This window comes from Kitasatospora sp. NPDC094016 (assembly GCF_040304045.1).
GTDB lineage: Bacteria > Actinomycetota > Actinomycetes > Streptomycetales > Streptomycetaceae > Kitasatospora.
Window position 1 is genome coordinate 1 of record NZ_JBEOUK010000007.1, and the last position, 112,768, is coordinate 112,768.

101 protein-coding genes, 4 tRNA genes and 3 pseudogenes (1 of these 108 cut by a window edge) are annotated in these 112,768 nt (G+C 71.8%); 48 read left to right on the forward strand and 60 right to left on the reverse strand.

The genetic code is table 11. From position 1 onward, the window contains the following. Positions 1–131: 131 nt before the first annotated feature. On the reverse strand, positions 132–680 hold the full coding sequence (locus tag ABT015_RS09205; protein ID WP_350878055.1) for a hypothetical protein: 549 nt from the start codon (positions 678–680) through the stop codon (positions 132–134). A gap of 148 nt (positions 681–828) precedes the next feature. On the opposite strand from ABT015_RS09205, the pseudogene ABT015_RS09210 reads away from it, so the two are divergent. After that, positions 829–2,067: pseudogene (locus ABT015_RS09210) on the forward strand (IS701 family transposase). A gap of 176 nt (positions 2,068–2,243) precedes the next feature. Here the strand turns inward: ABT015_RS09210 and ABT015_RS09215 are convergent. The 3 genes and pseudogenes from ABT015_RS09215 to ABT015_RS09225 all read right to left on the reverse strand — a co-directional run. Then, positions 2,244–2,753, reverse strand: a complete 510-nt coding sequence (locus ABT015_RS09215) for an Imm1 family immunity protein (protein ID WP_350878056.1) — start codon at positions 2,751–2,753, stop codon at positions 2,244–2,246. Between the two features lie 2 nt (positions 2,754–2,755). Next, positions 2,756–3,256 (reverse strand): DddA-like double-stranded DNA deaminase toxin, encoded by a 501-nt coding sequence (locus ABT015_RS09220; RefSeq protein ID WP_350878271.1) that lies wholly within the window; start codon positions 3,254–3,256, stop codon positions 2,756–2,758. After that, positions 3,190–3,570 (reverse strand): annotated as a pseudogene (locus tag ABT015_RS09225) (polymorphic toxin-type HINT domain-containing protein); the annotation flags it as partial. The pseudogene ABT015_RS09225 and the gene ABT015_RS09220, both read right to left, overlap by 67 nt. A gap of 114 nt (positions 3,571–3,684) precedes the next feature. Between ABT015_RS09225 and ABT015_RS09230 the strand changes: the two are divergent. Beyond that, positions 3,685–3,828: a hypothetical protein gene (locus ABT015_RS09230; protein WP_350878057.1), complete on the forward strand. Its 144-nt coding sequence runs from the start codon at positions 3,685–3,687 to the stop codon at positions 3,826–3,828. Between the two features lie 353 nt (positions 3,829–4,181). Here ABT015_RS09230 and ABT015_RS09235 read toward each other — a convergent pair whose 3' ends face one another. Together ABT015_RS09235 and ABT015_RS09240 are read right to left on the reverse strand one after the other, a co-directional pair. Next, positions 4,182–4,619, reverse strand: coding sequence for a hypothetical protein (locus ABT015_RS09235; protein WP_350878058.1), 438 nt, complete (start codon positions 4,617–4,619; stop codon positions 4,182–4,184). After that, the gene (locus ABT015_RS09240) at positions 4,598–11,854 is read right to left on the reverse strand and encodes an RHS repeat-associated core domain-containing protein (protein WP_350878059.1); all 7,257 of its coding nucleotides are present in this window, start codon (positions 11,852–11,854) and stop codon (positions 4,598–4,600) included. The genes ABT015_RS09235 and ABT015_RS09240 overlap by 22 nt, the downstream gene beginning before the upstream one ends. A 410-nt stretch (positions 11,855–12,264) precedes the next feature. On the opposite strand from ABT015_RS09240, the gene ABT015_RS09245 reads away from it, so the two are divergent. After that, positions 12,265–15,969, forward strand: coding sequence for a ricin-type beta-trefoil lectin domain protein (locus ABT015_RS09245; RefSeq protein WP_350878060.1), 3,705 nt, complete (start codon positions 12,265–12,267; stop codon positions 15,967–15,969). A 369-nt stretch (positions 15,970–16,338) separates the two neighbouring features. Here ABT015_RS09245 and ABT015_RS09250 read toward each other — a convergent pair whose 3' ends face one another. Continuing rightward, positions 16,339–16,845: a hypothetical protein gene (locus ABT015_RS09250; protein ID WP_350878062.1), complete on the reverse strand. Its 507-nt coding sequence runs from the start codon at positions 16,843–16,845 to the stop codon at positions 16,339–16,341. 887 nt (positions 16,846–17,732) lie between these two features. Here ABT015_RS09250 and ABT015_RS09255 point away from each other — a divergent pair. Continuing rightward, positions 17,733–18,218: an NUDIX domain-containing protein gene (locus ABT015_RS09255; RefSeq protein ID WP_350878063.1), complete on the forward strand. Its 486-nt coding sequence runs from the start codon at positions 17,733–17,735 to the stop codon at positions 18,216–18,218. Between the two features lie 153 nt (positions 18,219–18,371). Here ABT015_RS09255 and ABT015_RS09260 read toward each other — a convergent pair whose 3' ends face one another. After that, positions 18,372–18,701: a YqfO family protein gene (locus ABT015_RS09260; RefSeq protein ID WP_350878064.1), complete on the reverse strand. Its 330-nt coding sequence runs from the start codon at positions 18,699–18,701 to the stop codon at positions 18,372–18,374. 279 nt (positions 18,702–18,980) lie between these two features. Here ABT015_RS09260 and ABT015_RS09265 point away from each other — a divergent pair, with 279 nt between their 5' ends. From ABT015_RS09265 to ABT015_RS09280, 4 genes are all read left to right on the forward strand, one after another. Then, positions 18,981–20,156 (forward strand): macrolide family glycosyltransferase, encoded by a 1,176-nt coding sequence (locus ABT015_RS09265; protein WP_350878065.1) that lies wholly within the window; start codon positions 18,981–18,983, stop codon positions 20,154–20,156. Positions 20,157–20,272: 116 nt separating this feature from the next. Continuing rightward, on the forward strand, positions 20,273–20,455 hold the full coding sequence (locus tag ABT015_RS09270) for a hypothetical protein (protein ID WP_350878066.1): 183 nt from the start codon (positions 20,273–20,275) through the stop codon (positions 20,453–20,455). 13 nt (positions 20,456–20,468) lie between these two features. Then, positions 20,469–20,768, forward strand: a complete 300-nt coding sequence (locus ABT015_RS09275) for a hypothetical protein (protein ID WP_350878067.1) — start codon at positions 20,469–20,471, stop codon at positions 20,766–20,768. Between the two features lie 17 nt (positions 20,769–20,785). Continuing rightward, positions 20,786–21,499, forward strand: coding sequence for a creatininase family protein (locus ABT015_RS09280; RefSeq protein WP_350878068.1), 714 nt, complete (start codon positions 20,786–20,788; stop codon positions 21,497–21,499). 76 nt (positions 21,500–21,575) lie between these two features. On the opposite strand, the gene ABT015_RS09285 is transcribed toward ABT015_RS09280, so the two are convergent. After that, positions 21,576–21,905 (reverse strand): antibiotic biosynthesis monooxygenase family protein, encoded by a 330-nt coding sequence (locus ABT015_RS09285; RefSeq protein WP_350878069.1) that lies wholly within the window; start codon positions 21,903–21,905, stop codon positions 21,576–21,578. Between the two features lie 146 nt (positions 21,906–22,051). Here ABT015_RS09285 and ABT015_RS09290 point away from each other — a divergent pair, with 146 nt between their 5' ends. Continuing rightward, a complete protein-coding gene (locus ABT015_RS09290; RefSeq protein WP_350878272.1) occupies positions 22,052–22,429 on the forward strand; it encodes a recombinase family protein in 378 nt (125 codons plus the stop codon). Positions 22,430–22,537: 108 nt separating this feature from the next. Here ABT015_RS09290 and ABT015_RS09295 read toward each other — a convergent pair whose 3' ends face one another. Beyond that, complete coding sequence (locus ABT015_RS09295) at positions 22,538–22,702, reverse strand: hypothetical protein (protein WP_350878070.1); 165 nt, start codon at positions 22,700–22,702, stop codon at positions 22,538–22,540. An 18-nt stretch (positions 22,703–22,720) separates the two neighbouring features. Continuing rightward, a complete protein-coding gene (locus tag ABT015_RS09300) occupies positions 22,721–23,179 on the reverse strand; it encodes a hypothetical protein (protein ID WP_350878071.1) in 459 nt (152 codons plus the stop codon). Positions 23,180–23,969: 790 nt separating this feature from the next. Between ABT015_RS09300 and ABT015_RS09305 the strand changes: the two genes are divergently transcribed. Continuing rightward, the gene (locus ABT015_RS09305; protein ID WP_350878072.1) at positions 23,970–24,158 is read left to right on the forward strand and encodes a hypothetical protein; all 189 of its coding nucleotides are present in this window, start codon (positions 23,970–23,972) and stop codon (positions 24,156–24,158) included. A 75-nt stretch (positions 24,159–24,233) separates the two neighbouring features. Here ABT015_RS09305 and ABT015_RS09310 read toward each other — a convergent pair whose 3' ends face one another. Then, on the reverse strand, positions 24,234–24,497 hold the full coding sequence (locus ABT015_RS09310; RefSeq protein ID WP_350878073.1) for a hypothetical protein: 264 nt from the start codon (positions 24,495–24,497) through the stop codon (positions 24,234–24,236). A gap of 32 nt (positions 24,498–24,529) precedes the next feature. Between ABT015_RS09310 and ABT015_RS09315 the strand changes: the two are divergent. Then, positions 24,530–24,784: pseudogene (locus tag ABT015_RS09315) on the forward strand (MarR family winged helix-turn-helix transcriptional regulator); the annotation flags it as partial. Positions 24,785–24,824: 40 nt separating this feature from the next. Further along, positions 24,825–25,862, forward strand: coding sequence for a S41 family peptidase (locus tag ABT015_RS09320; protein WP_350878076.1), 1,038 nt, complete (start codon positions 24,825–24,827; stop codon positions 25,860–25,862). A 22-nt stretch (positions 25,863–25,884) separates the two neighbouring features. On the opposite strand, the gene ABT015_RS09325 is transcribed toward ABT015_RS09320, so the two are convergent. After that, entirely contained in the window at positions 25,885–27,957 is a 2,073-nt protein-coding gene (locus ABT015_RS09325) for an MFS transporter (protein ID WP_350878077.1), read from the reverse strand. A 379-nt stretch (positions 27,958–28,336) separates the two neighbouring features. On the opposite strand from ABT015_RS09325, the gene ABT015_RS09330 reads away from it, so the two are divergent. Next, positions 28,337–29,458: a peptidoglycan-binding domain-containing protein gene (locus ABT015_RS09330; protein WP_350878078.1), complete on the forward strand. Its 1,122-nt coding sequence runs from the start codon at positions 28,337–28,339 to the stop codon at positions 29,456–29,458. A gap of 17 nt (positions 29,459–29,475) precedes the next feature. On the opposite strand, the gene ABT015_RS09335 is transcribed toward ABT015_RS09330, so the two are convergent. From ABT015_RS09335 to ABT015_RS09350, 4 genes are all read right to left on the reverse strand, one after another. After that, positions 29,476–30,066 (reverse strand): TMEM165/GDT1 family protein, encoded by a 591-nt coding sequence (locus tag ABT015_RS09335; protein ID WP_350878273.1) that lies wholly within the window; start codon positions 30,064–30,066, stop codon positions 29,476–29,478. A gap of 294 nt (positions 30,067–30,360) precedes the next feature. Continuing rightward, entirely contained in the window at positions 30,361–31,077 is a 717-nt protein-coding gene (locus ABT015_RS09340) for an ABC transporter permease (protein ID WP_350878274.1), read from the reverse strand. Positions 31,078–31,127: 50 nt separating this feature from the next. Then, the gene (locus tag ABT015_RS09345) at positions 31,128–32,744 is read right to left on the reverse strand and encodes a dolichyl-phosphate-mannose--protein mannosyltransferase (protein WP_350878080.1); all 1,617 of its coding nucleotides are present in this window, start codon (positions 32,742–32,744) and stop codon (positions 31,128–31,130) included. 168 nt (positions 32,745–32,912) lie between these two features. Beyond that, positions 32,913–34,205 carry an MFS transporter gene (locus ABT015_RS09350; RefSeq protein WP_350878081.1) on the reverse strand — a complete coding sequence of 431 codons (1,293 nt, stop codon included), beginning with the start codon at positions 34,203–34,205 and terminating at the stop codon, positions 32,913–32,915. A gap of 159 nt (positions 34,206–34,364) precedes the next feature. Here ABT015_RS09350 and ABT015_RS09355 point away from each other — a divergent pair, with 159 nt between their 5' ends. Beyond that, positions 34,365–34,925 carry a MarR family winged helix-turn-helix transcriptional regulator gene (locus ABT015_RS09355; protein ID WP_350878082.1) on the forward strand — a complete coding sequence of 187 codons (561 nt, stop codon included), beginning with the start codon at positions 34,365–34,367 and terminating at the stop codon, positions 34,923–34,925. 174 nt (positions 34,926–35,099) lie between these two features. Here the strand turns inward: ABT015_RS09355 and ABT015_RS09360 are convergent, their stop codons facing one another. From ABT015_RS09360 to ABT015_RS09370, 3 genes are all read right to left on the reverse strand, one after another. Further along, positions 35,100–36,917, reverse strand: a complete 1,818-nt coding sequence (locus ABT015_RS09360; protein WP_350878083.1) for a glycosyl hydrolase family 18 protein — start codon at positions 36,915–36,917, stop codon at positions 35,100–35,102. A 350-nt stretch (positions 36,918–37,267) separates the two neighbouring features. Continuing rightward, complete coding sequence (locus ABT015_RS09365; RefSeq protein ID WP_350878084.1) at positions 37,268–37,903, reverse strand: hypothetical protein; 636 nt, start codon at positions 37,901–37,903, stop codon at positions 37,268–37,270. Between the two features lie 159 nt (positions 37,904–38,062). Continuing rightward, the gene (locus tag ABT015_RS09370) at positions 38,063–38,623 is read right to left on the reverse strand and encodes a DoxX family protein (RefSeq protein WP_350878085.1); all 561 of its coding nucleotides are present in this window, start codon (positions 38,621–38,623) and stop codon (positions 38,063–38,065) included. 200 nt (positions 38,624–38,823) lie between these two features. Between ABT015_RS09370 and ABT015_RS09375 the strand changes: the two genes are divergently transcribed. Then, complete coding sequence (locus ABT015_RS09375) at positions 38,824–39,456, forward strand: MarC family protein (RefSeq protein ID WP_350878086.1); 633 nt, start codon at positions 38,824–38,826, stop codon at positions 39,454–39,456. Positions 39,457–39,484: 28 nt separating this feature from the next. Here ABT015_RS09375 and ABT015_RS09380 read toward each other — a convergent pair whose 3' ends face one another. Continuing rightward, positions 39,485–40,030, reverse strand: a complete 546-nt coding sequence (locus ABT015_RS09380) for an NADPH-dependent FMN reductase (RefSeq protein ID WP_350878087.1) — start codon at positions 40,028–40,030, stop codon at positions 39,485–39,487. An 83-nt stretch (positions 40,031–40,113) separates the two neighbouring features. Next, positions 40,114–40,557, reverse strand: a complete 444-nt coding sequence (locus ABT015_RS09385; protein WP_350878088.1) for an Lrp/AsnC family transcriptional regulator — start codon at positions 40,555–40,557, stop codon at positions 40,114–40,116. A 215-nt stretch (positions 40,558–40,772) separates the two neighbouring features. Between ABT015_RS09385 and ABT015_RS09390 the strand changes: the two genes are divergently transcribed. The 3 genes from ABT015_RS09390 (at position 40,773) to ABT015_RS09400 (ending at position 43,201) form a co-directional block, all read left to right on the forward strand. Beyond that, complete coding sequence (locus ABT015_RS09390; protein WP_350878089.1) at positions 40,773–41,603, forward strand: tryptophan 2,3-dioxygenase; 831 nt, start codon at positions 40,773–40,775, stop codon at positions 41,601–41,603. 14 nt (positions 41,604–41,617) lie between these two features. Beyond that, complete coding sequence (gene kynU, locus ABT015_RS09395) at positions 41,618–42,844, forward strand: kynureninase (protein WP_350878090.1); 1,227 nt, start codon at positions 41,618–41,620, stop codon at positions 42,842–42,844. A 126-nt stretch (positions 42,845–42,970) separates the two neighbouring features. Further along, entirely contained in the window at positions 42,971–43,201 is a 231-nt protein-coding gene (locus ABT015_RS09400; protein ID WP_350878091.1) for a hypothetical protein, read from the forward strand. Between the two features lie 197 nt (positions 43,202–43,398). Here the strand turns inward: ABT015_RS09400 and ABT015_RS09405 are convergent, their stop codons facing one another. Continuing rightward, a complete protein-coding gene (locus ABT015_RS09405; RefSeq protein ID WP_350878092.1) occupies positions 43,399–44,835 on the reverse strand; it encodes a choice-of-anchor A family protein in 1,437 nt (478 codons plus the stop codon). Between the two features lie 284 nt (positions 44,836–45,119). Between ABT015_RS09405 and ABT015_RS09410 the strand changes: the two genes are divergently transcribed. The 3 genes from ABT015_RS09410 to ABT015_RS09420 all read left to right on the forward strand — a co-directional run bounded on the left by ABT015_RS09410 (position 45,120) and on the right by ABT015_RS09420 (position 47,449). Next, on the forward strand, positions 45,120–45,827 hold the full coding sequence (locus tag ABT015_RS09410) for a 4'-phosphopantetheinyl transferase family protein (RefSeq protein WP_350878094.1): 708 nt from the start codon (positions 45,120–45,122) through the stop codon (positions 45,825–45,827). A 167-nt stretch (positions 45,828–45,994) separates the two neighbouring features. Next, on the forward strand, positions 45,995–46,477 hold the full coding sequence (locus ABT015_RS09415; RefSeq protein WP_063347418.1) for a DUF2269 family protein: 483 nt from the start codon (positions 45,995–45,997) through the stop codon (positions 46,475–46,477). 135 nt (positions 46,478–46,612) lie between these two features. Next, the gene (locus ABT015_RS09420; RefSeq protein ID WP_350878095.1) at positions 46,613–47,449 is read left to right on the forward strand and encodes a helix-turn-helix domain-containing protein; all 837 of its coding nucleotides are present in this window, start codon (positions 46,613–46,615) and stop codon (positions 47,447–47,449) included. Positions 47,450–47,456: 7 nt separating this feature from the next. Here ABT015_RS09420 and ABT015_RS09425 read toward each other — a convergent pair whose 3' ends face one another. The 6 genes from ABT015_RS09425 to ABT015_RS09450 form a co-directional block, all read right to left on the reverse strand. Then, complete coding sequence (locus tag ABT015_RS09425) at positions 47,457–47,927, reverse strand: hypothetical protein (protein WP_350878096.1); 471 nt, start codon at positions 47,925–47,927, stop codon at positions 47,457–47,459. Positions 47,928–48,099: 172 nt separating this feature from the next. Continuing rightward, positions 48,100–48,978: an amidohydrolase family protein gene (locus ABT015_RS09430; protein WP_350878097.1), complete on the reverse strand. Its 879-nt coding sequence runs from the start codon at positions 48,976–48,978 to the stop codon at positions 48,100–48,102. Further along, on the reverse strand, positions 48,975–50,609 hold the full coding sequence (locus ABT015_RS09435; RefSeq protein WP_350878098.1) for an acyl-CoA dehydrogenase family protein: 1,635 nt from the start codon (positions 50,607–50,609) through the stop codon (positions 48,975–48,977). Before ABT015_RS09435 ends, ABT015_RS09430 begins: the two co-directional genes overlap by 4 nt. After that, on the reverse strand, positions 50,593–51,258 hold the full coding sequence (locus tag ABT015_RS09440) for a TetR/AcrR family transcriptional regulator (RefSeq protein WP_350878099.1): 666 nt from the start codon (positions 51,256–51,258) through the stop codon (positions 50,593–50,595). The genes ABT015_RS09435 and ABT015_RS09440 overlap by 17 nt, the downstream gene beginning before the upstream one ends. Before the next feature lie 140 nt (positions 51,259–51,398). Then, positions 51,399–52,889: a S28 family serine protease gene (locus tag ABT015_RS09445; RefSeq protein ID WP_350878100.1), complete on the reverse strand. Its 1,491-nt coding sequence runs from the start codon at positions 52,887–52,889 to the stop codon at positions 51,399–51,401. 270 nt (positions 52,890–53,159) lie between these two features. Then, entirely contained in the window at positions 53,160–54,074 is a 915-nt protein-coding gene (locus ABT015_RS09450; RefSeq protein ID WP_350878101.1) for a S1 family peptidase, read from the reverse strand. A 225-nt stretch (positions 54,075–54,299) separates the two neighbouring features. Here ABT015_RS09450 and ABT015_RS09455 point away from each other — a divergent pair, with 225 nt between their 5' ends. After that, a complete protein-coding gene (locus ABT015_RS09455) occupies positions 54,300–55,175 on the forward strand; it encodes a metallophosphoesterase family protein (protein ID WP_350878102.1) in 876 nt (291 codons plus the stop codon). Between the two features lie 54 nt (positions 55,176–55,229). Here ABT015_RS09455 and ABT015_RS09460 read toward each other — a convergent pair whose 3' ends face one another. From ABT015_RS09460 to ABT015_RS09475, 4 genes are all read right to left on the reverse strand, one after another. Continuing rightward, complete coding sequence (locus tag ABT015_RS09460) at positions 55,230–57,803, reverse strand: ATP-dependent Clp protease ATP-binding subunit (RefSeq protein WP_402446383.1); 2,574 nt, start codon at positions 57,801–57,803, stop codon at positions 55,230–55,232. Between the two features lie 89 nt (positions 57,804–57,892). Then, positions 57,893–58,588, reverse strand: coding sequence for a VIT1/CCC1 transporter family protein (locus ABT015_RS09465; protein ID WP_350878105.1), 696 nt, complete (start codon positions 58,586–58,588; stop codon positions 57,893–57,895). Positions 58,589–58,755: 167 nt separating this feature from the next. Next, the gene (locus tag ABT015_RS09470; RefSeq protein ID WP_350878106.1) at positions 58,756–59,082 is read right to left on the reverse strand and encodes a putative quinol monooxygenase; all 327 of its coding nucleotides are present in this window, start codon (positions 59,080–59,082) and stop codon (positions 58,756–58,758) included. 426 nt (positions 59,083–59,508) lie between these two features. Beyond that, positions 59,509–59,580 (reverse strand) — tRNA-Val (locus ABT015_RS09475). A gap of 168 nt (positions 59,581–59,748) precedes the next feature. Here ABT015_RS09475 and ABT015_RS09480 point away from each other — a divergent pair. Both ABT015_RS09480 and ABT015_RS09485 read left to right on the forward strand, forming a co-directional pair. Then, positions 59,749–61,110 (forward strand): hypothetical protein, encoded by a 1,362-nt coding sequence (locus ABT015_RS09480; RefSeq protein ID WP_502897282.1) that lies wholly within the window; start codon positions 59,749–59,751, stop codon positions 61,108–61,110. Positions 61,111–61,195: 85 nt separating this feature from the next. Continuing rightward, positions 61,196–61,426, forward strand: coding sequence for an FmdB family zinc ribbon protein (locus ABT015_RS09485; RefSeq protein ID WP_063347431.1), 231 nt, complete (start codon positions 61,196–61,198; stop codon positions 61,424–61,426). Positions 61,427–61,442: 16 nt separating this feature from the next. Here the strand turns inward: ABT015_RS09485 and ABT015_RS09490 are convergent, their stop codons facing one another. The 3 genes from ABT015_RS09490 to ABT015_RS09500 form a co-directional block, all read right to left on the reverse strand. Beyond that, positions 61,443–62,300, reverse strand: a complete 858-nt coding sequence (locus tag ABT015_RS09490) for an HAD family hydrolase (RefSeq protein ID WP_350878108.1) — start codon at positions 62,298–62,300, stop codon at positions 61,443–61,445. Continuing rightward, positions 62,300–64,738, reverse strand: a complete 2,439-nt coding sequence (locus ABT015_RS09495) for a phosphoribosyltransferase (protein WP_350878109.1) — start codon at positions 64,736–64,738, stop codon at positions 62,300–62,302. The genes ABT015_RS09490 and ABT015_RS09495 overlap by 1 nt, the downstream gene beginning before the upstream one ends. Positions 64,739–64,871: 133 nt before the next feature. After that, entirely contained in the window at positions 64,872–66,068 is a 1,197-nt protein-coding gene (locus ABT015_RS09500) for an HpcH/HpaI aldolase/citrate lyase family protein (RefSeq protein ID WP_350878111.1), read from the reverse strand. A 373-nt stretch (positions 66,069–66,441) separates the two neighbouring features. Here ABT015_RS09500 and ABT015_RS09505 point away from each other — a divergent pair, with 373 nt between their 5' ends. Then, on the forward strand, positions 66,442–67,623 hold the full coding sequence (locus ABT015_RS09505) for a TerD family protein (RefSeq protein ID WP_350878112.1): 1,182 nt from the start codon (positions 66,442–66,444) through the stop codon (positions 67,621–67,623). A 45-nt stretch (positions 67,624–67,668) separates the two neighbouring features. On the opposite strand, the gene ABT015_RS09510 is transcribed toward ABT015_RS09505, so the two are convergent. Then, the gene (locus ABT015_RS09510) at positions 67,669–68,415 is read right to left on the reverse strand and encodes a Tellurium resistance (RefSeq protein WP_350878113.1); all 747 of its coding nucleotides are present in this window, start codon (positions 68,413–68,415) and stop codon (positions 67,669–67,671) included. Between the two features lie 373 nt (positions 68,416–68,788). On the opposite strand from ABT015_RS09510, the gene ABT015_RS09515 reads away from it, so the two are divergent. Continuing rightward, the gene (locus ABT015_RS09515) at positions 68,789–69,952 is read left to right on the forward strand and encodes a DUF2637 domain-containing protein (RefSeq protein ID WP_350878114.1); all 1,164 of its coding nucleotides are present in this window, start codon (positions 68,789–68,791) and stop codon (positions 69,950–69,952) included. A 70-nt stretch (positions 69,953–70,022) separates the two neighbouring features. Here ABT015_RS09515 and ABT015_RS09520 read toward each other — a convergent pair whose 3' ends face one another. From ABT015_RS09520 to ABT015_RS09540, 5 genes are all read right to left on the reverse strand, one after another. Further along, positions 70,023–71,126, reverse strand: coding sequence for a DUF475 domain-containing protein (locus ABT015_RS09520; RefSeq protein WP_350878115.1), 1,104 nt, complete (start codon positions 71,124–71,126; stop codon positions 70,023–70,025). 157 nt (positions 71,127–71,283) lie between these two features. Further along, positions 71,284–71,862, reverse strand: coding sequence for a TerD family protein (locus ABT015_RS09525; protein WP_350878116.1), 579 nt, complete (start codon positions 71,860–71,862; stop codon positions 71,284–71,286). A gap of 252 nt (positions 71,863–72,114) precedes the next feature. Then, the gene (locus ABT015_RS09530; protein WP_350878117.1) at positions 72,115–72,690 is read right to left on the reverse strand and encodes a TerD family protein; all 576 of its coding nucleotides are present in this window, start codon (positions 72,688–72,690) and stop codon (positions 72,115–72,117) included. 208 nt (positions 72,691–72,898) lie between these two features. Next, positions 72,899–73,357: a peroxiredoxin gene (locus ABT015_RS09535; protein ID WP_063351080.1), complete on the reverse strand. Its 459-nt coding sequence runs from the start codon at positions 73,355–73,357 to the stop codon at positions 72,899–72,901. 289 nt (positions 73,358–73,646) lie between these two features. After that, positions 73,647–74,087: a DUF3052 domain-containing protein gene (locus ABT015_RS09540; RefSeq protein ID WP_350878118.1), complete on the reverse strand. Its 441-nt coding sequence runs from the start codon at positions 74,085–74,087 to the stop codon at positions 73,647–73,649. A gap of 517 nt (positions 74,088–74,604) precedes the next feature. Here ABT015_RS09540 and aceE point away from each other — a divergent pair. Beyond that, positions 74,605–77,355 (forward strand): pyruvate dehydrogenase (acetyl-transferring), homodimeric type, encoded by a 2,751-nt coding sequence (gene aceE, locus ABT015_RS09545; RefSeq protein ID WP_350878119.1) that lies wholly within the window; start codon positions 74,605–74,607, stop codon positions 77,353–77,355. Positions 77,356–77,555: 200 nt separating this feature from the next. On the opposite strand, the gene ABT015_RS09550 is transcribed toward aceE, so the two are convergent. Continuing rightward, positions 77,556–79,160, reverse strand: coding sequence for an MFS transporter (locus ABT015_RS09550; RefSeq protein ID WP_350878120.1), 1,605 nt, complete (start codon positions 79,158–79,160; stop codon positions 77,556–77,558). Between the two features lie 213 nt (positions 79,161–79,373). Between ABT015_RS09550 and ABT015_RS09555 the strand changes: the two genes are divergently transcribed. The 7 genes from ABT015_RS09555 to ABT015_RS09585 all read left to right on the forward strand — a co-directional run bounded on the left by ABT015_RS09555 (position 79,374) and on the right by ABT015_RS09585 (position 86,626). Beyond that, positions 79,374–80,063, forward strand: coding sequence for a TetR family transcriptional regulator (locus tag ABT015_RS09555; protein ID WP_350878121.1), 690 nt, complete (start codon positions 79,374–79,376; stop codon positions 80,061–80,063). A gap of 138 nt (positions 80,064–80,201) precedes the next feature. Further along, the gene (locus ABT015_RS09560; protein WP_350878122.1) at positions 80,202–81,506 is read left to right on the forward strand and encodes a sensor histidine kinase; all 1,305 of its coding nucleotides are present in this window, start codon (positions 80,202–80,204) and stop codon (positions 81,504–81,506) included. After that, on the forward strand, positions 81,503–82,177 hold the full coding sequence (locus tag ABT015_RS09565; RefSeq protein WP_063347446.1) for a response regulator: 675 nt from the start codon (positions 81,503–81,505) through the stop codon (positions 82,175–82,177). Before ABT015_RS09560 ends, ABT015_RS09565 begins: the two co-directional genes overlap by 4 nt. Positions 82,178–82,376: 199 nt before the next feature. Next, positions 82,377–83,510, forward strand: coding sequence for an alpha/beta hydrolase (locus ABT015_RS09570; RefSeq protein ID WP_402446099.1), 1,134 nt, complete (start codon positions 82,377–82,379; stop codon positions 83,508–83,510). Between the two features lie 53 nt (positions 83,511–83,563). Next, complete coding sequence (locus tag ABT015_RS09575; RefSeq protein WP_350878123.1) at positions 83,564–84,793, forward strand: acyltransferase family protein; 1,230 nt, start codon at positions 83,564–83,566, stop codon at positions 84,791–84,793. Between the two features lie 110 nt (positions 84,794–84,903). Further along, a complete protein-coding gene (locus tag ABT015_RS09580) occupies positions 84,904–85,251 on the forward strand; it encodes an MmcQ/YjbR family DNA-binding protein (RefSeq protein WP_350878124.1) in 348 nt (115 codons plus the stop codon). 160 nt (positions 85,252–85,411) lie between these two features. Next, positions 85,412–86,626, forward strand: coding sequence for an alpha/beta hydrolase (locus ABT015_RS09585; protein WP_350878125.1), 1,215 nt, complete (start codon positions 85,412–85,414; stop codon positions 86,624–86,626). Between the two features lie 20 nt (positions 86,627–86,646). On the opposite strand, the gene ABT015_RS09590 is transcribed toward ABT015_RS09585, so the two are convergent. Further along, the gene (locus tag ABT015_RS09590) at positions 86,647–87,630 is read right to left on the reverse strand and encodes a helix-turn-helix transcriptional regulator (RefSeq protein ID WP_350878126.1); all 984 of its coding nucleotides are present in this window, start codon (positions 87,628–87,630) and stop codon (positions 86,647–86,649) included. Between the two features lie 101 nt (positions 87,631–87,731). On the opposite strand from ABT015_RS09590, the gene ABT015_RS09595 reads away from it, so the two are divergent. After that, positions 87,732–88,310: a TIGR03086 family metal-binding protein gene (locus tag ABT015_RS09595; protein ID WP_350878127.1), complete on the forward strand. Its 579-nt coding sequence runs from the start codon at positions 87,732–87,734 to the stop codon at positions 88,308–88,310. A 52-nt stretch (positions 88,311–88,362) separates the two neighbouring features. Here the strand turns inward: ABT015_RS09595 and ABT015_RS09600 are convergent, their stop codons facing one another. Both ABT015_RS09600 and ABT015_RS09605 read right to left on the reverse strand, forming a co-directional pair. Continuing rightward, positions 88,363–89,376, reverse strand: a complete 1,014-nt coding sequence (locus tag ABT015_RS09600) for an aldo/keto reductase (protein WP_350878128.1) — start codon at positions 89,374–89,376, stop codon at positions 88,363–88,365. 39 nt (positions 89,377–89,415) lie between these two features. Continuing rightward, the gene (locus tag ABT015_RS09605) at positions 89,416–89,892 is read right to left on the reverse strand and encodes a MerR family transcriptional regulator (RefSeq protein ID WP_350878129.1); all 477 of its coding nucleotides are present in this window, start codon (positions 89,890–89,892) and stop codon (positions 89,416–89,418) included. A gap of 121 nt (positions 89,893–90,013) precedes the next feature. Between ABT015_RS09605 and ABT015_RS09610 the strand changes: the two genes are divergently transcribed. Continuing rightward, complete coding sequence (locus ABT015_RS09610) at positions 90,014–90,847, forward strand: serine hydrolase domain-containing protein (RefSeq protein WP_350878130.1); 834 nt, start codon at positions 90,014–90,016, stop codon at positions 90,845–90,847. 10 nt (positions 90,848–90,857) lie between these two features. Here the strand turns inward: ABT015_RS09610 and ABT015_RS09615 are convergent, their stop codons facing one another. Further along, positions 90,858–91,634: a pirin family protein gene (locus ABT015_RS09615; RefSeq protein WP_350878131.1), complete on the reverse strand. Its 777-nt coding sequence runs from the start codon at positions 91,632–91,634 to the stop codon at positions 90,858–90,860. Between the two features lie 228 nt (positions 91,635–91,862). Between ABT015_RS09615 and ABT015_RS09620 the strand changes: the two genes are divergently transcribed. The 5 genes from ABT015_RS09620 to fabF all read left to right on the forward strand — a co-directional run bounded on the left by ABT015_RS09620 (position 91,863) and on the right by fabF (position 96,884). Further along, the gene (locus ABT015_RS09620; protein WP_063347457.1) at positions 91,863–93,038 is read left to right on the forward strand and encodes a PucR family transcriptional regulator; all 1,176 of its coding nucleotides are present in this window, start codon (positions 91,863–91,865) and stop codon (positions 93,036–93,038) included. Between the two features lie 90 nt (positions 93,039–93,128). Beyond that, the gene (locus tag ABT015_RS09625; protein ID WP_350878132.1) at positions 93,129–94,079 is read left to right on the forward strand and encodes an ACP S-malonyltransferase; all 951 of its coding nucleotides are present in this window, start codon (positions 93,129–93,131) and stop codon (positions 94,077–94,079) included. Beyond that, positions 94,076–95,107: a beta-ketoacyl-ACP synthase III gene (locus tag ABT015_RS09630; RefSeq protein WP_350878134.1), complete on the forward strand. Its 1,032-nt coding sequence runs from the start codon at positions 94,076–94,078 to the stop codon at positions 95,105–95,107. Before ABT015_RS09625 ends, ABT015_RS09630 begins: the two co-directional genes overlap by 4 nt. An 82-nt stretch (positions 95,108–95,189) precedes the next feature. Beyond that, positions 95,190–95,438, forward strand: coding sequence for an acyl carrier protein (locus tag ABT015_RS09635; RefSeq protein ID WP_063347460.1), 249 nt, complete (start codon positions 95,190–95,192; stop codon positions 95,436–95,438). Positions 95,439–95,618: 180 nt separating this feature from the next. After that, positions 95,619–96,884: a beta-ketoacyl-ACP synthase II gene (gene fabF, locus ABT015_RS09640; protein WP_350878135.1), complete on the forward strand. Its 1,266-nt coding sequence runs from the start codon at positions 95,619–95,621 to the stop codon at positions 96,882–96,884. 102 nt (positions 96,885–96,986) lie between these two features. On the opposite strand, the gene ABT015_RS09645 is transcribed toward fabF, so the two are convergent. Both ABT015_RS09645 and ABT015_RS09650 read right to left on the reverse strand, forming a co-directional pair. Next, positions 96,987–97,481 carry a DUF3145 domain-containing protein gene (locus ABT015_RS09645; protein ID WP_063347462.1) on the reverse strand — a complete coding sequence of 165 codons (495 nt, stop codon included), beginning with the start codon at positions 97,479–97,481 and terminating at the stop codon, positions 96,987–96,989. Between the two features lie 351 nt (positions 97,482–97,832). Further along, complete coding sequence (locus ABT015_RS09650) at positions 97,833–98,858, reverse strand: NADP-dependent oxidoreductase (protein ID WP_350878136.1); 1,026 nt, start codon at positions 98,856–98,858, stop codon at positions 97,833–97,835. Positions 98,859–98,963: 105 nt separating this feature from the next. Between ABT015_RS09650 and ABT015_RS09655 the strand changes: the two genes are divergently transcribed. After that, positions 98,964–99,428: a MarR family winged helix-turn-helix transcriptional regulator gene (locus ABT015_RS09655; protein ID WP_350878138.1), complete on the forward strand. Its 465-nt coding sequence runs from the start codon at positions 98,964–98,966 to the stop codon at positions 99,426–99,428. A gap of 120 nt (positions 99,429–99,548) precedes the next feature. Then, the gene (locus ABT015_RS09660) at positions 99,549–101,090 is read left to right on the forward strand and encodes an LCP family protein (protein ID WP_350878139.1); all 1,542 of its coding nucleotides are present in this window, start codon (positions 99,549–99,551) and stop codon (positions 101,088–101,090) included. Between the two features lie 22 nt (positions 101,091–101,112). Here ABT015_RS09660 and ABT015_RS09665 read toward each other — a convergent pair whose 3' ends face one another. The 9 genes from ABT015_RS09665 to ABT015_RS09705 form a co-directional block, all read right to left on the reverse strand. Continuing rightward, positions 101,113–102,021: a 1-aminocyclopropane-1-carboxylate deaminase/D-cysteine desulfhydrase gene (locus ABT015_RS09665; RefSeq protein ID WP_350878141.1), complete on the reverse strand. Its 909-nt coding sequence runs from the start codon at positions 102,019–102,021 to the stop codon at positions 101,113–101,115. A gap of 66 nt (positions 102,022–102,087) precedes the next feature. Next, positions 102,088–102,738, reverse strand: coding sequence for a response regulator (locus tag ABT015_RS09670; RefSeq protein ID WP_350878143.1), 651 nt, complete (start codon positions 102,736–102,738; stop codon positions 102,088–102,090). Between the two features lie 4 nt (positions 102,739–102,742). Next, the gene (locus ABT015_RS09675; protein WP_350878276.1) at positions 102,743–104,026 is read right to left on the reverse strand and encodes a sensor histidine kinase; all 1,284 of its coding nucleotides are present in this window, start codon (positions 104,024–104,026) and stop codon (positions 102,743–102,745) included. Then, on the reverse strand, positions 104,023–104,808 hold the full coding sequence (locus ABT015_RS09680; RefSeq protein WP_350878144.1) for an ABC transporter permease: 786 nt from the start codon (positions 104,806–104,808) through the stop codon (positions 104,023–104,025). The genes ABT015_RS09675 and ABT015_RS09680 overlap by 4 nt, the downstream gene beginning before the upstream one ends. Positions 104,809–104,853: 45 nt before the next feature. Beyond that, positions 104,854–105,756, reverse strand: coding sequence for an ABC transporter ATP-binding protein (locus ABT015_RS09685; RefSeq protein WP_350878145.1), 903 nt, complete (start codon positions 105,754–105,756; stop codon positions 104,854–104,856). Between the two features lie 229 nt (positions 105,757–105,985). Next, the gene (locus tag ABT015_RS09690) at positions 105,986–106,630 is read right to left on the reverse strand and encodes a GPP34 family phosphoprotein (RefSeq protein ID WP_350878147.1); all 645 of its coding nucleotides are present in this window, start codon (positions 106,628–106,630) and stop codon (positions 105,986–105,988) included. Positions 106,631–106,667: 37 nt separating this feature from the next. Beyond that, a complete protein-coding gene (locus ABT015_RS09695) occupies positions 106,668–106,895 on the reverse strand; it encodes a type II toxin-antitoxin system antitoxin (RefSeq protein ID WP_063347470.1) in 228 nt (75 codons plus the stop codon). Between the two features lie 9 nt (positions 106,896–106,904). After that, positions 106,905–107,858 carry an SPFH domain-containing protein gene (locus ABT015_RS09700; RefSeq protein ID WP_350878149.1) on the reverse strand — a complete coding sequence of 318 codons (954 nt, stop codon included), beginning with the start codon at positions 107,856–107,858 and terminating at the stop codon, positions 106,905–106,907. A 282-nt stretch (positions 107,859–108,140) separates the two neighbouring features. Then, a tRNA-Ile gene (locus tag ABT015_RS09705) sits at positions 108,141–108,214 on the reverse strand. Positions 108,215–108,403: 189 nt separating this feature from the next. Between ABT015_RS09705 and ABT015_RS09710 the strand changes: the two genes are divergently transcribed. Together ABT015_RS09710 and ABT015_RS09715 are read left to right on the forward strand one after the other, a co-directional pair. Then, positions 108,404–109,282, forward strand: a complete 879-nt coding sequence (locus ABT015_RS09710; RefSeq protein WP_350878151.1) for a trypsin-like serine peptidase — start codon at positions 108,404–108,406, stop codon at positions 109,280–109,282. Between the two features lie 107 nt (positions 109,283–109,389). Further along, entirely contained in the window at positions 109,390–110,142 is a 753-nt protein-coding gene (locus ABT015_RS09715; protein ID WP_350878153.1) for a trypsin-like serine peptidase, read from the forward strand. 116 nt (positions 110,143–110,258) lie between these two features. Here the strand turns inward: ABT015_RS09715 and ABT015_RS09720 are convergent. Both ABT015_RS09720 and ABT015_RS09725 read right to left on the reverse strand, forming a co-directional pair. Beyond that, positions 110,259–110,331, reverse strand: a tRNA-Asn gene (locus ABT015_RS09720). A 61-nt stretch (positions 110,332–110,392) separates the two neighbouring features. Next, positions 110,393–110,465 (reverse strand) — tRNA-Asn (locus ABT015_RS09725). 234 nt (positions 110,466–110,699) lie between these two features. Between ABT015_RS09725 and ABT015_RS09730 the strand changes: the two genes are divergently transcribed. From ABT015_RS09730 to gad, 3 genes are all read left to right on the forward strand, one after another. Next, positions 110,700–111,005: a hypothetical protein gene (locus tag ABT015_RS09730; protein WP_350878155.1), complete on the forward strand. Its 306-nt coding sequence runs from the start codon at positions 110,700–110,702 to the stop codon at positions 111,003–111,005. A gap of 107 nt (positions 111,006–111,112) precedes the next feature. Continuing rightward, positions 111,113–112,546: an FGGY family carbohydrate kinase gene (locus ABT015_RS09735; RefSeq protein ID WP_350878157.1), complete on the forward strand. Its 1,434-nt coding sequence runs from the start codon at positions 111,113–111,115 to the stop codon at positions 112,544–112,546. Between the two features lie 148 nt (positions 112,547–112,694). Next, positions 112,695–112,768: the start of a glutamate decarboxylase gene (gad, locus tag ABT015_RS09740; protein ID WP_350878159.1), read on the forward strand. Its footprint extends 1,330 nt past the window's final position; 74 of the gene's 1,404 nt are visible here — the first part of the coding sequence; its start codon is at positions 112,695–112,697; its stop codon lies beyond the right edge, outside the window.

The window sequence follows — 112,768 nt, forward strand, 5'->3', positions numbered from 1 at the left end:
AGCTACCTCGCCGGCCTCCATCTCCGGGCCTCGATGATCTGGATCAAAGAGCTCACCCGGAACAGCCATTGATCACAACCCAATACCCGCCCTAGTACTCCAGCTGTAGATCGCTCCTGTGCCGGTGGCACCTATGCTCGCCGTGGTTTGCGCGGCTTGCCCCAGCTGCCGTGTGGCCGGCTTCGAGTCTGGGCCAGCGTCGCCGCGTCGAACTCGCCCTTGCTGATGACCGCTCGTGGTTCTGGTACGAGCAGGGCCGCAGTCGATCGCCATGGGACAGCCGAGGCCCAACCGACCAGGGGCATCGTCTCGTCGTAGCGGGGAGCGAACTGCGCGACGGTGATGGTGGGCATCCGATAATTCAGGCTACGGACGTGTTCGACGAACGCTTCAGGCAGCGAGACGTGGTACGTCTCCACGTAGTGCGGGAAGTCCTGGCGCCACAGCCAGGTACCGTCTGTCGTCAGTGAAGAGCACCCCGGGGAGTGGCGGTGGGCGCTGCCGGTGATGGCGTCGCGTCCCGCCTCCATGACGTCGATGAGGATGTGGCCAGCATCCAGGTAGGCCACCAGGTCCGCCTCGTCCGACTTGCCGACAGGCCGGACGGCATCGTGTATCGATCCGTTCGGCTGGCCGGAGCGGTTGTCCAGTTCGTCGTAGAAGCCCAGCAATCCCAGCACTGCGTCCTCCTCTACGAGCCTTGCCGTCCCATCGGCACGTGCAGGTGCGGCCACCGTTGATCATCAGTGTGTGAAGACAAACGATCACGCGGTGGCCGCAGGTCACAGCGTAGACGCCGACCACTGGCAGGAAGCGTTCGAGGGCCTGATGGGCCGTATTGCGGGCCGGTTCGCCCGGGTCGAACCCCGCCACCGAATACGGCGCTTGGTCATGGGACTGCTCGCGGACCTGCCGAGGAAGAACTGCTGGACCATCGCCGAATGGGATGGAGAGGCGACTCCTGACGCCATGCAGCACTTGCTGAGCCGAGCCAAGTGGGACGCCGATGCCGTCCGCGACGACCTGCGCGCCTACGTCGTCGAGCACCTGCATGACGACCAGGCGGTACTCGTGGTCGACGAGACCGGCGACGTGAAGAAGGGCACCCACACCGTCGGCGTCCAGCGCCAGTACACCGGCACCGCGGGCAGAATCGAGAACTCCCAAGTGGCCGTCTACCTCGTCTACGCAGATCGACGCGGACACGCCGCAGTGGACCGCGAGCTCTACATTCCGCGCTCGTGGACCGACCAGCCCGACCGCTGCCGGGCGGCCGGACTCGCCCCGGACACCGCGTTCGCCACCAAGCCCCAACTGGCCGCCCGCATGATCACCCGCCTTCTGGACTTCGGCCACCACGCCGCCTGAGTGGCGGGAGACGAGGTCTACGGCGGCAACCCCCAACTGCGCACGGCCCTGGAGGAACGCACCACCGGCTACGTCCTCGCGGTGGCTCGCACCCACGAGGTCACCACCGGGGTCGGCAAGCTCCGCGCGGACGCCCTGGCCAAGAAGCTCCCCAGACGGGCCTGGCAGAAGCTGTCCGCCGGAGCCGGAGCCAAAGGACAGCGGTTCTACGACTGGGCCCACATCGACCTGCCCAGCACCGCTCCCGGCCACCGCCACCTGCTGATCCGCCGCAACCGCACTACCGGCGAACTCGCCTACTACCGCTGCTACTCACCCCGACCGGTGCCGCTGACAACCCTGGTGCGGGTCGCGGGATCCAGATGGAGAGTCGAAGAGGCATTCCAGGCTGGAAAGGACCTGGCCAGCCTCGATGAGCACCAACTCCGCCGCTACACGTCCTGGTCCCGCTGGGTCACCCTCGCCATGCTCGCCCATGCCTTCCTGGCCGTCGTCCGCGCCGAGGAGCACCAGCTCCGCCCCGGGCCCGACGGCCTGATACCGCTGACATGCAACGAAATCCAGCGACTCTTCATAGCCCTTGTCGCCAGATCCGTTCACGAGGCCGACCACTGGCTTCGCTGGTCCATCTGGAGACGCCGCCATCAGGCTCGCTCCCAGGCCAGCCACTACCAACGCCAAGCCGCGACATCAGCATGATCGTGAACTACAGCTGGAGTACTAGCCTCCGCCAGTTGAGGGTATCGAATGCAATCGAATGGTGGTGCCCGCCCCAGGGGGCGGGCACCACTGGCTACGGTCTTACGTGTAGCCACCCGGAGGGGTAGCTTCCGTGCCCAATGAATCCGTACTGCGTAAAATGAGCATTACTGATTTCACTGATCATCTTCGTCAAGGCGATATCCATTTGCATGGCCCGGAACCCAGTGGATGCAATCGGGCCTGTCTCCGGTGCCTGTGCGGCAGAATTCCTCTACAGCGTTTCGCACGTCGGGCAGCGGGATTGCACTCCTGCGGTTGTGGAATCTCGGTTCGCCTGGGTCTGAGATAACCCTCGGATCGAAATCTGGCGGATTCTGGTTATCTGATACCCACGTGTGATCGTAGACCCAGCCAACTGCAGGATGGCTGGCGCCAACAAACCAGATGAGCCCCCCGAAGCCGGTTTTTGAGTTCACGGCGATTCTGAGAAAATTGTTTGGCATGCTGGTGTCGTTGGAGTGGCGCCTGTCGGAGAACATGAAGCATGCATCGTCGCCCGGAGTCCAGTAGGGATCGAAAGTTTCCAATTCCAGGCTGTTTATGACTTCGTCGATCAGGGACTCCATCTCGGCCCACGACTCTGCATAGTGCCACTCGCGGTTAATTACTGCATTGAGAATCAAATCTAATCCAACCCTGCTGAGGACTCAGGTCCTACTCCTACTATTTTCCGAGGAGTATCCCCGCCGGGGGACCATACTTGCATGGTCCACCCCTTTGGAAGGATGCACTTGACTGACTCCTGGCATCCCATAGGAGGCCCGCACATGCCCTTCGGGTGATTGATGATAATATCCGCATCTTTGATGCTGTTTTCTTTCACCCATCGCGCAAACAATGTTTCGGTGTGTGCAACGGGCGGATACGGCCAATTGCGGGGGTTCTCTGTTGGCGTGCGCCACCTTAGGAAAGTATCGATTTTTTGGTAATGCAAAATATGTCCCGCTATCAATGAGGGACCTAAGTTCGTTTCCATATTCATTGGAAATGCGCCACTCGTGAGCCTGATTCGAAGGTCGCTCATGATTTCTTTGGCGAACGCCAGGCAAATATTATGGGTTAGTACTGGTGTGTCACCAGCGAGCATGTAGAACGTGTGCAGGTCCGCGACGGTGAGGTTGTGCATGGCCTGGCGGCCGGCCACCTCGTGGACTGCTGAAACGGTGGTCTCGTGATCGTTTTCGGTTGTGAGGGCATGGCCCGGCTGGAGGTCGCCGCCGGGACCCACTTTTGGGCAGTGGCATCCCAGAAGGGGTGCTCGGACGTGGTGTGGATGGTTTCCTCGCCACTGTCCGACCGAACAGTGACGCTGACGAGATCGTCGTCGTCATGAGTCCAGGTCGCGGTGACGGTTCGGCTGCCGATTTCACCACTTTGTGGGTCTGCTGCCTGCACTTGGTCGCCGGGTTTGATTTCGCCGATTTCTCGGGAGCTTCCGTCGGCAAGGAGGACTAGCGTTGCCCTCCGAAGGCTCCGATGCCACTACGCTGACCTGGAACGATCAGGGCGGTTCGCATATCGCGCGCACGGAAGGCTGAGTGGAACATGCCGGGGATGCCCAAGCGAATCGGCCGGTTCACCGTGTCACGGAGGCTTGGGTTCGGCGGCATGGGCGAGGTCTTCCTGGCCTACTCCCCAGCCGGCGACCTGGTCTCGATCAAGGTGATCCGCACCGACCGACTCGATTCCGTGACCTGAGCCTGTTTCGAGAAGGAAGCTCAGGCCGCGCAGAAGGTGGTCGGCACCGGCCGGGCCGTGCGGTTCCTCGACGCGGATCCTTATCCTGAGCAGCCCTGGGTGGCGATAGAGTACGTCCCCGGGCGAACCCTGCTGAATACCGTGGACGACGGGCGGCCTTCTCGGACGGGTCGAGCCCCCGGCTGGGGTGGTAAACCCCGGCCCGGCCGCACGCATCGGCACACCTCACTCCGGCTACGACGAACGCCGGTCTCCGAGACAAGTCTCGGAGACCGGCGGCACCCACCGCAGGCGATCAGTCACAATGGCCAGAGCGGTCGATTTATCCAGCAGTTTCCATTAGCGCATCTGATCTAATGGCTCATTCCAAGAACATTGAATGCGACGTTCTGGGCCAGCGAAGAAATCTGACCTTTCGCTAGAACCGGAACCCTATACTGCATTCCCTTGACGTGCTCCAAGAATTTCGAGTCCAAGTGAAGGTGGTACCGGCCTAGATAGTAGGGGAGATCGAGGCGCCAAATCCACGAGCCGTCTGAAAGGATAGACGAGCAGCCTGCAATGTATTTATCGTGCGAGATTACATCCTGCCCGGCCTCCATGATGTCGATCAGTGGGACTCCCTGGTGGAGGTAGTCGATCAGTTTCAGCTCATCCAAAATCGGCTCTTCGGATATCGCATCGTAGATGCTTCCGTGATACAGGCCGGGCCTACCGGGGCCAAGCTCGCGATAGAACCCAACGTGAGAAATCGACACGACTGCCCTCTCTAGCCCCTTGGATAGAGCCACTTCCAGGATCCTCCGTTGTCTATGATCGGAGTCTGGCCTGGCCCTAGGGAAGGGATTGTACCAACTCGATCGGTAGGTGCCAGTACGGGTACGCCAAGCTCGTCTGCCACCTGCTGCCCAACGCCCGATACGCCGGAGTGGCAAACCATGAGTCGACATGCCTGGCCATCCGGATAATGCGGGTTGGATCGGATTGCCTCGACGAGCTGACCTCCATTTGTCAATTCCCCGTCCAGGGAAATGTGGCCATCGCGAGTCCCGTGGGCAACTACGTCATGCAGGCCTTCATTTAGCACGTTATTGAAGTTATTCATTGTTTGCATGTCACTGCCGACGGCAGTGCCGGTTGGACTATGCGTTACAGCATGCCCGCCAGGGGTGTAACTGTCTGCCGGACAATTGTGAACCAAGACCGGCGTGGACCCCGCCAGCACGTAGTACGTGTGGATCTTCTCAACCGTGAGGTTGTGGGCGGCGGTCGGATCTGCACTGTAGTTGTGAATCAATGCGACGGTAACTGTGTCGCCCGAGAGCGTCAGGAGCTGATCGCCAGCGTTGATGTTTGCTGCATCTGTCCACCGCTGGTTGGTGACGTCCCAGTATGGGTGGTGCTGGGTCGAGGTTAGGGCGGCGACTGCCGATGCGGTGGCGCTACCGGTTACAGCCGACGGATTTGCTTCGGTGGAGACGGTCAGCTGGAGGTCGGTGAACTCCTGGTCGTCGGGGGTGGTGATGGTTTGCGTGACACTTTCCCCAGTGGTGTTGCCGGTCTGGGGGTCAGTTGCGGTGACTTTGTCACCGGCGGTCAGTTGGTCAATTGACTTGGCGGTTCCGTCCGCGAGGAGAACTACGGTTCCCGCAGGGAAGCTGTAGCACGGCATCCCACCAGGCGCCCCCGGACTAGCGGCGTAGGCGTCTCCTATCGAAGCAGGGAGATATGTTCCCGAAGCAAAATTTGCACTGTGCGGGTCGAGGCCCTGCCCCATGGCCCAGCTTACGTAGGAATCCATTGGGCCGGGCTTGCTGTATTCGTGATCACCCAGATGAATAATCGTGTGGGCGAAGTCGATCGGTGCAATCGCGACTGCACCAAGGCCGAAGAGGAAGTCCCTGTTGTTGCCTTCGTGACCTTCCTTGGAGTTCGGGTTGCATCGACCGTTGCTGCATTTGACTGAATATTGTTCTCGAACTGTCTTGTGGGTCCTCCAGTAGGTGTAGGCAGAGTATGCTTGGAACTTTTCTGTCGTTTTGTTTTCTTCTACGATCTTGTCATAGTCGCGCCCCTTTTCAATTGGCGTGATTCCGCCGCTGCATGTGTACATCCCGTTGCCGCACTCTTCGAAGTGCAGGCCTGAGGGGTCCGAGAGATTGACGGGGTTGTTGTTGCTGTAGGCGTAGCCGTTCCACTGCTGGGGGCTCGCTAGGTCGAGGATGGGGTCGGGGTTGATGAAGCGTCCGTGGACGGGGTCGTATTGGCGGGCGCCGAGGTTGGTGAGTCCGGTGGTGTCGTCCTTGCTGCCGCCGATGAAGCCCTTGGTGCCGGCCCAGTCAGAGGTGGCGGGCTGGGTGCCGCGGGGGTTGCCGAACGGGTCGGTGGGGCGGCGGGTGACGGTCTGGTTGGCGTCGGTGTTGATCTGGAGGCCGTTGGTGCCGTGCGGGTCGGCGGCCTGGATCAGGACGGTGCCTCCGCCGATGGCGGCGGTGACGCGGGTGTAGGTCAGGCCGCCCGGGGCGGGGATGGAGCGGACGTTGCTTGTGGAGCCGCTGGCCGTGTCGAGGGTGAGTTCGTCGGTGGGCAGGTTGAGCGTGGTTTTGCCGGGGTTGCGGCGGATGAGCTGATTGCCGTCGGCGTCGTAGAGGTAGGTGGTGGCGGCGGCCTGGCCGGTCTTGGTGAGGGAGTCGAGCTTGTCCTCGCCGTTCCAGGTCAGGGTGGTGGTGCCGCCGGTGTCCGTGATGGCGGTGGTGTTGCCCTTGGCGTCGTACTGGTAGCTGACGGCCTTGGTGCCTGCGGGCCCGCTGGTGGTGGAGGTGAGCAGGGCGTGGGGCCCGCCGGTTCCGCCGCCGGTGTTGGGGGCGCTGGTGGGGGTGTTGCGGCTTTTGGTGGCTCCGAAGGTCTGGGTGGTGGTGATGTCGTTGAGGCTGTTGCCGGTGATGTCATGCTGGACGAGGCCGGTGCGGTTGCCGGTCGCGTCGTAGGTGTAGGTGTTCCAGTAGGGCGCCGGGCCGCCGACGGTCCGTCCGCCGGGGTTGACGGTGGCCGGGCCGTTCGCGTTGTTGCAGCCGCCGATGCCGGGCACGGTGGTGGAGCTGCCGGTGCCGTGGACCTCGCCGGAGGAGTCGGTCCAGTCGGCGGTGGTGGCGGTGCCCGCGGTGTCGGTCCAGGCGCCGGTCAGCCGGCTCAGGTGGTCATAGGTGAAGCACTGGGTGTCGGTCGCCGAGGCGTCCTGGACGGTGGTGGCCGAGGTGATCCGGCCTGAAGGGGTGTAGGTGTAGCTGGTCTGGTCGACCGAGACGGTTCCGACCTGGCGGTCGACGAAGTTGTTGATGACCCGTCCGGTGGCCCAGTCGTACTGCTGGGTGGAGACGACCTGTGTGCCGTACTGGCCCACCGTCGTCCGCACGGGGCGTGCGAGGGCGTCGTAGTCGACCTGGGCGACGATGGCCTGCTCGAGGCTGGCGGATCCGTAGAGCAGACCGGTGATGGTCTGGGCGTAGGTGATCGATTCGGCCGGGAGCCCGCCGGCTGCGGGGATGTCGGTCTCGGTAACAGTGCCGAGGACCGGGCTGTAGGTGTTGGTCGTCGTGTAGGTACCGGCGAGTGCGCCCTCGGCGGACGGGATGGTGATTGATGAGCCGAGCGGACGGTAGGCGGTGTCGTAGTTGGTGACGGCCTTGATGTATGCCGTGCCGCCTGCTCCGCCGACGTAGCGGGTTGAGGAGGTGGGCTGGCCCTTGACGAGGGTGTCGTACGTCCAGGAGGCCAGCTGGTTGGCCGGTGCCACGGTGCCGTTGAATGTGCCGGTCTTACGGCCGAGCAGGTCGTAGGTGTAGGAGAGAGTGTTGCCCTTGGCATCGACAGTGTGGTCGATGCGCGAGTTGACGTCGTAGTACGTCTTCGTGACGCCGGTGTCCGGGTCGGACGCCGAGACCTGGCGGCCGTGGAGGTCGTAGGTCTTGGACCAGGTGTTGCCGCTGCCGTCGGTGTGCGACGCAGGTTGGCCAGTCGGCGTGTAGGCGTAGGTGGTGATGTCCGCGTCGGTGCTGTTGCCGGTCGCGGTAGGTGTGCGGTACTGCCAGAGGGCGGTGGTGTGGTCCCGGGCGTCGGTCACGGACGAGATTGGCGCGCCGCCGCTCGGCGGGGTGGTGTCGGTTCTGTCCGCACCGGGGTAGGCGGTGGTGGTGGCCCACTGGAGGTTGCCGTAGGAGCGGAACTCCGCGCGTACGACGCGTCCGTTGCCGTCGTAGGTGTTCCAGGTCTGGCCTGGTATCTGGCCGTCACCCACCGGGACGAAGATTGATTCGGTGGGGAAGGAGCTCTTCTCGTAGTACGGTGCCGAGGTCTTGATGACCCAGCCGTGGGTGTCGTAGACAGTATCGGTGATGAGGCGCCCGGTGGGCTTGGCGGCGCTGGTGCTCTGGCTCTGGCGGGGGCGACCCAGACCGTCATAGATACTGATGTTCACCGAGTAGGTGGCCGCGTCGTCGTTGAGCGACTCGGTCTTAACGATGGACGGGCTTTGGGTGCCATTGAGCGAGTAGGTGAACTGCTTGCTCGGGAGTTGGTTGGTCGGGCGGTCCGGTGCCCAGACGGCTGTGAGCCGGCCGAGGGCGTCGTACTGGGCGGTGACGACGCGGCCGTTGGCATCGGTATTGGTGAGTGCGGAGCCGCGGGCCGGGTCGAGTGTGGTGCTGGTGGTCCAGTCTGCGCCCATGGGTCCGGTGGTTCGTACCTGGGTCGGCAGGGCACCGGAGGCCGGGGTGAGAACGACCTTGGTCGCTGCGGGGGTGATCGATGGGCCGGCCAGCACGGCACCGGAGGCGTTGTAGGTGGAGCCGTCGGTGGTCGCTGTCGTCAAGCTCCGCCCGTAGGCGTCGAACGTCGCGCTGCCGGTATGGGCGTAGACGGCGTTGCCGGTCTGGTCGAAGCGGTCGAGGACCTGGTTGCTCGTAGGGTCGCCGGCCGCGCCGGCTTTCCCGAAGGGCTTGCCGTCGTAGAGCGTGCGGCCGCTGGACAGGGTGTTGGCCGAGGTGGCTTTTCCTGTGCAGGATCCCTGGAAGGCGGTCTTCTCCGAGACGAGTGTGAGCAGCTGCGGGTTGTCGCTGGCCGCGTAGCTGGTGATGGCACAGGTTTCCGGGGTGGCGGCGGTGCCGTCGCCCTTGTCGTCGACCTTGACGACGCGGTTGCCGTTGGCCGGTTCCGTGGTGGTGACCACCGTGGTGGTGCGCCAGCTGCCGTCGGAGAGCTTAGCCTTGGCGATTGAGGTGGTCTCGGAGTCCGGACGCCAGGCGTAGATCTTCGGGGCGCCCGCGCTCTGGGCGTGGGTCGCGGACGTCGTCTGTCCGGTGTAGGTGCTGCCGGAGACCGCGGTGACTGTGCCGTCGGCTTTGTCGAAGGTCTCGGTGGCGACGACGCGACCGGCGAGCTGGGCGCTGTCGGTGACGGTGCCGCCGAGCGGGCTGGGGACCTGGACGCTGCGTTGGGTTGTGCCGTTGGCGAGGTAGTCGTCGTTCATGCCCCGCAGGTAGGTGACCTTCTGCTGGGTCTTGGGCGCTTCGCTGGAGCTACCGCTTCCGGTGGTGGTGGTCACCGACTGGTATCCGCGGAACTGGTCCCAGGTGCGGGTCTTGGGGTCGGTGAACTCGGCGTCGTTGCGGTGCCAGGCCGCGCCGCCGTTGTAGGTGTACTCGGTGGTCCTGCCGATGTTGGGTGTGCTGACGAGGTCCTGCTCGACGACGGTTTTGACGAGGGGCTTGTCGAACCAGTCGTTGACCGGGTCCTGGGAGGACTGGCCGGGCAGGTACCACTTGACGGGTATGCAGGCCATCGTGTTGCTGTCCTCGGAGGACGGCATGTGGTTGTTGACCCGGGAGCACTCGGGGTCGTTGTAGATGACGTCGATGCTGCCGCCCATCTCGGTCGTGATGTTCTGGATGCGCGGGCGCATGAACATCGGCGAGGCGGGGGCGAGGCCGTCGACGCGGTTGGCCCGCATCTGGTACTGGAACTGCACCGGGGGCAGGTTCTTGATCTCTGCCTGTCCGTTGCTCGGGACGCGCTGGATCGAGTCGAGCTGCAGGAGGCGCTTGGTGCCGTCCTTGGGGTCGGCGAGCTCCTGGTTGAGGTTCCAGGTGTCGACGGTACGTGGCGCGGAGTTGACCATGATCTGGGTTCTGATCGTGGTCAGGCGCTTGGTGGTGAAGAACGTCGGTGCGGAGTTGACGCAACTGCTGTCGGTGCAGATCTGGTCGACCGGCGTGTCAGGCCACGCGTTGGCGTTGCCGGCGCGCTTGCCCTCGGAGCAGTCGTTCGAGGCGTCGGGCATGCAGCGTTCGGTGACGTCGAAGAGGACCTTGGCTGCCGGGTTGGCGCTGCCCTTGGCGGCCTTCTGCTCGTCGAGACGCTGGCCGTAGGCGATCTCCTTGAGGTAGCCGGCCCGCTGGTAGTCGGCGAGGGTGCCGTTGCCGCCGCTCTGGACGGAGCCGCGCTTGTACTTGTTGCTCTCGGTTGCGTACCTGAAGGTGGTCAGGTTGCTGTGCGGGTCGACGATGTAGTCGAGCTGCCAGCGCCAGGCCATCTGGCACCATGAGTTCTTCCCGCTGCCGGAGTTGTAGCAGGGGTCGCCGTTGTTCGGTGAGTACACCGGCACCGTGAGGACGGAGTTCGCGGCGGGGTCGGAGCCGTCGCCACCGGGCAGGTGGTTGAGGCCGAAGTAGTACTGGACACCGTCGGACGTGGTGATCCGCCAGTACTCCATGCCCTGGTAGTCGACATCGCCCGCGACCTTCGGCGCGCCGGTGAGCTGCTCGACCTTGGAGCCGTCGTCGCTCTCGAGATGCCAGGTGCCGGTGGCGTCGTCGCGCACGATCTTGCCCGAATGGCCGCTGAGGGAAATCGTGGCGTTCTGCCCGCCCCAGCACTCGTCTGCGGAACCGGTGATGCCGGCTTTGTCGCAACTGCGGTAGGAGCGTTCGATGAAGCCGGGCTCGTAGCCCCAGCCGTCACCGATCCACGAGGGCTGGGCGTTGGTCGAGGAGGTCTTGCCGTCCACGTCCGCCGAGTTGTAGCCCAGCGACACGGTCGGAGCCGAGCCGCTGAGCGCGGGCGGTACCTCGATGGGGTAGCTGTATGTGAAGTTGCCCGTGTTGGACCCGGCGGACCAGGCCGAGGACGGGGACAGGGACGTCGCGGTGTAGTTGCCCATGGCGCCGGAGGGCGACGGCGCTGCGGAGAGCACCACCGAGCCACCGCTTTCACCCTTGTCGGTGGCGGCCACCGCCTGAGCGGGCGCTGCCGTCGTGGTGAACGAGGCCTTCACGGCTTCGTTCTGCCCCTGCTGGGGAGCTGCCCTGGGGGGCAGCGTGACGTCGGCGGTGATCTTGCCCTGCCCGTCGGTCTTCGCCGCAACCGGGTTCTGGGTGCGACACTCGGGCAGGTCGGGCGTGGTCAGTGCGCAGGTCGGCAGGGCTATGAGGTGGGCCCGGTCGGACCACCCGGCCGCCTGCAGTGCCTTCAGGTCCAGGGTGACGCTCGCGGCACGGCCTTCGCCGCTGGTGGGCGCTTCGGCGTCGCTCAGGGCGATGAGCGGGCCGGTGACGCCGGCCGCCTTGCCCGTCTCCGGCCCGGTTACCTGAACCGTGACCGTGTGTGCGCTTTCGCCCTTGCCGGTGCCGGGAGCGACCTGGACGGCCAGCGCCCCCGCCTTTGCGCCGGTCGCGCCCCCGGAGGCGGGCGAAGCGCCGCCGGTGGCGGCGCGCGCGGTCTGCGCTTCAGGACTGTCGGCCCCCAAAGCCACCGTCGCGGTGCCGGTCACCAACGGCGCCGTCGGCTCAGGCTTCCAGTCAGGAGCGTTGGAAGCCGGTTTGGACGCCGGCTTCGGGGCGTCCTTTCCCTCGACCGAGACGGTCGCGTCACCCAGCGGCGTGTGCGGGGGAGTCCAGACCTTCCCCTTCGGCGCGGGGTAGGTCCACGCCACAGCGGGCGGCGCGGTTATCCCGGTCATTGTCAGGGCGACCATCGCCGCCACAACAGACGAACGCCACCGGTTGCCTGGTGGTCTTCCAGCCCGTTTGTGGGCAGCCCAAAACATCTTCACATCGCTCCAATGATTATCGACATAACGTCAAAAAGGCATGGCAGTGCCATGGTCAGCGTGACGATAAGTGAAGAATCGAACACGCCACCAGGGTGTTCGGCCGCCGTGTATGAGAAATTTGCAAAGTCTTGGGAATCGCGATCGGTGCGTATCAGGACATGCCCACGCAAGGCGGTAATGGGTTTGACCTATCGACAGGCCAGGCCACATCGTTCCCATCCGAACGCAGACACAGCAGCGTCTGCCGACCGGGAGGGACTCACCGAAGATCCATGTCCACCACGTCACGGACAATCACGAGCACGCCACCGCCATCATCGACACGCAAACGTGTGACTCGCCTGACCGCGCTCGGAACCGGTTGCGTCCTGAGCCTCGGTCTGCTCGCCGCGCCGACCGCCCTGGCCGTCGAACCCGACGCCACGCCGACCCACGGCCCGGCCGGTGGGGCGGCGCCACTTCTTCCGCCCACACCCGCCCCGCCTCGTACACCTCTGCAGCAGGCGGTGCTGGACGCAGTCGCCAAGGCCAAGTCCACGGGCAAGCCGGTCGTCATCGACGCTCTGACCGACGTGGCGTCGAAGACCGTCGCCAACCCGGACGGCAAGCTGACGACCACTGACAATGCCCAACCGGTCAGAGTGAAGCAGGACAATGGCTGGGCCGACCTCGATGCCACCCTCCGTGAGAACTCCGATGGCACCGTCAGCCCGACCGTCGCGAGCACCGCCCTGGCCCTCTCTGGCGGCGGTGGCGGGCCGATGGCCACCGTGTCCACCTCCGACGGCAAGAAGCTCTCCGTCAGCGCACCGTTCGCACTGCCGAAGCCCGTCCTGAACGGGGCGACCGCCACCTACGCGAACGTGCTGCCCGGCGTCGACCTCCAACTGACCGCACTGCCCATCGGCGGCTGGCGCGACGTGATCGTGGTCCGCACGCCCGAGGCCGCCGTCAACCCCGCACTGAAGACCCTGCGCTTTCCGATCACCGCCCAGGGTTTGACAGTCACCTCCGACGACCAAGGCCGCATCGACGTCAAGGACGACAAGGGCGACCTGCGATTCCGCTCGCCCTCACCCTTGCAATGGGACTCCTCCACGCCGCCCGCCGCGTCCAAGACCGTGAAGTCCGCCATGGCAGCCGCAGCCGCGCCCGCAACAGACCCAGCACCTGCGGCCGGCATTCGCTCGTCCACAGAGGAGCCGGGCGACGGCGCGAACGTCGCCGCGATCTCCACCAAGGTCACGTCCTCGACGATCGAACTGACGCCGAACCAGGACGCGCTCGGCTCCGGCACCGGCCCGTGGTACCTCGACCCGTCGCTCGTGGCGACGAGCTCGGTCCAAGGATCGGTGGAGGTCCAGGAGAACCACAAGACGGCGGAGAACTTCAACAAGAAGAGCAACCTGGCCACCGGCTACTGCGGCTACCACAGCAGCGACCCGAGCCTGGACTGCGGTGACCTGGGCCGCCAGCGCGCCTACTTCCAATTCGGCATCAACCCGGCGCTCTACACCAAGCCGAACGGTGCCGAGAGCCCGCCGAGCATCTTCAACTCCACCCTCAACTTCCAGGTCACCGGTGCCTCCAGCCCGGGCACCAACACACCACTCGTGGTGTACTCGGCGCCCAAGCCCATCCATGAGCACACCAGCTGGAACGACCAGCCCTGCGGGGACAGCAAGACCGTCGTCATGGAGAACTGCCCGACGGTCAACGGCCAGTGGATCATCGGCACCGGCCCGCTAGCCGTTGACGTGACCGACATGATGAAGCAGGCGATCGCCGGCCAGTGGCCGTGGTGGACCGTCGGCATCGCCCCGATGAACAACGAGTACGACAAGACTTTCCGGCACTACATCGCCAACAACCCGTACATCACCACCACCTACGACATCACCCCGACCGTCTGGTACCCGCGCGCCAGCCCCGTCCCCGGCTTCGCCTGGAACAACAGCACCGCCGAGTGCACCACCGGCGGCGCCCACCCCTGGGACAACCCCGGCTGGATCGGCAGCAACCAGAACATCTACCTGACCGCCAACAGCTACTCCCCCGCCGGCCAGTCCCTGTACACGAGCTACCGCATGTGGGACGACAACGACGGCAACTTCTCCTTCACGGACGGACGATGGGGCCGCAGCTACAACGACCCCGCCGAGCCCGTCACACCCGGTTCGCTCAGCGACGGTCACCAGTACGGCTGGTACGCCCAGTCCGGTGACGGCACTCTCAGCTCACCCGAAAGCGCCTGGTGCTACTTCCGCGTCGACCGGACCAACCCCCGCGTCAGCATCAGTTCCACCGACTTCCCGCCGTCCGGCACCCCGAACCCCACCCCGGCCAAGTACATGAACGACTGGGGCAGGTTCACGATCAACGCGGAGGACCCGGCCCCGGGCGCGGGTCTGCAGGCCTCGGGCGTCGCCTGCGTGCGGGTGAGCACCGACCCGACCCCGGTCGTCGGCTGGAAGTGCGGCCAGAGCGACACGCTCTCGCCGGGCCAGCCCTACGACTACCAGCCGCGCCAGTGGGGCACCAACACCCTGTACGCGTGGGCGATGGACAACGCCGGCAACTACAGTCAGCCGGCCCTCTACAACTTCTACGTGCCCTGGAAGCCCGGTACCCAGCCGCTGTTCGGTGACGTCACCAACGACCAGCAGCCGGACATCGTCCTCGCCGACAAGAACGGCGACCTGCGGATCATCGGCGGTACCGCCGACCCGACGAACTCCCTGGTCGCGCCCGCCGCCGCGGCACCCGGCAACCTCAAGTACGGGGCCACCTGGGCCGACTACCAGATCAGCCACCACGGCGCCCTCACCGCCGGACTGCCCGTCGACCAACTCGTCGTCCACTACACGGGCGCCGCGGCCGAACTCAAGAAGATCCTCTACGTCATCCCCAACGACGGCACCGGACGCTTCGACCAGAGCCAACCCCTGGCACCCAGCCGCCCCACCACCTGCAAGGTCTACGGCACCACCACGCCGTGCGACGGATACAACAGCGGCGACTGGAGCAACGTCTCCCAGGTGATCGCGTTCGGCACACCCAAGGGCGAGGCAGTCGGCCCCAAGCCGGGCGACCCGACGAAGACGGTCTTCACCACCCAGACGTCCATCATGACGCTGGAGAACAACAACCTCTACGTCTTCAACCCCGTCGGCAACCTTCTCAGCGGCACCACCCTCATCCCCACCCTCTCCGGCAGCTGGAACGACCTCGAACTCATCAACCCCGGCGCCGCCAACGGGCCCACGACCAACCCCGCCACCAAGGCGACCGCGAACCAGACCACGCTCTGGGCACGCAGCCGCACCACCGGCGACATCTACGCCTACCCCCTCGGCTTCAACGCCGACGGCACCGTCGACTACTCCGCCCTCACCAAGCCCGACGCCGGCACTCCCATCCTGACCGGCGCGAACTGGAGCGCCGCGGCCCAGCCGAAGATAGGAGCCGCGGACCTCAACAACGACGGCTACCCTGACCTCTGGGCCATCAACAACAGCAACGCCATCACCGTGTTCCCCGGCAAGAGCAGCACCGGTGCCACGAACAAGGTCGACGGCTTCGACAACTGGCAGTTCCTCGGCTACGCCGACGCCAGTGTCTCCGTCCACCCCAACACCGTGAACTCGCAGTGCATGGACGCCGTCAACGGCCCCCGCGACGGTGCCGAAGTTGCCATCTACAGCTGCTGGCAGACCGCCAACCAGCGGTTCAGCTTCGCCACGGACGGCACCATCCGCGCCGGCAGCTGGTGCCTGTCCACCAAGGACAACGCACTCGGCAACGGCACCCGCGTCATCCTCACGACCTGCACCGGCAACACCGGCCAGAAGTGGAGCATGCGCCCCGACGGCCGCATCTACCTGCCCGCAACCGTCGACCCCGCCAACAACCCCAACGGCCAGTGCCTCGAACTCCCCGGCTGGGCCACCGACCAGGGCACCCGCCTCGGCATCTGGACCTGCCCCGGCGTGCAGGCCAACCAGCAGTGGACCCTGCAACCCGAACGTACCCCGTAACGCGTCAGCCATCACCAAGGTGAGCTGACGTAGCAACCGCAGGGCGAGGGGACCGGCCATTCCGGGTCCCTCGCCCTGCTTGCATGTACCGGTATCGAGCGCCCTCCGGACGGAAAGCAGTCGTGCGAGGCAAGGGCGGCAGAGCCCCGGCGGTGAGGCTTGCGACACCACCGCCGGGGCGCTTATAACCAGGCCTTCCAACTGTTCGGTCGGGAGCGAGCCGGGCCTCGAACACCATCGCCTTCGACTGCATGACCGCTATGCAGGCTGTCGTCGACAGACCGCAGCAACCGACGCCTGTCGGGAGCGGGACGGCGGTTAGGCCACTAACAATTATGAGTATAAAATATAAGCGATAGATTTGTTCAACTAGTAGACAGGATAAGTAAGTTGCCATCCATGGCCATCAAGGCGGGAGGGCGTCGGTATCGGCACCTGTAGCTCAGGTACGTCACCGGCATCGACCTCAGCTGACACTGTGCCGTCGCTCTCCACGGCCGCTGCAGGCGCCTCATTGACGAGACCACCCGCCACGCCACCGTCGAACTCAACGAGTTCCCACACGCCCTCGCCTGGTACCTGTGCGGCGTCACCGCCGGCCCCTACCGCTGGGCCGACAACCCCCACCTCGCCCTCGAAGCAGCCCCCGGCCACACCCAAGACCTCACCGTCCAGGACCTCACCGTCCACCTTGACGGCGTCCGCCCCATCCCCTTCACCGACGCCGACATCCCCGCCGACGACCCCCACGCCGACGACCCGCTCTTCCGCACCTGCCGCAACTGGCAGTTCGCCCACTACCTCCGGGCATGCGGCGTCCCCCATGTCCACGGCGACCGGCCCCGCATCACCACCCTGCGGCCCGGCAACGGCCAAGGTGAACTCCTCCCGAAGCCGCCCCGTATCGTCGCCGCCACGGACAAGGAGACTGGCGCCCCCGGTAGCGGGCACGCTCGGTCGAACGGAGAGCCCCAGGAGCAGTCCGGGCCCGTCCCGCATCAGCTGCGACTCGGCGCAGTAGAGCTAGCGCAGGACGTACCGGGTCGTGCGGTTCGGGGCGACCGGCTGCGGGCCCTGGAAGGCCACGGCCAGGGCGGCGGCGAAGCTCCGGAGAAGTCCGGGAAGAAGAGGGCCACGAAGGGGGCTGAGGGCGGCAAGGGCAAGAGCGGCAAGTAGCGGGCGAACCTGCGGGTACCATCACCCCGGGAGAAGGGGTCAGCACTTCGGCGCAGGCCTCCTTTTCGCGTGCTACCGGAGGAAGTTGGGCCGGTCAGCCCCTGCGCGCCCGGGTCGGACCCGTCTCTTATGCTCCAGACGGCCTTGACGACTGGTCAGCCCCTGCGCACCCGGGTCGGACTCGGTACCCGTGATAGCGCGCACGATCGCTCCCGGTCAGCCCCTGCACGCCCGGGTCGGACCCTTCATGAACTGGGGTTCTGCGTGGGCTTTGCGCATTCTTTGCCCTCTGTGGAGTTGTGGTCCGAGCGCGGTTGGGTGGGGGGCTGCCGGGGGATTACTCCCGCCGAGGTGACCCGTCGCCTGGTGGCGGTGGGCCTTCCCGCGTCAGCGCGGCCAACACCGGACGGGACTTCCCGGCGCGCTCCCGGTAGTACTGGATGCGCCGGCCAACGGGCAGAGCGGGATCCACAGCCATGCCATCAGCGTAGGACCGCCGGGTCGATCAAGGCAGCCGGAGAACGGAATTGGGCACGCCTCGGATCCAGCCGCCCAGGGGAGTCCGCCACAGCGACTACAGTCTCGCCGTGACCGACTCCCCGCACGAAGCCCTGGCCCAGCCGCTCACCGCAGCCGGCGTGCTGTTCTTCGATGAGGAGAACCGCATCCTCCTCGTGAAGCCGACCTACAAGCCCGGTTGGGAGATCCCCGGCGGCTACCTGCATGAGGGCGAGACCCCGAGCGAGGGCGCGGCCCGGGAAGTCAGGGAAGAACTAGGCATCACCGCGCCGATCGGCCGCCTGCTCGTCGCCGACTGGGCACCCTACCCCGCCGAGGGCGACAAGTTCCTCTTCGTCTTCGACGGAGGGATTCTCCCGGCCGCCGAACTCGACCGCATCACCGTCGACCAGGTCGAGATCGGCGCGCACTCCTTTCACCACGTCGACCAACTCGACGCGCTCCTCATCCCCCGGCTCGCCCGCCGAGTCCACGCCGCATACGCCGCCCGGGCACAGGGCGAGACTGCCTACCTTGAGCACGGCGCGCCGCACGCGCAGCCAGGGATCCTCTGACGGCACCCCCAGCAACCACTGGATGCGAGTAGGAGTGTCGTGCGTGCCGACCTGCGGCACCGAGCCGTCGCGACTCCATACAGCAAGCTCGCCGTCCGCCCCGAAGTAACCACGCCGGTCGTGGCCATCGACGAGTGGCCATGACTGGCTCGGTCATCGTTCGAGGCCCGGCTCGCACAAAGGCAGGAAGTGGATGACCGGTTCCTCATACGGATGAGCCGCGCGCACCGCTCGCAGCACAGCCTCAGCCTGCTCGGCATCGCAAACGGATTCGACCCTGCTCTCCTCGCCCTGCTGCACTTCGCCCACTTCACCGTCGTAGGGCCGAGAACCAGGCAAGGGCTTCCATGTCCCCGTGACTCGCCAGAGGCTGGCGCACCGGGCGTAGTCGCCCACCCGCCCCGCGCCGGCCGCCTGGAGAGCATCGATCACCTTCTCGACATGACGCTCCGGGACGGATATCCCGATCTTCAAACGCGCCATGCCCGGACCCTGACAACCACTGCCGGCCAACACTTTCGCAACAGGCCCTGGATCCCGAGATCCAGCCGTCCTGCGAGGCGGCGGCTCCGCACCGCGTCGTCACGCGCCGTCCGCGAGGTCGCGCAGCGCCTGCCGCCGGACCCACCAATCTTCGGCCGAACCGTATCCCCCGTCACAGCGGCGATGGAAAACGTTACGTACTGTGCTGACAGGCGAGTTGACGCTGAGTCAGCCAGCCGAACGCAGGACACCTAACGAGATACGAGGAGAGGGTCTGACATGTCCCGACCAGCACACATCGCCATGGTGAACATCCCGGCGCACGGCCACGTCAACCCCAGCCTGGAGGTGATGCGGGAGCTGGTCGCCCGCGGCCACCGGGTCAGCTATGTCAACGACCCGTCGTTCGCCGAGCAGGTCGAGTCCACCGGCGCCCGACTCGTACCCCACGACACGACCCTGCCGATCGTCAAGGGCGGGGTCGACCCCAACATCGGGGCCGGCGTGCACACCATGATCTTCGAGGAGGCGCAGGCGATGCTGCCGCGACTGCGCGAGGCCTTCCACGACGACCGGCCCGACCTCGTCCTGTACGACTTCATGGCGTACGCGGGCCGGGCGCTGGCCGACGGCTGGGGCGTGCCGTCCATGCTGATCTCACCGTCCATGATCATCCGGGAGGACTCCCACCTGGCGCGCTTCGAGATGGCGCGGGAGGCCTTGGAGGAGGAGAAGATCCCGGAGCGGTTCGCCCAGTGGCTCGCCGACAACGGCGTGCCGGCGAGCGAACCCTTCGGGTACATGCTGCGCCCGGATCGCGGGCTGGCGCTCATCCCCCGGGTGCTACAGCCCGAGATCGAGCTGGTCGATCCCCAGATCTTCTCCTTCGCCGGGCCCTGCCTCGGCGCCCGCGAGCACCAGGGCGGTTGGACCCGCCCGAAGGACGCGCAGAAGGTGCTGCTGGTCTCGCTCGGCTCCACCTTCACCCACCAGCCCGACTTCTACCGCGCGTGCCTGGAGGCCTTCGGCGACCTGCCCGGCTGGCACGTCGTGCTCCAGGTCGGCCGGGCAACCGACCCGGCCGACCTGGGTACGATCCCGGCCAACATCGAAGTGCACCAGTGGGTGCCGCAGTTCGCCGTACTCCAGCAGGCCGACGCGTTCGTGACCCACGCCGGAATGGGCGGGTGCAGCGAGGGCCTGTACTGCGGGCTGCCGATGGTCGCGGTACCGCAGGCCGCCGACCAGTTCGACAACGCCGACCGGCTGGTCGAACTCGGCGTCGCCCGCCGGCTGGACACCCCCCAGGCCACCCCGGAGGCGCTGCGCTCCGCCGTACTGGAGCTGACCGGCGATCCGGCGGTGGCCGCCCGGCTGGCCGAGCTCAGCCGCGAGGTCCGCGCCGGCGGCAGCGCGGCCAGGGCCGCCGACCTGGTCGAGGCCGCGCTCGTCTGACCACCCGTCCGCCACCGCCCCGACACCCGGGGCGGTGGCGGACGCCGCACCGGCCACCGGGGCGCGCACAAGGCGACCGGCCCGCACCGCCGTTCCCTCCTCACCCAGGAGACCTGTTGACCGAGATCATCCTCATGTCCGACCCGCAGGTGGCCGCCGTCCCCGTCCAGGACTGCGGCGACCGCCTCCTGGACGTACGCGAGCACGAGCTCCTGCTGGACGGCCGCAGGCGCGACGACGCCGGAGCCTTCGCCTACCTGCGGTCCGGCGTCCGCGAACTGCCTGCTCGAACTGGGTGACCCGCTCACGGCGGTGGCCATGTTCGAGGCCGAGCTCCGGGCGCTCCCTTCGGTGTACCGCAACGACCAAGGCGTGTACCTCTCCCGGTTGGCCCGCGCCTACGCGGTGTCCGGCGAGCCGGAGCAGGCTGCCGCGGCGGCGGACCGCGCGCTGTCGATCGCCATCGACACCGAGTCCGCGCGGGCGATGGCGGAGCTGTCCGCCGCGGACAAGGCCCTCCAGCGGTGGAACACCGTGGCCGAAGTCGCCACCTTCACCGGCCGATTGAAGCTGATGAGCGGCACGGCGCCCTCTCGACCTGCGACAGGATGATGAGAGAGGGTGAGGCCATGGACGCACTGATCACGGCCGCCACCTCCGCAGACGAACGCCGGCGCGGCGCCAAGATCGCCGTACTGCCGGTCGGCAGCTTCGAGCAGCACGGCGACCATCTGCCGCTCACCACCGACACCGTCGTCGCCGGCCTGATCGCCCAACGGATCGCCGCCGACTACGGCCTGTTCCTCCTGCCGCCCATCACGGTGTCCTGCTCGCACGAGCACGCCCACCTGCCCGGCACCGTCAGCATCAGCGCGGCCACGCTCTATGCCGTCGTCAACGACATCTGGAAGTCGCTCCAGGCGTCCGGTGTTCCCGGCCTACTCATCGTGAACGGCCATGGCGGCAACTACGTCCTCTCCAACGTCGTCCAGGAGGCCAACACCTCCGGCCCGCGTGTCGCCCTCTTCCCGGTCCGCGAGGACTGGCACCAGGCCCGCGAGGCGGCAGGCCTGGTGAGCAGCGGCGCCGAGGACATGCACGGCGACGAGTTGGAGGTGTCGCTCCTCCTTCACGGCGCCCCGGAGCTCATCCGCGACGGCATCGAGCGGGATGACCACTCCGCCCCCGAGCGCCCGCACCTGCTGACGCTCGGCATGGCCGGCTACACGAAGAACGGCGTCATCGGGCAGCCCTCCCTCGGAACGTCGGCGAAGGGCCGCGCCCTCCTCGACAGCCTGTCCCGGTCTGCCGCCGCGCATCTCTCGATCCTCGCGGGCGGCTGAGAAGCACTTCGGGCCCTTCCCCAGCTGGGGAAGGGCCCGAAGGAAAAGAGGAGACAACCGCAGGGTGGCCTGGGCGTCAGGCCTTGGGGCCCGCGGACTGGACGACCTCGAAGGACCAGAGGGTGGAGCCGGAGGCGGCGGGGCGCTTGGGGGCCTCGCCGTCCGGGGCAGCGGGGCGGTGGGCGGCCTGCATGGGGCCCTCCATCCACGCCTTGAAGTCCTCCTCGCTGCGCCAGCGGGTGTAGACGAGGTACTGGTCGGTGCCCTCGACGGGGCGGAGGAGCTCGAACCACTCGAAGCCGTCCGAGTTCTCCACCGCGCCGGCGCGGGAGGCAAAGCGCTGCTCCAGAACCTCCCGCTGCTCGGCGGGAACCGTCAGTACGTTGATCTTGACGACGCTACTCACATGACACCTCTCATCGTTAGGCCCTCTACCTGGGCGCCTAACCTTGACCACGTGCGAGCAGTCTCCTACATACGACCGTCAAAGAAGCGTGAGGACGGCTCTCAAGCTTCCCCGGCTGCCCAGCGAACCAAGACCGAAGCCTGATCATCGCGAAGGGCCGGGAGAACAACGGCCACTTCGAAGACGTCGGCAAATCGGGTTGGGACCCCGACGTCACCCGACCCGGGTTCGAGGAGATGATGGCGGCCGTCCGCGCGGGCCGGGTTGACGCCGTCATCGTGGTCTCCCTCTCCCGCCTCACCCGGCAGGGCGCCTTGGAGGCCATGAGGATCAACGAAGAGCTGGCCCGGTACGGCGTGCGCCTGGTCCCGGTGAACGTCACCCGTCACCACCGGGGCCCCTCTGGCCTCCCCCTACTGGTGGGACCGGGAGCACCGCGCACCCTGCAGATGGGGAACCGGCGGACTGAGCACCCGGCCTCTCAGGCTGTTCTGCCCGTGCACCGCGCGCCCTCTCGGGGGTGACCGCCGGAGTCGTGAGGCAGAGCGCGGGGACCGAGCCGCCCATGAACAACGGTGTCCACCGGGGCGCCCCGAAAGGGGTTACGGCTCGGGCCCCTCACCGGTTGGCTGTCAGATCATCCGTGCGATCCTGTCGCGGGCCCCCAGGATGAACCGCGCCAGCCACAGTTTCAAGCGGGCGTCCATGCGGCGGTCAATCACCCACCAGGGCACCGCCGACAGCCCGGCTTGTGCCGCTGCCACGTTCGTGCGGGCCCCGGCCGGCAGCGACTCCATAGACACGGTTCCTCAGTTTCAGGAGATGGTGTAGGTCTCCTTCCGGCTGGCCCGGTAGGGATCGACCGTCCCGGAACACCACGTGCTGACGCGCAGTTCCAGCTTCTCTCCCTTGCTCAGGGCCCCTGAGACCTTCACGGGCGCCGCATTCGGCACCGATCGGCAATCCGCCTCATTGGACTGCTTCCAGCTCTCGCCGGCGCCTCCGTACTCAAGCCATGCGGTAAGGCGGGTGGTCAGGGACCGACAGCGGGCCTGAGCCTCGCCCTCGAAGGTGTAGCCGCCTTCGCCGTCCCACGACAGGGTTCCGTCGACATATCCGTACTGCTCGCTGTTGAACACGGACATATGAACGGGCGTGGACCCTGCGGCCACCGAGTTCGACACCGCCCCTGCCGGCTGGACGGTCCCGACCACCGCGCAAGCAGTGAGCAGTACGGCCGGGACCGCGCGCTTGAGCTGCTCCAACAGCAACATGAGCAATCTCCTTCTTTCGCAGATTTTTTGGTTCGGTCACAAGCTAGATGACTCATGTTCCGCTCGGCTATCACCCACACGAGCGACCGGAGTTCACTCAAGCTGACGGCATTTCCGAGGGTCGCCTTGGATCAACTGATGGAGGCGGGGCATGCGCTGTATCGCCTGTTCGGAGCCGACGACCCATCGGGGCCGCTGCGAGGCGCACCATGCGGCCCACCAAGCCCGCCCGGCCGTACGGGCGCACCGACGGCTCCAACGACTGGTCCGGTGCCGCTCCAGTGGCGCGGAGAGGCTTCGCCGGCTGGTCGACCGGAACGGCTCCGCTGTCTGCGGGCTGTGCGGTGGCGACTTCCCGGCCGATCGGCCCTATCGGCCGAGAAGGCACGGCCCGAACGACCACCCGGGCAGCAACAGTGGGCAGTCCACGCCCGCATGACCCCGGGAACAGCCCCGTCCATGCGTCGCCCCCCGTGGCGCATGGGCGGGGCTTCGCCGTCCGGCGGCACTTCCCGCGACGGCCGGTCAGCGCTTATGCGAGTGGCTTGACACATTCGTCGATCTTGACGACGGACATGCCGCTCCTTCTGCTCCGCCGGGGCCGCGGGTGCGGCCACCGGTCCGGTGACTGTCTGCGGTCAGCAGTCTCCTGCACCTCACACCGCGCGGGTCGGGCGATCCGGGGTCTGCCGATCGTGGCGCTCCGCGGCAACTGGCCCGAAGTGCAGGCGGAGAGGGGGCGTGCAAGCCTGGTTGGAGAACCCGAAATCCAACCGAATGGGGCACAGCCATGGGTATCGGCGACAAGTTCCGGGACAAGGCCGAGCAGTTGGAGGAGGAGGCGAAGTCGCGCCTCGGCAGCAAGCCCCCGAAGGGGGACGACGCCCAGCAGAAGGCCGCCCAGACCCAGCAGCAGGGCCAACAGCAGGGTCAGCAGAACCTGGACGACCTCCAGGACGACATCGACGACCGGCAGTAGCGGCGAAAGCCGGGCGGGGGCGGCCGCGGCAAGTCCTCGACCGTCCCCGCACCCCTGCCCGGACCGCCTCGCGGGTCAGGCGATCCACGGCGGGAGGAGGCGCTCGGCGTCGCGGGGGGCGAGGCCGCAGGCGCCTTCGGGGGTGACGGCGTCGGGGTTGTAGGCGTGGGCGGGGGACGGGCCGGCGACGATGGCGGTGAAGCCGTCGGCGGTGGCGATCTGCCGGGCGAGGGTGTCGGGGAGGGCGAGGGTGTCGCCGGCGGTGAGGGGCACCGGGCCGTCGGGGAGGGTGACGGTGGCGGTGCCGGTGAGCAGCGTCCAGATCTGTTCGACGTCCATGGCGTGCGGCGGGCCGCTCCGCCGGCAAGACCGTCGAGAACCTGGAGCAGCTCGGCTACGTCGAGCGCGGCGGCGACCCGGCCGACGCCCGCCGCAAGGTGGTCCGGCTGACCGCCCGCGGCGTGGACTGCCTGGTCCGGTCAGCCCGGATCTTCGACGAGCTGCGCGCCGAGTGGTCCGCCACCCTGGGCGAGGAGCGCCTGCGCGAGGTGGAGACGGCCCTGCGCCTGCTCGCCCCCGGCGACCCGTTCCGCCTCGACACCCCTCGCTGGTTCGGCGGTCCGTGAGGAACAATCAGGAGTGGTAGGAGTCATGAGGGGGCAGCGGATGAGACGACTGGGGCGGACGGTCGCGGCGGCGGCCGTACTGGTGCTCGCGGCGTGCTCCTCGCCGGCCCCCGAGTCACCGACTCCCGGGTCACCACCCCCCGAGCACATGTCCCCCGAGGCCCGCGGCTACCTCTCCGAGGCCCTGGACCTCATCCAGCAGAAGTCCCTCAACGCCGCGAAGGTGGACTGGCCGAAGCTCCGCACCCAGGCCTTCGCCCAGGCGGCCGCGGCCCGCACCCCGGCCGACACCCACACCGCGATCAGGGCCGCCGTCACCGCCCTCGACGACCACCACAGCCGCTTCTACCCACCCGACCAGGCGGCGGGGGTCGACGCCGACCCGGAGGCCGCGAACGCCCCGACCGCCCGTCAACTCCCCGGCCGCATCGCCCAGTTGACCCTCCCGGCGGTGAACGGGTCGGAGCACACCTACGCCGAGTACGTCTCCCGCGGCCGCGCCGCCGTCGCCGAAGTGAGCGCCTGCGGCTGGGTGGTGGACCTGCGCGGCGAGACCGGCGGCGGGATGTGGGCCCCGCTGGCCGTCGCGGCGCCGATCCTCGGCGACGGCCCGCTGGGCGCCTTCGTCACCGCGGACGGCACCCGCAGCACCTGGTCGGTCCGCGACGGCGTGCCGTACCTGGACGACGCCCCGCAGGCTTCCCCCGCCACCCACCACGACGAGGCGCCCACCCGCCACGACCAGGCGCCCGAAACGCCCGTCGCCGTCCTCACCGGCCGCGCGACCGGCAGCGCGGGCGAGGCGGTCGCCATCGCCTTCATCGGCCGCCCGGCCACCCGCAGCTTCGGCCGGCCCACCTACGGGGTGCCCACCGGCAACGCCGCCCACCGGCTGTCGGACGGCGCCGTCCTGCTGCTCACCGGCGCCGCCGAGGCCGACCGCACCGGCAGGGTCCACGAGGGCCCGATCGAGCCGGACGAGGCGGTCGACACGGCCGACCCCCGCAAGGACGACGATCCCGCGCTCGCCGCCGCCGTCACCTGGCTCTCCGACCAGACCCCCTGCAAGGCAGGCTAGGCACTGCCCGACCGGACAGGGCCTAGAACGACCGCCCCTCGCCCCGGTACGGCGGCTCGTGGGCCGCACGGTCGGGGCGGTCTCGCCGGTCGGCGCAGAGGGTGGAGCTGAGGCGGGTGAGCAGGTAGGCGAGGTCGGCGTACTGCTGCTCGTCCCAGTCGCCGAGCAGGTCGGCGAGTTGCGCGCGCCGGGCGGCGACCAGCTTGACGGCCGCCTCCGCCCCCGGTTCGGTGAGCCGCAGCGGCAGCCCGCCGCTGCGGGCGGCGAGGCCCCGGCCCTCGACTTCCCGGACGGCGCTCTCGATGACGGCGATCGGGATGATCCGCCGCTCGGCGAGTTCGGCCGGCTCGACCGAGCCGTGGTGGTGCATCTGCAACAGCAGCCAGCTGGAGGCGGGTTGGAGGTCCAGCCCGGCCCCCTCGGTGATCCGCCGGAAGAGGTCGCGCCGGGCCTCGCGGGAGCTCAGTACCGAGAGCGCGCGGGCGATCTCGTCCAGCGACGAGCGCTGGACGGGGTTGACGCCGATGGATTCGCTCAGGTCGGGTGCGGTGACGGTGGAGCGCAGCTTCTGCTCGCGCAGGAACAGCGACAGCACGAAGGCGACCAGCGCGACGGGCACCGCGTACAGGAACACCCTGGTGATCGACTCGGCGTACGCGTGGTGGACGGCCTCCTGGGCGACGACGGGCAGCCTGGCGATCACCCGCGGGTCGGAGGTGATGGCCTCGGGGTGGAAGCCGGGCGGCAGCGGCAGGCCGGTGAGGGCGTCGGCGAGCCGGCTGCGCAGCCCGCTGGCGAACAGGGTGCCGAAGACGGAGACGCCGAAGGAGGCGCCGATGGAGCGGAAGAAGGTGGCGCCGGCGGTGGCGACGCCGAGGTCCTGGTAGCCGACGGAGTTCTGCACGATCAGCACCAGTACCTGCATGACCAGGCCCAGCCCGAGGCCGAAGACCAGGAAGTAGAGGCTCATCTCGGTGGTGCTGCTGTGCTCGTCGAGCCGGGAGAGCAGCAGCAGGCCGACGGTGGTGACGGCCGTCCCGGCGATCGGGAAGATCCGGTAGTGGCCGGTGCGGGCGACGATCTGGCCGGAGCCGATCGAGGTGAGCAGCATGCCGAGCACCATCGGCAGCATGTGGATGCCGGACAGGGTGGGCGAGACCTGCATGACGACCTGGAGGAAGGTCGGCAGGTAGGTGAGGGCGCCGAACATCGCGAAGCCGACCACGAAGGAGATCACCGCGACCAGGCTGAACGTCCGGGAGCGGAACAGCCGCAGCGGCAGCACCGGTTCGCCGGCCGTCCGCTCGACCAGGACGAAGGCGACCAGCAGCACCAGGCCGAGCACGCCGAGCCCGACGATCTGCCAGGAGGTCCAGCCCCAGGTGGTGCCGCCGAGGGAGGTCATCAGCACCAGGCAGGTGGCGACGGCGGCGATCAGCACGGTGCCGAGGTAGTCGATCCGGTGCCGGCGCCTGACCTCCTGCCCGTGCAGGACGGCGGCGATCACCACCAGGGCGACGACGCCGATCGGCAGGTTGATGTAGAAGACCCAGCGCCAGCTGAGGTTGTCGACGAACAGGCCGCCGAGCAGCGGCCCGAGGACGCTGGTCACGCCGAAGACGGCGCCGAAGAGGCCCTGGTACTTGCCGCGGTCCCGGGGGGAGACGAGGTCGCCGACGATGGCCTGGGTGAGCACGATCAGCCCGCCGCCGCCCAGGCCCTGCAGCGCGCGGAAGGCGATGAGTTCGCCCATGTTCTGGGCGATGCCGCAGAGTACCGAGCCGAGCAGGAAGATCACGATGGAGGCCTGGAAGAAGCGCTTCCGGCCGTACATGTCGCCGAGCTTGCCCCAGAGCGGGGTGGCGGCGGTGGAGGCCAGCAGGTAGGCGGTGACCACCCAGGAGATGTGGTCCAGGCCGCCGAGGTCGCTGACGATGGTGGGCAGCGCGGTGGAGACGATGGTCTGGTCGAGGGCGGCGAGCAGCATCGCCAGCAGCAGGGCGCCGATCGGCACCCAGAGGTTGGGGACGGTGACCTCCGGCGGGCCGGGCTCGTGCGCCGGGCTGCGGTCGGACGCGGCGCGCGAGTCCGTCATGGCGGCTCCGTAGGGTCGCGGGCCCCGGCCGAGGCGGCGGGCCCGTGCGGATGATCACTCCCAGCTCACCATGCTGTCAGAAATGCCCCGGTTTGCTCCCTCGGGTTGAGCCGAACGTAGCCGCCGGACCCGCGACCCAGGACGCACCGAGCCGAGCCGACCGCACCCGACGCACCGACCCGACCGCCGGCACCGGGGACATCCGCCGCTCCCCGAGCGTTCCTCGGGAAACAACCGCCACCAACCGGCACAACACCCCCGCCCGGGTCCGGACGCCCCTGTCCCCCCTCCGGGACGTCCTGCATAATCAGGCGCGATCGTGAGCCCGGGAACCTCCCCGGGGCGCGGAGACCACCCGAGAACCGAGGAGGGCCGGCCGATGCCGGACCAGCACTGCCCGACGTGCGGCACCGCACGCTCCACCGGGTGCGGCTGCGTCCCGGACCCGAGCCTCACCGAGACGGCCGTCCTCCCGCACCTCGAAGGCCCGCCGCTGGTCCGCCCGTACGTGCCGCAGGCGGTCGGCCAGGTCGCCGAGGAGCCCGTGGCGGACGTCCCCGCCGTCGACCCGTTCGCGACCACCGTCCTGCCGCCGGTCGCCCCGGGACAGCCTGCCCCCGTCCACCCCGCCGCGCCCCCGCCCGCGGTTCCCCCGCTGGGACCGGACGCCGACGCCTACGCCACCACCGTGCTGCCGCCGGTGCCCGCCTCCGGGCCGGGCGCCTACGCGGCGGCGACGGCCCCGCAGGCCGCGTCCGGCGGCGACCTCGGGGTCTTCCCCTTCGACCACGCGACGCCCGGGCCCGAGCCTGAGCCCGTCGGCGGCCGGGCCGCGCGCAGAGCCGCCGAGCAGGCCGCGCAGAACCCGCTGGCCCGGCACAAACTGCTGCTGGCCGGGGTGGGCGCCGGCCTGGTCGCGCTCACCATCGGCATCGCGTACGCGGTGACGCCCTCGCCCGCGCCGACGACCCGGCAGGCGCAGCCGCTGCCCACCACCCTGGCGCCCGCGCCGGTGGAGCCGACCGCCCCGGCACCGACGGACCCGGTCACGCCGCCGCCGACCAGCGAGGCGCCGAGCCCGACGTCGCCCCCCACCCGCAAGCCGAGCCCGACGAAGACGGCCACCCCGGCGCCGACGCAGACCACCCAGGCCCCGGTCGCCGCTCCCCCGGCCCCGGCCTCCGTCCCGAGCCCGCCCCCGACACCCACGCCCACCCCCACCACCGCGACGCCCACCCCGACCCCGACGCCCACCCCGACGCCGACCCCGACCACCCGGGTACTCCAGTTCGGGATGACCGGAGCGGACGTCAAGGACATGCAGCAGCGGCTGTGGGCGGCCGAGTGCGGATACGTCGACAAGTCGCTGATCACCGGCAACTTCGACTACTGGACCGGAACGGTGCTCAGCGACTACCAGACCAGCAACCGGATCAAGGGTGAATTCCGCGTCTACGGCCCGAAGACCCGGGCCGCCCTGGAGGCCGACCCGGGCTGCTGAGCCACGGCCAACAGGGGTCAGCCGGTGATCGCCCCGAAGATGCTGATGCCCGCCAGCACCACCATGATCGCCGCCGCGACCCGGATGATCAGCTTCATCGGCACGTACTTGAGCAGCTTCTGCCCGCCCACGATGGCGAGCCCGCCCACCGCGCACAGCGCCAGCCACGCGCCGAGGCCGACGGCCAGCGGATCGGCGTACTTGGCGGCCAGGTTGGCGGTCATGATCTGGGTCAGGTCGCCGAACTCGGCGACCGCGACGACCACGAAGCTGGCCCCGGCCACCTTCCAGAAGCTGTTCGAGGACGGCTCCTTGGCGGCGTGCCCCTCCTCGTCGTCGCCCCCGCCGTGGAACAGCAGCATGGCCGCGCCGGCCAGGAACAGCACGCCGGTGACGCCCTCCACCCAGCGGTGCGGCAGCAGCGAGAGCAGGTGTCCGGCGGCGAGCGCGAGGACGACCTGAACGCCCATCGCGGCGGCGACACCCGCGAAGACGTAGCTAGCACGGTACTTGGTGCCGAGTACGAGGCTGGCCAGCGCGGTCTTGTCCGGCAGTTCGGCCAGGAAGATGATGCCGAACGTCAGCGCGGCCACGGTCAAACTCATCAGAAAGGGTCCCTCGGTCGGGCTGCCCGGCCTCCGCAGGTCCGTCAGGGGACGCTTCGGCCCGACAGCACTGGTGATGGTCACAGCACTGCGGCCGAAGGTCTCGCCGGCACCGACCCCGGAGGATCGGGTGCCCCGGGCGCCGGGCCCGTGAGGGCCAGTATGTCGACGGTCCGGTGGAGGGCTACTCCCCTTCAACGTGCTCAAGGGTACCCGACCGCGTCCGGTCCCCAAGGCGGCCCGGTCCCCCAGCACTCACCAGCCCGCGCTCACCGCCCCGCGCTCACCACCCCGTGCTCACCAGCCCGCGCTCACCAGCCCCCGGCCGACCAGCTCCAGCACCACCACGATCGCCACCGACTCCACCGCCAGCAGCCCGACCAGTACGAACAGCTGCACCGCCCCCGCCTGGACGGGCGAGGCGCCGCCGAGCAGCATGCCGACAAAGGCGCCGGGGAGGGTGACCAGGCCGACCGTCCGGGTCTGGTCGAGGGCGGGCACCAGCGAGGTCGCGGCGGCTGTGCGGCAGATCTCCAGCCGGGCGTCGCGGTCCTCGAAGCCGAGCGCCAGGGCCGCCTCCACCTCGCCGCGGCGCTGCCGCAGCTCGTCGAGGGCGCGCCGCCCGGCCAGCGAGGTGGCGGTGAGCGCGCCGCCGATCAGGATGCCGGCGACGGGGATGACGGACAGGCCCTTGGCCGGCAGCAGCCCGACGGCCAGCAGCAGGGCGAGCACCGGCAGCACACCGGCGCCGATCGGGGCGGCCGCCCAGACCCAGCCGGGGCCGGGGGTCATCCGCCGCCCGGCGGTGCGCACCGCGACGCTGAACATCAGCAGTACGAACAGCGCCGACCACCAGAGCGAGCCGACCACCCAGCTGATCACCGCGGCGACGGCGGCCAGTTGCACCACCGCGCGCAGTCCGGCCCGCAGCACCGCGTGCCCGTGGCCGAGCAGGCCCCGGCCGGCCACCGCGACGGCGGCCAGCAGCAGGGCGGCGGTGACCACCCCGAGCATCGGGGTGACGGGCAGCAGCTGGCCGCCCGCGGCGGACAGGGTCACCGGTGTCAGATCCAGCTGGTGAACCACATCCGGTCCTGCCAGGACGTCATCGGGATCACCTCCGCCGTGTACAGCGGGTAGAAGAAGGCGAAGCAGGCGACGATGGCGAGCACGATCAGCCCGGCGCCGGCCGCACCGATCCGGCGGCGTTCGGGGCTGCACCCGGCCGGGCCGAGGATCGCCCCGAGCATCTGCGCGACGGCCAGGCACAGGAACGGCACCAGGACGACCATGTAGAAGGAGAAGACGGTCCGCTCCTGGTACTGGAACCAGGGCAGGTAGATCCCGGCGACGGCGCACAGCACGGCGCCCGAGCGCCAGTCCCGGCGGAAGAACCAGCGCCACAGCAGGTAGACCAGGGCGAAGCAGGCCGTCCACCAGAGCAGCGGGGTGCCGAGGCCGAGGATCTGGGACGCGCAGCCGCCGGTGGCGGTGCAGCCGTGCTGCCCGTTCGGGACCTGCTCCCAGTACATGGAGACGGGGCGGCCGACGACCAGCCAGCTGAAGGGGTTGGACTGGTAGGTGTGCGGGGTGCTCAGCCCGGTATTGAAGTCGTACATCTGCGAGTGGTAGTGCCACAGGCTGCGCAGCGGCGCGGGCACCCAGCTCATCGACACCTGCGGCAGCGGGACGCCGAGGAAGGTGTCCGGGGACAGGCCGGGGCGGCCGTCGGCCCAGTGCCGGTCGTACCCGCCCTCGCCGTTGCCGCCGCTGGCGAGCCACCCGGCCCAGGCGCCGACGTACACCACCAGGGCGGAGCCGACCATGGCGAGGAAGGCGGGGACGGCGTCGCGGCGCAGCATCGAGCGCCAGGGGCGGCGGGCGCCGGCCCCGCGGCGGCCGGACTGGTCCCACAGGACGGTCAGCAGGCCGAAGGCGGCGAGGATCATCGCGCCGTTCCACTTGACGGCGCAGGCGGCGCCGAGGAGCACCCCGGCGGCGATCCGCCAGGGGCGCAGGCCGAGCCGGACGCGGTCGCCGTCGGTGACGCCGGCCAGCCGGGCGCGGACGTGGTCGCGGTCGATCAGGAGGCTGCCGAAGGCGGCGAGCACGAAGAACATCTGGATGCCGTCGAGCAGCCCGACCCGGCTCATCACCAGTTGGAGGCCGTCGACGGCCATCAGCAGGGCCGCGGTGCAGCCGACCAGGGTGGAGCCGAAGAGCCGGCGGCCGATCCGGGCGAGCATCAGCACGGTGACGGTGCCGAGCAGGGCGGTCATGAACCGCCAGCCGAAGGGGTGCAGGCCGAACAGCTGTTCGCCGACCGCCATCACCCATTTGCCGAGCGGCGGGTGGGCGATGAACTCGGGCGCGGAGGTGAGCGGGATGTGCTGCGGGACGGCCAGGACGTCGGCGTTGGCGTGGTCCGGCCAGCTGCCCTCGTAGCCCTGCCGCAGCAGCGACCAGGCGTCCTTGGGGTAGTACGTCTCGTCGAAGACGAAGGCGTTGGGGTAGCCGAGGTTCCAGAACCGCAGCAGGCCGGCGAAGAGCGCGACGCCGATCGGCCCGAGCCAGCCGGACCAGTCGGCCGGCAGGCGGAGCAGCCGGCCCCGGGCCGGTGCCGGGGCGGCGGGGGCCGGGGCCTGGGCCGCCGGGGGGTGCGTGAGCGCCGCTTGCGTCATTGCCTCGCCGATTCGCCTGTCTCCTGTGCCGGCCGGGTCTCCTGTACCGACCGGGCCGGGCGGCCAACAGCCACTGACACTATGTGGCGGTGGTCGCGAAGCCAAGCGCGACGGGCGCCGACCAGGTGACCCGGTCGGCGCCCGTCGGCACGCCTGTTCGATCGGCGGTCACGCCGCCGTCTGCAGCTCCCGGACGACCGTGGTGCGGACCACGGCCGGGGCCGCGTTGTCCTGCTCCGGCGTGAGGTACGGGCGCAGCCGCAGCGCCAGGACGACGACCAGCAGCGTGGAGCCCGCCATGGCCGCGAGGTAGAGCGGCCAGGTGCCGGAGCCGACCAGCAGCACGCCGACGGCCGGGCCGACCGCGATGGCGATCTGCTTCACCAGGGCGTACCCGGAGTTGTAGGTGCCGAGCAGCCGGGCCGGGGCGAGGTCGGCGACGATCGGGCCCATGGTGGGCGCGAGCAGCGACTCACCGACGCCGAACAGGGCGTAGATCGAGACGATCGCGACCGTGGCGGCCATGGTCTCGGTCCGGATCAGGCCGGCCACCAGGGCCATCGCCCAGGCGCCGAGCCAGACCACGCCGGCCGCGGCCATCGCGGTGGTGCGGCGGCGGCGCGCGGTGATCCGCACCATGAACATCTGCAGGACGACGATGGTCAGCGCGTTGGCGCCGATCGCGAAGCCCAGGGTGGAGGGCGCGGTGCCGACGGTGTCGGTGGCGAAGGCCGCGACGCCGGACTCGAACTGGCCGTAGCAGGTGAAGAAGATCAGCCCGGCGAGCACGCAGAGCCGCAGCATCGCCTTGTCGGCGACCAGCGCGCGCAGGCCGGTCGGGCCGTCGCTCTTCTCCTGGAGGGGGATCAGCGGGTTGGCCGGCATCCGGGCGGTGCCGGTGACCAGGGCCAGACCGAGGAAGGTCGCCGCCTCGATGGTGAACAGCCGGGTGAGGCTGGCCGGGTCGGCGACGTTCACGATCTGGCCGCCGACCAGGGCGCCGATGCCCATGCCCAGGTTGACCAGGGTGAACTGGAGCGCGAAGGCGTGCGAGCGGGTCGCGGCCGTCGAGCAGCGGACGATCATCGTGGCGAGCGCCGGCTGGCAGGTGGTGACACCCGCGCCGAACAGGAAGGAGGAGACCAGCAGGGCCGGGGTGCCGGTGGCGTGGCCGAAGGCGAACGCGCCGGTGGCGGCGAGCGCCGTGCCGGCCAGCAGGACCGGGCGGGGCCCGTACCTGTCGATGCCGCGACCGGTGAACGGGAGGACGACGAGCGCCGCCAGCGCGAAGACGGTGAACACCATCCCGGCCGCCAGCGAACCCAGCCCGCGTACCTGGTCCACGTACACGAACATGTACGGCATCGTGAAGCCGCTGCCGAACGCGCTGAGCGCGTTGCCGATCTGGACGCGGCGCAGCGGGCCGCCCGCCCCGCGTCGCTGCTGCCTCTGCTGCTTCACCGTGCCGGTCACCGTGCACATCCCTTCCTGGATTCAACTGGATACTCTTAAGGTCCAGAAGATTTCAGAGCTAAAGTTTGACAAGATAAAGTCTTAGCACCGGAAGAGTGTCGAGTCAAAGGCTTAAGGGATGCACGCCTCCGTGCGACACTGGTCCGCATGACTACGGACAAGCCCGCGCCGGCCACCGCCAGGGAGCTGGGCATCGCCGAGCAGGTGGCCGTCTACCAGCGGGAATTCCCCACCGTGGACCCCCAGGTGGAGACCATCGTGCAGACCCTGTCCCGGGTCGCCCGGCGGATGGGCGTGGCCTACGACCGGCAGCTGACTGTGCTGGGAATCACGGCCGCCGAGTGGGAGGTGCTCAAGGCGCTGGTGGTCTCCGGCAGCCCGTACCGGCTCGGGCCGGGTGAGCTGGCCAAGCGGCTCGGGCTCACCCCGGCCGCGATGACGCACCGGATCGACCGGATGGTGGCCGAGGACCTCGTCACCCGGGAGCGCGACGAGACCAACCGGGTCCGGGTGATCATCGAGCTGACCGAGAACGGCCGCGACAAGTGGCTGGAGTCGATGCGGATGGCGGCGGTGTTCGAGGAGGAACTGCTCCAGGACGTCACGGGCGAGGAGCGGACCGTGCTGTCCGCGATCCTGGCGCGGATGCTGCGGCGGATCGAGGAGAGCCAGCCGGACGCGCTCGGGCGCACCGCCGACCTGGCCTGAGCCGCGTGCCCGGATCACGCGCCCGGGCCGCCCGCCCGGGTCACGCGCCCGAAACGCGACGAGTCCGAAACGCGACGAGTCCGGCCCGCCGGGGGTGCTCCCCCGGCGGGCCGGACTGCTTGGTTCAGGTGCTGCGAGGGTCCGTCAGGCCCTCAGCTCATGCTGCCCGAGGGGTCAGCAGGCGCCGTTGTCGGTCCAGACGCCCCACTGGCCGCTCTGGCTCGGGTCGTCGCCCTTGGTCCACCACTTGTTGGTGTAGTAGTGGCCCTTCCACGAGACCTTGGTGCCGCCGGCCGCGTAGGTGGTGTTGGCGTCCCAGCTCGGGGCGGCCGGGCAGCCGGCCGGCGAGGTCGGGGTGCCGGTCGGGGTACCCGTGGGGGTGCCGGTCGGCGTGCCCGTGGGCGTGCCGGTCGGGGTCTGGGTCGGGGTCGCCGTGCTGCTCGGGGTGCCGGTCGGCGGGGCCGGGCAACCGGCGGCGGAGCCGTTGGTGGCGTTCACCATCGTGTCGAACAGGCCGGTCTTGGTGCCCAGGTCGTACAGCGAGAAGGCGAAGGAGCCGCCGAGGCCGTTGCAGTGCGCGTAGTCGAGCTTGGCCTGGATCGACCGGGTGTCCTCACCGCTCCAGAAGGTGTTGCCGTCGTAGAAGTACGTGGCCTTGGCGTCGTCGTCCCAGAAGGTCCTGGACGGGTTGTCGACGAAGCCCGCGAGCTCCTTGTACATCTGGATGCCGGGGACGTTGCCGGACATCGCCGCGCCGGTCGCCGGGCTGGCGGCGGGCTGGAACAGACCGTTCTTGCCGTTGTTCTGGACGCCGGTCCAGCCGCGGTAGTAGAACGGCACACCCATGTTGATCTTGTTGGCGGGGAAGCCGCCGGGGATCCCGTAGTCCGCGTCGCCGACCGTCCACGCCTTGATGGCGTTGTCGATCGAGTACTTGCCGTGGCCCGGCTTGACCGGGGTCGACGGGTCGTTCGGGCCCGCGTAGAGCGCGGCCTGGTGGTTGGTCGGCCCCTGGGCGTCCCAGCCGCCGTGCATGTCGTAGGTCATGACGTCGAGGAAGGTGAGGTACTGACCGATCTTGTCGGTCTCGACGTTCATGATCTTGTCCTGGCCGGCGCCGACCGCCGCCGACAGGGCGTAGGTCTTGTTGTCGGCCTTGCCCTGGGCGTCCAGCTGGGTGCGGAACTCCTTCAGCAGCGCCGTGAAGTTCTGCTTGTCGGCCGGGCTGGAGACGTTGCCGGTGTGGCCGCCGCCGCCCGGGTACTCCCAGTCGATGTCGATGCCGTCGAAGACGCCGGCGCCGGAGCCCGGGCCGCCGTAGCCGGCGTCGCTCGGGAGGTTGCCCTTGATGAACATGTCGAGGCAGGACGAGACCAGGTGCTTGCGCGAGGCGTCCGTGGCGGAGGCCGGCGAGAAGTACTTGGAGTAGGTCCAACCACCGATCGAGAGCAGGATCTTGAGGTTGGGGTTCTTCGCCTTCAGCTTCTTCAGCTGGTTGAAGTTGCCCGCGATCGGCTGGTTCCAGACGTCGCCGACGCCGTCGACCGAGATGTCCGCGCCGAAGCTCTTCTGGTAGTCGGCGAACGCGTCGGCCGCGCCGTCACCCGCGTTGGGGTTGTTGTCGTTCGTGTCGGCGGCCTTGGTCGCCTCGAAACAGCCCAGGTCGGACGGGTGGATGTTCGCGAAGTCGTAGATCAGGTAGTCGAGCTTCCCGGCCACGCCGGTGTCCTGGATCGTCTTCGGGTAGTACGCGTTGGCGTAGACCGACCACTGGTCGTAGTAGGCGACCTTGATGCCGCCGCTGGTGGCGGCCGCGCCGGTGGTGTTGGTGGTCGCGGCGTTGGCCGCGGCGCCGCCGGTCAGCGCGAGGCCCGCGCCGAGCAGCACGGAGGCGGCGGTGCCGGCCGCGACGGCGGCCAGGCTCTTCGGGCGGCGTCGACGGCCGCCCGTCGGAGCCGGGGTCCCGGCCCTTTCAATGCGTGAACGCAGCATGGGTGCGTGACTCCTGGTTGTGGGGGATTTCCGTCGTCCCGTGGGGGTGCGCCCGAGGTGGGGTCGGGCGACCGGGACATGACAGCTCAGTGCGGGGAATCGTGCGGGGAAGTCGAGCGGGATCAGCGGGATCGGGCCTGGACGGACACCGGGATGTGCCGAACCGGCGCCCGCGGCACGAGGCCGTTGACGCCGGTTCAGGGGCTCCCTGCACCTGGGCAATAAAAATGGACTAGACCAACTCCCCCGTCAAGGGGTCCCGTTGGGCCTTGAGCCGCGCTTAAGGTTCGGCCCCCGCCCGACACCCGCGCTGACCTGGGAACCAGCAGCGGAGAACCAGCAGCGGGAAGTCAGTAGCGCAGCGCGTTCGCCACCACGGCCTTCAGGCTGCCCGAGAGGTCCCGGTTGCTGCGCGCGGTGGCCTGGGCGCTCCGGCCGGCCGCCACGTCCTGGACCGTCACCGCGGTCGCGTCCTGCACCGTGCCGGAGTCGTCGGTGAAGTCGACCTGGATCACGTACCGGTACGACTGCTGCCCGTGGTTGGTGATGGTCAGGTCCACCTGCGCCCTGCCGTCCGAGCCGGTGCTCACCGCCCCGACCGCCACGTCCGCCTTGGCGTCCAGCCCGCCCTTGATCCCGGAGACCGCCGAGGAGGCCGCCGACACCGCCGCCGAGGCCCGTGCCTCCGCCGAGGCGATCACCGCCCCCGCCCCGCCCGCCACCGAGGCCAGCGCCGAGGCGGCGGAGGCCGCGGCCGAGGCGCCCCGCTCGATCGCGGCGGAGGCCGAGGTGGCCACGCTGCTCGCGCTCTTTCCGGAGGAGCAACCCGCCAGCGCCGCCGCGGCGACCATGGTGGCGGCCAACACCCCGGCCACCGCCCGGCGTTGACGGCGCACCGGCGGCGCGTCCAGGTGCCGCGCGGTGACCCGCGGCCTCGCACCGGTCCGGGTGAGCGGCTGGCTGTCCATGCGGTCCAGGCGGTCCATGCGGTCCCTCGTTTCTGCCCCGGCGCCGGGCTGCCCGGCACGCCTCCCCGACCACCCTCCGAGGGCCGCCCGGGAGCCGCCAGCAGGACTGGTCCCTCCGAGTGACCGGGGCGGGCAGGGCCGGACCGGACCTGGGACCGCCCGGGAGCCGCCGACGCCTCAGGACAGTCCCGAGCCCTCCTGCTCGTCCGCCTCCATCGCGGCCCGCTCCTCGCGCAGCCGCACCACGTGCCGGCGCCGCGCCACCACGCCGTACGCCCCGGCGACGGACCCCGCGAAGGCCACCAGGCCCATCCACGGCTGGTCGAGGACGTGGCAGGTCAGGTGGTCCAGCGAGTACCTCCCCGGACCGGCCAGGCCGAGCGCCAGCCCGGCCGCGCCGAGGAAGGCCGGGTACTCGTAGCCGCCGGAGGTCGCGAAGAAGCCCCCGGGGGTATGCACCGCCACCGCGCCGGCCATCGTCCCGGCCACCACCGCGCCGGCCGCGCCGGTGGCCAGCCCGGCGACCAGCAGCACGCCGCCGCCCGCCTCACCGGCGCCCGCCGCGATGGCGCTCTGCCGGCCGGGGTGGAAGCCCATGTGCTCCATCGCCTGGGCGGTGCCCTCCAGGCCTCCGCCGCCGAACCAGCCGAACAGCTTCTGGGTGCCGTGCGCGATGAGCACCCCGCCGACCGCGCCGCGCAGGGCCAGCAGGCCCAGGTCCTTACGGTTCAGACACATGTCGCATCCTCGTTCCCGGGGAGGTGATCCGACTTCCATGGGAGCCGAGAGCGCGCACCCGTTCGAGCCGGGGCGGCCATCCGGGCGAATTCGTCGGCGACCGGGAATGAACCGCCCCCGGGCGAGATTCGCGCCACGCCCGACCGCGGGGCGTGGCGTGGCGGAGCGGCCGCACCGGCCGCCGCGGTCATGCTTGGCGCATGTTCGTCTTCAATCTGAGCAGCGCCTTCATCACCTTCTTCGCCGTGGTCGGCCCGCCCAAGGTCCTGCTGGCCTTCGCCCGGCTGGCCTCCACCCGGAGCACCCGGGAACTGCGACGGCTGGCGGCGTGGAGCACGATCATCTCGGCGGTGATCGGCCTGGTGCTCGGCTTCACCGCGGACGAGGTCACCACGCTCTTCCACATCAGCGACCAGTCGCTGCAGCTCGCCGGCGGGACGATCTTCTTCATCTACGCGGTCGCGCTGGTCTTCGGCGTCCACCTCGGCGGCGAGAACGAGGACGACGACCACCTGCCGAACCCGATGGTGGACGGCATCCGCGAACTGCTGCTGCCGTACATCGCCAGCCCGCTCGCGGTCAGCGCCGTGCTGGTCGCCTCGCTCGCCCGCAACGACTGGAGCTGGAAGGCCACCATCGGCGGGGCCTACCTCGCGGTCGTGGTGATCAACTACGTCTGCGTGGCCCTGCTGGCGCCGCTGATGCAGCGCACCCACCGCACCTCGCTGGAGGTGCTCTCCCGGCTGCTCGGGCTGCTGCTCGCGGCGGTCGGCGTGGAGCTGTTCCTGACCGGCCTGGCCGGGCTCGGGGTCCACCTGCCCGAAGGGCACTGAGCCGGGCCGCCCGGCGGGCCGCCACTCGTCAGACCGCGGCCGCCGCCAGCCGGGCCAGCACCTCGCCGATCCGCTCCCGCACCAGCGGATCGGCGACCAGCCCGTCCGGGCCGACCGCCCCGCGGTCCAGCGGGATGCGAACGCAGGCGCCGTCCACCACGGCCGCACCGGTGTAGCCGAGGACGGTCCGCAGGGTGGCCTCGGCGCCCTGGCCCCGGCCCGGGCCGGCCGCGTTGATCCAGCCGGCGGGCTTGTCGGCGATCTCCGTCCCGCCGACCGTCCAGTCCAGCAGGTTCTTGAAGGAGCCGGGCAGCGTCCCGGCGTACTCGGGGGTGCAGACCAGCAGCGCGTCGGCGGCCTCGACGGCGGCGCGCAGGGCGGCCACCGGCCCGGGCAGCGGGTCGGTGTCGTGGTCCGGGTTGAAGTGCGGCAGGCCGGCCAGCCCCGCGTAGTAGGTGGCCCGCAGGCCCGGGGTGGCGGCGGCCACGGCGGCGGCGGTGCGCAGCACGGTCTCGTTGGCGGAACCGGCCCGCAGGCTCCCGGGCAGCAGCAGGATGTGACGCTCGTTCGGCATGCCGAGGAACCTACCGTTCCGGCCCCGGGCCGCTCCTCGGTCGCGACGGCGCCGCGCCGCGCCGGGGCGACGGCTCCCCGGCGCTACGTCCCAGCGGGCGCGACCACCGGCCGCCAGGGCACCGGGCTGGAGAGGATCATCGAGCTGGACGGTTGGCCGTAGCCGCCGAGCCGGTCGCACAGGGCCTCGAAATCGGCCATCGTGGGCACCGCGACCAGCAGCGCGCAGCAGGCCCCGCCGGTGACCCGGTGCAACTGGAGCACCTCCGGCCAGGCGGCCACCTGGGGGTCGCGCAGCACGCAGCGCGGGCCGTAGCACTGGATCTGGACCAGCGCGGTGATCGGCAGTCCGGCCCGGCTGAGGTCCACGTGGGCGTGGTACCCGGTGATCACGCCGTCGGACTCCAGTCGGCGGACCCGTTCGGCCACCGCGGGTGCGGACAGGCTCACCCGGCGGGAGAGTTCGTTGTAGGAGAGTCTGGCGTCGGTCTGCAACTCGGCCAGCAGGCGGCGGTCGACGGCATCCATGACGGCTCCCGGAGTGACTGGAACGGGTGGTTTCGCGATCGTAAAGCGAATCGGCCGAACGCCTCGCGAACGACAGCCCGGATCGCGGTTGCGGTGTCCGTCGACCATTCAACCGGGGGGTCGCACCGCCGCACAATGGGCACCCCGGTGGAACCAGGCCGTCCGTCTGGTCGCCGGTCCGGGCGACGGGCCCGGGTGGATCAGGAGGAATCGGGATGGGGCACGACACGGTGGAGACGCCCAGCCTGTCGTTCGATCGGCACGGGGAGCCGGATCGGGGCACCCCGTACGCCCGCTACGTGTGCCTGGACGAGCTGCACAGCCTGCAGCACCCGCGCAGCAAGGTGCCGGCCGAGCTGTCGTTCATCGTCACCACGCAGGTGATGGAGCTGCTGTTCGACCTGCTGCGGCACGAGTGGACGCTCGCCCAGCGCGCGCTGCGCGAGGACGACCTGCCCGCCGCACTGGCCGCGCTGCGGCGCGGCACCCACGTCCAGGACGTGCTGGTGGAGTCCTGGGACCTGCTGGCCACCATGACGCCGCAGGAGTTCAACGGCTTCCGCGCGGCGTTCGGCCAGGCCTCCGGCTTCCAGTCCGCGGCCTTCCTGCACCTGGAGTTCCTGCTCGGCAACAAGAACGCCGCACTGCTCGCGATGTACGACGGGATGCCGCGGACGCAGGCCGAGCTGACCGAGGCGCTGCGCTCCCCCGGCCTGTACGACGACGCGCTGGCCCTGCTGGCCCGGCGCGGCCTGCCGCTGCGCCCGGAGCCCTCCGAGCAGCGCTACCGCGCCGGCGACGAGGTCGCCGCGGCCTGGCGCCTGGTCTACACCGACCCGGAGCACGCCGACCTGCAGCCGCTCGCCGAGGCGCTGCTGGACGTCGCCGAGCGGGTCACCCGCTGGCGCCAGCGCCACCTGTCCGCGGTCAAGCGGACCATGGGCGGCAAGCCCGGCTCGGGCGGCTCCAGCGGGCTGAGCTGGCTGCGCAGGTCCGCCGAGCAGGACGTGTTCCCGGAGCTGTGGACGATCCGGGACGAGCTGTGAACGAGGGGATGGGCATGGTCACGCGCGAGGAGTGCGCGGCGCTGGACGCCGTCGACCCGCTGGCGGCGTTCCGCAAGGAGTTCGCCCTGCCGGACGGGGTGGTCTACCTGGACGGGAACTCGCTCGGCGCGCTGCCGGTGCGCACCGCGGAGCGGGTGCGGCAGGTGGTCGAGGAGGAGTGGGGCCGGGAGCTGATCCGCAGCTGGAACGACGCCGGCTGGTTCGAGCAGCCGTACCGGCTGGGGCGGCGGATCGCCCCGCTGGTCGGGGCCGGGCCGGAGGAGGTGGTGGTCTGCGACACCACCTCGGTGAACCTGTTCAAGGTGCTCGTCGCCGCGCTGCGGCTGCGCCCCGGGCGGCGCACGGTGCTGGGCGACGGCGAGGCGTTCCCGACCGACCTGTACATCGCCGAGGGCGCCACCGGCCTGGTCGAGGGCGCGCGCAGCGTGCTGGTCCGGCCCGAGGAGCTGGACCGGCACCTGGACGGCGACGTCGCCGCGGTCGTCCTCTCGCACGTGGACTACCGCACCGGCGAGCTGCTGGACCTGCCCGGGATCACCGCCCGGGTGCAGGCCGCGGGCGCGCTGATGATCTGGGACGTCTGCCACTCGGTGGGCGCGCTGCCGGTCGAACTCGGCGCCGCGGGCGCGGACTTCGCGGTCGGCTGCACCTACAAGTACCTGAACGGCGGCCCCGGTTCGCCGGCCTTCCTGTACGTCGCCGAGCGGCACCTGGCGGCCGGCCCGCGGCAGCCGCTGAGCGGCTGGTTCGGGCACGCCCGCCCGTTCGCCTTCGAACCCGGGTACGACCCCAGGCCGGGCATCGGGCGCTTCCTGACCAGTTCGCCGTCACTGCTCGGGCAGGCCGCGCTGGGCGCGAGCCTGGACGTCTGGGAGCGCGCCGACCCGGCCGCCGTCCGGGCGAAGAGCCTGGCCCTGACCGACCTGTTCATCGGGCTGGTCGAGGGGCTGGACGGGATCGAGGTGGTGACCCCGCGCGAGCACGCCCGGCGGGGCAGCCAGGTCGCGCTGCGGCACGCCGACGGCTACCCGGTGGTGCAGGCACTGATCGCGCGCGGTGTGATCGGGGACTTCCGCGCACCCGACCTCATGCGGTTCGGCTTCACCCCGCTGTTCCTCTCGTACACCGACGTCTGGGACGCGGCCCGGGAGCTGGCCGAGGTGCTGGCCGGCGGGGAGTGGCGGGAGGAGCGGTTCGCCCGCCGCGGCGAGGTGACCTGAGGCCCGGCGCCGCGGCGAGGCCCGCCACGGGACAGTGACGCACGCCATGCCCAGGTCAAGTTCGACTCCCATCGCCCTCGGGAAACCTCTCGATTGACTCATCGTCAGTCACAAGGGGAGGTTTGCGTGAACATCGAACTCGGACCACTTTCGCCCGAACCCTTCATGCTGGCCCTGGGGTTGACCCTGTTCTTCCTGATCACGTGGACGCTGGGCCACCGCATCCTCCCCCGCGTCGAGCGGGTCCAGACCGAGCGGTGGGACGCGACCGAGGGCCGCACCGAACGCGCCGAGGCCATCCGCGCCGAAGCGCCGCCGACCGGGCCCAGGCCGCCGAACAACTCCGGCAGGACGTAGGGGAGTTGGCTGTGACGCTGGCCGGCCGGGTGGGCGGTGAACCGGTGCACGCCGTCGCCGCCGGCCGCCGCACGGTGGACCGCTTCTTCCGCTCCCGCTGAGCCGCCGTCGGCCCCTCGCCCGTGCTGGGCGAGGGGCCGACGCATGTCTGGGCCGTTGTTGCTGTTGTTGCGGTTGCTCGTTGCCCCGGGCAGGACCTAGCTGTGGCGGCCGCGACGGCGGGCGGCCAGGACGGCGAGACCACCGAGGCCGAGCAGGCCGACGCCGGCCAGACCGAAGACCATCGGGGCGTTGCCCGCGCCGGTGGAGGGCAGCTCACCACCGCCACCGGGGTGGTGACTGGTCGGGTGCTCGGACGGGTGGTGGCTGGTCGGGGCCGGGCCCGAGCTGGACGGACTGGCCGAGGGCGAGGAGGACGGGGACGACGACGGCGAGGAAGAGGGCGACGACGACGGCGAGGAGGACGGGGAGGACGAGGGCGACGAGGAAGGCGAGGAGGACGGGGACGACGACGGCGAGGAGGAGGGCGACGACGACGGCGAGGTGGACGGCGACGGGCTCGGCGTCGTCTGGCAGTCCGGCAGGTCCCCGTCGAACGGGTAGCTGTGGATCTCGTAGCCGCCGGTGCCGGTGTGGATCAGGTTGCCCGCGAGGTACACCCGGCCGTTCATCCCGGGCTGGGCGATGGTCGTGGTGCCGCCCGGGTTGCCGGCCAGGACCGAACCCTGGAACTGGGCGCTGCCGAGGATCTGCGCCGAGGTCGCGGTCGGGAAGTTGTACATCAGCTTCGACCGCATGTCGGTGGTCTGGTCCCCGGGCTGGCCGGTGCCCGTGTAAGTGTTGATGATCGGGCTGTCCCCGAGCATGTTCACCACGACGGTGGCCCCGGCCGGAATGTTGTTGAAGACCAGTCCGATCTGCCCGCCGCTCGGCGAGGCCAGGTTCTGGGAGACGTTGAAGACCTGTTTCAGGCTGGTGCCGTCACCGGTGAAGGTGGCCTCGCTGTTGGTGACGGCGACGGTGCCGGTCGCGGCGGCCTTGCCGACGCAGTCGGAGATCTCCTCGATCTGGGTCAGTACGTCCTGGTAGGGGGCGGCGGCGTTCGGGTCCTGGATCGACTGGCCGGTGGGGTCGATGTTGACGGTGCCGGTGACGCTGCCCGCGTGGCGCAGGTTGCCGAAGGCCGGGCCGTGGGAGTCGCTGCCGCCGATCAGGATCGAGTTGCCGCTCACGGCGTCGACGTTGCCGCCGGTGGTGACGAAGTCGCTGCCGTTGGGCGGCACGACGCGCGAGCCGACGCCGACGACGCCCATGTTGTAGATGCCGCCGCCGTTCTTGTCGACGGTGAGGTTCCCCAGCGCGACGATCTTGCCCTCGGCCTCGGCCGCACGGCCGTTGACGGTGTAGTTGCCGCCGGTGAAGACGTTGATGCTGGCGTCCCGGCCGGGGAAGTCGCCGTTGTTCGGCGGCGGCCAGGTGGCGGGGCAGTCGGGGCCCGTGCAGGCGCCCAGCGGCGGGGCCAGCGGCGCGGCCGAACCGACCGTCAGCACGGCCGCCAGCGGCAGCACCGCGACGACGGTCGCCACGGCGACCCGGACGGTCCGGCGCCTGCGGGTGGCGGGTTCTCTTCTCACGGCGGTCGTTCTGTGATCCGGCGTACCGGTGCCCTGACCCATCGACACATTCCTCCGCGCATAGGAAAAGGAGCAGGTATGCACAACCTGCCCCGTTCGTACTATCTGCTGGCGATCCCGCAGATCCGGGACATCCAACCTTAAATCGGGCGATTCCTACCCTACAGATCCTCAGATCCGATCCGAGAATCCACCGCGCGGCGCAGCAGTCGCCTCCCACCGGCCCTGCCCGGACGACCTCCGCGCCGCCCCCGCCCGACGTCCGCGCCCGTTAGGTTGGAGCAATGACCTCCGAGGCCCAGGACCAGAGCACGCCGCTCGTCGCCGTCGCGTCCGCCGACGCCGTACTGCGGCACCCCGAAGCGGGCGAGCACCTGCTCACCCCCCTCGAACTCGAACGCGCCGCCCGCTTCCGGCACGAGTCCGGGCGGATCGACTTCACCGCCGGCCACGTGCTGGTCCGGCTCTGCGCCGCCCGGCTGCTCGACGTCCCGGCGGCCTCGCTCACGCTCGCCCAGCAGTGCCCGGACTGCGGCCTGGCCGACCACGGCAAGCCGTACCTGCCGGACCACCCCGAGGTGCACGTGAGCCTGTCGCACACCCGGGGCGTGGTGGCGGCCGGAGCCGGCCGCCAGCCGGTCGGGGTGGACGTCGAGCTGGCCGCGCGCGGCGGATCGCTGGGCGCGGTCGCCCGCCGAGTGCTCTCCCCCGCCGAACTGCGCCTGGTCGAGGCGGCACCGGAGCCGGACCAGGCGTTCCTGCGGCTGTGGGTGCGCAAGGAGTCGCTGATCAAGATCGGGCGGGCCACCCTGGACACCCTGGCCACCGTCGACCTGTCCGACCTGCCCCTGGACGTCCCGCCCGGCGCCCCGCTGCGCAGCCGCCACCAGGACCTGCACCTGCTCGACTGGGCCGACCCGGAGCACGGCGCCGCCGTCGCGGCGGTCAGCACCGCCGCGCCGAGGATCGTCCAGCTGACGACGGCGGGCTGACCAGGGCGCGCTGACCAGGGCGGAGCTGCGCCGCGCTGCGGAACGAGCACGCCCACCCGCACGGCGAGCCCCCGGATAAGCGGTGTTAGCGTGCCTGATCGCGGGCGCGCCGCCACCGGACGCCCGCCGCACCAGCTGCCCACCGCCGGATTAAGGGTGTCCCCGCCATGGCCAAGTTCCTGCTGAGCCTGCACGTCCTCGCGTCGGTCCTGTTCATAGGCCCGGTCGCGGTGGCCGTCAGCATGTTCCCGCGCCGGGCCAAGGCCGCGCTGGCCGGCGGGCCGGACCAGGCCTCGGACGCGGGCGTGCTGCGGATCCTGCACCGGATCACCCAGGTCTACGCCCTGCTGGGGGTCGCGGTGCCGGTGATGGGCATCGGCCTCGCCCAGGTGATGGACGTGCTCGGGCAGTCCTGGATCATCGTCTCGATGGTGCTCACCGCGATCGCCGCGCTCTCGCTGCTGCTCTTCGTCCTGCCCGGGCAGCAGGCCGCGGTGGACGCGCTCGGCGCCGACACCGCGCCGGAGCAGCACGCCAAGGCCGTCCAGGGCCTGCGGCTGCTGCCGATGACGGCCGGGGTGTTCAACCTGCTGTGGGCGGTGGTCGTGGTGCTGATGGTCATCCGGCCGGGGTCGAGCACCGGCGTCTGAGCCGGGCCCCCGAAGCCGTACCGAAGCCGTAGCGAACGAGGGACTCCGCCGCCCGGCCGTGCCGGCCGAAGCCACGCCGACCGGGCCGAAAGGCCCTCTCCCCCGGAGCTGGCCCGGTCCAGTACCGTCCTGGCCATGACGATCATGGCGGGCATGGGCAGCCCGACGGGTACCGGAGTCGGTCCGCTGCTGCGCGGCTGGCGCGAACGGCGGCAGCTCAGCCAGTTGCAACTGGCCCTGCGGGCGGACTCCTCGACCCGGCACCTCAGCTTCGTCGAGAACGGCCGCTCCCGGCCGAGCCGGGAGCTGGTGCTGCGGCTCGCCGAACACCTGGACGTCCCGGTCCGCGAGCGCAACACCCTGCTGCTCGCAGCCGGCTACGCCCCGCACTTCCCCGAGACGCCGCTGGACGACCCGTCGATGGACGCGCTGCGCGGCGGCCTGGAGCGGCTGCTCGCCGCCCACGACCCGTACCCGGCGCTGGTCGTCGACGGGACCTTCCGCGTGCTGGCGGCCAACCGCTCGCTCGGGCTGCTCCTCGACGGCGTCGCCCCGCACCTGCTGGAACCGCCGCTCAACGCGATGCGGATCGCCCTGCACCCCGAGGGGCTGGCGCCGCGCATCGTGAACCTGCCGCAGTGGCGGCGGCACCTGCTGGAGCGGGTGGAGCACCGGATCGAGCTGCTGCGCGGCGAGGCGCTGCGGCGGCTGTACGAGGAGGTCGCCGGCTACCCGACGACGGCGGACGCCCCGGGCCCGGGCGGGGAGCAGGCGGACGGCGCCGGGCTGTTCCCGTTCGCGCTGCCGATGCGGATCCGGCACGAGGGGCGGGTGCTGTCGTTCCTGTCCACCATCACGACCTTCAACACGCCGCTGGACGTGACGGTCTCCGAGTTGGCCATGGAGACCCTCCTGCCGGCCGACGCGGAGACGGTGCGCTTCCTCCAGGACGCGGTCGGCCCGGAACGCTGACCCCGATTCAGGTGCGGCGCCCCTCGGTGCCACCACCGACGCCCCCGGCCCGACCGTCGCGGCCGTCGCGTCGGCGCAGCGCGGTGAACTGGAGGACGACGAACAGGGCCACCACCACCGCCTGCAACGGGATCCAGACGACGCCGGCCGTGGTCGGCTCCAGCCAGGCCGCCATCGCCACCAGGCTGAGCACCACCCAGACGGCGTTGAGGTCGATCACCGCCCGCACCGCGAGCCGGGGCGGCCGCCGGCGGGCGGCCAGGGCGCCGACCCCGAGGGCGTAGCCGGTGAGGAAGAGCCCGAGGGCCGGCAGCACGCCGCGGCCGACCCCGAGCAGTTCGCCGACCGGGCCGGCGAAGCCCAGGTAGACGAGGCCGTTGCCGCCGGTGACCAGGGCGTCCAGGGCGAGCACGCCGCGCACCGTCCACAGGGGGGAGGCGGGGCCGGGGCGGGCGGGCGTGAGGGTGTTCGCGGACATGGCGGATCAGCCTCCTGACGGGGACGGGGACGGGGCCCGGCGGCGGTGACGCCGGCCGGGCTCCCCACCCTGCCCGCCCGGCCGCCGGGCGTCGATTACCCCGCAGGTAAGGGCCCGCGGCCGAGACCGGTCGCCGGGGTGCCCAGGGCCGCGCCCCCGGCGACCGGCCGACTCAGCCCGGCAGCCCGAAGAGCGCGGCGGCGTTGTCGTGGCAGACGGCCCGCAGCCACTCCTCCCCCAGGCCCACCCCGGCCAGCGCCTCCAGCTGGTGCACGTACCGGTACGGGATGTTGGGGAAGTCGCTGCCGAGCAGGACGCGGTCCCGGAGGGCGCGCAGGCGCGGCAGTTCGGCGCGCGGGAACGGGACGTCGGCCTCGGCGAAGTCCGTGAAGGCGATCGTGGTGTCCAGCCGGACGGCCGGGTGGCGCTCGGCGAGGTCGAGGAAGTCGCGGTACTCGGGCATGCCGAGGTGGGCGACCACCAGGACCAGTCCGGGGTGGCGCTTCAGCACCTCGCCGATCGGGCCGGGGCCGGTGAACTCGCCCGGCACCGGTCCGGACCCGCAGTGGGTGACCACCGGCGTGCCGGTCTCGGCGAGCAGCCCCCACACCTCGTCCAGCTGCCGGTCCGCCGGGTCGTAGCCGCCGACCTGCACGTGCGCCTTGAACACCCGGGCGCCGTCCTCGATCGCGCGGGCCACGTAGCCGGGCGCCTCGGGCTCGGGGAAGAACGTCGCGGTGTGCAGGCACTCCGGGGTGCGGACGGCGAAGTCAGCCGACCAGGCGTTCAGCCAGCCGGCCATGCCGGGCCTGTGCGGGTAGAGCATCGAGGTGAACGCCCGGACGCCGAAGTCCCGCAGCCGCTGGACGCGCTGCTCCTCGGCCTCGCGGTAGGTGATCGGCCAGGGCCGGTTCACCAGCGGGCCGGCCGCGTCGAAGTACGCCCACACCTTGTCGAGGACGTTCTTCGGCATGAAGTGGGTGTGCACGTCGATGAGGCCCGGCAGGCCCAGGGCCTGCCAGAACGCGCGGACCTCCTGGGATTCGCTCACGCCGGCACCGGGCGGGCCCGGTCGATGATCCCGGCGGTGTCGACGCCGGACGGCAGGGTGCCGAAGGCGGAGCCGCGGTCGCCGGCGAGGCGGGTGGCGCAGAACGCGTCGGCCACCGCCGGGCTGCCGTGGCGGACCAGCAGCGCGCCCTGGAAGGCCAGCGCCATCGACTCGACCAGCCGGCGCGTCCGGTACTCCAGGTCGGCCTGGTCGGTGAGCTGCTTGCGCAGGTCGGCGACGGCCGCGTCCAGCCGGCGGTCCGCCCCGGCGGCGGCGTCGAGCTCGCCGAGGAAGGCCTCGACCGTCTCCGGGCGCTTCGCCATGGCGCGCAGCGCGTCCAGGGCGGCGACGTTGCCGGAGCCCTCCCAGATCGACACCAGCGGCGCCTCCCGGTAGAGCCGGGGCATCCCGGACTCCTCGACGTAGCCGTTGCCGCCCAGGCACTCCAGCGCCTCGGCGGCGTGCGCCGGGCCACGCTTGCAGACCCAGTACTTGGCCACCGCCAGGCCCAACCGCCGTACCAGCGCCTCGGGTTCGTCCCCGGCCAGGGCCAGGTCGGTGCTCCGGGCGAGCCGCATCGCGACGGCGGTGGCCGCCTCGGACTCCACCACCAGGTCGGCGAGCACGTTGCGCATCAGCGGCTGGTCCACCAGCGGCCGGCCGAACGCGCGCCGGTGCAGGGCGTGGTGGACGGCCCGGGTGGCGCCGTAGCGCATGCCGGAGGCGGCGCCGACGGTGCAGTCCAGGCGGGTCATGTTGACCATCTCGATGATGGTCGCCACCCCGCGCCCCTCCTCGCCGACCAGCCAGCCGACCGCGCCGTCGTACTCCAGCTCGGCGGAGGCGTTGGACTTGTTGCCGAGCTTGTCCTTGAGGCGCATCAGCTGGAGGCGGTTGCGGGTGCCGTCCGGGAGGACGCGCGGCAGCATGAAGCAGCTGAGCCCGCCCGGCGCCTGGGCGAGCGTCAGGAACAGGTCGGACATCGGCGCCGAGGTGAACCACTTGTGGCCGGTCAGCCGGTAGGTGCCGTCCGGGTGCGGGGTCGCGGTGGTGGTGTTGGTGCGGACGTCCGAGCCGCCCTGCTTCTCGGTCATCGACATGCCGGCGATCAGCCCGCGCTTGGTGCGCGGCTCGCGCAGCCCGAAGTCGTACGTGGTGGCGGCCAGCAGCGGCTCCAACTCGCCCGCCAGGGAGGGGTTCGCGCGCAGGGCCGGGACGGCGGCGTACGTCATAGAGATCGGGCAGGTGTGGCCGGCCTCGACCTGCCCCCAGACGAAGAACTTGGCGGCCCGGGCGGAGTGGGCGCCGGGCCGCTCGTCCCGCCAGGGCGCGGCGTGCAGGCCGTGCGAGACGGCGGTGCGCATCAGCTCGTGCCAGGCCGGGTGGAACTCGACCTCGTCGACGCGGTGGCCGAAGCGGTCGTGGGTGCGCAGGACGGGCGGGTTCTCGTTGGCCAGCCGGCCCCACTCGGCGGCCTGCTCGGAGCCGGCCAGGCGGCCGAGCTCGTGCAGTTCGGACTCGGCCCAGCCGGCGCCGGCCCGGTGCAGGGCGGCGAGCAGGGTCGGATCGGCGGCGGTGTCGTGTCCGTACGGCAGGGGCACCTGGTTGGTGACCTCATGCGTCGCTGTCATCGCGTCCTCCCAGGGCACGCAGGGTGAAGGAGACCAGGGCGGGGACCACGTCGGTGGTGCCCGCCGACTTCGTGGGCGCGGCCGTCCGTGCGGGCGCGGCCGTTGGCTCAGGCGCGGGCGCGGCCGCGAGCGGGCCGGCCAGCGCCTCGCCGACCGCACCGACCAGCGCGGCGGCGGTCAGCACCGGGTCCTGCTCGGGGAGTTCGCCGCTCGCCACGGCGGCGGCGATCTCGGTGGCGATCACGTCCCGGAACGCCCGGCGGAACACCAGGCGCTCGCTGTCCACGACCGTGTCGGCCGGCTCGACCAGCAGCGCGTACGCCAGCCGGGGCGCGCGCAGGGCGCGGGCGGCGAAGGTCTCGACGACCGCGGCGACCCGCTGCCGCGGGCCCTCCCGGAGGGCGACGGCGGCGTTGACGGCCGCCATCTCGCGGGTGACCACCCGGCGGAACAGCTGCACGGACAACTCGGCCTTGTTGGCGAAGTGCTGGTAGAGGCTTCCGGTGGCGATCCCGGCGCGGTCCGCCACGGCGGCCATCGTGCAGCCGCCGTAGCCGCGTTCGGCGAGCAGCAGGGCGGCCGCCTGCAGCACGGCCTCGCGCTGGGTGTCCAGCCGGGCTTGGACGGCGGGCGTGCGTCGGTAGGCCATAAAAGTATTGAAGCACTGATTCAGTGCTTCAGACAGGGGTCGGCCCCGCCGTATGCGCGAGGAGGCCGCCCCCGACTGGGGACGGCCTCCTCCAAGGCGTCACACGGTGTCACGGCCCGCCGGTCACAGCGGGTGGCGCTCTACAGCGGGTGGCGCTGCGACTCCAGCTTCAGGCCCTCCTCGTCGAGCGGGCCGAACGGCGGGATCTGCTGCTTCTTGCCGAGCGAGCGGGCGGCGTCCTGGTCGCCCAGGCCGGCCCACTCCAGCACCTTGGCGGTCGCCTCCGCCGACTGCGCGGCCGGCAGCTGGCCGATGTTGGAGCCGTGGTTGCCGCCCGGCACGGTGTAGACGTAGCTGTCGTCACTGCCCCGGCCGAGCTTGAACGGCTTGGCACCCCACGGGTCGTTACCGCCGTAGACGTACATGATCCGCTCGGCGTCGTGCTTCACCCAGCGGTCGATGTCCCGCATCGTGTTCGGGTTGAAGGAGACCGGGATGTCCTTCGGCACGTACGACCGGGCCGAGTACAGCTCCTTGTAGTCGTAGTGCAGCACGCCCTTGAGGTGCGAGACGTCGAAGAACGGCGCGCCCAGCTCGGTCGCGGCCTGGTAGTAGTACGCGGTGTACTTCGCCAGCGACTGGTCGCTGTTGCCGGTGATGCCGGACTGCGAGTCGAACCACGCGTACAGCGCGTCGTCGGTCGCGGTGGCCGCGGCCGGGACCTTGGCGCAGTCCGCCTCGGTGCTGTACTGCCAGAACGCCCAGACCACGTCGAGCACGCCCGCCTCGTACGCCCGGTCCGGCGTGCCGAGGGTGTTGAAGGTCGAGCCGGCGGCCTTGTTGTCGGCCACGTAGCGGGTCTCCAGGCGGTCGCGGCGCACCAGCAGCTCGCGCTGGGCGGCGTTCAGCGCGGCCCGGCACTCGGGGGTGCCGACGGTGCGGAAGAAGTTGGTGTAGGCCGCGTAGTCGTTGACGTCGGTGTTGTTCGGCGCCACGTACGCGATCGTGCCCGCGACGTCGTCCGGGTAGAAGCGGCGGAAGTAGGTGGAGGACATGCCGCCCTTGCTGGCGCCGGTGGAGAGCCACTCCTGCTGGTAGATCCGCTTGAGCGCGGTCACCAGCCGGTGCGAGTCGGCGGCCTGCTGGCGGATGCCGGCCTTGGACCAGTCCGCCGGCTCGGGGCGCGACGGGGTGAAGTACCGGTACTCGATGGACACCTGGTTGCCGTCCACCAGCCGGGTCGGCTCGGTGCGGGACGGGTTGGTGCCCAGCGTGTAGCCGTTGGTGTAGAAGACGGTCGGGCGGTCGTAGCCCCGGTGCAGCACGCTGAAGCGCTGCTGGAAGGTGCCCAGCCAGGGGCGGAAGTGGTCGATCGGCTGGGTGTAGGTGAGCAGGAAGTAGCGGTGGCCGGTGGTGGTCGGCTTCTCCTCGGTGATCTTCACCCCGGGGATCGCCGCCAGCCGGTCCTTGATGTCGGCATTCGGGTCGTCGGCGGGGCTCCGGCCGTGGGCGGCCCCGGCGGCGTCGGCGCCCTGGGCACCGGCGGCCAGCGCCGGGGTCGCCAGGCCGCCGAGCGCGAGCAGCGGTATCAGCAGGACGGAAACCAGCAGCCTTCGCAGCGTGGTGGTCATCAACTCTCCATTGGTCACACGGATATGACTGCCGCCCTGTCGGGACCGACAGTGCGGCGCGGGTGGTGCGGCGGCCGTCCGGTGGACGGCCGAATGGGCCACCCGCCGTTCATGGGTGGCCCATCGGGGATCGGTGCTGGTCAGCGGGGTCGCCCCGGTTCCGTCACGTCGTGACGGTCGGGCGCGGGGTGGCGGTCGGCTCAGGCCAGCTCAGGCCAGCTCAGGCCAGGACCGTCGCGGCGATCGGGTCAGGCCGTCGCGACGGTCGGGTCAGGGCCGGACCAGGGTGCAGCCGGGCAGGGTGAGGTCGAAGCGGTTGCCGGCGGCGAAGCAGGCCGGGATGCCGTAGGTCTCCTGGGCGTAGCCGATGCCCTGGTGCACCGTCACCGAGCCGTTCTCGTCGACCTCACACGGGTTGTCGAGGGTGCAGGACTCGCCGTTCTCGTTGATCGTGTTGTTGACCGCGACCACCTGCCCGGTGTTCGCGTCCACCACCGGCGAGCCGGAGGTACCACCGATCACGTTGCAGCCGGAGGTGTAGCGGACCGAGTCCTTGAAGGTCCAGTCGGCCTCGTTCAGCTGGTAGGCGAAACCGTCGATCGAGCAGGAGTAGATCTTCTTCCAGTAGCCCGAGACGACCTTGATCGAGGTGCCCTGCGTGGGGTGGGCCGCGGAGATGGTCAGCGGGGCGATCCCGTACCGGGACTGGATCGAGGCGTAGCTGGTGTTCAGCTGGTAGATCGACACGTCGGTGTCGGTCATGGCGCCGTAGACCACCTTGGTCGCGCGCAGGGTACCGAGCCCGCTGCCGCTGGAGCTGAGCAGGGTGAAGGTCCGGCTGGAGGGCTGGTTGAGGATCACCTCGCCGGGGCCGGGCATCCCGGACTCCAGGCAGTGGCCGTTGGACAGGACGAGGGCCGGGTCGCTCGCGGCCGAGCCTGGCATCCGGACCAGCGAACCGGAACAGTTGTTGAGGGCCACCGTCCCGGCGAAGTTGACGGCGCGGGGGGCCGCCTTGCTGTCGGTGACCTGGGCCTGGGCGCTCAGGGACTGGCCGTCCTGGGCCGCGGCGGACACGGCGGCGGGGGCCTCCGCGGTGGCGGCCTGGGCCGGGAGGGCGCCGGCGAGGGCGGTTGCTCCGGCGACCAGGACGGTGGCGAGCATGCCTATGAGCGGCTTCTTCATGAGAGACCTCTCGGTGTGGGGGTGCACCAAAGCTGTCGCGGACATGACTCACTGTCAAGAGTCAAGACGACACCAAGAAAGCACTTCGGCCGCAATGGCTCGTTCGCGCGGTGGCGGCGGTGCGCCGGCCCCTCCCTTCGCACCGCCGATCGCGTCAACCCGCCCCACGGCCCCCGTCCGCCACGTACTGTGGCGACATCGGACGGGTGACCACAGGGGGCAGGAGTGACTACCGAGTACCGCAGCGACGCGCCGTCGGAGCCCACGGGGGCGGGTGGGCGGTTGCTCGCCGTGAGCGACCTGCACATCTCCTACCAGGAGAACCGCGACCTGGTGGAGAAGCTCCGGCCCACCAGCCCCGACGACTGGCTGCTCGTCGCCGGAGACGTCGCCGAACTCACCACCAGCATCGAGTGGGCGCTCGGACTGCTCGCCGAACGCTTCGCCCGCGTGGTGTGGGCCCCCGGCAACCACGAGCTGTGGACCCACCCCGAGGACCCGGTGCAGCTGCGCGGCGTGGCCCGCTACGACCACCTGGTCGACCTCTGCCGGAGCCTCGGCGTGCTGACCCCCGAGGACCCGTACCCGCTCTGGCAGGGCGCCGGCGGACCGGTCCGCATCGCCCCGCTCTTCCTCCTGTACGACTACTCCTTCCGCGCGCCGGGCACGACCACCAAGGAGGAGTCCCTGGCGGCCGCCTACGAGAGCGGCATCGTCTGCGCGGACGAGCGGATGCTCCACCCGGACCCGTTCCCGGACCGCGACTCCTGGTGCCGCGAGCGCGTCCGGCTGACCGAGCAGCGGCTGGCGGCCTGCGACCCGGACGTACCGCTCGTCCTCGTCAACCACTACCCGCTGGTCCGCCACCCCACCGAGATCCTCTGGTACCCCGAGTTCGCCCAGTGGTGCGGCACCGAACTGACCGCGGACTGGCACCGCCGCTTCAACACCGCGGCGATGATCTACGGCCATCTGCACATCCCCCGCAAGACCAGCTACGACGGCGTCCCGTTCGAGGAGGTCTCGCTCGGCTACCCGCGCGAGTGGCGCAAGCGCGGGCTGCCGGAGCCGCTGCTGCGCGAGGTCTTCCCGCAGGCGTAGGTACGCGCTGCCCCGCCGCCCGAGCGTCCGGCGGCGGGGCGGATCTCCGACGGATCAGGCCCCCCGCGCCTGCTCCCCCGCCTCGTCCCCTACCTTCTCCCCTGCCTTCTCCTGCGCCTTCTCCTGCGCCTCCTCGAAGGTCGCCGACGCCTCCGGCCGGGCGAGCGTGACCACCAGGTCGCCGTCGCTCACCTCCGCGATCAGCGTGTCGCCCTCCCGCACCGTGCCGTCCAGCAGCAGGTTGGACACCCGGTTGTCCAACTCCGACTGGATCGTCCGGCGCAGCGGCCGGGCCCCGAACTCCGGCTGGTACCCGCGGTTGACCAGCCACTCCTTGGCCGCCTCGGTGACCTCCAACCGCACGTCCTGCGCCTTGAGCCGCCGCCGGCTGCGCTCCAGCAGCAGGCCGACCACCGACAGCAGGTCCTTCCGGGTGAGCGCGTGGAAGACGATCACCTCGTCGATCCGGTTCAGGAACTCCGGCCGGAACTGCTGGTGCAGGTCGCGCATCAGGTCGCCGCGGATCTCGTCCACGTTCCCGGCGTGGTCGAGGATGCGCTGCGAGCCGATGTTGCTGGTCATGATCACCACGGTGTTGCGGAAGTCGACCGTACGTCCCTGGGCGTCGGTCAGCCTCCCGTCGTCCAGCACCTGGAGCAGCAGGTTGAAGACGTCCGGGTGCGCCTTCTCCACCTCGTCGAAGAGCAGCACGCTGTACGGCTTGCGGCGGACGGCCTCGGTCAGCTGCCCGGCCTCGTCGTAGCCGACGTACCCGGGCGGGGAGCCGACCAGCCGGGAGACGGTGTGCTTCTCCTGGAACTCGCTCATGTCGAAGCGGATCATCCGGTCCGGGTCGCCGAACAGCAGCGCCGCCAGCGCCTTCGCCAGCTCGGTCTTGCCCACGCCGGTCGGCCCGAGGAAGAGGAAGGAGCCGGTCGGCCGGTCCGGGTCGCCCATCCCGGCCCGGCCGCGGCGCACCGCCTGGGCGACCGCGGTGACCGCCTCGTCCTGGCCGATCACCTTCTCGTGCAGGTGCTGCTCCAGCTTGAGCAGCCGCTCCCGCTCGGTCGCGTTCAACTCCGCGACCGGGATGCCGGTCCGGGACGACAGCACCTGCGCGATGTCGTCGGCGGTCACGTCGACGACCTCCTCCCGGGACTCCGCGACGGCCGCCAGCTCGTCCTCGGTCTGCCGCAGCTCGGCCTTCAGGTTGGCCGCCCGCACGAACTCCTCGTCCGAGACGGCCTCGTCCAACTCCCGCTTCAGCTTGGTGATCCGGTCCTGCACCCCGGTCGCCTCGGTCGAGCCGCTCAGGCTGCGCAGCCGCACCCGGGCACCGGCCTGGTCCAGCAGGTCGATCGCCTTGTCCGGCAGGAAGCGGTCACTGACGTACCGGTCGGACAGCGTCGCCGCCGCGTCCAGCGCCTCGTCGGTGAACCGCACCTGGTGGTGCGCCTCGTACGCGTCCCGCAGCCCCCGCAGGATCTCGACCGTCTCCTCGACGCTCGGCTCGGGCACCAGCACCGGCTGGAAGCGGCGCTCCAGCGCGGCGTCCTTCTCCACGTGCTTGCGGTACTCGTCCAGCGTCGTCGCACCGACCACGCTCAGTTCGCCGCGTGCCAGCGCCGGCTTGAGGATGTTGCCGGCGTCCATCGAACCCTCGCCGCCGGAACCCGCGCCGACCACGGTGTGCAGCTCGTCCAGGAACAGGATCACGCTCTTCTCGGCCGCCGTGACCTCGTCGATCACCTTCTTCAGCCGCTCCTCGAACTCGCCCCGGTACTTGGAGCCGGCCACCAGGGCCGTCAGGTCCAGGGTGACGACCCGCTTGTCCCGCAGGCTCTGCGGCACGTCCCCGGAGACGATCCGCTGCGCCAGCCCCTCCACGATCGCGGTCTTGCCGACGCCCGGCTCGCCGATCAGCACCGGGTTGTTCTTGGTCCGGCGGGAGAGGATCTCGACGGTCTGCTCGATCTCCTCGGCCCGCCCGACCACCGGGTCCAGCCGTCCCGAGCGCGCCGCCTCGGTGAGGTCCAGCCCGTACTCGTCCAGCGTCGGCGTCTCGCTCGGGTGCGCGCCCGTACTGCTGCGCTCCCCACCGACGCCGCGCCCCTCCAGCACCGTCTTCAGCGCCTCCTGCGAGGGCGCCGCGTTGCGCAGCGCCGTCCCCGCCCCGGACCGCTCCTGGTCCAGCAGCGCGCCGAGAATGTGCTCCGGCCCGATGTACGAGGCCCCGGCCGCCTGCGAGCGGGCGTGCGCCGCCAGCAGCGCGCGCTTGGCCGACGGCGTCAGCGCGGGCTGCCCGTCGTCCACCGCCGCCGGGTCCCCGGACGGCAGCGACCGCTCCAGGTCACCGGCCAGCTGGTCCGGGTCGATCCCCGCCCGCTCCAGCATCCGGCGCGACGGCTCCACCCGGGTGGCCGCCCAGGCCAGGTGCCCGGTGTCGAGGTCGCTGGTCCCGTCCTCGCCGGCCCGGTGCGCGGCCAGCCCCAGCAGCTCCTGCGAGGACTCGCTCAGCAACCGCCCGATCGGCACCCGCTGCACGGCGGGCGGAGAGGCCATCGGGCTCATCCCGAAGAAGCGGCTGAGCAGATCGGAGAACGGATCGCTCGATCCGAACGGGGGCATGGTCACGGAGGATCACCTCTCCCAAGCGGTGTGCAGCCACCCAAACACAGCCCGCCCCACCCCGCCTCCCGAGCCGGCCCAGGACGACCTCACCCCGTGAACCGCTCCAGCAGCACGCCCCCGCTGTACGTCACCGCCATCGCCGCCAGCCCGCCCGCGACATTGCGCAGCACCGCCCGGCCCGGTCCGGCCCCGCCCAGCCGGGCACTGACCCACCCCGACAGCGTCAACGCCGCCACCACCGCCGCCACCGTGGCCGCCACCCGCCACGACTCCGGCGGCAGCAGCACCGCCAGCAGCGGCACCAGCGCGCCCAGCGTGAACGCGGTCGCGCTGGCCAGCGCCGCCTGCCACGGGTTCGTCAGCACCTGCGGATCGATGCCGAGTTCGCTCTGCGCGTGCGCCGCCAGCGCGTCCCGCGCGGTGAACGCCACCGCCACCTCGCGGGCCAGGCCGTCCGTCAGCCCGCTGTCCCGGTAGTAGTCGGTCAGCTCGTCGAGCTCCCCCTCCGGGTCCTCCGCCAGCTCCCGGCGTTCCTTCGCCAACGCGGCGCGCTCGGTGTCCCGTTGGGTGCTGACCGACACGTACTCGCCCGCCGCCATCGACATCGCCCCCGCCAGCAGCCCGGCCACCCCCGCCGCCAGCAGCACCGCCCGCGACTCGGCCGCCCCCGCCACCCCGGTCACGATCCCGGCCGTCGACACCACCCCGTCGTTCGCCCCCAGCACCGCCGCCCGCAGCCAGTTCAACCGCGCCGACAACTCCGCCCGAGCCTGCCCGCTCACCGCACACCACCCCTCGGGGCCCACCGTCTCCCCCGATCCTCACCCACCCCCACCACCCCTGCCACCCGCGACCGCCCGACGCCGGGCCGGAGCCTTCCCGGGCCCCGGACGGAGTACGGCCGGCCGATCTGCGGGGATCGGCCGGCCGTTGCGACAGGAAGCGAAGGTCACCGAGGGGTGATCTCGCCCATCTCCCCCCAGCCGTCCATGCCGGGGATCTCGGTCGAGACGATCTGCGGCTTGGCGGCCACCGCGTACGACATGTCCTCCATCGCCTTCACGAAGTGCGCGGACTCCACGTGCGCCTTGCCCGCGTCACCGTCGCGGAACGCCTCGACCAGGACGAACTCGTTGGGGTCGTCGACGCTGCGGGACCACTCGAAGAAGATGTTGCCGGGCTCGTCGCGGGTGGCCCGGGTGAAGCCGTCGACGAGGCTGAGCCATCCGTCGGCGCGCTCGGGGCGGACCGGGAACTTGACGGTGATGAAGATCATGGGACTTCCTTTCGTTCCACGTGCGCACGTGGCCATGCGGGCAGCGGCGGCCGTTCAACGAGCACAAGTGGCCATTGTCCCAGGTCAGACGAGGGGTCAGAGCTCGCTCTTGTGATCGGCGGTTCGCGGAGTCCACCGGGACGCGGGGAGGTACCCGCGGTCCGCCTCCTCCCCGGTGGCGGACCTGCGCATGGCCGGTGCCGTCTGTGCGGGTGAGCGCGGCGGGCTCCTCCCGCAGCTCCAGCGCGGCCAGGCGCCTCTCGACACGCTCGGCGAACGAGTGCGGGTGGTACGAGCCCGTTCTCGATGCGGCCGATCGTGGTGAGACCGTCCGCGCGTGTACCGAAACTGCGAGCACGACCGCGGCCCAGGTCGGGATCATGATCCTGACCTGGGCCGCGGTGGACGTTTCAGCTGTTCACGGGGTGGGCGCGGACGGTTTCGAACCGCCGACATCTGCTTTGTAAGAGCAGCGCTCTACCACTGAGCTACGCGCCCCCTGTCGTGGCCCGGTGGGGGCGCGACGACTGCCTAGGGTACCTGGTCCCGGGGGGTGCTGTGGTGCGGGTGGTCGGGGAGTGGGACGGGTGGGGGTGCCGGTGGGGTGGGGTGATCGGGAAGAATGGGGGTGGATCAGCGGGTCGGAGCAGGGAGCGCGCAGTGACGGTGGCCGGCGGGAGCGGGCGGGGGTGGCGTCGGGCGGGGAGTGCGCTGGCCGACGCACTGGTGGTGCCGGTGGTGCTGGCGGGTGCGCTGGGTGCGCTGGGGCTGGCCTCGGCCGGGACGGGCGGCTGGTGGGGCCGGCGCGGCGGGGAGGGCGGGCGGGCGGACGCCAAGGCGGCCCGGGACGCCGCGCAGGAGGCCTTCTACGAGCTGGACTCGACGCAGCGCGAGGTGCAGTTGGCGGTGGAGACCGTCCGGGCGGCCGAGGACGAGGCGACGGCCCGCCGGGCGCTGGCGGACCTGGCGGGGATCACCGGCCGGGTGGACCAGGTCACCGTGAACTACCTGGCCGCGCTGGACGCGTACAACCTGGACGACGAGACGCTGGACGCCGGCACCGCGGCGCGGGCCCGGCGTCAGCTGGAGGACGTGAAGGGGCAGCTCGGCTCGGCCCGGACGGAGCTGAACGACTTCCTCCAGCGGCTGCAGCCGATCCTCCAGCGCGCCGAGCAGCAGCTGATGCGGGTCACCCCGGCGGTGGAGCAGGCGAAGCGCGCGCTGCTCCAGGCGAGCAACGCGCTGGACGCGGTGCGCGGTGCCGGGCTGCGGGCGGACGACCTGGCGGCCCGGCTGGCCGAACTGGCGCCGGAGCTCGGGCTGCTGAACGAGGGGCCGGCCCGGCACGGGGTGGCGCCGACGCTGCGGCGCGCGGACGACGTGCGGCAGCGCGCCGAGGCGATCGCGGCCGACGCCGGGCAACTGCCGGAGCGGGCACGGGAGATCGACCGGCGGGTGGCGAGCCTGCGGACCCGGATCCAGGCGCTGGAGACCAAGGCGGAGACGGTCGAGCCGGCGCTGAGCGAACTGCGCCGCCGGTTCAGCGCAGCCTGCTGGCAGGACCTCCAGCGGGTGTCGGAGCAGGTCGCGGAGACCGGGCGGGCGGCGGAGCGCAAGCTCGCCGAGGCCGCCCGGGCCCGGGACGAGCAGCGCTGGGCGGACGCGACGGGCGCGATCGGTACGGTGCGCGCGCTGCTGGACACCGCGGACGGGTCGGTGGTCGCGGTGAACGAGCGGCTGCGGCAGCTGAACGAGGTGCAGCACGACCCGCACCGGGAGGTGGAGCGGGCCCGGTTCGCCCTGCGCGACGCGCAGCGGCTGGCGATGACGGGCCGCAGCGCGCCGGACCCGCGGCACGCCGCCCCGCTGGACGAGGCGGTGGCGCGGCTGGACCGGGCCGTGGCCACCCTGGAGGCGGCCGGCCGGCACCCCGACTACTGGCACTTCCTGACCGAGCTGGCGGGCGTGCGGGAGACGGCGGCGCAGGTGATCGGGCTGATCCGCGGCGATCTGGGCGGGCACCGGTAGCACCGGCCGGGCAGGACACCGGCAGCACCCGCCAGCAGAACACCGGTAGGGCGCAGGCGGGGCACCGCCTGGGTACCCTGCCGGTATGCCACGCTACGACTTCCGCTGCCGCTCCTGCGGCGCCACCTTCGAACTCCGCCGCCCGATGGCGCAGGCCGGCGCCCCCGCCGTCTGCCCGCAGGGCCACGAGGACACCGTGAAGCTGCTGTCCGCCGTCGCCGTCACCGGCTCCGCTTCGGGCGGCGCCCCGCGCCAGGCCCCCTCCGGCAACGGTGGTGGCGGAGGGGGCTGTTGCGGCGGCGGCTGCTGCGGCTGACCGCTCCCGCTTCCGCTCAGGAAGCGACGGGCGCGGCGGGCGCGGCGGGTGCGGCGGCCACCCGGGCGAGGAAGCGTCGGACGATCTCCTCCCCCGCCGCCACCCCCACCTCGTCGAGGGCGGTGACGCCGGGGGCGGTCCAGCCGCCGTCGGCGAGTTCGCCGTGCCCGGGCCGCCAGGCGGCGTCGGCGGCGAGCAGCAGGTCGGCGTCGAGCAGCGAGTCACCGGCCGCGAGCACGGTGCTCGCGCCGGTGCGCCGGACGGCTTCGGCGAGGGCGGCGCTCTTGCTGAGCGGCCCGGGGACGGCGTAGACCTTGCGGCCCTGGAGCGAGACCGCCCAGCCGCGTTCGGCGCACCAGCCGGTCAGCTCGTCGAGCCAGCCGGCGGGCAGCGCGGCGCGCTCGACGACGAGGTAGGCGAACAGCCCGTCGGCGACGCGGCGCTTGTGCGTCCACTCCGGGTCGGCGCTCAGGGCGAGCTGCCGGACGACCTCCTCCAGCGGGGCCGCGCCGGAGGCGAGCCGCGCGGTGATCTCGGTGCGCCAGTCCTGGTCGGGCACGCCGTCGACGAGCAGGTGCCCGCCGTTGCCGCAGATCGCGTACGCGGGGACCCAACCGGGCGTCGGGCCGGGCAGGTTGATCCGCTCGTACTGGGCGAGGGTGCGGGTGGTGGCGGGGACGAACCAGGCCTGCCGGACGAGTTCGACGAGCAGCGCGGCGGCCTGTTCGGTCATGAACGAGAGCGCCTTGCCGTCGTGCACCTCGACGGAGAGCAGCCGGGGCGCGAGCCGGTCGGGGACGTCCAGGGCGAGGGCCCGGTTGGAGTAGACGAGCGTCCGGTCGAGGTCGCTGGCGACGAGAACATCGGCGTTCATCAGGACTCCTTCACCACAACGGTCCTACCGGAGGCCCCGGTCGCTCCTCGACTGTAGCGGGGGTGGATGAGGCCGACGCACGAGTACGGCAGGCCGTCCACCTCCTCGACCTCGACGCCGCGCTGGGCGGCGAGCAGCCGGACGTGGTCGAGGTCGGCGCCGGCGCCGCGCCGGGCGAGGACCCGCCAGGGGACGCGGCGCAGCAGCACCCGGGTGGTCTCGCCGACGCCGGGCTTGACCAGGTTGACGCTGTCGATGCCGTACTCGGTGCTGATCCGTTCGACGGCGGCCCAGCCGGCCCAGTCGGGCGTGCGATCGGGGGCGGTGGACAGCCGGTCGGCGGCGGCGACGGCCTCCGGGCGGACGGCGTCGAAGTGGTCGGCTACGGTGTCGAGGAAGGCGGCGGAGACGTCCGCGCCGGCCAGTTCGGCGTAGTGCTTGGCGCCGTGGAAGTCGTCCGGGCCGATCAGGCCGGGCCGCAGCACGGTGCGCGAGACCAGGCCGGAGACGGTGGAGTTGAGGCAGGCGGAGGGGATCAGGAAGTCGTCCCGGGTGCCGTAGGTGCGCGCGCAGCGGCCGGGGTCGGCGAGGACGGCGAGGTCCGGGTCGAAGCCGGTGCCGGCCAGGGCCTCGGCGAGTTCGCGGGTGATCGCGCCCTTGCCGGTCCAGCCGTCGACGAACACCACGTCGCCGGCGCGGTGGTGGGCGGCCAGGTAGCGCAGCGCGACCTGGTCGATGCCGCGGCCGCGGACGATGGAGACGGCGTAGTGGGGGATGTCGAGTCCGTGGGCGTGGGCGAGCCAGCGGCGGATCAGGATGCCGACGGGCGTGCCGGCCCGGGCCAGCGAGGCGAGCACCAGGCCGGGGCCGCGCTCGCGCAGCAGGGTCTCGGCGACGGTGCCGGCGGCGAGCGCGATGCGGCGGGCGGAGGCGCGCAGCGCCTGGTGGAACAGCTCCTGGTACTCGGGGCTGGGCTGGTACTCGACCGGCAGCGACTCGGCGTAGTGCGCGCCGCCGTTCTGGACGGCCTCCTCGCGCTCCTCGGTGGGGGCTTCGAGCGGGACGCCGGAGAGGTCCTTGAGCAGCCAGGCCACCTCGTCGGGGCGGTAGGAGGAGAACGCCGGGCCGTACAACGGGGACGGCAGGTGGGGCGACTGGAGCGAAGGCCGGTGGGAGGGCAGCACCGCGAGCACCACCTGGTCGGTGACCTGCCGCAGCTGGCCGAGCAGGGCGCGCTCGCCCTCGCGCAGGGCGGGGGTGTCGGCGACGTCGTCGACCACCAGCACGACCGCGTCGAAGCGGCGGGCCGGGTCGCTGCCGGGGGCGACGTTGTAGGCGTAGCGCTCGCGCGAAGCGTCGTCCTGCGGGTCGTCGTGGGCGGGGAAGGCGAGGCGGGTGCGGATGGCGTAGCCGGGGTCGTCCACGGCGAGGACGGGCGAGCGGGTGGTGGTGGAGTAGCGGACGCGGTCACCGCCCAGCCGGTCGGCGAGTGCGCCGGCCAGCCGCAGCGGGGCGTACATCAGCTCCTCGAAGCCGAGGACCAGCACGCGCCGCGCCGTGGCGGGCAGCGTGTCGGCCAGTTGTCCGGCCAGGCGGGGCAGGGCGGCGTCCAGTCGGGCGCGGTCGTGGGCGGTGAACCCGTGCCGGCCGCCGTCGGGGAGCCCGGCGGGCCAGTCCAGGTCGACCCGGGCGAGCGGTGCGGGCGTTCCGGGGGGCGCGGCGGGGGCGGGGGCGGCCTCGGCTATCAGCCGCTCGGCGCGGTCCTGGAGGTCGGCGGGCAGCTGGACGGCGCCGCTGGCGGTGGCCACCAGGTCGAGCCGGACGCCGAGTTCGGCGGCGGTGTCGGCGAGCCGGCGGCGGTCGGCGGCGGAACGCAGGTCGACCAGGGCGACGACGACGTAGTGGTCGCGGGGGTGGCGGGCGTGCAGTTCACGGATGGTGTTGAGGACCGTGCGGCCGGTCGAGAACTCGTCGTCGACCAGCACCAACGGGCCTTCACCGGTGAGGAGTTCGGGATCGGCGGGGAGCAGTAGGTGCGAGGTGGCGTGCGAGTGCTCCTCCTCGAAGCCGCCGAGCGGGGGCACACCGGCCACCGGGCGGCGGGTGGAGTGCAGGTACGGGGCGTCGAGGCCGTCGGCGACGCTGTGGCCGAGGCCGGTGGCCGTCTCCGCGTAGCCGAGGACGACGGCCCGCGCGGCGGCCTCGCCACCGATCAACTCGCGGACCTGCCGACCGAGTTCGAGTCCGACGCCGTGGACGACGGCAGGCCGCTGCGGGACGTGCTTGCCGAGCACGGTGGAGACCAGCAGGTGGGCGCGCTTCGGGTTCTGGGAACGCAGGGCCAGGCCCACGAGTTCGGGGAGGCGGTCCGAGCCGGTCAGGGCGATGCCGGCCCGGTCGGCGACCCAACGGCCGGTCCACGTCTGCTGTGCTGTCACTGCTGGTCCTGCCTTCGCATGGTGCGGTGGTGCGGTCTTCGGATCAGTCGGATAGGTCGGACAGGTCGGGCCGTTCAGGTCAACCGCGCGCAGCCCCCTCACCCCCCGCACAGGCAGGCCGCGCGCAGCCCCCTCACCCCCCGCACAGGCAGGCCGCGAGCAGCTCCGCGAAGCTCACGTCCTCCCGGGCCACCCCGAACACCTCCGCCCGCAGCAGCACCCGCTCCGCCCAGGCCCGGTGCGGCCGGGCCTCGTTCATCTTGTTGGTGTACGCCGAGCGCAGGACCCCGCCGCCGTCCCGCTCCTGCCGGAGGATGTCCCGGGCGTCGCAGTACTCCTCGTGCGTGACCACGGAGAGGGCGTGCACGGCGGGGACGTGGCTGGGGTGGATGCAGGTCTTGCCGAGCAGGCCGTTGGCCCGGTCGAGTTCGACCTCCCGGATCAGCCCGTCCAGGTCGTGCTCGATGATCCGCCGGCGGACCTCCTCGCCGGAGGCCCGGGACGTCCCGGGGGTCTCGGCGAACGGCGTGCGGCGCAGCTGCGGCTTGAACATCCGCTCCTGGACCGGGAAGTACTCCCAGACCGGACCGGTGACGGTGTACCCGGTGCCGTCCGCCCGGCCGAGCACGTTGACCACGTCGCCGATCACCGCCGAGACCAGGGCGACGTCGTACGCGGTGAGGTCGGGCGAGCGGCGCAGGCCGTACGCGGAGCAGAGGTCGGTCACGCCGAGGCGGACGGCGAGCACCCGCTCCCGGTGCCCGGCGAGCAGGTCGGCGATGCCGAAGAGCTGCTGGCGCCTGGTCTCCAGGTGGGCGAGTTCGGGTGACTCCAGGACGGGCATGGCGAACAGCCGGCGCCCGGTGGCGGCCTCGGCGGCGGCCAGGGCGGCCAGGTACGCGCCTCCGGTCTCCGTGGTGAACTTCGGCAGGACGAACCCGCTCAGCAGCTCGACGGCCGGCCCGAGCCGCTCGGCCAGGTCGAGGATCTGGGAGGCGGCTCGAACTCTGATGAAGAGCAGGGGGTGGCCTTGTGTGCAGTCGGTGAAATCCCTGACCAGGTCATTCAACTGCTCGATCAGGTTCCGCTCCCCCGCGTCCACCTCGTGGTCGGCGATCGCGTCCTCCAGGCAGAGCACCATCGACACCACGCCCCGAGCAGCCTGTTTGCGGATGTCGGCGGCCAGCGCGGGCCGGGTGGCGGGGCTGTAGAGGGTGCCGCCGAGGGCGGTGGCCAGCACCGCGGCCTCGCTCCGCGCGGTGAACGGCCGGGGCGGTTCGAGGAAGAGGCGACCGCGTACGTCGTCGGCGAGGTGGCCGAAATGGCGCAAGGTGCTCTCCTCAGAGGTTTGACGGCCACCGGTCCGTTGCCGGGGCGCGCGGCGGCGCGGGACGACACCGCGATCCAGCGGTGCGACACCATGGTCAACCGGTCCACGGGGCTCCGTGGTTCCCGGACGGACGCCGGCGGGCCCCCCTCCGCCCGACCCCGGCGGGCCCGTGGACCGCCCATCGTACGGACGGATTCCGGCCGTCCCCGGTTCCTCGGCACTGAACTCCCGGAACATCGCCGTCCAGATCACCGACCACCGGTCGAGCACCGGCAAACCCCCGGCAAGCGCAAGTCTTGGCAAAGTTCGACCCGGTTCCGACGGTCCCGGTCACGTTGTCCGAAGGGGTGGCGAACGGGCAGGATGGTCGGCTATGACGCACGTGATGGCCAAGGGCGCCAACATCGCACTGCCGGCTGCGGCGGTCCGCGCCGTGCTGCGCTGGAGCGCCACGCCCGGTGCGCCGGACGTGGACGCGTCCGCGCTGCTGCTCGGCGCCACCGGCAAGGTCCGTTCGGATGCCGACTTCGTCTTCTACAACCAGCCGCGGCACCCCTCAGGCCTGGTGCGCCACCTGCCCAAGCAGCAGACCTCCGGCGGCGCCGAGATCATCGACACGATCGAGGTCGAACTCGCCAAGCTGCCCGCCGACGTCGACCGGGTGGTGCTGGCCGGCTCCTCCGAGGGCGGCTCCTTCCGCGCGGTGCCCGGGCTTCGCCTGCTGCTCTTCGACGCCACGGCCGGGGACGGCACGCCCGCACTCGCCGAGTTCGCGATCTCCGACGGCGAGAACGTCACCGCGCTGGTCGCGGGCGAGCTGTACCGGCGCTCCGGCGCCTGGAAGTTCCGGGCGATCGGCCAGGGCTACACCTCCGGCCTGATCGGCCTGGCCACCGACTTCGGCATCACCGTCGACGACGAGGCGGAGGCCGAGGCGGCCCCGGCGGCGGCCTCGACGGCCACCCCCACCGTCACCCCCACCGCCGCCGTCGACCCGCGCAGCACCCCGCTGCCCGCCCCGCGCCCGACCGCCCCGCCCGAGCCCGGCACCTTCACCCTGGCCCCGGCCGTCCCGCAGCCGCCGGCCACCCCCCGGCACCGGCCCCAGCAGCAGCCCGCCGCGGCCGCCCCGGGCACGGTGCCGCCCCCGCCGACCGCGCCGCCCACCGTTCCCCCGGCCGCGCCGCCGGCCCCGACCGCACCCCCGGCCCACCAGCCCGGCACCGGGTACGGCTACCCGCAGCAGCCACAGCCCCACCAGCCGCCCGGCACCGGCTACGGCTATCCGCAGCAGCAGCCCGGTACCGGCTACGGGTACCCGCACCCCACCCCCCAGCCGTACCCGCAGCAGCAGGGCACCGGCTACGGCTACCCGCACCAGCAGCAGCCCGCCCCGCAGCAGCACCCCGGCAGCTACGGCTACCCGCACGCCGGCACCGGCCAGCAGCCGCCGGCCCAGGCCCCCGCGCAACCACCGGCCCAGGCCCCGGCCCAGCCGCCCACCGGCGAGGAGTTCGCCCTGCCGCCGCAGGGCCCGCAGTTCCAGCCCCGCTGATCGGCGGGGCCTAGGCCCTGTCCGGCCGATCTTGCCGGACAGGGCCTAGTCGGAGCCGCCCTGGCTCTTGTACCCGCGCTGCCACTGCATCCCGAACCCGTACAGCCGGTCGATGTCCGCCTGGAACCCGTTGACGTACCGCACCTCACGGCGCACCGTCAGCTGGTTGTCCCCCGCGTTCTCGATCAGCACCACCGCGCACGAGCGCGCCGCCCGGGCCCGTTCGTCCAGCTTGATCTCGATCCGCGGCCCGGTCTGCGGCACGATCGTCACCACCGCGTGGGACTGCTCGAAGGCCGGCGTGCCGTCGTAGATGTAGACGAAGATCAGCAGCCGTTTGAACTTGTCCTTCTTCTCCAGGTTGACGTACATCGTCTCGCCGGACGGCGCCCCGTACTGGTCGTCGCCGCTGAGTTTGATGTACGGCGGTTGCCGGAGGTCGCCGAAGTAGCCGCCGAGCGGCTGCACCACGCCGCTGCTCCCGTCGGACAGTTCGTACATGCACGCCAGGTCGAGGTCGACGTTGACCTGCTCGTTCTGCACCGAGTCCGGCTCCAGCGGGCGCAGGATGCGGGGGCTGAAGAGGCGCTTGGCGCGTTCGCGGGCACTCGGCCGGACGGCCCCGGAGCGGGTGGTCCAGTGCAGGTTGACGTAGAGGTAGCCGGTGGTGGCCGCGGACCCGGTGATCGCGTGCTGCGGGGTCGACTTGGTGAGTATGACCTTGTGCTGACCGCCCGGGTTGTCGAAGGTGTAGTTCCGCTCCCCGCGCAGGTACTCCCAGATCGAGACCATCCCGCCCTCTCCCCCTGCTCCCGTCAGTCGATCTGACGGTCCGCCGCTCCATGATCGGGCATCAGCCCGGCCCTCGGATACCCAAACCTTCCCCTCCCCTACCCCGTCGGGCCCCCCGGCGCTCACCGCCGGGTCGACGAGTGGAGCGGCCGGTGGGTCGACTGGCGGGAGGAAGCCCCCCTCCCGTAACATGCCGCCCCTTCGGACGCGATATCGTCTAGCCGCACAGGTGTCCCGTCCGCCCCTGCGCGGGTGCGGCGGGTACGCCGTGCGGCGACGAACGAACCGTCAGGCGCGACCCGAGTACCGGGAGCTGACCGCCTGTGTCGCTCTGTGAACCCGTCCCCTGCGGAAACCCGAGGCCCGACCCGCAATGAACCTGACCTCCATACAGCTGGTCTGGACCGTCGTCGGCGGCGCAGCCCTGCTGTTCGTCGCCGTCCTGCTGGCGACGCTGCGTTTCAAGAACACGAAGAAGGAAGAGGCCGGCGACTCCTGGGAGCGCAGCGAGGAGCGTCGGCGGCGCAAGGAGATGATCTACGGCATCTCCTCCTACACGCTGCTGTTCTGCTGCGCCGGTGTCGCGGCCGCGCTGTCCTTCCACGGCCTGGTGGGCTTCGGCAAGGAGAACCTGGGGCTGTCCGGCGGCTGGGAGTACCTCGTCCCGTTCGGCCTCGACGGTGCCGCGATGTTCTGCTCGGTGCTCGCCGTGCGCGAGGCCAGCCACGGTGACGCCGCGCTCGGCTCCCGTCTGCTGGTCTGGGTGTTCGCGATCGCCTCGGCCTGGTTCAACTGGGTCCACGCGCCGCGCGGCGTGTCGCACGACGGCGCCCCGCAGTTCTTCTCCGGCATGTCGATCTCGGCGGCGATCCTGTTCGACCGCGCGCTGAAGCAGACCCGCAAGGCCGCGCTGCGCGAGCAGGGGCTCGTGCCGCGCCCGCTGCCGCAGATCCGGATCGTCCGCTGGCTGCGCGCCCCGCGCGAGACCTACGCGGCCTGGTCGCTGATGCTGCTGGAGAACGTCCGCAGCCTGGACGAGGCGGTCGAGGAGGTGCGCGAGGAGCGCCAGGCCAAGCTGGACGCCAAGGTGCGGGCCCGCACGGCCGACCGCCGCGAGCGGGCCGAGCTGAAGGCCATCTCCCGCCAGGGCGGCATGCTCGCCCGGGCCCGCGGCGGCCGCCAGGTGCCCGCGCTCACGGCTGCCGGCGACGGCCAGACCGCTACGGAGCCTGCCCTAGCCGCCGAGTCGGACACCGCCTCCTCGCACCAGGCCGCCTCGGGCCCGCTGGAGCCGGCCGCGCTGGACGCCGGCCGCCGCCCGCGTGCCGCCGTCGGCTCGTCGTACGCGCCGTCCTCCTCGGCGTCCTCCTCGTCCTCGTCCTACTCGTCGTCCTACTCCTCGTCCGCCGGATCGGCCTCGGGCTCGTCCTACCGCAGCTCGGCCATCGACCTGACGGCCGACGACGACACCCTGTCGATGCCCAAGCTGGACTCGCTGGAGCGCAAGCTGCGCGCGATCGAGCAGCAGCTCGGCTGAGCGGGCGCACCGCGACGCGAAACGGCCGCCCCCGGATTCCCGGAGGCGGCCGTTTCGCGTACCCGGCGGGCTACTCGCCGGTACTCGTACTCACCAGTTCCGGTTCGTCCCGCGCATCCTCGCGCCGGTTGCGCAGGATCGACGAGCCGAGCGCCAGCCCGATGAAGGCGACGCCGATCAGGCCGGTGACGATCTCCGGGATGTGGTACTTGATCCCGACCAGCAGGATCACCGAGAGCGCGCCGATCGCGTAGTGCGCGCCGTGCTCCAGGTAGACGTAGTCGTCCAGGGTGCCCTTGCGGACCAGGAAGACGGTCAGCGAGCGGATGTACATCGCGCCGATGCCCAGGCCCAGGGTGATCTGGAAGATGTCGCTGGAGATGGCGAACGCGCCGACCACGCCGTCGAAGGAGAACGAGGCGTCCAGGACCTCCAGGTAGAGGAAGAGGAAGAACGCGGCCTTGCCGCCGACCTGGAGGATCGACTTGCCGGACTTCTCGGCCTCCTCCTCGCGCTCGGCGTCCTCCTCCAGACCCGATTCGAAGATCGAGGAGAGGCCGCCGACCACGAGGTAGGTGATCAGGCCGAGGACACCGGCGAGCAGAACGGTTTCAGCGTGCTCCCCGGCGAAGAAGTTGGAGGCCAGCACCAGCACGACCAGCGCGACGACGCTGGAGAAGGCGTCCAGCTTGCCGACCTTCTCCAGCGGGCGCTCGATCCAGCCCAGCCAGTTGTGCTCCTTCTCGTCGTCGAACACGAAGTCGAGGAAGATCATGAGCAGGAAGACGCCGCCGAAGGCCGCGATGGCGGGGTTGGCCGCCTCCAGGTACTGACCGTAGGTCAGGCCGGCGTGCGTCTTGTCGGAGTGCAGCGCGAGGTCGATGACCGTCGCGGGGTTGAGCTTCGCGGTGAGGCCGACCACCAGCAGCGGGAAGACCAGCCGCATGCCGAAGACGGCGATGAGCACGCCGACGGTCAGGAAGATCTTCTGCCAGTACGGGTTCATCCGCTTCAACACCGTGGCGTTGACCACCGCGTTGTCGAACGACAGGGAGATCTCCAGGATGGAGAGGATCAGCACGATGCCGAATCCTTGGGCCCCCCAGAGCAGTCCGGCCGCGATCAGGCCTAGGACGGTGATCGCGAACGACCAGCCGAAAGTGCGGAGGAACACGGGACTTGGTTACCTTTCGGGTTTCGGGCCGTGCCGGGGGCGGCCTCGTCCCGAGACGCCCTGACCGGGCCGGGCCCGGTCAGGTCACCCCCGCACTGCCTTCTGTTCTCATGATCGTAGGTTGGGTGCGATTGTTCTGATTTTCGCCTTTTCGCCCTTACTGTACGTTTACGCCGAAATCGAGGGCGATGCCGCGCAGGCCGGAGGCGTAGCCCTGGCCCACCGCGCGGAACTTCCACTCGCCCGCGTAGCGGTACAGCTCGCCGAAGATCATCGCGGTCTCGCTGGACGCGTCCTCGGACAGGTCGTAACGGGCGATCTCCTGGCCGTCGAGGGAGTTGGCGACCCGGATGTAGGCGTTGCGGACCTGCCCGAAGTTCTGCAGCCGCGCCTCGGCGTCGTAGATCGACACCGCGAAGACCACCTTGTCCGCCTGCGCCGGCACCAGCTCCAGGTTGACCAGGACCACCTCGTCGTCGCCGTCGTCCTCGCCGCCGGTGAGGTTGTCACCGGTGTGCTCGACCGAGCCCTCGGGGCTCTTGAGGTTGTTGTAGAAGACGAAGTACTCGTCACCGAGCACCCGGCCGCCACCGCAGATCAGGGCGCTCGCATCGAGGTCGAACGGTGCGCCCGTGGTCGAACGGGCGGACCAGCCGAGGCCGATCTGGACCTGCGTCAGGTTCGGCGCGGCCTTGGTGAGCGAGACGTTCCCGCCCTTGGCGAGCGTGACCACCATGACTGTTCTTCCTCCCTTGCCTTCTCCCGGGGCGCGCCTACAAGGTGTAGTCCCCCACGGCCCGGGCCGGCCCCGTTTGGCCGGCTGAACTTCCTGAACTCACATCCTCGCAGCGCACGGAGCCGACACGAAGCCGGGGCGGCCCCGGACCTCTGGAGGTCCGGGGCCGCCCCGTACAAGGCTCCCGCGCCGGGCGGCCGGCCGTCGTCCGCCGCCGCCCCGTGTCGCCCGGTGTCGGCCGGTGTCGACCGGTCAGACGTTGACGCCGAAGTCCTGGGCGATGCCGCGCAGGCCGGAGGCGTAGCCCTGGCCGATGGCCCGGAACTTCCACTCGGCGCCGTTGCGGTACAGCTCGCCGAAGACCATCGCGGTCTCGGTGGAGGCGTCCTCGGAGAGGTCGTAGCGGGCCAGCTCCGTGTTGTCGGCCTGGTTCACCACGCGGATGAACGCGTTGCGCACCTGGCCGAAGTTCTGGCCGCGGCTCTCGGCGTCGTAGATCGAGACCGGGAAGACGATCTTCTGCACGTCCGCCGGGACGCCGACCAGGTTGACCTTGATCGCCTCGTCGTCGCCCTCGCCCTCGCCGGTGCGGTTGTCACCGGTGTGCTCGACGGAGCCGTCCGCGCTCTTCAGGTTGTTGAAGAAGACGAAGTTCCCGTCCGAGGCGACCTTGCCCTGCTCGTTGCAGAGCAGCGCGCTGGCGTCCAGGTCGAAGTCCGTCCCCGTGGTGGTCCGGACGTCCCAGCCCAGGCCGACGACCACGGCCGAAAGCCCCGGGGCCTCCTTGGTGAGCGAGACATTGCCGCCCTTGCTCAGGCTGACACCCACTTGTCCTCCAAGAATCGGGAGGCACGCCCTGGTGCCCCCGTGGTGCGGTTCGAGGCGCCGGCCGGCGAGCGGCTCACGTGCCCCACCCGACCAACGGACCGAGCGTAGTGCGCGGTTCCCGTCCGGACGTGCGAACGGGTCCGGCGCGGCTGTTCGAAGTTCGCGGGGCCGGGCCCGCGGCCACCGCCACGGGCCTCCACGCGGGGCCTCAGAGGGCGCCGAGGGCCTTCAGGTACTCCTGCTCGTCCCGGGCGTCCGGCAGGTCGTTGACGACGCTCCAGCGCACCGTGCCCGCCGTGTCGATCACGAAGGTGCCGCGCACGGGGCAGCCCTTCCGCTCGTCGAGGACGCCGTAGGCGCGGGCGACCTCGCCGTGCGGCCAGAAGTCGGCCAGCAGCGGGAACTCCAGGCCCTCCCGGTCGGCGAAGACGCGCTGGGTGAACTGCGAGTCGCAGGAGACGCCGAGCACCTGGACCCGGTCGTTCTGCAGCTGCGCCAGCTCCCGCTGGATGGCGCCGAGCTCTCCGGTGCAGACGCCGGTGAAGGAGAACGGGTAGAAGACCAGGACGACGTTCCGCTCGCCCCGGAAGTCGGAGAGGCGGACCGCTTCGCCGTGCTGGTTGTTGAGCTCGAAGTCCGGAGCCTCGGTGCCGACCTCGATGGCCATGAACGTGACCTTTCTGACGCGACCGCGCCGCGCGGGCGGCGCGGCCAGCGCCATCCTCGCATCCGTTCGGGCACGTTCCGCCGAATGGATGAGGGCGGCACCCGCGTGCTCCACCGCTTTCGCCCTGGGCGAACGCGTTTCCGGACCGGCCCCGGGGGCGAACACGACCCGGGCGACCACGCTCCGTGACGACGAGGGCGACGCCGCCCCCGGCGCCGGACCCGGAAAACGATCGGGCCCCGCCGGAGGGATCCTCCGGCGGGGCCCGATGCGGGGCCTCAGAGCCCGCTCAGCGCTTGCCGGCCGGCTTGGCCGTGGACTTGGTGGCGAGCCGGGTGGCCGCCCAGTCCTTGGCGACCGCGATCGAGCTGGTCTGGGAGAGACCGGCGGTGCGGGCCGCGTCCGCGATGTCGGACGCCTCGATGTGGCCGTCGCGCCCGGTCTTGGGCGTCAGCAGCCAGATCAGCCCGCCTTCGGCCAGGTACTCCAGGGCGTCGACGAGGGAGTCGGTGAGGTCCCCGTCGTCGTCGCGGTGCCACAGCAGGACGGCGTCGGCGACGTCGTCGTAGTCCTCGTCGACGAGATCCGTCCCGGTGAGCTCCTCGATGCCTTCGCGGAGATCCTGGTCAGTGTCGTCGTCGTACCCCAGCTCCTGGATGATCTGGCCCGCTTCGAAGCCGAGACGGGTCGCCGGGTTGGACTTGTCCGCGGGGTCCGCGGTCGCGCTCACGGGAATAACCTCCAGTATTCGGCCCGGCGTCCATGCCGAGGCTGTGGCCGTAGTCCACACGGGCGCGGCGGTTCGCGCAAGTACCCGACCCCCGATCCCCCCCAAAGGTTGACGTGCCACAGCGGGGACACGCCGTTCGATGTGTCGGGAATCACACCGATTTGCCCTTCTCTGCATGAGACAAGGATGCTTCGGGTGGTCCCGGCCCACAGGGCGTACGGATGCCCGAGATACGAACGGCATTCGGGTCCGCGCGTGCGCGGGCGTAGAGTCTCCTGTTGGCCCTCACCCCGGCCGCCCGCCATCGGGCGGACGGGACACCAGGTCGGACCACCTCTGTACGTAGCACCCGGGGGTGTGCGGGGCGGGCGAAGTCGCCCGGACCGCGCACCGCCAGACCGTCCCGCCCACCAGGCGGAACGGTTACCGATCGGTAGAGATGACGGATCTCCGAGCGCGGTAGCACGATGGAGGCGGCGCGACACACCTCAGTTTCGACCGACAGTGAAGGAACAGCGTGGCTTCCGGATCCGATCGCAACCCGATCATCATTGGCGGCCTTCCGAGTCAGGTCCCGGACTTCGATCCCGAGGAGACCGCGGAATGGCTGGAGTCGCTTGACGCGGCCATCGACGAGCGGGGGCGCGAGCGCGCCCGCTACCTGATGCTCCGCCTGATCGAGCGCGCCCGCGAGAAGCGTGTCGCCGTGCCCGAGATGCGCAGCACGGACTACGTCAACACCATCGCGACCAAGGACGAGCCGTTCTTCCCCGGCAACGAGGAGATCGAGCGCAAGATCCTCAACGCGACCCGCTGGAACGCGGCCGTGATGGTCTCCCGGGCGCAGCGCCCGGGCATCGGCGTGGGCGGGCACATCGCCACCTTCGCCTCCTCCGCGTCGCTGTACGACGTCGGCTTCAACTACTTCTTCCGCGGCAAGGACGCCGAGGGCGAGTCCGGCGACCAGATCTTCTTCCAGGGCCACGCCTCCCCCGGCATCTACGCCCGCGCGTTCCTGCTGGACCGGCTGTCCGAGCAGCAGCTCGACGCGTTCCGCCAGGAGAAGTCGAAGGCCCCGTACGGCCTCTCCAGCTACCCGCACCCGCGGCTGATGCCGGACTTCTGGGAGTTCCCGACCGTGTCCATGGGCCTCGGCCCGCTCGGCGCGATCTACCAGGCCCGGATGAACCGCTACCTGGAGCACCGCGGGATCAAGGACACCTCCGACTCGCAGGTCTACGCCTTCCTCGGCGACGGCGAGATGGACGAGCCGGAGTCGCTGGGCCAGCTGTCGCTGGCCGCGCGCGAGGGCCTCGACAACCTGACCTTCGTGGTCAACTGCAACCTGCAGCGCCTGGACGGCCCGGTCCGCGGCAACGGCAAGATCATCCAGGAGCTGGAGTCCCAGTTCCGGGGCGCCGGCTGGAACGTGATCAAGCTGGTCTGGGACCGCAGCTGGGACCCGCTGCTCGCGCAGGACCGCGACGGCGTCCTGGTCAACAAGCTGAACACCACGGTGGACGGCCAGTTCCAGACCTACGCCACCGAGACCGGCCAGTACATCCGCGAGCACTTCTTCGGCAGCGACCTGCGCCTGCGCAAGATGGTCGAGAGCATGACCGACCAGCAGGTCCAGCACCTGGGTCGCGGCGGCCACGACCACAAGAAGATCTACGCGGCGTTCAAGGCGGCCCGCGAGCACCAGGGCCAGCCGACGGTCATCCTCGCCCAGACGGTCAAGGGCTGGACGCTCGGCCCCAACTTCGAGGGCCGCAACGCCACCCACCAGATGAAGAAGCTGACGGTCGAGGACCTGAAGCGCTTCCGCGACCGGCTGCACCTGCCGATCACCGACAAGCAGCTGGACGAGGGCTACCCGCCCTACTACCACCCGGGCCGCGACTCGGAAGAGATCCAGTACATGCACGACCGCCGCAGCGAGCTGGGCGGCTACGTGCCGACCCGCAAGGTGCGCCCGCGTCAGCTGGAACTGCCCGGCGACGACGCGTACAAGGCGGTCAAGAAGGGCTCCGGCAACCAGACCATCGCCACCACCATGGCGTTCGTCCGGGTGCTCAAGGACCTCATGCGGGACAAGGGCATCGGCAACCGCTTCGTGCCGATCGCGCCCGACGAGTACCGCACCTTCGGCATGGACTCGCTCTTCCCGTCGGCGAAGATCTACAACCCGCTCGGCCAGACCTACGAGTCGGTCGACCGCGACCTGCTGCTGGCCTACAAGGAGTCGCCGACCGGCCAGATGCTGCACGACGGCATCTCCGAGGCCGGCTGCACCGCCTCGCTGATCGCCGCCGGCTCCTCCTACGCCACCCACGGCGAGCCGCTGATCCCGGTGTACGTCTTCTACTCGATGTTCGGGTTCCAGCGCACCGGCGACCAGTTCTGGCAGATGGCCGACCAGCTGGCCCGCGGCTTCGTGATCGGCGCCACCGCCGGCCGCACCACGCTGACCGGCGAGGGCCTCCAGCACGCCGACGGCCACTCGCACCTGCTGGCCTCGACCAACCCCGGCGTCGTCGCGTACGACCCGGCGTACGGCTTCGAGATCGCGCACATCGTCCAGGACGGTCTGCGGCGGATGTACGGCACCAGTGCCGAGCACCCGCACGGCGAGGACGTGTTCTACTACATGACCGTCTACAACGAGCCGATCAAGATGCCGGCCGAGCCCGAGAACGTGGACGTCGAGGGCATCCTCAAGGGTCTGCACAGGTACGCGCCGGGCACCGCCGGCCAGATCCCGGCCCAGATCCTCGCCTCCGGCGTGGCCGTGCCGTGGGCCCTGGAGGCCCAGCGCATCCTCGCCGAGGAGTGGAACGTCAAGGCCGACGTCTGGTCCGCGACCTCCTGGAACGAGCTGCGCCGCGACGCGGTGGAGGCCGAGGAGTTCAACCTGCTGCACCCCGAGGAGCAGCAGCGCGTGCCGTACGTCACCCAGAAGCTCCAGGGTGCCGAGGGCCCGGTCGTCGCCGTGTCCGACTGGATGCGCGCGGTGCCGGACCAGATCTCCCGCTGGGTGCCCGGTCAGTACCAGTCGCTGGGTGCCGACGGGTTCGGCTTCGCCGACACCCGCGGTGCGGCCCGTCGCTTCTTCCACATCGACCCGCAGTCGGTCGTCCTGGGGGTTCTCACCGAGCTCGCCAAGCAGGGCAAGATCGACCGCAGTGCGCTGAAGGACGCGATCGACCGCTACCAGCTGCTCGACGTGGCCGCGGCCGACCCGGGCGCCGCCGGCGGCGACGCCTGATCACCCGCTAGACCCTGAAGGGCCGGGCCTCCGTACGGAGGTCCGGCCCTTCGGCGTATCCGGGCCCCGTCACCTGCCCGCGGCGGCGGATGACGGCACGCAGCGGCCCCGGACTCCATCGAGTCCGGGGCCGCTGGTCGTCGCCCGTCGCCCGTCGGTCGTCGGTCGCCGATCGCGCGGGGATCAGCCGTGGCGCGGGATCAGATGTGGACGGCCGGGCCCGCGTCGACGGTGCCCCGGCGGGTGAGCAGGCCGAGCACGGCGGCGCCGAAGGCCACCACGGCGGCGACCGCGAAGGCGAGCGACATGCCGCTGACGAAGGAGTCGTGCACGGCACCGGCCATCGCGTCCACCGCCTGCTGCGGGGTGCCGGCCGGGGCCGGCGGGGCGATGCCGAGCTGGGCGGCCTGCTTCAGGCCCTCGCCCGCCGCGCCCTCGACCGGCGGCAGTCCGGCCTTGGCCCAGTTGCCCGGCAGCACGTCGCCGACCTTGGCGGCCATCAGGGCGCCCAGCACGGCGGTGCCGAGGCTGCCGCCGACCTGCATCGCGGCCTGCTGGAGGCCGCCGGCCACACCGGACAGCTCCAGCGGGGCGTTGCCGACGATCACCTCGGTGGCGCCGACCATGACCGGGCTGATGCCGAGGCCCATCAGGACGAACCAGAGCGACATCACGCCGGTGCCGGAGCCCGCGTCCAGGGTGGACATGCCGAACATCGCGGCGGTGGTGATCAGCATGCCGGCCACGATCGGGATCCGCGGGCCGAGCTTGCCGATCGCGATGCCCGCCACCGGCGAACCGATGATCATCATGCCGGTCATCGGCAGCAGGTGGACGCCGGCCGACACCGGCGACATCCCGTGCACGTTCTGCAAGTAGAAGGTCACGAAGAAGATCGCGCCGAAGAACGCGAAGGCCATCAGCACCATCAGCAGGGTGCCCGCCGACAGCGGCACCGAACGGAACAGGCTGAGCGGGATCAGCGGCTCCTTCGCCCGGGCCTGCCAGAACGCGAAGAGCACCATCAGGACCACCGCGCCGCCCAGGAACAGCAGCGTGCGGGCGTCGCCCCAGCCCCACTCGGGGGCCTTGATGATGCCGAAGACCAGCGCGAACATCGCGACCGAGAGCAGCGCGATCCCGGGCAGGTCGAAGGACTTGGCGGCCTTCTCGGCCCGCACGTCCTTGAGTATCCACAGGCCGAGGCCGAGCGCGATCAGGCCGACCGGGATGTTGATGAAGAAGACCGACTCCCAGTTGACGTGCTCGACCAGCAGGCCGCCGACGATCGGGCCGGCCGCGGTGGAGGCGCCGATCACACCGCCCCAGATGCCGATCGCCATGTTGAGCTTCTCGGCCGGGAAGGCGCCGCGCAGCAGGCCGAGCGCGGCCGGCTGGAGCAGCGCGCCGAACAGGCCCTGGAGCACCCGGAAGGCGATCACGGTCTGGATGTTGCCGGCGAAGCCGATCGCGGCCGAGGTGGCGGCGAAGCCGACGGCGCCGACCAGGAAGGTGTTCTTGTGGCCGAAGCGGTCGCCGATCTTGCCGGCCGTGATCAGGAAGACGGCCAGGGCCAGCAGGTAGCCGCTGGTCACCCACTGGATCTCGGAGGGCGCGGCCTTCAGGTCCGCCTGGATGACGGGGTTGGCGATGGCGACGATCGTGCCGTCCAGGGCGACCATCATCACGCCGACCGCGACGGTCAGCAGGGTCAGCCAGGGGTGCCCCTTGAGCCCTCCCCCGCCCGGTGGCGTGCGCTGCGGCGGGACGTCCGCCTTGGCGTTCTTGACGACGGACTGGCTCATCTGGGGCCCTCCGGGGGCGTGGCAGAACGGAACGTGGGCGTGGCGCCGCGACCCACCCGTCCCCACGAGTGCCCGGTCGGCGAGCGCCACTTCCGGCAGATTATGTCAGCCACTGACATTCGGCAAACACTGACTTCTGACTCTGGCTGACATTTGTCAGAGCGCTAAGGTTGTGCTCCTCACCCCGCCCGCACGCGCTCGGAAGGCCCCGCCATGGCCGCTCGCACCACCACCCCCACCGCCGCCCCGGGCACCCCCGAACGGCTGCCAGGGCTGCGCGAGCGCAAGAAGCAGCAGACCAGGGACGCCCTCGTCCAGGCCGCGCACGTGCTCTTCCTCGGCCAGGGCTTCGCCCGCACCACCGTCGACGAGATCGCCTCCACCGTCGAGGTCTCCCAGCGCACCTTCTTCCGCTACTTCGCCAACAAGGACGAAGTCGCGCTCGCCGTGATGGCGGACGCCGAGGACTACTTCATCGAGTGCCTGTGCCGCCGCCCGGCCCACGAGTCCCCGCTCCAGGCCCTGCGCGCCGCGATCGTCCAGTCCTGGCGCGAACTCGGCGCCGAACACCGCAGCGGCCCCCGCTCGATCACCACCGCCCTCGAACTGATGCGGATGATCGAGGAGACCCCCACCCTGCTCGCCACCCACCTGCGCCGGGTCACCGAGCAGGAACGGGTGGTCGTCCGGGTGCTCGCCGAACGCGAGGGCCTCGACCCGGTCGAGGACCTGCGCCCCACCGTGCTCGCCGCCGTCTTCGGCAGCGTGCTGCGCGCCGCCCACCTGTCCTGGACCCCCGACCAGGAACCCGCCGGGCCCGAGGGCATGGTCGCCGTCATCGAGCGCCACTTCGACCAGCTCGGCCCGGCCCTGGCCGGCCACTGGCGCACCGGTCCGCGGTAGTACCGCGGGCACTACTCCCGGCCCCGGAACCGTGCCGGGAGCAGTAGTACCCGGGTAGCACCCCCTACTCCGGTAGCACTCCGATGTTCGACCCCAGTGCGACGACGGGCGGACAGCACCCTCCTAGGCTGGCCCGCGATGAAGACGATCACCACGACCGAAGTCCGCGCGCAGGCCCTCCGTCTGCTCCGCTCGCTCCGGCACCACCTCACCACCCCGACCGGCGGGTCCACCCCGCTGCTCGGGGACTCGCCCCGTGCCTGGCTGCGCCGGCTTCCGTACGTCGTCGCGCTGATCATGCAGGCCTCGCTGATCCCCACCGGGATCGCCGCCCTGGTCGACTTCTACGGCGTCGCCGTGCCCATCGCCGGCGCGCTCACCATCGCCCAGACCGCGCCCCTGCTGCTCGCCATCACCCGGCCGCTGGCCGCCTGGTGGATCAGCGCGGCCGCCCTCGTCACCACGGCCTCCATCACCGCCCGGCACCACCAGTTCGGCGGCACCTGGCCGTGGACGGCGCCGATGGTCCTGGCGTACGTCTTCCTGCTGATCGCGCTCGCGCTGCGGGAGAGCCGGGCCACCCTGATCGCGGTCTGGATCGCCACGATCCTGCTCACCCTCCTCACCACCACGCTCGGCTTCCCGCACGCCGACGACGGCACCACCATGCTGCTGGTCGCCCTCGGCGGCGCCGCCCTGCTGCTCGGCTGGGCCGTCCAGGACCGCACCGAGGCCCGCCGGCTGCTCGCCGAGCAGGAGCACATCAGCGAGGCCGAGCGCGAGCGGCGCACCCTGCTGGAGGAGCGCGCCCGGATCGCGAGGGAACTGCACGACGTGGTCGCCCACCACATGTCGGTGATCGCCGTGCAGGCGGCCAGCGCGCCGTACCGGATCACCGGCGTACCGGCCGCGGCCACCGAGGAGTTCACCGCCATCGCCGGCACCGCCCGCGAGTCGCTGACCGAGATGCGCCGGCTGCTGGGCGTGCTGCGCAGCGAGGAGTCCGCCGCCGAGAAGGTGCCGCAGCCCGGGATCGAGCAACTGCCGCAGCTGATCGAGACGGTGGGGCGGGCCGGGGTCCCGGCCGAACTGACGGTGGACCCGGGACTGGCCGAGGCGGTGCCGAAGGCGGTCGGCCTGTCCGCGTACCGGATCGTGCAGGAGGCGCTGGCCAACGTGGTGCGCCACGCGCCCGGTTCGCGGGCCCGGATATCCCTGGTCGACGAGGGCGCCACCCTGCTGCTGACCGTGGTGAACACGCCCCCGCCCCAGCACACCGAGTCGCTGGAGGCCTCCATGGAGGGCACCGGACAGGGACTGATCGGAATGCGGGAACGCGCCCGGCTGGTCGGTGGCAGGCTGGAGACCGGCCCGATGCCGGACGGCGGCTACAAGGTCGCCGCCGCCCTGCCCCTCGAAACCCCCCGGGAGAAGCCCGCATGACCATCCGCGTGATCATCGTCGACGACCAGGCCATGGTGCGGGCCGGCTTCGCCGCCCTGCTCAACGCCCAGAGCGACATCGACGTGGTGGGGGACGCGGCGGACGGCGCGCAGGCCCTGGAGGTGAGCGGCCGTACCCACCCGGACCTGGTGCTGATGGACGTCCGCATGCCCGTCATGGACGGCCTGGAGGCCGCCCGCCGACTGCTCGACCCCGCCGTCCCCGGCGCGCACCGGCCCAAGGTGATGATGCTGACCACCTTCGACGTGGACGACTACGTGTACGAGGCGCTGCGCGCCGGGGCCAGCGGCTTCCTGCTCAAGGACGCCCCGCCGGCCGACCTGATCTCCGCGGTCCGGGTGGTCTCGGCCGGCGAGGCGCTGCTCGCCCCCTCGGTGACCCGCCGGCTGATCGAGGACTTCGCCCGCAACCGGCCGGCCCGGCGGCGGGACCCCAAACTGCGGCTCAACGGCCTCACCCCGCGTGAGACCGAGGTGCTGGAGCTGATCGCCCGCGGCCTGTCGAACCAGGAGATAGCCGGCCGGCTGGTCCTGGCCGAGCAGACCGTCAAGACCCACATCGGGCGCATCCTCGCCAAGCTCGACCTGCGCGACCGCGCCCAGGCCGTCGTCCTCGCCTACGAGTCCGGCCTCGTGACGCCCGGCCAGTAGAACCCGTTCGGGCCGGTGGTCCCGGCCGCCCCCGCCCGGCCGCCCCCGCCCGGGCGGCACCCCCTGTGGTATCCGAGCGATACCCCGAGTAGTACCCCGGTAGCACCCGGGAGTTGGCCCCGCGGTGTGACGTCCGCGGGGCCGTCGCATTTCTACCTTCCTTTCCGTCGGAGTCGAACGGACGAGGGAGGGGCCGGACATGGGGAAGTTTCGGGTCAAGAGAGCCATCGCGGCCAGTACGGCGATGCTGGCCGCGGTGCTCGGTCTCGGCGGCTTCTCCACGGACGCCCAACAGGCCGTCACCGGCCCGCCGCCGGGCAGCGCCGCCTGGGTTGCCGACACCGCGCTCGGCGTCCACCCGCCCGACCCGACCACCGCCACCCCGGCCGAAGTCGCCTCGTTCTTCGCCGAGTTGACGCCCGCCCAGCAGGACGCGCTGGCCGTCCGGCACCCGCTGGTGGTCGGCAACCTGGACGGCGCCCCGATCCGACTCCGGTACCGGGCCAACACGCTGGCCCTCACCGCGGAGCTCGGCCGCGAACTCGCCCGGACCACCGACCCGGCGCTCACCCCGCAGGACCACGAGCAGGCCCGCACCCGCGCCGAGCGCTACCGTGCCCTGCTGGGCGGCGACCGCCGGATCCTCGTCTTCGACCCGCGCGGCCGCGGCGAGGTCGCCGAGGTCTTCGGCGACCTCGCCACCGCCCCCCGCACCGCCGTCGTCGTCCCCGGCTCGGACAACGACCTGCAGAACTTCGACCGCTCCCCCGGCTCCTACGGCACCCCCGCCGGCATGGCCCGCTCGCTCTACCAGGCCACCGACCGGCAGACCGCCGTGATCGCCTGGACCGGCTACACCACCCCGGTCGGGATCGGCCTGGGCGCCGCCACCGAGGACCTGGCCCGGGCCGGGGCCGCGCGGCTCACCCGGCTGCTCGACGGACTCGCCGTCAGCACCCGCCCGCAGGCCCCGGCCACGGTGTTCTGCCACAGCTACGGCTCGGTGGTCTGCGGGCTGGCCCGCCCCGGACCCGACCAGGCCTCCGGCGTGGTCGTCCTCGGCTCGCCCGGGATGGGCGTCGGCTCGGCCGCCGCCCTCGACCCGCGCGTCCCGCTCTGGGCCACCGCCCGCAACGACTCCGACTGGATCGGCCGGGTCCCCTACGTCTCGGTGCTCGGCCTCGGCCACGGCGCCGACCCCACCGCCCCCGGCTTCGGCGCCCGCCCACTGCCCGCCACCGGATCCGAGGGCCACGCCGGCTACTTCGCCCCCGGCACCGCCTCGCTCACCGCCTTCGCCGCCATCGCCCTCGGCCTCGGCCTCGACCGCTGACCGCTGACCGCTGACCGCTGACCGCTGACCGCCTCACCGAAAGGAGCACCGCCATGGCCCACCCGCTGACCGCCCTGCGCCGCGCCGCCCACCAGGTCGACGCCCGCACCCCCGAGACCCGCGACCGCGCCCTGGACGGGCTGCGCGCCCTCGCCCTGCTCGCCGTGCCGGTCGGGCACTGGCTGCTCGGCGGCTTCACGCTCTCCGCCGACGGCGCCCTGCACAACGCGAGCCCGCTCTCCTCACTCGGCGGCCTCGCCCCGATCAGCTGGGTGCTCCAGATGCTCGGGGTGTTCTTCCTGGTCGGCGGCCACTCCTCGGTCCAGTCGCTGGAGCGGGCCCGGGCCAAGGGCGTGACGTACCTGGGCTGGCTGCGCGGCCGGTCGGTGCGGCTGCTGCGCCCGGTGCTGGGGGTGACGGCCGTCTGGGCACTGCTGATCGCGCTGCTGCCCGCGCTCGGCGTCCCCGGGGACACCGTGCGGACCGGCGCGACGCTGGTGGTGCAGCCGCTCTGGTACATCGCGGTCTACCTGGGGCTGACCGCGCTCACCCCGCTGTGCGTGGCGGCCGGGCGCCGGCTGGGCGGCTGGTCGGCCGGCGTCCTGGTGGCCGCCGTCGCCGCCGTCGACCTGCTGCGGTACGGGCCGTGGGCGGAGGCGGTGCCGTCCTGGGTCGGACTGCTGAACATCCTGCCGGGCTGGCTGTTCGGCTACCAGCTGGGCGTGCTGTGGGCGCAGGGCCGGCTCGGCCGCCCGGTGGCCCGGGTGCTGCTGGTCGGCGGCGGCGCGCTGTTCGCCACGCTGCTGCTGGCGTTCCACTACCCGGCCAGCATGGTCGGGGTGCCCGGGATGGAGCGGACCAACTCGCACCCGCCGTCCCTGCTGGTGCTGGCCCTGGCGGCGACGCAGTGCGGCGCCGCGGTGCTGCTGCGGGAGCGGCTGGGCCGGCTGCTGACCCGCCGTCCGCTGCTGTGGCTGCCGGTGGTGGTGGTCAACCTCTCGGCGATGACGATCTTCTGCTGGCACCAGAGCGCGATGCTCGCGGTGGCGGTGCCCGGCGCGGCCGGCCTGGGTGCCGTACCGGGGCTGACCACCGCGCCGGACTCGATCGGCTGGGTGGCCGCCCGGGTGGCACTGCTTCCGCTGTTCGCGGCCGTGCTGGTGGCGATCGGGTGGTTCACCCGGCGGTTCGACGGGCCGTGGACGGCCTTCTCCCGGGCCGGGAAGGCGCTGGCCGCGGCGGGCGCGGCACTGTTCGCCGCGTACGCGCTGGGCATGGTGTGACCTGCGCCGGAGAGTGAGGCACGGGAGGGGCGCGGACCGATCGGTCCGCGCCCCTCCGAGCCCCCTGCCCGGGCCCGCGCGCTGTCGGCCCCCTGCCCTACGCTGCGGGCATGGTGACGTTCGAGGAGTTCCGCGCGATGGCGCTCGCCCTGCCGGAGGCCGCACAGGAGCCGACCTGGGACATCGAGACCCTGCGGATCCGCGGCCGGATCTTCGCGATGGGCGCGCCCGGGGGCCGGTCCGTCACCGTCAAGGCCTCCCCGGCGGACCAGGCCGAACTGCTCGCCGCCGAGCCCGAGGTGTTCTCCAGCGCGCCGTACGTCGGGCGGCACGGCTGGGTGAGCGTCCGGCTGGACCTGGTCGATCCGGAGGAACTGCGCGACCTCGTCATCGAGGCCTGGCGGCGCACGGCGCCCAAGCGGATGGTGCGCGAATTCGACGTTCGGGCCACCCTGTGACGCTGAAACGACACCGCCGGTTCATGTGAGCCATCCCACAGTTTGGGCGGGCGCGTCGCCTCTCCGGGCGCCCTACGCTTGCGCAGGGAAGCAGGCAGTCTTGTCGCACCCTCCGGGCACCGCCCGAGAAACGGTGACGGGCCCTAAGGGAGTTGGTGCGGTGCGCAACCGTCGGCGCTGGAAGCGGGTACTGATCGGGGCGTTCGCGGGCTGTGCCGTGCTCGCCGACGCCGGCGCCGCGGCGGCCCAGGCGGCCGCCTCCACCGAGCAGCTGGCGATCTCCACACCCCCGGCCGGCAGCGCCGCCTGGGTCCAGGACCACAGCTTCGACCGCACCCTGCCCGACCCGGCCACCACCACCCCGGCCGCCGCCGCCGCGTTCTTCGCCTCGCTCGCCCCCACCGAGCTGGACCGGCTGATCCGGGACTACCCGCTGGTCGTCGGCAACTTCGACGGCGCCCCGCTGGACCTGCGCTACCGCGCCAACAAGATCGCGCTGGCCGCCGAACGCGACAGCGCCCGGGCCCGCGCCGCCGACCACAAGCTCGACGCCGACACCCGCGAACTGGCCGTCTCCCGCGCCAACGACGTCGAGCACCTGCTCGGCCCCGACCGGCAGATCCTCGCCTTCGACCCGCGCGGCCGCGGCCTGATCACCGAGGTGTGGGGCGACCTCGCCGACGCCGAGCGGATCTCCGTCGTCGTCCCCGGCTCGGACGCCGACCTCGGCCACTTCGACCAGGCCGCCGAACCCCTGCGTTCCCCGGCCGGCATGGCCCGCGCCCTGTACACCGAGGAGCAGCGGCAGTCGCCCAACACCCGCACCGCGGTGATCGCCTGGACCGGCTACGTCACCCCGTCCGGCCTCGGCCCGGACGCCGTCACCTCCCGGCTCGCCGACGTCGGCGCGCCCCGGCTGCAGCGGCTGCTCGCCGGACTCAAGGAGACCACCCGGCCGGACGCGCCCCCGGCCCTGCTCTGCCACTCGTACGGCTCCGTGGTCTGCGGCAACGCCGCCCCCGAGATCCCGCGCGCGGCCGCCTCCCCCTCCGACACCTCCGGGATCACCGACCTGATGGTGTTCGGCAGCCCCGGCATGGGCGTGCAGAGCACCAGCGAACTGGGCACCGGCGTGCACGTCTGGGCCACCCGCAACCCCACCGACTGGATCGGCAACGTCCCGTACCTGGAGGTCGGCGGCCTCGGCCACGGCGCCGACCCGACGGCCGGCGGCTTCGGCGCCGAGCAGATCTCCTCGGCCCGCGCGGCCGGCCACAACGGCTACTTCACCGAGGGCACCGACAGCCTGCGCAACTTCGCGGCGATCTCGCTCGGCCACTACCAGGACGTCGTCCGGCCCGCCCCGAGCTCCTAGAGCCCGATCCGCTCCTGGCCCTACTCCTGGTACAGCCGCAGCGCGTCCGCCGCCGCCCGGGCCAGCTCGCGGCGGGCCGCAGGCGGGGCCAGCACCTCGGCGTCCGCGCCGAAGGCGAGCAGCGCACGGACGGCCGCCGGCGCCGGGAAGACCATCGCCACCTCGACCCACTCCTCGGCCGGCCCGGCGCCCGCCTCCGGCGGCGGCGCGGTGACCCGGCCGCCGTGGATGCGGACGAACATGTCCAGCCGCCCGCGCCGCACCCGCACCCGGACCGGCAGTTCCTTCGGCAGCCGCTCCACCTGCTCGCGCAGCACCGCCCAGGCGTCCCCGAGCCCCACTCCGGCGCGGCGGCGCACCCCCTCGTCGGTGGTCTCGGCGGCCAGCACCCGATCGGCCCGGAACAGCCGGGGCTCGCCGTGCAGGTCGGCCACCAGGTACCAGACCCCGGCCTTGCTCACCAGCCCGTACGGGTCCACGGTGTACTCCACCGGCGCGGGCGTGCCGCTGTGCCGGTAGCGCAGCCGCAGCCGCCGGTCGGCGAACACCGCGTACTGCAGCTCGCCCAGTTCGGGGCCGGTCGAGGCGCCTGCCGCCGGGCCGCTCTGCAGCCAGCGGGCCGGGTCGACCAGGATCCGCTCGGTGATGCGCTCGGCGGCCGGGCGGTGCGGGGCCGGCAGCGCGGCCATCACCTTGCGCAGCGCCGAGCCGAGCGCGCCGTCCAGTCCGAGGTCGCTGTGCGCGCCCTGGGCGGAGAGCACGAACAGCGCCCGGGCCTCGTCCGCGGTCAGTCCGGTGACGTCGGTGCGATAGCCGGGCAGCAGGCTGATGCCGCCGTGCCGGCCGCGTTCGGTGAACACCGGCACGCCGGCGGCGGACAGCGACTCCACGTCACGGTAGATGGTGCGGACGGACACCTCCAGGCGCCCGGCCAGTTCGGTGGCGGGCACCCGGCCGCGGGTCTGGAGCAGGAGCAGGATGGAGAGCAGGCGGTCGGCCTTCATGGCAGCAGAATCCCAGCAATCCTGACGGCGGTTGTCAGGTTTTACTGGGAGATTGCCGTTCGAGCCCGAAAGCCCGCACCACCCCAGGGAGCTGATTCCACGTGAACTCCGTCCAGGACGCCCGCCCGCAGTACCTGCTCGCCCTCGGCCAGCTGGAGAAGCTGTTCGCCGAGATCACCCCGGACGCCCTCGACCGGCCCACCCCGTGCAGCGCGTTCACCCTGCGGGAGCTTCTGAGCCACGTGGTCGGCGGCATCCACCGGTTCGCCTACCTGGGCGAGGGCGGCCGGGCCGAGGACGTCGTCGCCGCCACCGGGGACCTGGCGGACGACGCCTGGCCGGGCGCGCTGGCCCGGGCCCGCGCCCGGGCCGCCGCGGCCTGGGCGGACGGCGCCGCGCTGGACCGCCCGACCCACGCACCCTGGGGCGTGGTGCCCGGCCGGGCCGCGGTCGGCGGCTACCTGATGGAGACGGTCGCGCACACCTGGGACATCGCCCGGGCGCTCGGCTCCCGGCAGCCGCTGGACGACGCCTTGGCGCACGCCGCGCTGGCCGTCGCCCAGGCCGTCCTGTCGGCCGAGCACCGCGGCGGGCCGGTCCCGTTCGGCGAGGTCCGCCCGGTCGCCCCGGACGCCGACGTGCACACCCGGCTGGCCGCCTGGCTGGGCCGGGAGGTCTGAGCAGGCACCCGGGGCGGGGGGAGCGGCCCGGGCGGCCGCTCCCCCGACGCCGCTACTCCCGGCCGACCTGGGTGAGGCGCATGTCCGGGTAGCGGTCCCCGGCGACCTCGCCCGCCACCGGCTCCAGCAGGGCCAGTTCCTCGGCGGTGAGCCGCAGCGTGGCGGCCGCGGTGTTCTCGGCGAGCCGGCTGCGCTTGCGGGTGCCGGGGATCGGCACGACGGTGAGCCCGTGCACCTCGGCCCGCTGGTGCACCCAGGCCAGCGCGACCTGCGCGAGGGTCACCCCGCGGGCCGTCGCGATCTCCCGCAGCGGCGCCAGCAGTTCGACGTTGGCCGCCGCGTTGGCGCCGGTGAAGCGCGGCTGGGTACGCCGGACGTCGTCCGCCGCGAGCTGCTCGGCGGCCTGGAACGCGCCGGTCAGGAAACCCCGCCCGAGCGGCGAGTACGGCACGAAGGCGACGCCCAGTTCGGCCGCGGCCGGCACCGCCGTGCGCTCGACGTCCCGGGCGAACACCGACCACTCGGACTGCAGCGCGGCGATCGGGTGGATCGCGTGCGCCTCCCGCAGTTCGGCGCCCGTCACCTCGGACAGGCCCAGCCGGCGCACCTTGCCGGCCCGGACCAGCTCGGCCATGGTGCCGACCGAGTCGGCCAGCGGCACGGCCGGGTCGCGGCGGTGCATGTAGTAGAGGTCGATCTCGTCCACGCCGAGGCGGCGCAGCGAGGCGTCCACGGCGGCCCGGATGTACGCCGGGTCGTTGCGGATGCTGCGGCGGCCCGGGTCGTCCTCCGTGCGCTCCAGGGCGAACTTGGTGGCGAGCACCACCCGGTCGCGGTTGGCGCGGACGAAGGGGCCGATCAGCTCCTCGTTGCGGCCGAAGCCGTAGGCGTCGGCGGTGTCGAACAGGGTGACGCCGGCTTCCAGGGCGGCGTCCAGGGTGGCGAGCGCCTCGGGCCGGTCGGTCGGGCCGTAGAAGTCGCTCATGCCCATGCAGCCGAGGCCCTGGATGCCCACGAACGGGCCGTCGGTGCCGAGTCGGGCGGTGGGGAGGACGGGTGCGGTCATCGCTCTGCTTCTTCCTCTACGTGCGGCGTGCTGACGGGACTACTCGTGGCGGCGGACGGCCGGTTCGTCGGACGCGGCGATCCGGCCGGAGTACAGGTCGATCTTGTGGTCGAGGACGGCGAGGGTGGCCTGGAGGTCGGCGACCCGCTGGCGGACCTCCTCGCGCTGGTCGACCAGCAGTTGGCGCCGCGCCTCGTAGGTCCGCTCACCCTCGCGGGCCAGCTCCACGTAGCGGAGCATGTCGGCGATCGGCATGCCGGTCAGCCGCAGCCGGCCCAGGAAGGCCAGCCGGTGCAGGTCGGCGTCGCAGTAGCGGCGCTGGCCGCTGGCGGAGCGGTCGACCGGGTCGAGCAGGCCGATCCGCTCGTACCAGCGCAGGGTGTGCGCGGTGAGCCCGCTGGCCACGGCGACCTCGCTGATGGTGTGCCGCGGGGTCCGGTCCGGATCTCCGACCGGGAGCTGGTACACGTCGGCGCAGGTCCGCAGGTCGAGCTGGACGGGTGCGAGCGTGGCCATGATCGGTACCCCCTGTGGTGAGCGGTGACGACGACGCTATCGAGTTGGAGTGCACTCCAAGCAAGCCTCGCACCCGGGTGCTCCCGCCACCCCTTTTCGGGCCTTCGTTAGAGTCGGGCGCATGGAGAGCTTGCGGATGATCGAGAACTGGCCGGTGCCCCACGCCGCGGCGGCGGTGGTCCGGGGGGCGGACGGCGCGGTGCTGGGCACGTACGGGCCGCAGCAGCACCTGTTCCCGCTGGCGTCGGTGACCAAGCTGCTCACCTCGTACGCGGTGCTGGTCGCGGTCGAGGAGGGCGTCTTCGAGCTGGACGACCCGGCCGGGCCGGCCGGCTCGACCGTCCGCCACCTCCTCGCGCACACCTCCGGCCTGGGCTTCGACGAGGACCGGGTGTTCGCCGAGCCCGGCAACCGCCGGCTGTACTCCAACGCGGGCTTCGACGCGCTGGCGCGGGCGCTGTCCGACGCCGCCGGGATCGAGTTCTCCCGGTACGCCGCCGAGGCGGTGTTCGAGCCACTGGGCATGCACGACACCCTGCTCAACACCGCGCACAGGTCCCCGGCCGGCGCCGGCGGCCTGTCCACCGTCGCGGACCTGGTCCGGTTCGCCGCCGAGCTCCAGTCCCCGAAGCTGCTGGACCCGTCCACCGTCCGGCAGGCCACCCGCGAGGTCGCCTTCCCCGGCACCAGCGGCGTGCTGCCCGGCTACGGCCACCGCCGGCCGAACGACTGGGGTCTCGGCTTCGAGATCCGCGACGGCAAGGCCCCGCACTGGACGGGCACCGCCAACTCGCCCGCCACCTTCGGCCACTTCGGCCAGTCCGGCACCTTCCTGTGGGTCGACCCGGAAGCCGGCGTGGCCTGCGTCGCGCTCACCGACCGGGACTTCGGCCCGTGGGCCGTCGAGGCCTGGCCGGCCTGCTCGGACGCGGTCCTGTCCGAACTCGACAGCTGAAAGCAGGGACCTACCCGTACGAGACCGGCGAGTGCATCTCCCAGAGCAGGAGTTCGGCGCCGGTCTCGCCGGCCGTCGGGTCGGCGAAGGCGTCGCCGGTGATCCGCACGCTGTCGCCCGGGGCCATCGAGCGGCCGCCGCCCTTGGGCCCCGGGATCGTCCGGTAGCCGAGCGAGCCGGTGGTCAGGTGCGCGTACCGCCAAGCGGCCTCGGGCAGTACGGGCAGCGGCTGCCACGGCCCCGCCGTCACCAGCCACAGCGCGGCGTCGCTACGGCGCAGCCGCAGGGCGTCCGTCCCGGCGTCGCGCTCCAGCCCGGAGGCGAGCAGCGTCAACCCGCCGTCGGCCGGTTCCACCTTGCGCAGCCCGTACGCCGGGGGCGCGTCGAACACGTCCGGCTGGAGCCACATCTGGACGAAGCGGACCGGGCCGGCGGCCCCGCCGACGTTGCGCTCGGTGTGGGTGACGCCGGAGCCCGCGCCGAGGTGCTGGACCATCCCCGGGCGGACCACCCCGCCGTGCCCCTGGGAGTCCCGGTGCGCCAGCGCGCCCTCCAGCACCCAGGTGAGGATCTCGGTGTCCCGGTGCTTGTGCTCCTCGTACCCGGCGCCGGGGGCGAGGAGTTCCTCGTTGCACGCGAGCAGCGCGCCGAAGTGCGTGTTCTTCGGGTCGTAGTGGCCGGAGAAGGAGAACGCGTGTCGGGTCTCGACGCCCTCGGCCGGGGTGGAGAGGTAGCGCTCGGCGGTGCGGCGCAGGTCGGCGCGGGGGCGGGCGGCGTCGTCTGTCACGGGCCCCACGGTAGTGGGTGTGACCGGCACCACCGTGCCGCTGCACCGGGGGGTGTGCACGAGCAGTCACTCGCGTGAGGCAGTCTTGTCCTTGTGCCAGCCGCTTCCGCGAACTCCAAGAGCGAACCCAGTCCCACGGCCGAGCCGACCGGGAAGAGCCCGGCCCCCAGGGCCGGCCGCGACCGCCCCGGCCGGGCGGCGCCCCGCCTGACCGCGCAGGAGCGCAGAATGGCCGCCGAGCGGGCCGAGCGCCGGGCCGCGACGCTCAAGCGGCTGGAGAAGTCCTCGGGCAAGCTGGCCACCGCCGCGATCTCCCGGATGGACGACCAGCTCGGCTGGTACCGGCGGATGCCGCCGGAGCACCGCTCCTGGATCGGCCTGGTCGCCCAGGCCGGCATCGCCGCCTTCACCGAGTGGTACCGCCACCCGGACGCCGCCCAGGCGATCTCCACGGACGTCTTCGGCACCGCCCCGCGCGAGCTGACCAGGGCGATCACCCTGCGCCAGACCGTCGAGCTGATCCGCACCACGATCGAGGTGATGGAGGAGGCCATCGAGGAGGTGGCCGCCCCCGGCGACGAGGCGGACATGCGCGAGTCGGTGCTGGTCTACGCCCGGGAGATCGCCTTCGCGACCGCCCAGGTGTACGCCCAGGCGGCCGAGGCGCGCGGCGCCTGGGACGCCCGGCTGGAGGCGCTGGTGGTCAACTCGCTGCTGTCCGGCGACGCGGACGAGGGCGTGCTGTCGCGGGCCGCGGCGCTCGGCTGGGGCCAGCCCAGCCAGGTCCGGGTGGTGATGGGCAGCGCGCCGGACGGCGACAGCGAGCTGGTGGTCGAGGCGATCCGCCGGGCCGCCCGGTACGCCAAGCTGCACGTGCTGACCGGGGTGCTGGGCAAGCGCCTGGTGGTCGTGGTCGGCGGCGACAAGGAGCCGGTGCACGCGGCCCGGGCGCTGATCGGCCAGTTCGCGCCGGGCCCGGTGGTGGTCGGCCCGACCGTGCCGGACCTGCTCTCGGCGACCCGCTCGGCGCACGCCGCCGCGGCCGGCCTGCGCGCCTGCGCCGCCTGGCCGGACGCACCCCGCCCGGTGCTGGCCGACGACCTGCTGCCCGAGCGCGCGCTCGCCGGCGACCAGGCCGCCCGCCGCCAGCTGGTGGAGGAGATCTACACACCGCTGGACGAAGCCGGCTCGGCGCTGCTGGAGACGCTGAGCGTCTACCTGGAGCAGGCCTCCTCGCTGGAGGGCGCCGCCCGGATGCTCTTCGTCCACCCCAACACGGTGCGCTACCGGCTACGACGTGTGACCGACGTCACGGGGTACGCCCCGTCCGACGTGCGTTCGGCGTTCACGCTGCGGATCGCACTCGCCCTCGGCCGACTCACCGCGGCCGGGGAGCCGAGCTGAACCGCCTGTAGGGACCTTACAATCCCGGATGGTTTTCTTCGTTACCGTCGCCTACCCGCCCCTGGGCGCCTGGCGAGAGAGGGTTGAACCGTGCTCGTAATCGTCGCCCCTGGACAGGGTGCCCAGTCCCCCGGTTTCCTCAGCCCCTGGCTGGAGCTGGACGGTGTCGCCGACCGCCTCCACGGCTGGTCGGAGGTCGCCGGGCTCGACCTGGTGCACGCCGGGACCGAGGCCTCCGCAGAGGAGATCAAGGACACCGCCGTCGCCCAGCCGCTGCTGGTCGCGGCCGGTCTGATGACCGCCCGTGAGCTGTTCCCGGACGAGGACGTCGCCCGCAAGCTGGTCGGCGCCGTGGCCGGCCACAGCGTCGGCGAGATCACCGCCGCCGCCGGCGCCGGGGTGCTCAGCGCGCACGACGCGCTGACCTTCGTCCGCGAGCGCGGCCGGGCGATGGCCGCGGCCGCCGCCGTCACCGAGACCGGCATGATCGCCGTGCTCGGCGGCGACCCGGAGGTCGTCGCGGCGAAGCTGGCCGAGCACGGCCTGACCGCGGCCAACAACAACGGCGGCGGCCAGATCGTCGCCGCCGGCACGCTGGCCCAGCTGGAGACGCTGAAGGCGGACCCGCCGGCCGGTGCCAAGCTGGTCGCCCTGAAGGTGGCCGGCGCCTTCCACACCGAGCACATGGCGCCGGGTGTCGAGCGGCTGGCCGCGCTGGCCCCGACGCTGACCGTGGCCGACCCGCAGGTCCGCTACGTCTCCAACAAGGACGGCGAGGTCGTGGCCTCCGGCGCCGAGGTGCTCACCCGCCTGGTGTCGCAGGTCTCCAACCCGGTCCGCTGGGACCTCTGCATGGAGACCCTCGGGCAGCTGGGTGCGACCGCCGTCATCGAGCTGTCCCCCGCGGGCACCCTCACCGGACTGGTCAAGCGCAACCTCAAGGGTGTGGCGACGCTTGCCCTCAAGACCCCCGCCGACCTGGACAAGGCCCGCGCGCTCGTCGCGGAGCACGGCGGTCAGGATCAGGAGACCCAGGCATGACGAAGCCGCAGATCCGCCCGTCCGAGGGCGCGCAGTACGCGCGCATCCTCGGCGTGGGCGGCTACCGCCCGGTCCGGGTGATCCCCAACGCCGAGGTGCTGGAGTGGATCGACTCCTCGGACGAGTGGATCCGCACCCGCAGCGGGATCGCCGAGCGCCGCTGGGCCGGCCCGGAGGAGAGCGTCGCCGAGATGTCGGTGCAGGCCTCCGGCAAGGCCATCGCCCAGGCCGGGATCACCCCGGACCAGATCGGCGGCGTGATCGTCGCGACCGTCTCGCACCTCAAGCAGACCCCGGCGATCGCCACCGAGATCGCCGAGCGGCTCGGCTGCGGCACCGCCCCGGCCTTCGACATCTCGGCCGCCTGCGCGGGCTTCGGCTACGGCCTGGGCCTGGCCGACGGCATGATCCGCGGCGGCAGCGCCGAGTACGTGCTGGTGATCGGCGTCGAGCGGCTGAGCGACCTGACCGACCAGTCGGACCGCTCGACCGCGTTCATCTTCGGCGACGGCGCCGGTGCCGCGATCGTCGGCCCGTCCGACACGCCCGGTATCGGCAAGCTGATCTGGGGCTCGGACGGTTCGCAGTCCGACGTCATCTCGCAGACCCAGGCCTGGGACACCGCCTTCGCCAAGCCCGACGCCGTCAACGGCGTGGGCGAGGAGGCCAAGTGGCCGGCCCTGCGGATGGACGGCCAGCCGGTCTTCCGCTGGGCGGTGTGGGAGATGGCCAAGGTGGCCCAGCAGGCGCTGGACGCCGCCGGGGTCACCGCCGACCAGCTCGGCGCGTTCATCCCGCACCAGGCCAACATGCGCATCACCGACGCCATGATCAAGGCGCTCAAGCTGCCCGACTCGGTGCCGGTCGCCCGCGACATCGCCGAGACCGGCAACACCTCGGCGGCCTCCATCCCGCTGGCGATGGAGCGCATGCTGGAGAGCGGCGAGGCCCGCAGCGGCGACCTCGCACTGATCATCGGGTTCGGGGCGGGTCTCGTGTACGCCGCGGCAGTCGTTACGCTCCCCTAGGCGCGTTTCGCCCCACTCATTCCGCAAAGCCTGCGTCCGGCCGCCGGTCGGACGCGTTCAACACCGAAGAGGAGCAGCCAGTATGGCTACCAAGGACGAGGTTCTGGAAGGTCTCGCCGAGATCGTCAACGAGATCGCCGGTATCCCGACCGAGGACGTCGAGCTCGAGAAGTCCTTCACGGACGACCTGGACGTCGACTCGCTGTCCATGGTCGAGGTCGTCGTGGCCGCCGAGGAGCGCTTCGACGTCAAGATCCCGGACGACGAGGTCAAGAACCTGAAGACCGTCGGCGACGCGGTGAACTACATCCTCACCAACGCCGCCGCCTGAGCGATCGACCCGTTCGATCCCTCCAGCACGTCCGGCGTTCTCGACGCCTCGGACGGCTGACTCGTCGGCCCGGCTCCCCCGAGCCTGGCCGACCCGCCGGCCGGGACGCCCCACCGGGCGCCCGGCCGGGCCCTTCCTCGGCTCGCCGCCGACCCCACGATCGTGAGAGAAGAAGAACCAGTGACCGCTGAAAACCGTACCGTGGTCGTCACGGGTATCGGCGCCTTCACGCCGCTGGGCGGCGACGCCGCCACCACCTGGGAGAACCTGGTCGCAGGGCGCTCCGGAGTGGCGGCCCTGACCGAGGAGTGGGCCGCCGAGCTGCCCGTCAAGATCGCCGCCCGCACGGCCGTCGAGCCGGGCGAGGTCCTCCCCCGGCCGCTGGCCCGCAAGCTGGACCGCTCGGCCCAGTTCGCGCTGATCGCCGCCCGTGAGGCCTGGGCCGACGCCGGCTACGAGACGCCGGCCACCGACGACTCCTCCAAGCTCGCCCCCGAGCGCCTCGGCACCGTCATCGCCTCCGGCATCGGCGGTGTGACCACCCTGCTCGACCAGTACGACGTACTGAAGGAGAAGGGTGCCCGCAAGGTCTCCCCGCACACCGTCCCGATGCTGATGCCCAACTCCCCGGCGGCCAACGTCGGTCTGGAGGTCGGCGCCCGCGCGGGTGTGCACACCCCCGTCTCCGCCTGCGCCTCCGGCGCCGAGGCGATCGGCTACGCGATCGAGATGATCCGCACCGGCCGCGCCGACGTCGTGGTGGCCGGCGGCACCGAGGCGGCGATCCACCCGCTGCCGATCGCCGCGTTCGCCAACATGATGGCGATGTCCAAGAACAACGACGACCCCGAGGGCGCCTCCCGCCCGTACGACAAGGGCCGGGACGGCTTCGTGCTGGGCGAGGGCGCCGGCGTGGTCGTGCTGGAGTCGGTCGAACACGCCGAGGCGCGCGGCGCCCGGATCTACTGCGAGGCCGTGGGCCAGGGCCTGTCCTCGGACGCCCACCACATCGCCCAGCCCGAGCCGACCGGCGCCGGCGTGGCCCGCGCGCTGGCCGACCTGTTCGACCGCAACGCCCTGGACAAGGCCGAGATCGTGCACGTCAACGCGCACGCCACCTCGACCCCGCAGGGTGACACCGCCGAGCTGAAGGCGCTGCGCAAGGAGCTCGGCGACGACCTCGACCACATCGCCATCTCGGCCACCAAGTCGATGACCGGCCACCTGCTGGGCGGCGCCGGCGGCATCGAGACCGTCGCCACCGTGCTGGCCCTGTACCACCGGATCGCCCCGCCGACCATCAACGTCGACGAGCTGGACGACGACGTGGACGCGGACATCGTGCGCGGCGAGGCCCGCCCGCTGCCCGAGGGCCGGATCGCGGCGCTGAACAACTCGTTCGGCTTCGGCGGCCACAACGTGGTGCTGGCCTTCCGCTCCCGGTAGTCCGCACGCACCGACCCGGTACGCACCGGGTCCGAACGCACCGAGAGGGGCCGGCGCTCACCGTGAGCGCCGGCCCCTCTCGCGCGTCGTGCGCCCGCCGGCTCAGACCACCTGGTGCAGCCAGCGCACCGGTGCGCCCTCGCCCGCGTAGCGGAACGGCTCCAGCTCGTCGTCCCAGGGCTTGCCCAGCAGCCGGGAGATCTCGGCCTCCAGGTCGGCCCCCTCGCTGCGGGCCCGCAGCAGGACGGCGCGCAGCCGGTCCTCGGGGATCAGGATGTCGCCGTGGATGCCCGTGACGGCATGGAAGATGCCGAGCGAGGGCGTGCTGCTGTACCGCTCCCCCTCCGCCGTGGCGCAGGGCTCACTGGTGACCTCGTACCGCATCAGCTGCCAGCCGCGCAGTGCGGAGGCCACCTTCGAGGCCGTACCGGGCTCCCCTTGCCAGGAAAGCTCGGCACGCCAGTGTCCGGGCGAGGCCGGCTGGCGGATCCAGTCCAGGCTCACCCGCACACCCAGCACCCCCGCGACGGCCCACTCGACGTGCGGGCACAGCGCGCGGGGCGCGGAGTGGATGTAGAGAACTCCACGTGTCGTCACCGGGACCTCCAGGCTGTGGACGAGGGTCGCCTTCCCCAGCTGCCTCGTGCCTGCAGTTGATCCACAGTTACCCACGTTAGCCGACATTAAGCTACTAAATTGAGCAAAACGGACAGGCTTTCGCTCAATGCTAGTCGAATCCTCAACGAGGTCTACCCCTCGGCCGGATCTCTCCCCCGAACGGCCCCATCGCCAGGTGGGACCCACCGTACCGCGCCGCCCCGCACCGTGGATGACGCACTTTCGGATCCGGCCGGAATGGGGTAGTGCGGCCGATTCCCCCGCGCCCGTACGCAAACCGCCCCGCACGCCCGGTGGGGGCGGCGGGGCGGTCAGCGGGCTGACGAAGGGTCAGCTGTCCAGGCGGACCACCATCTTGCCGGTGTTGACGCCGCGCAGCAGGTCGAGGAAGGCGTCCGCGGTGCGCTCGAAGCCGTCCACCACGGTCTCCTCGTGGCGCAGTTCGCCGGACGTCAGCCAGCCGGCCACGTCGGCGACGAACTGCGACTGCAGCGCCGCGTGGTCGCTGACCAGCATGCCCTCCAGGCGCAGCCGCTTGCCGATCGCGAGCGCCAGGTTGCGCGGGGCGGCGGGGGCGGTGGTGTCGTTGTACTGGGCGATCGCGCCGCAGAGCACGGCGCGGCCGTGCACGGTGAGCGCGCCGATCGCGGCCTCCAGGTGCTCCCCGCCGACGTTGTCGAAGTAGAGGTCGATGCCGTCGGGGGCGGCCTGCGCCAACTGCTCGTGGACCGGGGCGTCCTTGTAGTTGAAGGCGGCGTCGTAGCCGTAGACGTCCACCAGCTTGGCGACCTTGTCCGCCGAGCCGGCCGAACCGACCACCAGCGAGGCGCCCTTGAGCTTGGCGATCTGGCCGACCATGCTGCCGACCGCGCCGGCCGCGCCGGAGACGAAGACCTTGTCGCCCTTCTTGAGGGCGCCGACGGCGAGCAGGCCGGCGTAGGCGGTCAGGCCGGGCATGCCGAGCACGCCGAGGTAGGCGGAGAGCGGGGCGGCGGCCGGGTCGACCTTGACCGCGTGGCGGGCGTCCAGGGTGGCGTACTCGCGCCAGCCGAGGCCGTGCAGGACGGCGTCGCCCGGGGCGAAGCCCTCGGCCCCGGAGGCGACCACGTAGCCGACCGCGCCGCCCTCCATGGCCTCGCCGAGCCGGAACGGCGGGGCGTAGGACTTCACGTCGTTCATCCGGCCCCGCATGTACGGGTCCACCGAGAGGAAGGCGTTGCGGACCAGGATCTCGCCCGGGCCCGGGGTCCGGACCGGGGCCTCGACCAGGGCGAAGTCGGTCGGCACCGGCCAGCCCTGGGGGCGGGCGGCGAGGTGCCATTCACGGGCGGTCGCGGGTGCGGCCTGCTCTGCCATGGGAGTCGCTCCTTAGGTGGTTCCGATGCATGAAAGGTTGAGCTACTGAAGTAACGATGGGCATGAAAGGTTCATGTTGTCAACTTTTCAGGTAGACTCTCGGACATGGACACCCAGTCGACCCGGGCCGCCACGCCGCAGTCCGACGAGATCACCCGCGAGGTCGTCGATCTGATGGCCAACCTGGTCGCGCTGTTCCATCGCGAGTACGAGGAGGCGGCCGCCGCCCGCTCGCTCACCGGCGCCCAGGCCAAGGTGCTCGCCCTGCTGCGCCGAGGCCCCATGCCGATGCGCCAGATCGCCCAGACGCTCAGCTGCGAGCCGTCCAACATCACCGGCATCGTCGACCGGCTCGAAGCCCGCGGCTTCGTCACCCGGGAGGCCGACCGGCAGGACCGCCGGGTCAAGCTGGTCGCCGCCACCGACACCGGCGCCACCGCCTCCGAGGAACTGCGCGAATCACTGAACTTCGCCCGCGAGCCGCTGGCCGCCCTCGGCCAGGACGAGCGGGCCGTCCTGCGCGACCTGCTCCGCCGGATGGTCACCGGCGCCGCCGACCCCGGGGCGTGATCAGCATCACAGCCCCGGAGCCGAATCCGGGCCACCGCCGGAGGTAACCGAACCGCCCGTCGAAACGTCTAATGTTCGAACATCGAACACGAGAGACGGAAAGACGGGGGGACACGGAGGATGGGCAGCAGCACGCGCAGGCGCCGCTACCTGCGGACAGCCATCGGCCTGGCCGCCGTGCTGGTGCTGTCCGTCGTGGGCGCCGGGGCCTGGTTCTACCACCGGCTGGACAACAACATCACCACCTTCGACCCGGGCGGCATCGCCACCGAGCGCCCGCCCGCGCCCGCCCCGGTCACCCCCGGCGCCCAACTGCCGGTGAACATCCTGGTGCTCGGCTCGGACACCCGCGACGACGGCAACAGCGCGATCGGCGGTGGCGACGAGGGCGTCGGCCACTCCGACACCGCGATGCTGGTGCACGTCTACGCCGACCACAAGCACGCCGTCGGCGTCTCCATACCCCGGGACACCCTGGTCACCATCCCGTCCTGCAAGCTGCCGAGCGGCACCTGGACCAAGCCCCGGAACAACCAGATGTTCAACTCGGCCTTCACCATCGGCGAGTTCCCCAAGGGCAACCCCGCCTGCACCCAGAACACAGTCGAGACGCTCGCCGGGCTGCGGATCGACCACACCATCGTGGTCGACTTCAAGGGCGCCGCCGCGATGGCCGACGCCATCAACGGCGTGGACGTCTGCGTCCCCAACAACGTCGACTCGCACGGCATACACCTCCAGAAGGGCATGCAGAAGCTCTCCGGCCAGCCCGCCGTGGACTACCTGCGGGCCCGCTACGGCTTCGGCGACAACTCCGACATCGGGCGGATGAAGCGCCAGCAGGCCTTCGTCTCCTCGATGATCAAGAAGGTGCAGGGCCAGGGCTTCTCCCTGCCCACGCTGCTCCCGCTCGCCGACGCGGCCACCCGCTCGCTCACCGTGGACGAGGGGCTGGGCACCGCGATGAAGCTGGTGGACTTCGCCCGCTCGCTCCAGGACATCAAGCTGGCCGACATCACCTTCGTGACCGCGCCCTGGCGCTTCGCCGGCGAGCGCGTCCAGCTCGTCCAGCCGGACGCCGACACGCTGTGGCGGCTGCTGCGCGAGGACCGCACCCTGGACGGCCAGAGCACCTCCGGCACCGACACCCCGGCGCCCTCCCCCACCGCCCCCGGCGCCGACGGCGCGACCCCGGGAGCCGCGGCCGACCCGTCCGCGCCGCTCACGCCCGAGCAGGCCGCGGCCCCCGTGCTGGTGGTCAACGGCGTCGGCACCCCCGGCCTGTCCACCTCCGGCGGGGAGGCACTGCGGGCCCGGGGCTTCCAGAACGTCACGCTCGGCAAGCCCGCGGGCGGACGGATGCAGACCGAGATCAGCTACGACCCGGCCCTGAAGGCCGCCGCCGACCAGGTGGCCGCGCTCTTCCCGGGGTCGCGCACGGTCGAGGAGCCGGGCTCCGAGGGCATCACCGTTACCCTGGGCCGCGACTACCGGCCCAGCCCCGCCACCAAGCTGGACGCGGTCGGCAGCGGCCCCGGCGCGAAGCCCTCCGCCCCCGCCACCGCCGACCCGAGCGGCGTGCCCAGCGGCGTGCCCACCGGCATAGCGGAGAACACCCGCGGCGCCGACACCGACCCGTGCGCCGACCTGACCTTCGGATGAGTCGTTCCGGCCCGGTCCGGCGCTACTGCGGGTCGGGCAGGCCGGTGACGACGGCGGTGAGCCGGGTGCCGCGGGGGAAGGCGCCTGCCGCGGCCAGGTCGGTCAGCGCCGCCAACAGCTTGGCCACGTAGCGGCGTTCCAGCGGGACGCCGTGGCGGGCCTCGAACCGCTCGGCGAAGGCCGCCAGCTCGGCCGGAACCTTGCCGTAGCCGCCGCCGTGGTGCGCGTGGTCGATCCGCCAGTTGCCGAACTCCCGCCCGTAGGCGGCCCGGTGGAGCCGGGTGACCTCGTCCTCCAGGTAGCCCTCGCCGCCCCGCAGCACGGCCACGCCGAGCGCCCGCGCGCCCGGCGGCAGGCCGGCCGCGATGCCCGCCAGGGTGCCGCCGGTGCCGACCGGGCAGCAGACCACGTCGCGCCCGCCCAGGTCGGGCAGTTCGGCCGGGATCGCCGCCGCGCCGGTCACGGCCAGCGCGTTGGAGCCGCCCTCCGGGAGCACCAGGCAGGGGCCCCAGCGCGCCTGCGGACCGACCGTGGGGCCGGCGTCGGCGCGGCCGGTGGCCTCCCGGTACTCGGCGCGGGTCAGGAACTCCAGCCGCATCCCGGCCCGTTCGGCCGCCCGCAGCGACCAGTTGCGCGGCCGGTCGGCCAGTTCCTCGCCGCGGACCAGCCCGACGCTCTCCAGGCCGAGCGCCCCGGCGGCCGCCGCGACCGCCCGCAGGTGGGTGGAGTACGCCCCGCCGAAGGTCAGCAGCCGGGTGTGGCCCTGGGCGACGGCGGCCGCCAGGTTGGGCGCGAGCTTGCGCCACTTGTTGCCCGGGACGCTCGGGTGCAGCAGGTCGTCCCGTTTGAGCCGCAGTTCCACCCCGGCCCGCGCGAACACCTCGTCGGTGCAGTCCACCAACGGGGTCGGCAGCAGGGCGGGTTCGAGCATCCGGCCAGCTTAGACCGACCGGCACATGGCGGGTGGCGTCGCATGCCCACCATGTGCCGGCCGGTCCTACGGCCGACCGGTCGGGGTGAGCAGTCCCAGGTTGTACGCGGCGGCGACGGCGGAGGCCCGGTCCTTGACGTCGAGCTTGGCGTAGACATGGATCAGGTGGGTCTTCACGGTGGCCTCGCTGATGAACAGCCGGGCCGCGGCCTCCCGGTTGGTGGCGCCGGAGGCGACCAGTTCCAGCACCTCCAGCTCGCGCGGGCTGAGCGGCTCCCGGACGGGCGCGCGGACCTGGCCGAGCAGCTTGGCGGCGACGGTCGGCGCGATCACCGAGGCGCCGCGGGCGGCCTCCCGCACGGCGTGGAACAGCTCCTCCCGGGCCGCGTCCTTGAGCAGGTAGCCGGTCGCGCCGGCCCGGACGGCGGGCAGCACGTCGGCGTCGGTGTCGTAGGTGGTGAGCACCAGGACCCGCCCGGGCAGGCCGCGTTCGGCCATCTCGCGGATCGCGGTGACGCCGTCCATCCGCGGCATCCGCAGGTCCATCAGCACCACGTCCGGACGCAGCGCGGCGACCAGGACCAGCGCCTCGGCGCCGTCCCCGGCCTCGCCGACCACCTCGAAGCCGGGGGTGGCGGCGAACATCCCGCGCAGCCCGTCCCGGACCACCGGGTGGTCGTCCACCAACAGCAGTCTGATCGTCGTCGCGTCGCTCACGGTTCTACTCCTCCATGCTGATCGCCGGCAGGGTCGCGGACACGGTCGTGCCGGCGCCCGGTTCGGTCTCCAGGTCGAGCCGCCCGGCCAGGCGCTGCACGCGGCGGCGCATCACGTCCAGGCCGTAGCCGCCGCCGGTGGCCCGGGAGGCGGGCTCGGCGGCCGGGTCGAAGCCGACGCCGTCGTCCCGGACGTCCAGGGTGACCAGGCCGGGCATGTACGAGAGGGTGACGCCGACCCGGGAGGCCCGCGCGTACTTGGCGGCGTTGGCCAGCGACTCCTGGGCGATCCGCAGCAGGGTCACCTCGACCTCGGGGTGCAGCGGGCGGGCCTCACCGGTGACGGTCAGCCCGGCGGCGGCGTCGTTGCGCTCCCGCCACTGCTCGACCAGCTCCGCCAGCGCCTCCGGCAGCGCGGCCCGCTCCAGTTCGATCGGGCGCAGCGCGTGGACGGCCCGGCGGGCCTGGGTCAGGCTCTCCCGGGCCAGGGCCGCCGCGTTCGCCTGGTGCCGCTCGGCGGCCGCGGCGTCCTGGGCGCGGGTCTGGTCGGCGGCCTGGAGCTGGGTGACGATCCCGGCCAGGCCCTGGGCGACGGTGTCGTGGATCTCCCGGGCGAGCCGGCGGCGTTCGTCCGCGGCCCCGGCCTCCCGGGCCTGGACGAGGAGTTGGGCGTGCAGTCCGGCGTTCTCGGCGAGCGTCTCGGTGAGCAGCCGGTTGGCCTCGGCGAGTTCGGCGTTGGCGGCCTTGCGGCGGGCGCTCAGCCGGTCGGCGACCTCGCGGAGCGCGAACAGCAGCCCGACCACCATCAGGTTGAAGGCGACGACGGTCAGCAGTCCGCCGAACGCCACCGGGCTGTCGGGCAGGGCCCCGCCGATCTGGGAGAGCGAGGTGGGGACGGTGGCCGCGGCCGCGCCCGCCATCCGGGCCCGGCCCCACAGGTACTGGGCGGCGTGCAGGTAGCCGGTGAAGGCGAAGAAGCCGAAGATCGGGTTGTCCAGCACCAGCACGGTGGTCAGCACCAGCAGGACGACGAAGTGGGCGCCGGCGTACCGGGCGCGGCCGTCCGGCCCCGGCGCGCGGTCGAGCACCGAGCGCAGGACCAGCCACAGGAACGCGGCGGCCGCCACCGGGAGGGTGGCGGCCGCGGAGCGCGCGGTCGGGACGGGGACCAGCAGGGCCAGAGCGGTGGCGAGCAGCAGGGCGACGAAGCAGAACGGGCCGATCAGCCGGTCCAGCCGGTCCAACCAGTCGCCGAGCGCGCTCTCGTCGGCCGGTGGCCGCATGATCATTCCCACCGGAACAGCCTGGCAGCCCCGGCCCCCGCGAGCACCGCGTACGCCGCGAGTGTGAGCAGGCCCACGGCGTGCGGGAAGTGCCCGGACCAGGCGTCCTGCAAGGTCTGGACGGCGGCGCCGCTGGGGGTGAAGTCGCCGATCCGGTTGAGCAGGGCCGGCGAGAACTCGCGCGGCAGCCAGATCCCGGAGAAGAACATCATCGGGAAGAAGGCCAGCGCGCCGACCGCGTTGCCGGCCTTGGCGGACGGGACGACCGCGGCGAGCAGCAGGCCGACCGACAGCAGTGCGGCGGCGGCCAGCAGGAAGGCCAGCAGGAACCCCAGCGGCTGACGCGGCAGCGACACCCCGAGCAGCGGACCGGCCGCCACCACCAGCAGCACCGAGACGACGGCGACGCCCAGGTACAGCGGCAGCAGCGCGCCGAACAGCAGCGCCGGGCGGACGGGGCTGGCGGACATCCGGCGCAGCACGCCGCGTTCGCGGTAGGCGGCGAGCAGCGAGGGCAGGCCGTTGAGGCCGAGCAGCAGCAGGGTGAAGACGGCCAGGATCGGCGCGTACAGCTGGATGGTGCTCATGCCGTGCATGTCGGGCGAGGTCTTGCGCAGGGCCGGGACGGAACCGAGGACGAGGAACAGCACGACGGGGAAGGCGAGGCTGAACAAGGCGGTCAGCGGGTCGCGGAGGAACAGGCGGGCCTCGGCGACGGCCAGGCGGCGGACGGCGTGGGCGGTGCGGTGGGCGGTGCGGTGGGCTGTGTGGTGCGCGGTGCGGTTCACGGTGGTGGCCCCCTCGGGCGTGGTGACGGGCGCGGTGGTGGCGGATCAGACGTCGTGGCGGGTCAGGGCGAGGTAGGCGTCGTCCAGGCTGTGCTCGCGGATCCGCAGCCCGGTGACGACGATTCCCTCGCGGGCGAGCAGGCCGGTGACCTCGTCGGCGAAGTCCCCGACGCCGCGGACCTCGACCCGGCCGTCCCGCTCCTCGACCCCGGTGACCCCCGGCAGGGCCGCCAGCCGGGCGGTGTCCAGCGGCCCGGTGGGGCGGAAGCCGAGCGTGCCGCCGGTGCCGGAGCGGGCGATCAGCTCCGCGGGGGTGCCGGTGGCGACGATCCGTCCGCCGTCGAGGACGGCGGCCCGGTCGCAGAGCGCCTCGACCTCGTCCATGAAGTGCGAGACCAGGACCACCGTCACGCCCTCGTCGCGGATCCGCCGGATCAGCTCCCAGGTGTCGCGGCGGCCCTGCGGGTCGAGCGCGGTGGTCAGCTCGTCCAGGAAGGCCACCTCGGGGTTGCCGATCAGGGCGAGGGCGATGAGCAGCCGCTGGCGCTGGCCGCCGGAGAGCTTGTCGAACGGGGTCCGGCGCTGGTCGGCGAGCCCCCACTCGTCCAGCAGCTCGCGCCAGTCCCGGGGGTCCGGGTAGAGCGCCGCGTACAGTTCCAGCGCCTCGCCGACCCTCAGCGCGCCCTGCAACTGGGCCTGCTGGAGCTGGATGCCGATCCTCGGCCGCAGCCGGTGGGCGTCCTTCACCGGGTCCAGGCCGAGGACGCGGACCGTCCCCGCGTCGGCCCGGCGCAGGCCCTCGCAGCACTCCACGGCGGTCGTCTTGCCCGCGCCGTTCGGCCCCAGCAGGCCGAACACCTCGCCGCGCTCCACGCCGAAGGAGACCCCCTCCAGCACCTGGCGCCGCCCGTAGGCCTTGCGCAGCCCCGCCACCTCGATCACGGCCATCGCGCCGCTCCCTCCCGCTGGTCCGGCCGGTTCCTCCGGCCTGCGACGAGCTTCCCGCGCGGGGCCCCGGCCGCGGATCGACCGGACGGTCAGAGCTGCGGGCGGGCGTGGTGGAGGGCGGATCAACCGATCGGTGGATGGGGTGCGGGCGCGGGCACGCGCCAGGAACGCCGGAGGCCCGGCCGCCGTGTCGGCGACCGGGCCTCTCGTTCGGATCACACCGGGTGGGTCAGACCACCGAGGCGTCGGCGTTGCGGGTGTTGATGGCCCGGCGCAGGGCGCGCGGGACGGGGCCCGCGGCGGGGGCCAGCTTGTCGATCCGGGTGCGGAACTCGCGGCTCTGGCGCCACGGCAGGACGGCTCCGAGCCGGGCCGCGTCGACCAGCGCGACCAGCGCGGCGTCCGCCGGGTCGACCCGGCTGAGCGGCGCCTTCAGCGCCGAACCCACCGACGCCACGAGCGACTTGCGCAGCCGCTGCTCCGGCAGGACGACCCGGGTGCACGGGAACAGTCCGAGCGCGCGGCGCTGTTCGAGCCGGATCCGCCCGGACGCCGCCAGCCCGTCCCGAACCACCCGCGCGGCGCGGGCCGCCGGGCCCTGGCGGCGGCCGACCCAGCTCTGCCAGCTGCGCCGCCGGCCCTGCCGGATCTGCTCCAGCATCGCGGCGGAGAGCGGGTCGAGGCCGTCGGCCGGCGCTCCGTCGACGGCGGCCGGGTGCCGGCCGTCGTCGCGGATCAGCGCGCGCCGCAGGAGTTCGGCGAGCGCGGCGGCCCTCAGCACCAGGTCGAGCCTGGCGGTGGCGGTGAGCCGCTCGCGCTCGGGGTTGTAGGCGAGCAGGTAGAGCTTCTCCGGCAGGGTGATGGGCAGGTCCACGATGGACTCCAAGCAGATGGACGGTGGATGGGCCCGTTCATCCGGCGTCGGAACCGCCGGTCTCCGGGTTCTCCTTGGGCGGTCGGCCGCGCCGGGGAAGACGGGCCGCGTCGCCGGGCATCCGGCCCGCGTCGCTGAGGGCACGGCGAAGGAGGAACTCGATCTGCGCGTTGGCACTGCGCAGCTCGTCCGCGGCCCACCGGGCCAGTGCGTCGTGGACCGCCGGGTCCAGTCGCAGCAGGATCTTCTTCCGCTCCGTCGCCAACGCCGCGCCTTACTGGTAGAGGGAGCCCGTGTTCACGACGGGCTGGGTGCCCCGGTCGCCGCAGAGCACCACCAGGAGGTTGCTCACCATGGCGGCCTTGCGCTCCTCGTCCAGTTCGACGACGTCGCGCTCGGCGAGCCGGTCCAGCGCCTCCTCGACCATACCGACGGCGCCCTCGACGATCAGCCGCCGTGCCGCGACCACGGCCCCGGCCTGCTGGCGCTGGAGCATCACCTGGGCGACCTCGGGCGCGTAGGCGAGCCGGGTGATCCGGGACTCGACGACCCGCACCCCGGCCGAGACGACCCGGGCCGCGATCTCCGCGGAGAGCATCCGGCTGATCTCCTCCGCGCCGTCGCGCAGCGACAACTGGCCCTCGCGGTGGGCGTCGTACGGGTAGCTGCTGGCGATGTGCCGGACGGCGGTCTCGGTCTGGATGGCGACGAAGTCGCTGTAGTCGTCCACCTCGAACACGGCCTTGGCGGTGTCCTCGACCTGCCAGACCACCACGGCGGCCATCTCGATCGGGTTGCCGTCCGCGTCGTTGACCTTGTTGGTCTCGGTCTCGTGGTTGCGGATCCGGGTGGAGATCCGGCGGCGGCTGGTGAACGGGTTCAGCCAGGTCAGGCCCTCGGCGCGGATGGTGCCGCGGTAGCGGCCGAGCAGCTGGACAACCCGCGCCTGGCCGGGCGAGACCACGGTCAGCCCGCACAGCAGCAGCAGTGCGCCCAGGACGGCCAGCGGCCCGACGGTCAGCAGGGTGATCCCCAGCGCCTTGGACCCGCCCGCCAGTTGGAGACCGCCGGCGATGGTCGCCCCGATCCCCGCGAGCAGGCCGAGCAGCGTCCCTCCGAGCACCGGCAGCCCCGCGGCACCGGTGATGACCCGCTCGGTGATCTTGGGGGCCGGAAGGTCGAGGACGGGGCCGCCTTCGACGTCGACGGCAGAACGCGGTGTGGTCATGAGACCAGCTCCTCCAGCGAGTGTTTCCGATCCAGCTGTCAAAGTGATATCACTTTTTGCGCCGACGACGCCAGGGGTCCGACCGCATTCGTCCGGGGGCGAGGCGAACCGGCCCGCCCCGGGCCGTGTCCACTCGATGTCCACTGGTGGGTGAATCTCAGCGCGCCGAGCCCTGAGCGGCTGGCCGATGCTCTACAGTTCCGACCGGAACTGGAGCCGTTCTGCCAGATCAAGCCACTGTTTTGTCTGATGATCGATCCAACGATCGATCAGTGGCTGAGGTGGGGCGGGTGGGACTCGAACCCACGACCAAGGGATTATGAGTCCCCTGCTCTAACCGGCTGAGCTACCGCCCCGGTTCGCCGCGTGCGCCGGTCGTCGACCACGGCAGCAGCAGACGGCCCCGAAAGGACGTCCCGCGCAGCATAGCCGGTCGATCACCCGTGGTGCGCGCCGGGGGCGCGCACGGGTGCGCACAGGCGTGCGCCTGTCCTGATTGCGCAGTTCGGGTGGCGCCCGGACGGCCGCACGGGCAGCCTGGACGGATGACGACACGTGGGACGGGAGCCGCGGCCGGGGCGCTCGCGGTACTGCTGGCCGCGGCGGGCTGCACCACCTCGGCCGGGCCCGGCGGGGGCGCGCCGACGGTCAGCTCGGCCCCGGCCACCCGCTCCGCCCGCCCCTCCGGATCCGCCTCGGCCTCCGGCGGCGGCCACGGCTGGAGCCGACAGCGACTCAGGGGCGCCGTCGCCAGGCACACCGGAGTCACCCGCACCGCCCGGGCCACCGTGCTCAACGGCCTGGTCGGCGCCGTCTTCACCCGCAACGCGGACGGCGACCACTTCTGCACCGCCAGCGTCGTCGACAGCGCCGGGCTCAACCTCATCGTCACCGCCGCGCACTGCGTCTGGGACCCCCAACTCGGCCAGCGCGGCGACCTCGTCTTCGTCCCCGGCTACCGCAACGGCGACACCCCCAGCGGCGTCTGGCCGCTGATCGCCGTCACCGTCGACGACGACTGGAAGGACCACGCCGACCCGGACGTGGACGTCGCCTTCGCGGTCGTCCAGGCCCAGAACGGGCAACAGGTGCAGCAGGTGCTCGGCGCCAACAAGCTGGGCGTCGGCCTCGGCTACCAGCTGCCCGTGCGGATCACCGGCTACCCCGGCACCAGCGACGTCCCGATCACCTGCGCCAACAACACCACCGAGCAGAGCTCCACCCAGTTGCGGATCGACTGCCCCGACTACACCGGCGGCACCAGCGGCAGCCCCTGGGTGACCGACTTCGACCCGAGCACCAGGACCGGCACCGTGGTCGGCGTGATCGGCGGCTACCAGCAGGGCGGCGACAGCCCGGACACCTCGTACAGCAGCTACTTCGGCGACCGCGTCCAGGCGCTCTACGACCGGGCCACCGGCTGACCGGAGGGGCGGCGGTGGCGCCGCCGGGCACGGCCTGATAGATCTTCCTCTCGAACGGCGGAACGCACGGACCCGGTGCCCGCCCCGAGGAACGAGACGGAGCCCCGATGGCCCCCCGCCCGGCACGGCCCCCGCGCGCCGCACGGACGGTCGCGCTGGCGGCCCTGCTGCTCGCCACCGGTACCGCGTGCGAAGGCGGTGAGCAGGACCAGGCGCCCGCCGCCGAGGTCGCGCAGCAGACCAGCACCCGCGACCGGATCGGCACCCTCTCGGTCCGCACCGCGCAGGGCCCCCGGGCCTGCACGGCGAGCGTCGTCCGCAGCCCCGGGCACAACCTGCTGGTCACCGCCGCGCACTGCGTGCAGAACCGCCGGATCGGCCTGCTGGACGGCCTGGTGTTCACTCCCGGCTACCGCAACGGCTTCATCCCGTACGGCAGTTGGCCGGTGAAGTCGATCACCGTCGACCCGCGTTGGGCGGACGACGACGACCCCGAGTACGACGTGGCCTTCGTCACCGTGGGCACGGTCGGCGGCAAGCAGGTCGAGGACGCCGTCGGCGGCAACCCGATCGCCACCGGCCAGGGCTTCGGGCTGGCCGTCTCGGTGACCGGCTACCCGAACGAGCGCGACGAGCCGATCACCTGCGCGGCCAGGACCCGCTCGCAGAGCCCGACCCAGGAGCGCTTCGACTGCGAGGGCTACACCGACGGCACCAGCGGCAGCCCGTGGGTGACGGACAGCGGCGCGGTCGTCGGCGTGATCGGCGGCTACCAGGAGGGCGGCGAGACGGCCGGCACCTCCTACAGCGTCACCTTCGACCAGCGGGTCTCCGCGCTCTACCGGGAGGCGACCGCCTGAGCCCGGGCGGCGGCCGCCCGAAGCCGGGCGGCGCGAGGTGACGAAGGCAACACGAAGGCCCCCCGGTCATCCGAGGGGCCTTCGCTCTGAGCAGTCACCGGGCGGAGCCGGTGAAGCTCCCGCATTTGGACTCGAACCAAAAACCTGCCGGTTAACAGCCGGCTGCTCTGCCAATTGAGCTATGCGGGATCGCGGTACCGAACTGCCGTACCACGGACGGGAGGAGGCCTCTTGCAAGACCTCTCCCGAGCTCCCCCAATTGGACTCGAACCAATAACCTGCCGATTAACAGTCGGCTGCTCTGCCAATTGAGCTATGGGGGATCGGCTTCCGCCTCGGCCCCCGGTTCCCCGGGCTCCTCGGCGCTCGCTGCGGGACATACATTAGCGCACTCGGGGGGGTGGTCCGCCAATCGCTTTCGCCGAACCGCCCCCGGGGCTCCCGCCCGGCGTGCCCGGCGCGCGCCCGGCACGGCCCCCGGGGATGCTGGGGGGCACGGACGGTTCGCCGTCCCGACGGACGGGTAGGGCAATGCGGCAGAAGGCCGCCAGGAGAGGGTGGATCCGATCATGTGGAAGCTGTCGTTGGCCGCGGGGTTCGCGGCCGGCTACGTCCTGGGCTCCCGGGCCGGGCGCCGGCGCTACGACCAGATCACGAAGGTCACCCGGCAGATCGCCCAGAACCCCACGGTGCAGGGCGCCGCCGACCGAGCCAGGCAGCAGGCCGGCGCGGTCGCCGGGAAGGCCGCCGGCGCCGTCGCGGACAAGGTCGGCGACCGGCTGCCGAACGCCGTCACCGACCGGGTGCCGTACTTCAACCGCTCCCGGGCCGAGGACGACGGCTGGGGTACCTTCCGCCCGTGACCGGGCGGTGACGCCAGGGTGTACCGGGGCCCTGCGTCTCGTCCCGAACGGGCAACACCTCACCCGGCCCGGACGCGTCCCGGGCCGGGCTGAGGCATGATCTCGGCATGGCCATCGTCGCGGGGATAGACAGCTCGACCAACCGCACCCGGATCGTCGCGTGCGACGCCGACACCGGCGCCGTCCTGCGCTCCGGCAAGGCGCCGCACCCCGTCCCCGAGGACCCTGACACCCGCCCCGGCGAGGCCGACCCGCAGCTGTGGCTGCACTCGCTCGGCGACGCCGCCGCCGGCGGCCTGCTGGAGGGCGTCCGGGCCATCGGCGTCAGCGCGCAGCAGCACGGCATGATCGGCCTGGACGCGGGCGGCGTGCTGGTCCGGCCGGCGATCCTCTGGAACGACCCGCGCGCCAGCGGCGCCGCCGCCAAGCTGCTGGACGCGCTCGGCGGCCCGGCCGCCTGGACCGCCGCGATCGGCGCCGTTCCCAGCCCGACCTACACCATCGCCAAGCTGCGCTGGCTGGCCGAGTTCGAGCCGGCCAACGCCCGCCGGGTGGCCGAGGTGCTGCTCCCGCACGACTGGCTGGTCTGGCAGCTCCTCGGCCACCCCAGGCGCCGCACCACCGACCGGGGAGACGCCTCCGGCACCGGCTACTGGTCCCCGATCACCGGCGAGTACCGGCAGGACCTGGTCGAGCTGGCGCTCGGCCACGAGCTGCGGCTGCCCGAGGTGCTCGACCCCGCCGAACCCGCCGGGCACACCCCCGAGGGCCTGCTGATCTCGGCCGGCACCGGCGACAACATGGCCGCCGCGCTCGGCCTCGGACTGCGCCCCGGCGACGCGGTGGTCTCGCTCGGCAGCACCGGAACGATCTTCGCCGTGCACGACCGGGCCGTGGTCGACGCCACCGGGCTGATCTCCTCCTTCGCCGACGCCGCCGGCCGCCACCTCCCGATGGTCGCCACCCTCAACGCCGCCCAGGTGCTCCGCGCCACCGCCGCCGTGCTCGGCCGGGACCTGGACGGCCTGAGCGACCTCGCCCTGCACTCCTCCCCCGGCGCGTACGGGCTGGTGCTCCTCCCCTACCTGGACGGCGAGCGGACGCCGGCCCTCCCGCACGCGGCCGGCACCCTGACCGGCCTGCGGGCCGAGTCGATGACGCCGCAGCACCTGGCCCGGGCCGCCGTCGAGGGCATGCTGTGCAACATCGCGGACGCGCTCGACGTGCTGCGCGCCCAGGGCGTCGCGGTGCGGCGGGTGTTCCTGCTCGGCGCGGCCGGGCGGCTGCCCGCCGTCCGGCACATCGCCCCGCCGCTGTTCGGTGTCCCGGTCGTGGTGCCGCCGCCGGGCGCCCACGCCGCCCGCGGGGCCGCCCGGCAGGCCGCCTGGGCGCTGGCCGGCACCCCGGAGCCGCCGGAGTGGGAGCTGCCGGACGCCGAGACCGTCGAGCCGGACGGGGAGCAGGACCTGGCGATCGGCTCGGCGGTGCGCCAGCAGTACCGCGCCGCCCGCGAACAGATCCACCCGGAGACGGCGGCCTGACCCCGGCTGCGGCGGCCTCACCGGCCGGGGACGGCGGCGCCCGGCCCCGGCCCCGGCCCCGGCCCCGGCCGGTGAAGATGCGTCACCCGGCGGCCGGTGGCAGCGTGGGACGGGACACGGCCACCGGCGTGAAGGGCGGCAGGACTCCATGGCGCTGCACAAGGGGGCCGGCAACGACCGCCGGCTGAGCATCGGCCCGCTCGTCGGAGCCGCCGACCCACT

What these genes read in the sequence shown, in the direction of transcription:
- ABT015_RS09220 (WP_350878271.1), bottom strand. Translation starts at nt 3,256, where the DNA reads ATGCACAACCTCACCGTCGCGGACCTGCACACGTTCTACATGCTCGCT.
- ABT015_RS09230 (WP_350878057.1), top strand. Translation starts at nt 3,685, where the DNA reads ATGCCCAAGCGAATCGGCCGGTTCACCGTGTCACGGAGGCTTGGGTTC.
- ABT015_RS09240 (WP_350878059.1), bottom strand. Translation starts at nt 11,854, where the DNA reads ATGGTCGCCCTGACAATGACCGGGATAACCGCGCCGCCCGCTGTGGCG.
- ABT015_RS09260 (WP_350878064.1), bottom strand. Translation starts at nt 18,701, where the DNA reads ATGGCGCGTTTGAAGATCGGGATATCCGTCCCGGAGCGTCATGTCGAG.
- ABT015_RS09265 (WP_350878065.1), top strand. Translation starts at nt 18,981, where the DNA reads ATGTCCCGACCAGCACACATCGCCATGGTGAACATCCCGGCGCACGGC.
- ABT015_RS09280 (WP_350878068.1), top strand. Translation starts at nt 20,786, where the DNA reads ATGGACGCACTGATCACGGCCGCCACCTCCGCAGACGAACGCCGGCGC.
- ABT015_RS09295 (WP_350878070.1), bottom strand. Translation starts at nt 22,702, where the DNA reads ATGGAGTCGCTGCCGGCCGGGGCCCGCACGAACGTGGCAGCGGCACAA.
- ABT015_RS09300 (WP_350878071.1), bottom strand. Translation starts at nt 23,179, where the DNA reads ATGTTGCTGTTGGAGCAGCTCAAGCGCGCGGTCCCGGCCGTACTGCTC.
- ABT015_RS09305 (WP_350878072.1), top strand. Translation starts at nt 23,970, where the DNA reads ATGGGTATCGGCGACAAGTTCCGGGACAAGGCCGAGCAGTTGGAGGAG.
- ABT015_RS09310 (WP_350878073.1), bottom strand. Translation starts at nt 24,497, where the DNA reads ATGGACGTCGAACAGATCTGGACGCTGCTCACCGGCACCGCCACCGTC.
- ABT015_RS09320 (WP_350878076.1), top strand. Translation starts at nt 24,825, where the DNA reads ATGAGACGACTGGGGCGGACGGTCGCGGCGGCGGCCGTACTGGTGCTC.
- ABT015_RS09325 (WP_350878077.1), bottom strand. Translation starts at nt 27,957, where the DNA reads ATGACGGACTCGCGCGCCGCGTCCGACCGCAGCCCGGCGCACGAGCCC.
- ABT015_RS09330 (WP_350878078.1), top strand. Translation starts at nt 28,337, where the DNA reads ATGCCGGACCAGCACTGCCCGACGTGCGGCACCGCACGCTCCACCGGG.
- ABT015_RS09340 (WP_350878274.1), bottom strand. Translation starts at nt 31,077, where the DNA reads ATGCTCGGGGTGGTCACCGCCGCCCTGCTGCTGGCCGCCGTCGCGGTG.
- ABT015_RS09345 (WP_350878080.1), bottom strand. Translation starts at nt 32,744, where the DNA reads ATGACGCAAGCGGCGCTCACGCACCCCCCGGCGGCCCAGGCCCCGGCC.
- ABT015_RS09355 (WP_350878082.1), top strand. Translation starts at nt 34,365, where the DNA reads ATGACTACGGACAAGCCCGCGCCGGCCACCGCCAGGGAGCTGGGCATC.
- ABT015_RS09360 (WP_350878083.1), bottom strand. Translation starts at nt 36,917, where the DNA reads ATGCTGCGTTCACGCATTGAAAGGGCCGGGACCCCGGCTCCGACGGGC.
- ABT015_RS09365 (WP_350878084.1), bottom strand. Translation starts at nt 37,903, where the DNA reads ATGGACCGCCTGGACCGCATGGACAGCCAGCCGCTCACCCGGACCGGT.
- ABT015_RS09370 (WP_350878085.1), bottom strand. Translation starts at nt 38,623, where the DNA reads ATGTGTCTGAACCGTAAGGACCTGGGCCTGCTGGCCCTGCGCGGCGCG.
- ABT015_RS09375 (WP_350878086.1), top strand. Translation starts at nt 38,824, where the DNA reads ATGTTCGTCTTCAATCTGAGCAGCGCCTTCATCACCTTCTTCGCCGTG.
- ABT015_RS09380 (WP_350878087.1), bottom strand. Translation starts at nt 40,030, where the DNA reads ATGCCGAACGAGCGTCACATCCTGCTGCTGCCCGGGAGCCTGCGGGCC.
- ABT015_RS09385 (WP_350878088.1), bottom strand. Translation starts at nt 40,557, where the DNA reads ATGGATGCCGTCGACCGCCGCCTGCTGGCCGAGTTGCAGACCGACGCC.
- ABT015_RS09390 (WP_350878089.1), top strand. Translation starts at nt 40,773, where the DNA reads ATGGGGCACGACACGGTGGAGACGCCCAGCCTGTCGTTCGATCGGCAC.
- kynU (WP_350878090.1), top strand. Translation starts at nt 41,618, where the DNA reads ATGGTCACGCGCGAGGAGTGCGCGGCGCTGGACGCCGTCGACCCGCTG.
- ABT015_RS09410 (WP_350878094.1), top strand. Translation starts at nt 45,120, where the DNA reads ATGACCTCCGAGGCCCAGGACCAGAGCACGCCGCTCGTCGCCGTCGCG.
- ABT015_RS09415 (WP_063347418.1), top strand. Translation starts at nt 45,995, where the DNA reads ATGGCCAAGTTCCTGCTGAGCCTGCACGTCCTCGCGTCGGTCCTGTTC.
- ABT015_RS09420 (WP_350878095.1), top strand. Translation starts at nt 46,613, where the DNA reads ATGACGATCATGGCGGGCATGGGCAGCCCGACGGGTACCGGAGTCGGT.
- ABT015_RS09425 (WP_350878096.1), bottom strand. Translation starts at nt 47,927, where the DNA reads ATGTCCGCGAACACCCTCACGCCCGCCCGCCCCGGCCCCGCCTCCCCC.
- ABT015_RS09435 (WP_350878098.1), bottom strand. Translation starts at nt 50,609, where the DNA reads ATGACAGCGACGCATGAGGTCACCAACCAGGTGCCCCTGCCGTACGGA.
- ABT015_RS09440 (WP_350878099.1), bottom strand. Translation starts at nt 51,258, where the DNA reads ATGGCCTACCGACGCACGCCCGCCGTCCAAGCCCGGCTGGACACCCAG.
- ABT015_RS09445 (WP_350878100.1), bottom strand. Translation starts at nt 52,889, where the DNA reads ATGACCACCACGCTGCGAAGGCTGCTGGTTTCCGTCCTGCTGATACCG.
- ABT015_RS09450 (WP_350878101.1), bottom strand. Translation starts at nt 54,074, where the DNA reads ATGAAGAAGCCGCTCATAGGCATGCTCGCCACCGTCCTGGTCGCCGGA.
- ABT015_RS09460 (WP_402446383.1), bottom strand. Translation starts at nt 57,803, where the DNA reads ATGCCCCCGTTCGGATCGAGCGATCCGTTCTCCGATCTGCTCAGCCGC.
- ABT015_RS09470 (WP_350878106.1), bottom strand. Translation starts at nt 59,082, where the DNA reads ATGATCTTCATCACCGTCAAGTTCCCGGTCCGCCCCGAGCGCGCCGAC.
- ABT015_RS09485 (WP_063347431.1), top strand. Translation starts at nt 61,196, where the DNA reads ATGCCACGCTACGACTTCCGCTGCCGCTCCTGCGGCGCCACCTTCGAA.
- ABT015_RS09490 (WP_350878108.1), bottom strand. Translation starts at nt 62,300, where the DNA reads ATGAACGCCGATGTTCTCGTCGCCAGCGACCTCGACCGGACGCTCGTC.
- ABT015_RS09505 (WP_350878112.1), top strand. Translation starts at nt 66,442, where the DNA reads ATGACGCACGTGATGGCCAAGGGCGCCAACATCGCACTGCCGGCTGCG.
- ABT015_RS09510 (WP_350878113.1), bottom strand. Translation starts at nt 68,415, where the DNA reads ATGGTCTCGATCTGGGAGTACCTGCGCGGGGAGCGGAACTACACCTTC.
- ABT015_RS09515 (WP_350878114.1), top strand. Translation starts at nt 68,789, where the DNA reads ATGAACCTGACCTCCATACAGCTGGTCTGGACCGTCGTCGGCGGCGCA.
- ABT015_RS09525 (WP_350878116.1), bottom strand. Translation starts at nt 71,862, where the DNA reads ATGGTGGTCACGCTCGCCAAGGGCGGGAACGTCTCGCTCACCAAGGCC.
- ABT015_RS09535 (WP_063351080.1), bottom strand. Translation starts at nt 73,357, where the DNA reads ATGGCCATCGAGGTCGGCACCGAGGCTCCGGACTTCGAGCTCAACAAC.
- ABT015_RS09550 (WP_350878120.1), bottom strand. Translation starts at nt 79,160, where the DNA reads ATGAGCCAGTCCGTCGTCAAGAACGCCAAGGCGGACGTCCCGCCGCAG.
- ABT015_RS09555 (WP_350878121.1), top strand. Translation starts at nt 79,374, where the DNA reads ATGGCCGCTCGCACCACCACCCCCACCGCCGCCCCGGGCACCCCCGAA.
- ABT015_RS09560 (WP_350878122.1), top strand. Translation starts at nt 80,202, where the DNA reads ATGAAGACGATCACCACGACCGAAGTCCGCGCGCAGGCCCTCCGTCTG.
- ABT015_RS09565 (WP_063347446.1), top strand. Translation starts at nt 81,503, where the DNA reads ATGACCATCCGCGTGATCATCGTCGACGACCAGGCCATGGTGCGGGCC.
- ABT015_RS09570 (WP_402446099.1), top strand. Translation starts at nt 82,377, where the DNA reads ATGGGGAAGTTTCGGGTCAAGAGAGCCATCGCGGCCAGTACGGCGATG.
- ABT015_RS09575 (WP_350878123.1), top strand. Translation starts at nt 83,564, where the DNA reads ATGGCCCACCCGCTGACCGCCCTGCGCCGCGCCGCCCACCAGGTCGAC.
- ABT015_RS09580 (WP_350878124.1), top strand. Translation starts at nt 84,904, where the DNA reads ATGGTGACGTTCGAGGAGTTCCGCGCGATGGCGCTCGCCCTGCCGGAG.
- ABT015_RS09590 (WP_350878126.1), bottom strand. Translation starts at nt 87,630, where the DNA reads ATGAAGGCCGACCGCCTGCTCTCCATCCTGCTCCTGCTCCAGACCCGC.
- ABT015_RS09600 (WP_350878128.1), bottom strand. Translation starts at nt 89,376, where the DNA reads ATGACCGCACCCGTCCTCCCCACCGCCCGACTCGGCACCGACGGCCCG.
- ABT015_RS09605 (WP_350878129.1), bottom strand. Translation starts at nt 89,892, where the DNA reads ATGGCCACGCTCGCACCCGTCCAGCTCGACCTGCGGACCTGCGCCGAC.
- ABT015_RS09610 (WP_350878130.1), top strand. Translation starts at nt 90,014, where the DNA reads ATGGAGAGCTTGCGGATGATCGAGAACTGGCCGGTGCCCCACGCCGCG.
- ABT015_RS09620 (WP_063347457.1), top strand. Translation starts at nt 91,863, where the DNA reads ATGGCCGCCGAGCGGGCCGAGCGCCGGGCCGCGACGCTCAAGCGGCTG.
- ABT015_RS09630 (WP_350878134.1), top strand. Translation starts at nt 94,076, where the DNA reads ATGACGAAGCCGCAGATCCGCCCGTCCGAGGGCGCGCAGTACGCGCGC.
- ABT015_RS09635 (WP_063347460.1), top strand. Translation starts at nt 95,190, where the DNA reads ATGGCTACCAAGGACGAGGTTCTGGAAGGTCTCGCCGAGATCGTCAAC.
- ABT015_RS09650 (WP_350878136.1), bottom strand. Translation starts at nt 98,858, where the DNA reads ATGGCAGAGCAGGCCGCACCCGCGACCGCCCGTGAATGGCACCTCGCC.
- ABT015_RS09655 (WP_350878138.1), top strand. Translation starts at nt 98,964, where the DNA reads ATGGACACCCAGTCGACCCGGGCCGCCACGCCGCAGTCCGACGAGATC.
- ABT015_RS09660 (WP_350878139.1), top strand. Translation starts at nt 99,549, where the DNA reads ATGGGCAGCAGCACGCGCAGGCGCCGCTACCTGCGGACAGCCATCGGC.
- ABT015_RS09665 (WP_350878141.1), bottom strand. Translation starts at nt 102,021, where the DNA reads ATGCTCGAACCCGCCCTGCTGCCGACCCCGTTGGTGGACTGCACCGAC.
- ABT015_RS09675 (WP_350878276.1), bottom strand. Translation starts at nt 104,026, where the DNA reads ATGATCATGCGGCCACCGGCCGACGAGAGCGCGCTCGGCGACTGGTTG.
- ABT015_RS09685 (WP_350878145.1), bottom strand. Translation starts at nt 105,756, where the DNA reads ATGGCCGTGATCGAGGTGGCGGGGCTGCGCAAGGCCTACGGGCGGCGC.
- ABT015_RS09700 (WP_350878149.1), bottom strand. Translation starts at nt 107,858, where the DNA reads ATGACCACACCGCGTTCTGCCGTCGACGTCGAAGGCGGCCCCGTCCTC.
- ABT015_RS09710 (WP_350878151.1), top strand. Translation starts at nt 108,404, where the DNA reads ATGACGACACGTGGGACGGGAGCCGCGGCCGGGGCGCTCGCGGTACTG.
- ABT015_RS09715 (WP_350878153.1), top strand. Translation starts at nt 109,390, where the DNA reads ATGGCCCCCCGCCCGGCACGGCCCCCGCGCGCCGCACGGACGGTCGCG.
- ABT015_RS09735 (WP_350878157.1), top strand. Translation starts at nt 111,113, where the DNA reads ATGGCCATCGTCGCGGGGATAGACAGCTCGACCAACCGCACCCGGATC.